The sequence below is a fragment of the Halomonas sp. 113 genome, from assembly GCF_904067645.1.
GTDB classification, from domain to species: Bacteria; Pseudomonadota; Gammaproteobacteria; order Pseudomonadales; family Halomonadaceae; genus Vreelandella; species Vreelandella titanicae.
Genome location: NZ_LR881453.1, coordinates 1,768,052 through 1,883,394, shown reverse-complemented (window position 1 = coordinate 1,883,394; position 115,343 = coordinate 1,768,052). Strand labels below are relative to the sequence as shown.

Here is a 115,343-nt window from a genome sequence, read left to right as displayed (position 1 = left end):
ACTGTTCAGCGAGCTTAGCTAGCCGCTCGCTTCCCAGTTCACCGTGGGGTTTGCCCTCCACCTGGGTATTGAGCAACAGGATGCGCCACGAATCCAAGTCCACTTGTTCAACCATCGGCCGCTCGGCCGCCATGAACTCGGGCTGATCGTGATTACCCGGCAGCCAGTACCAGGGGCAAGGCAACTGCTCCAGCGCCTGCACCGCCAAGGCGTAGGAAGCGGCCGATTCATCCTGGCTAATATCACCAGTAAACAGCACGATCTCGGGCTTTTCGGCGACAACAGCATTCAACACCTGCTGAAACTGCCGCCAGGGTATGCCCGCCCGGGAACGCGCTTCGGTATCCGCATAGAGATGGGCGTCGGTAATTTGCACCACACGCATTAGGGCATCTCCGGCACGTCGACCGTGTGACCGTGAGCAAGGCCATGAGCCAGCCACTCGCCCAAGAAGCGGTTGAGTTGAAGCTTCTCATCCGGCTGATGCATCCGGGCATTGGGGTAGCGGTAGCGGCCACTAAAGTGGCGCTCGCGCTGAAAGTCGGTCACTTCCGCCATGCGCACATCGTGATAGAGATGTACGCGCATACGCGGCCCTTCCAAAACGGTATCTAACGGGCCGGTCTGAGACACATTCACCATGGTGGTATAAGGCGCCTGCTCTTGAATATACAGATGCAGATCACCGAAATGCTGCTTATCGCCGCGCAGGGCAATGTCGCGGCGCTGGCCGGCCTCCATATCGCCCACCAGGCGCACCAGACGTAAATAGTTGGCGCTGCACTCCCCTTGGAGCGATTTTAAATCGGTGACATAGGCCGTTCTCGCCATGTTCACTCCTCGTCGGTTTCGCTTTGCATCAAAGCGCGCTGAGAGGCAGCACGCAGTGAGGCTCGCTGGCTATTAAGCCAATGTAGACCAATTAAACACATGGCGTTGTCGAGTCGCCCCTTCTCTAAGAGCTCCCAAGCGTTGGCAAAAGGCATGACGTGAACACGAATATCCTCATGCTCTTCATCTAGGCCATGAATCCCACCTAATCCTTGGGTATCTACCAAACCACAAAATAGTGTCACTTGCTCGCTGCAGGCGCCAGGGCTGGGATAATACGTGTGAAGTTTGGTCAGTTGGGCCACTTTACAACCGGCCTCCTCCCACGCCTCGCGACGCGCCACATCTTCCAGCGATTCGTCTTTTTCGACCAAACCAGCCACGAGCTCGAGCTTCCAGGGAGAAACGGAATCATCAATGGCGCCGGCACGAAACTGCTCAATGAGCACCAATGAGTCGCGTTCGGGGTCGTAGAGCAGCACACCCACTGCATCAAAGCGATTATGCACTTCACGACGCATGGGTTCGCTCCAACCGCCTTCAAACAGCCGGTGACGAAGCTCTAAGGCTTCCAGGCGGAAAAACCCCTGGTGTAGCGTCTCCCGCTTAAGCAGCTCAACATCATTGCGCTTTAAGTCTGGAACGCTAAGAGCCGTGTTTTTAAAAGGAGGGCGCTGAAAATTAGGATTCTGAACAGCATCGTGCTTGGAGTTGGACGCCATGAGGCACTCCCGGTGGTGATAATCGATCTATTATCAATGCTTGCCACCGGGAATGCCAATTCAGCGGGGGATTTACAGCTGCTTAAGCAGCGCTTCGGCATCACGGCGTAGCGCTTCATCGGAGACTTGCCGGTTGTCTCGAGCGGTGCCGTTAACCGCTCGCTGGGCGTGCTCGCGAGCGGCCTGCTCATTGCCCTCTTCTTTCAAAAATGCAGCGTAGTAGTAGTTCACATCGATGCCGTCTGGGCGGATCTCCAAGGCACGCTGGAACATGCGTTCAGCGGTATCACTATTGCCAAAACCGAGTGGCCGCCCTGGAGCGCGATCGTAAAGCGCACCTAGCGTGACGTAGGCGGAACCATTCAACCCCTGAGGATCTATTTCAATCGCCTTTTCTAACGCGTCACGCGCATCACCTGCGATTCCTAATGCGCCTAAACCACCGCGCTCACGGGCATAAGAAGCCAGAACTATTCCCTGCCAGACAAGTACATCAGCTTCATCGCTGTACTGCTCGGCCAACTGCTCCGCTTCACCTGCCAATGCCTTTAACGTGCTCTCGCGCTCGTTGGCGGGCATCTCAGTCACGGTATGCTCCCACCTGTTTTTAAGCGAAAACAGCTCGCCTTCAAAGGCAGAGGCGGTTAGCGGAGACAGCATCAGCGCGCTGCCAATGGCGGCGGCGATTATTAAACGTGACAAAGAGTTGCGTGAAAAAGAGTGAGTTCGCATACATGCTCCTAACATTATTGTTGTCCTGGTTAGACCTACTAATAGCGGGCCTCTCGCTCAATATAGCAAAAAATGTAACAAACGTTTGAATGATTTTCCAGTAGCATGTTGCTTGGTATGCTTCGCGCAATTAACGTAAGGTAGATAGCTCGAAACACAATGGGGAATAGGTAATGAAAGGCCGCAACATGACCCGCTGGCGCGATCCAGCCAAAGATCCGCGTCAAGCCCCTAAGAGCAATCTGATTACCCCAGAAGGGGCGGCTCGCTTGCGCGCTATCTTGGATCACCTATCGCGGGTTAAACGCCCGGATATTTCAGCAAAAGTCGGCGAAGCAGCCGCCCAGGGCGACCGCAGTGAAAACGCCGATTACACCTATAACAAGAAAGAGCTGAACCGCGTTATCGCCCGGATTACTTACCTGACGAAACGCTTGGACGAACTGCAAATCGTAGACCGCCTGCCTGCCGATACCAGCAAGGTGTTTTTCGGCGCTCATGTAAGCCTGGAGGATGAAAGTGGCGGTGAGGTGCATCTCAGGATCGTTGGCCACGATGAAATCGACACCAAAAAGCGCTGGATCAGTATCGATGCACCTATGGCTAAAGCACTGCTCGGTAAACAGGTGGGTGATGAAGCAAAAGTGCTCACGCCTAACGGTGATACGTTTTATACCATCACCGCCATTGATTACACTGGCTAATCCCTGCGCCATTAACGCCGCCTAGGGCCTAATCTTGTAAGGAGTAGTCCACCGTGGTGACAACGCGAACACGTTTGGTTTGCGGCGTGTAGCTGTCCAAGTCCTCGATGGAGAAGTAGCCCTGGGTCGCCTGACGAATCTGGCCCACTTGGCTACCGGAATCTTCGGCAAACTGCTGTGCGGCGTTACGCGCATCCGCAGTGGCCGCCGCAATCATTTCAGGCTTGATCGCATCAAGTCCGGTAAATAGAAACTCCGTGCGGTATTCGTAGCTGGGCGAGAGCAATACGCCCTCCCGCACCAGTGAAGTCGCATTGGGGATTGCCTCGATCACGCCCTCAACATCGGGGGAGCGCAGTAGCAGTGTTGCTTCGGCGCGATAGCGCTCATCCGGGCGCTGACCACCGTACTGATTGCTATATTGGTCGGTAATCCGCGGCGGAGTGGAGCTAACATGCTCTGATGCAAACCCCTGGGCCTCCAGAAAATCGCGAATTGCCTGCTCGTCACTGGACAACTGCTGCTCAAGGTCACTCAAGCTATTAGCGCTGACACTGTAATTGAACGGCCACAGCACCAAATCCGCCGGCACTTCTCGCTCGGCTAAGCCGCGCACCGTGACGCTACGTGACGACTGCTGCCATACTTCTGCGGCGCCCTTGATATAACTACCGCTCCATACCAGCCCTAGCGCCAGCAGCCCACCCAGCAGAACGGCACTTCCCAGTACCGCCGTATTTCGAATATTTCCCGCCATTGCTGCCACTCCTACTCACTACCGTTAAATTAACGACTACTTATTTGCATCATAGTCCTTAACGATAGACCTTACCGGTAATTTCGTCGGCGGCTGAATGTGGCAAGTTTGAGGAAACGATGCAGAAGTGTTAATGATCAATCGATATCATGGCCTTGATAACCTGATTAGCGGGGTCACACCACTGGGGCATCTGGGCAGGCACGTCAGCAAGGTAAGCACGGTGGGTAATCATTGCTTCAGCATTGATGTCCCCACTATCCATCAGTGACACCACACTATCAAAGTCTTCCCGAGTGGCATTACGGCTGCCGATCAAGGTCAACTCTTTCTTGTGGAAATCAGGATCACTGAAGGTAATGTCTGCTTTGACTATACTCACCAGAACATAGCAACCGCCATGCCCCACCAGATCGAACCCAGCCTCCATAGCACGAGGGCTCCCTGTGGCATCAAACACCACATCTGCTAACGCACCGCCATTTAGCTTGCTGATCTGTGCAGCCACTTCCACTTCCTGAGGGTTCGCCACCGCATCGGCACCCAGTACGTCACGGCAAAAAGCCAGACGTGATGGATTGGTATCCACCATCAAGGTACGCGCACCCTGGCTTTTAGCGACCTGGAGTACGCCCATACCAATAGGCCCCGCACCCACGATGACGGCTAATTCATCCGCTTGTAGCACGCTACGCCTTACAGCGTGAGCACCAATTGCCATGCACTCCACCAGTGCCAATTGATCGATGCTAAGGGTTTCAGATACCACTAAGTGAGTGGTAGGTACGGCCAGGTACTCCGCCATGCCACCATCTTGATGTACGCCAATAACCTGCATGTTCTGGCAGCAGTTGGTTTTATGCTGCTGGCAGGCACGGCATTCACCACAATGCAGGTAGGGTATGACATAAACCTGCTTGCCCAGTAAGTGCTGGTCATGGTCATCAGCGACTTCGACTATCTCACCGGCAAGCTCATGGCCTAACACCCTGGGGTATTCAAAATAGGGTTGGTTTCCACCATAAGCATGAATATCCGTTCCGCAGATACCGATACGGCGTATCCGTACCACGGCATGCCCAGAGGCACACTCTGGCTTAGAAGCGTGACGCAGCTCCAGATGTTGCGGCTTTGAACAGATAAGCACTTCCATAAGCACGCTTCTCCTCGTTATGTTTAGGCCTGAACGACCCGCTGCCGCTGCACACCTAAGCCCTCAATACCTAAACGCATTTGCTGCCCATCACGAAGGTAAACGGCAGGCTTCTGGCCCATACCCACACCGGGAGGTGTGCCGGTTGAGATAACATCGCCAGGCTGCAAACTCATGAAACGACTCAAGTAACTGATCAGAAAAGGCACTTGATACACCATGGTGCGTGTATTGCCGTCCTGGTAACGCTGGCCGTCTACCTCAAGCCACATACCTAACTGGTGTGGGTCAGCAATCTCATCACGGGTAACTAACCAGGGCCCCAAGGGGCCAAACGTATCGCAGCCTTTGCCCTTGTCCCAAGTACCACTGCGCTCCAACTGAAACTCGCGTTCAGACACATCATTAACTACGCAGAACCCCGCCACATGTAACATCGCCTCAGCTTCATCAATGTAACGACCACCCTTTCCAATAATTACCCCAAGCTCGACTTCCCAATCGGTCTTTTTGGAGCCACGGGGGATCTCCACATTGTCATTGGGACCACAGATAGCGCTTGTCCACTTATTGAAAATGACCGGCTCGGGGGGAACCTCGGCGCCGGTTTCTGCTGCGTGATCGGAGTAGTTGAGACCAATACAAATAAATTTGCCCACCTGACCAACACAAGGCCCCAGACGCACATCAGCCGCGACCTCTGGCAATGTAGAGAGATCCACATCGCGAAGTTTCTGCAACCCTTCGTCGCTCAACACATCACCGGCAACATCGCTAACGAGGGCGGAAAGATCACGCACCTTACCCTGACTATCGAGAATGCCCGGCTTTTCCTGGCCCAGCGTTCCAAAGCGTAAAAGTTTCATATTGTTATTCCTTCTGAAGTAATCAGTTAGCCCAACCACCATCGATCAATTGCGTGGTACCGGTAATAAACTGCGATTCATCACAAGCCAGAAAAGCCGCCAGCGCAGCCACTTCCTCCACTCGCCCCAGCCTACCCATTGGCTGACGGGCAATAAAAGAGGCTAGCACCTCTGCATCACTGCGCCCCTCTTTACGTGCCTGCTCAGCAATACGCTGTTTGAGAGAGGGAGACTCAACGGTGCCAGGGCAGATCGCATTGCAGCGAATTCCCTGGGTCATAAAGTCGGCGGCGACAGACTTGGTCAGTCCGATCACCGCGGCTTTAGAAGTACCGTAAGCGCAGCGATTAGCAACTCCTTTAATGCTAGATGCCAGGGAAGCCATGTTGATGATGCTGCCACTCTCTTTTGCCAACATGCCCGGTAAAAAAGCCTGCAAGGTATGAAACATTGAAGTGACATTCAGATCCATCGATCGCTGCCAAGTGGCCTCGTCGCATTCGAGTACGCTGCCACCTGCCACCATACCGGCGCAGTTAAACAGTACATCCAAGGCTGGCAGTGAAGCGGCTAAATGGTGGATCGCTTGGCTATCCGTGACGTCCAGGCGATAAGCTTCAACACCCGGTATACCTTCTAAGCTGGCAATATCGATATCTGTCGCGAATACGCGTGCGCCCTCGGCAACAAAGCGCTCGACGCTAGCACGCCCAATGCCGTTTGCAGCGGCGGTGATCAGTGCAGTTTTGTTCTTGAGTCTCATGTTATTTGCACATCCCTAACGGCTAAGGCGCGCCCCTAAAAGCTGTGGCACGACCTTGAAAAGAATGGGAACATACATTAGGCCAAATCATCCAGACACCTAATGGCCTGACCAATGAGCCGAGTATGAGCGAGAAACTTTGACCCTGACAAGCCTCAAAAGGCCAAATAGCAGCTTTTGGGAATAAACTTTAGTAGCCATCAACTTTAGTCGAAAAACACCAGTGAAACGGATAGGAAACACCACGAATGCCGATTCAAACCATCCGCCCGCAGCGCCTCTATCGCCAGATTGCTGATCAATTACAGCAGTTAATCAATGATGGTGAGTTTCCCCCAGGAACGCTGTTACCCCCCGAGCGAGAGCTTGCCCAAGCTCTTGGCGTTAGTCGGGCTTCAGTGAGAGAGGCCTTGATTGCTCTCGAAGTGGTTGGGCAGGTAGCTGTTCGAGTCGGCCATGGTGTCGTGGTGCTTGAATCGCGTTCCACTCCCATGGAGTCGGTGATGCGCGCAGCCGCTCGAACCGAGCCCTGGGCAATAGACCCAGAGTTCGAGAGCGAAATTGAGCTCAATCTGGACGAAGAGATCCCGCCCTTTTCACTGCTCCAGACGCGCCGCTATCTGGAACCGGAAATTGCCGCGTTAGCAGCCATGAACGCCACTGAAGAGGATATGAAAGCGATCCGTTTGGCATTTGAGCGGAATGTGTCTGACAACGCCAATGGCGGGCGCAACTGCGCCGGAGATCGATTACTGCATATTCGTATTGCTGAGGCCTCAGGCAACGCGGCCTACGCACTTGTCATCAAGCATCTGCTTGGCCACAAGTACGGCGCCATGTTTCGTCGACTCCAGGAACTCTTTATGGAAACAGATATGCCGCAGCGCTCCCAGGATGACCATAAGCGCATCGTTGAAGCCATTGAAGAACGTGACCCGGCGGCTGCTCGTCGTGCCATGGAAGTGCATCTGGATCACGTACTTAATGTTTTCTTTGCTGAGTAAGTACCTCATCAAATGCCGTAGACCTAGCGCTGTGACTTAATCGCACCGTAAACCTTGAAGCGGCGATTATCCGCCAGGGTCTGGAAGTCTTGAAATGCCCGCTGCAAGAGGTCTGGATAGGGCAAAAAGCCATTTGCCACCAGGATTAACCGCCCGCCCGCATTGAGATGCTCTGGCGCTGCGCTGATCAAACGCTGGCTAGGGCCATAACTGATATCACGCTCTTTATGGAAAGGCGGGTTGCTAACAATCCAGTCAAACTGCTCACCTTCAAGTGCACTGAATACATCACTGCAGAGTACCCGCCCCTCTAGCCCATTCGCCGCCAAGGTGCGCTTACACGCCTCTACCGCAAAAGCGCTGACGTCCACTGCGGTCACATGATGGCCACGCTGGGCCAACCAAGCGCTAATAATCCCATCGCCACAGCCCATATCCAGCACTTTGAGCGGTTTTTTCGGCAAGCTATTCTCAATGCTTTCCAACAGTAACAGCGTTCCTTCATCGACTTTGCCGTGGCCAAATACGCCCGGGTGGCTGTTCAGCGTCAGCCCTAATGTCTCGAATTGCTGCCAAGCGCTATCGCTAGTCGAATCCAATGCCACGGTTTGGGTGGCAAAGAGTGAACAGCGCCGGGCGTTGTCGCGCTTATCCCAAGGCATCCCCAGCTCTTCCAGCATCTTGGGAACGCGTTTAATGCCACCTTGATGCTCGCCGACAATTTCAATGGGTGTGCCTTCAGGTAGCTGCTCACATAACCACTTGAGCCACCAAATACCTAACTGATGCGCCTTCGGCCAAAACAGCACTACCTCTTTGCCGAATGGCTCACCCACCGCCAAGTCAAAAGGCGTTCGGGCCTGCTTGCCTTTCGCCTGCCACTCACGCAGTACGTCAAAATCGCCACTGACCACACCCGACGATTGATCAATAAGCCAGCTATCGACTGGCGGGCCAATGACCCACAGCGCTACATAGTTATCTTTTTGCCGCTCTAACAGTTGGCACGCTGGGGCTTGGGCACTCATTCAACGATCTCCGGTTTAATTAATGTATAAAGTAGGTAGCGGCCTAAGCGCCAATGGGGGTCATGGCGACAATACTTTTTTTCCAGCGCCAGCAGCGTTTCAGTTTCTGCTGGCGTGGCGGGAGGATGGCGCAAGTAATCTTGAAAAACGCGGATACCGGCGACTGCATCTATCACTAAGCCGTTATCTGCACTCCACTGCTCAACCTCGGCATGACTAACAGGCGAAATAGGCGTCAATCGTTGGCGCTTGCCCTTCCCCGCTAAGCGGTCGCTCAACGCCTTCTCAAGGTTGCCTTTGACTGCATTAGAAAAGCGCAGTGCATCGCGATTAAACACCATCAAGCTAAGCTGGCCACCTGGGGCCAATAAATCGCTCAAGGTGGCCAGCGCCGCTTGCGGATCACCCAACCACTCCAACACTGCATGGCAGGTAATCAGCGGCCATGGGCCAGACGCTTGTTCTGTTAACCGTTGCAGCGGCACCTGCAGATAAGTAATCGCCTCTTCCGGTAACGTTTTAACATCCCGGTGCCAGGTTTTTGCGTAGCTGAGCATATCTGCTGAGGGCTCAGTCATCGTGACCCGGTGCCCCCGCTCAGCAAACCATGCCGCCTGCTGGCCCAGGCCACCGCCCACGTCCAGCACGCACTGCCCCTCTAGATTCAGCATTTCCGGTAGCAGGTAGTCGAGCATTGCGAGACGCAGCTCGCCCCGGGGCGCCTGATAGAGCGAACGGGAGAATTTCTCGGCCAGGCCATCGAAATAGCGATCGCCAGACGGCGTTAATTCATAGCTGCTCGATTGAGAATGGAGTGATTTAGGGTTTGAGGGCATGCCGCGAGCATCGCTGTAAAAGAAAGCGTGCAGTTTACCTGATTATCCCTACCCGGCCGAATGGCGGTCTGGCCTGCATCAAACACAAACAAAAGTTATCAAATCATTACAAATGTCTCTTAAAATAGATATAAATCGGTTTGCAAACTGGAGCGAAATAATAGCTAATCGACACAGGAAAAATGTCCTATCATGGTAGAAGTGACAAGCAATAGAAGCATATAGCAGTCACCACCAAGTCGATATAAATTATAACAAAATAAATACGGTGGGTTTTATATGATTATCGATACGGCGAACCAAAATACCACTGGGCAGATAATACGCTCACTGCTAAAAAAAGAGCATGCTATTTCTATCTTTTCTAAAGAAGCAGCCTACGCCATAGAAGCGAAGGCAATTAAGATGGAGCTGGATACCGGAAAAATAACCTTAGCTATTCACTACACCGGAAATTCGCTTTCTCCATATTTTAAAAACGAAACTATTTGCTTTGACATAGAGGCTTCGCACCCTTCACCTGGTATAGAAGAAGAAATTTACAACATTGAGCAAGTACCTGCACACGTCATTAAGATAGATGCCTGCACTTACCATCTTGAGTGTCAGCTTCCCAACTCTATTTTTGCTTCCGATAATAGAGGTGCTCTACGCGTTCCTTTTATTCTTGGTATGCATGCACGTGTGCACCTTGAAGTCTTTGCTCATGAGCTTAATGTGGAAGGAAAAGTGCGTAACCTTTCAGTGGGCGGCTGCATGGTGTATGTCAGCCTCGAAGACAGCATGGCCCTTAGCGTTAACCAGACGCTGCCAGAGGTAACACTCGAGTTTCCAAACGGAGAAACATTCAATACTCAGGGGCGTATTCGTCATATGCGCCCTTTTGGAAGCCACGACTACGCGGCTATCGGTATTGAGTTTATTAATATGACAGCCACAATGGCTGAAACACTTTTCCATTATGTATCGGAGTCTGAGTTCGAAGCCGCTTTTCGTTCAGGGCTACAAAATAGCAATTCACGTGCTAAGTCGCGGCTTTTCATCGCAGATGCCAAAGAGAAGAAAATGCAGCACAAAGAAGAGCATGATCAAACCAAGAGTAGCCAACGATCTCCTCTGCTACGCGGTGTTCTTGAAGTCGCTCACCAGCTACAAGTCATGTTAATGTTTACTAAAAACAAAGACTTATTTCCAGAAGAGAGCCTCTATGAGTGTGTCGACAGCCTTCTTTATATGGTCACTCAAGACCGAAGGGGGCTTCAGTATGCGCTGGCTTTTTTGCATGATGAACCCGAGTGGGTTCGCCATGCCATACAAGTGAGTAGCCAGCTAGCGATGATCCTGATCAGTCGTGACCCACACGCGCCACAGACACGGGAAACAGTAGCGGGCGCCCTACTACACACCATGGGTAAACCACTGCTGATTAGCGAACAGCTCCCCTCACTTAAAATTCGCATGTCTCCATCGCAAGCCGAGCTACTCAAAGAACATGTTGTTGCACTGAATAACAAGCTAACGGCACTGGGCTGGGTCGCCAGCCCAGCCTGCCATGACATTATCCTCAATGCCAACGAACGGCTCGATGGCAGCGGCTATCCAGCAGGAAAGCAGGCTGCAGAGTTATCCGAGCGTGTTCGACTAATCAGTGTTATTAAAATAATCAATAAATTAACCCATGAGCGAAATGGTCAGCATCCGCGGCAACCTCTTGATGCCTACCGCTGGGTTAATAACTGCCCAACTATTTATGAAAAGTCATTACTTGTAGAGTATATCCAACACTTTGGCTTATACCCTATCGGTAGCTTAGCAAAGTTCTCAAACGGTTTCTTAGCATGGATAATGGATGTAGATGCAAAGGGAATGCCGTGTAAAGTTAACGTTATTAAAAACCTCTCCTTTAGAGACACATCTATTGACACGGTTCTTGAAAATAATGACTTTACTCAAATTGGACGTCTTGAGGGCACGGTGAACCCCACAGACTACAATATTCATATGGCCAATCACCCTTAGCGGCTCGCACGCCGTTGCTTTTGGCCTAGCAAACACCCAAAATTGAGCTACTTTCATTCCGTTAATCACAATGTAACGGAAGACACTTTAACGCAAAACGCTATTTATTTAAGCACTCTATTTTAAAGTACACTATGCCACCTACACCGCGCCGTTCCACCATTCTTGAAGTAGCCCGCCTCGCTGGTGCCTCTAAAACCAGCGTATCGCGCTATTTTGGCGAAGAGCGTGATCGGCTCTCGCCCTCACTTCAAGCGCGCATCGCCCATGCGGCAGGTACCCTTGGCTACCAGCCAAATCAAATGGCACGCGGGTTAAAAGGTGGTCGCTCTAAATTGTTAGGTATGTTGGTGGCAGATATCCGCAACCCATTTTCAGTGGCTATCACACATGGTGTAGAGCAAGCGTGCCGCCAATACGGCTACTCATTGGTAGTATGTAATACTGATAACGACCCAGAACAGGAGCGCCAGCATTTAGACCTGTTGGGTGCCTATCAGGTGGAAGGTCTCGTGGTAAATGCATCCGGCAGCCCTGAACGCCAACTACATACTTTCATCAGCCAGGGGACACCCATTGTGCTGCTAGACCGCGAAGTCGATCATGTGGAAGCGGAGGTGGTTGGACTCGATAATCACCTGGCGGTCGATATGGCGCTAGAACACTTGGCCGATCAGGGCTACCAGGCCGTGCTGTATGTCAGCGAAGCTCCCCAGCAGTCAAGCACCCGACAAAAACGCTTGGCCCGCTTTAACCACACTGCCGAGCAGTTGGGGCTTATTCATTCATCCTCCCTGCTTGCTAACTCAGATGGCACTGCAACGCTTCAAGAATTAAGCGACTTTTTAGCCGCCCAGCAACAGCACGCTTGCGCTGTCTTGTGCGGCAATGGCACTGCCACCCTAACCGTGACCCGCCTGTTTCAGCAGTTGGACTTACTGCTTGGCAAGGTAGGCTTGATGGGGATTGATGAACTCGATTGGTGCGCTTTGATCTCTCCCGGCATTACCACGCTTGCCCAACCCACCGATGCAATGGGTAAAACGGCTGTTCAATGCTTGATGCATCGCATTGCTCCCCACGTATCATCAATGCCAGCGGCGCTGAGTTTTTCACCTACTCTGATCGAACGAGGTTCTACTCAACGCTAATTTTTTTAGTCGGTGCTAAAAAATTGCCACAAAAATGGTATCGTTCCCATTGGATGATAATGAACAACTCGAAGAGATTACTGACTATGCCCCACTCCTTCTCTAACCCACCAGAAATTCTCACCTTCGGCGAAGCTATGGCTATGTTTGTCGCTGATTCACCAGGCGACTTATCCGGCATTGAGCGTTTCCACCGCCGCTTGGCAGGCGCCGATAATAATGTCGCTATCGGCCTCTCCAGGCTGGGTTTCCACGTGGGCTGGTTAAGTCGAGTGGGAACCGACAGCTTTGGAGGGTTTATTCAGGCGGCATTAACAGCGGAAGGTATCGATGATCGCTATATTCACGCCGATGCACAGCACCCCACCGGGCTGCTCTTTAAAGAACGTGCCCAGAACGGCGCCGACCCGCGAGTTGAATATTTTAGACGTGGCAGTGCCGCCAGCCATCTCACTATTGACGACGCCCGGGATGTCGACTTTCAGACACTTAACCACCTTCACGCGACGGGCATTACCCCAGCATTATCTGAAAGCGCCTGCCAACTTAGCCATCATTTGATGGAAGAGGCCCGCGCCCACGGCGCTAGTATTTCCTTTGACCCCAATTTGCGGCCGTCACTTTGGCCCAGCGAAAACGTTATGCGGTCGACCCTTAATGAACTCGCCAGCCGCGCCGACTGGGTATTGCCTGGGCTTTCAGAGGGCCAGCTTCTCACCGGGCAGAAGACGCCTTACGACATAGCAGGCTATTATCTGGATCAAGGTGCCTCGGCTGTGATCATCAAGCTGGGCCCCGAAGGTAGCTATTACCGTGGCAACCTGGATGGGCAAGAAGAGAGCTTTACAGTGGCCGGTTGCCACGTTGCTGAGGTGGTGGATACCGTAGGTGCAGGCGATGGCTTCGCCGTCGGTGTCATTAGCGCCCTGCTTGACGGAAGAACGGCGCGTCAAGCCGCCCAACGCGGCAACCTCATTGGCGCCCAAGCCATCCAGGTAGTGGGTGATATGGAAGGTTTGCCTAATCGCGAGCAACTATTAGCGCTTGAAGTCGACCAGCCCATTGGCTAATCGCCACACACTATTTTTTAAATAGCAGGTTTTAAATAACAGGTTTTAGATAACAGGCTTTTCACCATGGAGATAACAATGAAAAAACGTCTAGTGATTCAAGGACGACTCAGCGACGCTCAACAGACTGAACTTAGCGATTTGTTTGAAGTGGATGTGTTGCCGAAAACCAGCTCGCTTGATGCCCCTGAAAATCGTGCTCTATTAGCGGAGACACACGGCATTATCGGTTCCGGCTTAGCCATTACCCCCCAGTTGCTGGACGCAGCGCCCAACTTGAAAGTCATCGCGACCATCTCTGTTGGCTACGACAACATCCCTGTTGATGAACTTACTAAGCGCGGCATTATGCTGTGCAATACGCCTGATGTGCTTACCGAAACCACTGCCGACACCGGCTTTGCGTTGATCATGGCCGCGGCGCGCCGGGTGGTTGAACTAGCCGAGTGGGTCAAAGCGGACAAATGGCAAGCCAGCATTGGCCCGGCACTGTTTGGCAGCGATGTGCATGGCAAAACCCTAGGCATGGTGGGGTTTGGGCGCATCGGTCAAGCCGTTGCCAGGCGCGGAGCCCTGGGCTTTGGTATGCAGGTGCTCTACTCCAACGCTTCACCCAAGCCCGATTTAGAGAGTGAGCTTGGTGCGCAGCGCCGCGAACTCAACGAGCTATTGGCTGAAGCCGATTTCGTCTGTGTCACTGTGCCGCTTACCGCCGAGACCGAGCATTTGATCGGTGCCCAAGAGCTTGCGCTGATGAAGCCTTCAGGCATTTTTATCAATATCGCCCGCGGCAAAGTCGTCGATGAAAGCGCCTTAATACACGCCTTGGAAACCAGCGTTATTCAAGCAGCAGGGCTGGATGTATTTGAGCAGGAGCCACTACGCGCTGCGTCACCGCTGACGAAGATGCCCAATGTGGTCGCCCTGCCGCATATCGGCTCTGCTACCCATGAGACCCGCGACGCCATGGCCCAGCGAGCGGTGGATAATATGCGTCTAGCACTCCAGGGTGAGCGGCCAATTAGCTTAGTCAACGAGGAAACCTATCAATGAAGCCTGCCACGCCCCTGTGCTTACTGTTCGATTGCGATGGCACCCTGGTGGACAGCGAAATACTGCTTGCCGAGGTAATGGGGGATATTCTTCCCGAGTTCGGCTTACCCTTTTCAGCACGTCAATATATGGATGAATTTCGCGGGGTGCGTTTCCAGACAATCGTCCAAACCCTGGAAAAGCGTTTTCAAACATTAGCAGAAGATGCCTTTCCCCAGCTTGAGGCAGGTATGCGGGCGCGTATGGAAGCCCGTATGCGTGCCGAACTGGTGGCGATTCCTGGTATGGTCGCCGCACTGGAACAGTTAAGTAGCCACCCCAAGGCCGTGGTCTCTAATGGCCCCGAGCGCAAAATTCGCTGTGCGCTGGAAAGCACCGAACTAGGCCATCACTTTGCTGACAAGCTCTTTAGCGCCTATACCCTCAATGTCTGGAAACCCGACCCCGAGCTGTACCGTAAAGCTGCCGCCGCTATGGGCCATGCTCCTCAGCAGTGCGTGGTGATCGATGACGCGGCGGTGGGTGTGGAAGCGGGGCTAGCGGCGGGCATGCACGTGATTCACCTCAACCACTTCCCTAATGAAGAACTCACCCCCGAAGGGGCGATTGGTATCCACCACGCCAGCGAGCTTCCCACCGCCATTGCGCGCCTACACTTCTGATCGCGGTTGCTTGGTTAACTGATTAACCGCCGCTAATCAACTCTCCAACGCCCGCCCTCGACAGGCATGTTTCCCGTGCCTGCCGACGACACCGCCTGCGTGCTTATAACCCCCTCTCTCTGTACTGAAAATATGCATCGCGACCAATGTCGCATAGCCCAAGCATTGACCTACACAGTAATGACGTTAAGCTTGGCCTTACATCAAATATAAAAAAAGATTTTATATTTGAGAAACAACCATCGCATCGCAACAAGAACATCACAATAAAACGGAGAGCCTTCCATGCGCCTAACCCACTTAATGATGGCCAGCCTCGCGATTGGCTTCACCACGTCGCTTCAAGCTGCCGATTTCACCTTCAAGTACGCTCATTCGCAAACCGATGAGGCGCCGCGCTCTGAGTCCATGCGCTACTTCAAAGAAGCGCTGGAAGAGCGCAGTGATGGGCGTATCGCCGTCGAGCTCTATTTCAATGGCACCCTTGGGAAGGAGGAGGACGTACTTCAGCAAGTCCAAATGGGGCTTATTCAGGGCTATCGCGGTGGTTTGTTTGCCCAAGCTAACCCCGCCTATCTGATCTATACCATGCCGTTCCTGTTCACCACGCCAGAACAGGCTATTGACGTGATGGAGGGCGAGCTTGGCCAGGCCATTAATGAAGGCGCACGAGAAAGCCAGCTGCATATACCGGTAACCGGCGTTGCAGGTGGCATGCGCCAGTTAACCAATAACGTTCGCGCCGTTAATCAAGTTGATGACCTCCGTGGCTTGAAGATTCGCACCCCGCCACTGGCACCCACGCTGCGGGCATTTGAAGCGTTGGGAGCATCCCCCCAGCAAGTGCCTTACACCGAGACCTATATGGCGCTGCGCACAGGCGTGGTCGATGGGCAAGAAAACCCGCCCTCCAATATCGCCGATATGAAGTTCCATGAAGCTCAGGAGTACATGTCATTGCTGAACTGGCAAATCCATCCTGATCCCTTCTTTATCAGCGCCCAGTGGTACGACCAGCTACCTGAAGAGCTGCAGTTGATCGTCGACGACGTCGCTCAGGAGACGATGACCCGCTCCAACGAAATTTGGCTAGCCTCCGAAGCCAACTACCTCGAAACACTGGGCGAGCACATGAGCATTAATGACATCACCGACGAACACCGCCAAGGCTTCGTAGATGCCGTCGTTCCTGTCTGGGAGCACTTTGTTGAGCGTGGTGACTTTAGCCAGGAGCAATTAGAGCAAGTGCTCGCACTGACTGATCAAGCCGAGGTACTGGAGTAATGAATCCACCTCCACTGGCGCAGCCGATGGCGGAAGATACCGCCTTGATGCGGGTAATGCGCCGCTTCGCTAGCCTGCTGGAAAATCTGATCGCCGCATTAATTGCGGCGGTTTTCCTGCTCTGCTTGGCACTGGTGATACTGCGCTACGTATTCAGCATTGGCTTTGCCGGTGCTGAAGAGGTGATGCGTTTTCTCTTTGTGTATTCCACCGCACTGGGGGCATCGGTCGCCATTTTGCGCGGCGAGCATATCCGTATCAGCGTGCTTGTGGATGCACTGCCTTCGGCAATAGCCGTCTGGCTGAACCGCTTACGCCACTGTCTTGTGATGCTATTCAATGGCTATTTGGCATGGCTCAGTATCAGCTGGATTGGGCAAGTGGGCCGTTTCCGCTCCGCCGTGCTGGATGTGCCTAATTGGGTAGTGCAAATCAGTGTCCCCATTGGCGCGCTACTGGTCATTCTGTTTTCCTTGGCGGTGCTAATGGGTGGCGAGCGCCCCTCAGCTCAACGAGAAGGCGCGCAGGAGGGCCAGGCATGATTTTACTGCTTGTTAGCCTGATGGTGCTGCTGTTGATTGGGGTGCCCATCGCTTATTCCCTAGGGCTTTCGGGGTTGGTTTACTTTTTGATCATGCAACCAGGCTTGATTGGCGTGCTGCCCCAGCGGGTACTGTCCGGTATGGATCTGTACACCATGATTGCCCTGCCGCTGTTCATTTTGATGGGGCTGGTGATGAACGCCTCAGGCATTACCGCTCGCTTGATCGACTTCTGTTTGATGTTGGTAGGCCGTTTTCCAGGTGGGCTGGGGCACGTCAATATCTCGACATCGATGATCTTTGGCGGCATATCGGGCTCTTCTGTGTCTGATACGGCGTCGGTGGGTTCCGCCATGATTCCTGAGATGGCACGCAAGGGATACAGCGTAGAAACCGCCAGCGGTATTACCGTGGCATCTTCCACCATGGGCATGATCATCCCTCCCAGTGTGCCCATGGTGATCTACGCTGTTACCGCGCAGCAGTCTATCGGCACCATGTTTATGGCGAGCCTTGTGCCAGGTTTACTCATTGGCCTGCTGATGATGGGCATCATTGCGCTAATGGCCGGTCGTCAAGGCTACCCCCGTGCCCACGCAGGATTAAACCCGCAACAGCGCCGCCAGGTGATTCAGCGTGCGGTACTCGCGCTATTAATTCCTCTGTTTGTAGTGGGTGCGGTGGTCGGCGGTGTCGCTACAGCCACTGAGTCCGCCGCGTTAGGCGTGGGCTATGCGCTGTTTCTAGCCTTGGTGGTATTTAAAAGCCTCAAACTGCGTGAACTGCCCGCACTGTTTCGCTCTGCCGTAATGACCAGCGCAACGGTGATGATCATTATTGCCATGAGCCAGCTGTACGTGTGGATTCTCTCGATGGAGCAGATTCCCCAGCTGTTGGCAGGCTTTTTAGGCGGGCTGGATCTTACCCCGATATTGCTCCTGCTGGTGATTGCAGCTGCCGTGCTACTGATCGGCACCTTTATTGATGTGACCCCCGCGATTTTGCTGATTACCCCAGTGGTGCTGCCGGTGCTTGCCCTGGCCAATATTTCACCTGTGCAGTTTGGTGTCCTGTTGATCAGTGGCTTGGCTATTGGCTTGGTCACGCCGCCGGTGGGCATGTGCCTGAACGTCTGCTCATCCATCACAGGCCTCTCGATTGGGCGTATTTTCCGCGGCGCCCTCCCGTTTCTGCTCGCAAACCTCCTGGTGATGCTGCTGGTCATTACCTTTCCGGCTATCACCCTGTGGCCGCTCACGCTGTTCTCGTGAGCCCATTTACTTTTACTATTAAAGGAAATTCATATGGATATTCGCCAAGCGCTTCATAGCGATCATTTTAAAACCCTCGATACCCAGGGCCTGCGTGACAAAATGCTGGTCACCAAGATTATGGAGCCTGGGCAACTGTCGCTAACCTATAGCCACGTCGACCGCATTATTGTCGGTGGCGCGGTACCCACTGATTCGCCGCTTACCCTGAGCGGTGGCAAAGAACTTGGCGTTGACTATTTTCTAGAGCGGCGGGAAATGGGCGTTATTAACATTGGCGCGCCCGGGCGCATTACTGTCGACGGTGAAACGGTCGATCTGGGCACCCACCACGGCTTGTATATTCCCAAAGAGAGCCGTGAAGTCAGCTTTGAGAGCCTCGATGCGACCAAGCCCGCGCGCTTTTATATCAACTCAACGCCTGCCCATGTGCGTTACCAGCTTCGCCATATCCGCCCGGAAGATGCCTCGCCCACCACCCTTGGCGACCCCGAAACCGGCAATGTGCGTACCATTAATAAGTACCTGCATACCGATGTACTGGATACCTGCCAGCTCTCCATGGGGCTTACCCAGTTAGAGCCCGGCAGTATGTGGAACACCATGCCCTGCCATACCCACGAACGGCGCATGGAAGTGTACTTCTACTTTGACTTGAGTGAAGACGATGTGGTGTTCCACCTGTGTGGCGAACCCCGGGAGACCCGGCATATCGTGGTTGCCAACGAACAAGCCGTGATTCACCCCAGCTGGTCGATTCACTGCGGCTTTGGCACTCGCCGCTACACCTTTATTTGGGGTATGTGCGGTGAAAACCTGACCTACGATGATATGGACTTTATCGCTTCTAAAGAGCTGCGCTAAACCACTACCCAGGGAGAGTGACCAATGAAGCTATTTTCGCTGAACGGCCAAGTTGCCATGGTGACTGGTTGCAACAAAGGGCTGGGCCAGGGAATTGCCATTGCACTGGCACAGGCGGGTGCCGATATCGTGGGGGTCAACCGCAGCCCTGCTGATGACACCCGCCAGCAGGTCGAGGCCCTAGGGCGCCAGTTTTACGACATTACCGCTGAGCTGGGCAGCCAAGCGCCTAGCGAGATTGTCTCACAGGCGATCGCGCAAGCGGGCAAGGTGGATATCCTGGTCAACAATGCGGGGATTATTCGCCGGGCAGCAGCCGTTGAATTTTCAGAGCAAGATTGGGATGACGTCATTGATGTTAACTTGAAAGCCGCTTTCTTTCTCGCACAGCAGGTTGCCAAACACCTTATCGAGCGCAAAGCGCCGGGCAAGATCGTCAATATCGCTTCATTACTGTCGTTTCAGGGCGGCATTCGTGTGCCCTCCTACACCGCCAGCAAAAGCGGCATTCTCGGCCTAACGCGCCTGCTCGCCAATGAGTGGGCGGGCCATGACATCAACGTTAATGGCATCGCCCCTGGCTATATGGCCACCGACAACACCCAAGCATTGCGCGACGATCCCCAGCGCCATGCTGAAATTCTTGGCCGAATCCCCGCCGGACGCTGGGGCACGCCAGAAGACTTAGCCGGCGCTGTGATATTCTTATGCTCCGATGCCGCCCGCTACGTGCATGGACATACCCTGGCGGTAGACGGCGGCTGGCTAGCACGCTAACCAAGCGTTTTGGTTAACGCCACGATCAACGAGCGATTGGCAATCACGTAAGGGAGCTTGAATGAAGGAGAAGGCTGAAACGCAGTACCACGCCCCTGCCTTAGAGAAAGGGTTGGATATTTTGGAGCTGCTTGCCCAATCTCCCCAGCCGCTAAGCACCCAAGCGATTGCCGAACAGATCGGCCGTAAAACCAATGAGATGTACCGCATGCTGATGGTGCTGCGGGATCGTGGCTACGTCAGCATGGATGATAGCGGTAGCCGCTATCAGCTAACGCTAAAGATGTTTGAGATGGCCCACCGCTTCCCGCCCACCAAGCGGTTAGTACAGGCCGCACTACCGCGCATGGAAGAGCTGTGCCATGAAATCTCCCAGTCGTGTCATCTTAGCGTTGCTCGTCCTGGCCATCTATTGGTAGTGGCCCAGTACGAAAACCCTGACAAGATGGGCTTTGGGCTGCGCCTGGGGGCCAACATCGATATATGCGGCTCCGGTTCTGGGGCCGTCATGCTGGCCTTTCTGGATGAGCCACGCCGGGAGCGCATTCTCGCCGCCAGCGATGCAACGCAACAAGAGGTTGACCGAACGCGGGCGCTATTTGATCCGATTCGCCAGCAGGGCTACCACGTGGGGCCAAGCCCTCAAGTCCAAGGGTTAACCAATATCAGCTTCCCTGTCTTTGGGGTTCATGACGTTATCGAAGCCGTTATCACCATCCCTTATCTCACTCTGATTCCAGAAGCGATGCATCGGGAAGTTCCCAGCATCGACCGCTGCCGGGAACAGCTAGGGGAGCTGGCAGACGCCCTGACACTGGCTATTGGTGGGCGCCTACCAGCAGGTACGACGAGCTAAATGATGTTCTCTATAACGGTTTTCTCAATAACAGGGCGCTAAAAGTAGGTCGCCATACGCTCTTTAACGTTTAGTTGATCATCCACTAACAATATCTGGCGCCATTTATCGAAGGTTAAACAAGGATGAGAGGCGCCAAAGGCGACAATATCACCGACCTCGACATCTTGAGCCCCTTCCGGAAGGCCCACAAAGGTGTGCTGATCCATAATTTTCGTCACTTCCCAACCAGTCACCGGCAATGGCTGCGAGGGGTCACCTCCTTCCCGGAACCGACGCAGGGCAATAGGTAGCTGGTCATGACCGATATCACGCTTACCTAGCGCCACAATGGCAAGCCCAGGTTCGGGAAGCGACTGCACCTGGGCAAAGACTTCCAGGGCAGGCTCAAGCCCCTGCTGCAAATCCGGCCGGCGGCCTAATACCGCTGATTGCGCTTCACGATAAAGCCCATGGTCGTGGACGATGTAGCAACCTGGGCGTAGCACGGGGGTAAATCTTCCCTGAAGCGGTGCGCCCTGAAAGGCCTCTGCAATCACATCATACCAGGCGGAACCTGACGCGGTGACAATCGGGTTCTCTTCAGCAAAGCGTCCAGCAGCTTCGAGCTCTACGGCAACATCCACCAGGTATTTAGCATAGGTACGAATACCAGATTCGGGATTATCCCCGTGAACCACACCCTCATAGCCCTCCAGGCCCACCAGAGAAAGTGCTGGTTCACTAGCAATCACCTCCGCCAGCGAAAGAATTTGCTGCTGATTGCGGCAGCCACAGCGGCCACCCTCCACGCCTATCTCAATAAGCACCGATAACGTCAAGCCCCGCTCAGCAAAAAAGCGCCCGAGCTGGCGCGCATTCTCTTGGCTATCGACCACACAATAAAACGCAGCGCCCTGTTCGATCAGACTGGCGATAATGGCCATATTTGCCTGACCCACCAGTTGGTTCGCCATCAATATTCGGGTAACGCCATTGGCGAAAGCCGCACGACACTGGGGCGCAGTGGCAAGTGTGATACCCCACGCACCTGCCTGGAGCTGTCGATGGAAAAGCGCGGGCGTCATGGTGGTTTTGCCATGGGGCGCCAAGCGAGCACCGTGAGCCTCTGCGAATCGTTGCATCCACTCTACGTTATGAGCCAGTGGGCCTTCATGCACCACGGCGGCGGGAAGGCTGACACCTGATAGAAGGTTTGATCCCAATTCCTCACCGCCTTTATCCATCGCTAACGCCATTGTCTGCATTCGCCCATATCCTCTTTTTTAATAAAGCATCTATGTTAGATACTTTCACAACTATTGACTTAAGGTTAGAAACTAACATACTTTTTAAATCAGGCAACCATTAGGAGTCCACGGTGAGCCAGGAAATCGACATCTTGTCACGTATTACCACTGACTTTGCTGCCTTGCGTGAAGCTGAAAAAAAAGTCGCCGAGCTGATATTTGCTGACATCGAGTTTGTCACCGAAGCAAGCATCGGTGACATCGCCCAGCGCGCCGGGGTAAGTGATGCCAGTGTCACCCGATTTGCACGCGCTATCGGCTGCACTAATGTGCGCGACTTAAAAACGCGCTTAACACGCGCTTTAGCAGCAGGTCGCCGTTTTATACAAGAAGCGACCCCCGAAGACAGCTCAAGCGTGGTGTATGACATTGCCACACAAACCCTCGCGCTTAACCGTGACTTGCTCGCCCAGGCCGATGTGGCAGGCGCGGTCGAACAGCTGGATAAAGCGCGCCAGATATTGGTATTTGGCGCAGGGGGCGGTTCCAGCATTCTCTGCCAAGAGTTTCAATTCCGTTTAGTCCGTCTTGGCTATGCGATCTGCGCTTACCCTCAAGCACTCTTACCCCGCATGGTAGCGTCAACCCTTGAGCCAAATGACGTAGTGGTTGTGCTATCGGTCACTGGCTATACCCCGGAGATGGTGGAGTCGGCACAAATTGCCAGGCAGTACGGCGCAAAAGTGATTGCCATCACCGCCCTGAATTCTCCTTTAGCCGATACATCCGACATTGTGCTCCCGATCACCTCTCGGGAAACCGACTTTATCTATCACCCTTCAGCTTCCCGCTACGCCATGCTGGCGGTCATCGATGTGTTAGCGCTTGAACTTGCCATGCGCCACCGAGAGCGTTCACGGACTAAATTGCGTCGTCTCAAGCTTAGCCTCGATGACCATCGCGGTGGCGACAACCGCCAGCCACTAGGAGATTAAGATGGTTTACGACCTGCTGATTCGTAACGCCAACGTACTGGATGGCTCCGGCGCCGCTCATTTTCGTGCCGATGTGGCTATTCAAGGCGAGCGTATCTGCGCCATCGGTGACATGCCCTACGCCACCGCCACCACCATGATTGACGCCGAAGGGCGCTATCTGACGCCTGGCTTTATCGATGTCCACACTCACGACGACACCAATGTCATTCGTACCCCAGAGATGCTGCCGAAACTGACACAAGGAGTAACGACGGTGGTGGTGGGTAACTGTGGGATCAGTGCGAGCCCCGTGACACTCACTCACGAAGTACCCGACCCCATGAATTTACTGGGCAAGCTAGAGGACTTTCGCTACCCAAGCTTCAGCGCCTATACCAATGCCGTAGACGCTGCCGCACCCAGTATTAACGTCGCCGCTTTGGTGGGGCATACGAGTCTGCGCAGCCAGGTGATGGACAGCTTCGCCCGCCCTGCCACTGCTGAAGAAATTGCACAAATGGAAGTGCTGCTAAGCCAAGCGCTGGATGAGGGAGCCCTAGGGCTTAGTTCAGGGCTTGCCTACCGTAACGCGATACACGCGCCGACCGCCGAGATGGCCCCACTGGTGGCAGCCGTTGGCCAATCAGGCGGCGTATATACCACCCATCTTCGAGATGAGTTTGCGGGCCTGCTGGGTGCCATGGACGAAGCATTTTCCACCGCTCGCAATGGCCAGGTGCCTCTGGTGATCTCGCACCTTAAATGCGCAGGCGCGGGCAATTGGGGAGGAGCGGGTAAAGCGCTGAGTAAACTGGAGACTGCCGCCCAGCACCAGCATGCCCACTGCGACTGCTACCCCTACACCGCAGGCTCCTCCACTCTAGATCTGGGCCAGGTCACGGATGAGATTGAGATCACCATTACCTGGTCGACACCGCACCCTGAGCAGGCGCGTCGCCCGTTAAAAGAGATCGCCGCCGAATGGGGGGTATCACTGTTAGATGCGGCCAAGCAGCTACAGCCGGCGGGGGCGGTTTACCACAACATGAGTGAAGCGGATATGCAGCAAGTGTTAGCGCACCCGCTCTCCATGGTGGGTTCCGATGGATTACCGAACGACCCGCACCCCCACCCACGCCTTTGGGGAGCCTTTCCGCGTGTGCTGGCCCACTACAGCCGCGATTTAAAGCTAATGCCACTGGCCGAAGCGGTACGCAAAATGACCAGCCTTTCGGCGACTAATTTCGGCTTAACGGATCGCGGAGTGATCCGCATAGGCGCCTACGCAGACCTCACCCTTTTTGATCTAACGATGCTTGAAGATACGGCCAATTACGAGACCCCCATCGCAGCCGCTAAAGGCATCGAAATGGTCATAGTGAACGGCAAAATCGCCTATCACCAAGGCACAATTTCAGACCAACGCGCGGGCAGAATGCTACGCAGAACAGAGCGCATTTCGCAATCGATCCCCACCTTTCAACCCAACCAGGAGCAAACATCATGAGCATTACTCGATACGGCACGGAAGGCGGCGTAGGCACCGGCGGTCAGAAGCTGCCCTTTGCCCGCGCCGTAGAGGCAGGTGGCTGGCTATACGTCTCCGGACAAACACCAATGACCGACGGCGAAGTCGTTGAAGGCGGCATTGTTGAGCAGACCCGCCTCGCCTTCGATAACTGCCTGGCCATCATGCAAGAAGCAGGTTTCGGCGTTGAAGACGTCGTGCATGTCACCACTGTACTCACCGATGCGCGCTATTTCACCTCGTTCAACAAGGTGTTTAAGGAGGTCTTTGGCGACAACCCACCGGCACGCATCTGCAGCGTTCAAGACCTGGTGGTGGATTGCAAAGTTGAGGTTGACGTGAAGTGCTTCCGCGCTGATCGCGCCTAAACACCCAACGTTAAGTACCCCCAAAAAAAAGCGCCGCACCCCGGCAAGGGCGCAGCGCCAGATTACCGCGTGATTAGGATAAAAAGCCCCGCGGTAATCGCTTCCATTGCCTACCTTCGGCCGCGGCAACGGCCGGATAAACAACGATAAGAGGTTAACATGAACAGCCAACTATTCCTTATTACCTTCGTGCTCTACATTGTCGCCATGATTGTGTTTGGCTGGAGGATTTCAAGACACAAACGGGGCAGCGGCGACGACTTTCTACTCGGCGGGCGAAGCGTTCCGCTATTCCTTACCGTAGGTACTACGGTCGCAACCATGGTGGGCACTGGCTCCAGCATGGGCGCCGTCGGATTTGGTTACGCCAACGGTTGGGCAGGTGCTTTATACGGGCTTGGGGGTGCCGTGGGCATTTTACTGCTCGCGATCTGTTTTGCTCCCGTACGTAAACTTCGCTTTATGACCATGAGTGAGGAACTCGCCTATTACGTCGGTGCGAATCGGCTGGTACGTAATGTGGTCGCGCTACTTATCTATATCGCCTGTATAGGCTGGTTGGGCGCGCATATTCTTGGCGGTGGTCTCTACCTCTCCTGGATGGCGGATATCGATCTAACCACCGCACGTATTCTGGTGGCGTTAGGCTTCGGCATTTACTGCGTGGTGGGGGGTTATTTTGCGGTTATCTGGACTGACACCATTCAAGCGGTTGTACTGTTTGCGGGTTTTATTTTGATGGCGGTGCTGGCGCTAGTGGAGGTTGGCGGCTTCTCAGGCCTTACGGCAGGTATGGATGCGGGGGCCACTAGCTTTCTAGGTATTGGTCAAATTGGTGCGCTGCCAGCGCTGTCACTCGCTGCCGTCATTGCCATTGGCGTGCTTGCTACGCCCTCCTTTCGTCAGCGCATTTATTCAGGAAAATCAGTCAAATCGGTACGCCGCTCGTTCTTAATCACCGGCGTTCTTTACCTGGGCTTTTCGATCATTCCCGCGATTATTGGTATGGCCACCCACGCCCTTAACCCTGGGCTTGAAAATAGCAACTTCGCCTTCCCTTTTCTGGCCACTGAAATTATGCCCCTAGGATTAGGACTACTGCTATTGGTAGCGGGTCTTTCCGCTACGATGTCTAGCGCGAGCTCTGATGCCATTGCCGGTGTTTCCACGCTGATTCGCGATCTATATGTGCTGGCAACGGGCCGCACGCCCTCAGCGCGAAATGTAGTGCGCTTCTCGCGTATTGCGCTAGTGGCAACCATTGGTCTGGCGCTGCTGTTCGCGCTGGCCTCAGACAATGTCATCACTTACATCACCCGCATGATCTCGACGATTCTTTCAGGGCTGTTTGTGAGTGCCATGCTGGGCCGTTTCTGGCCGCGTTATAACTGGCAGGGTGCCATCGCCACGCTGATTTTCGCATCAGCGACGTCATTAACGATTATTGCCAATAGCGACTGGACAGCCTTCTGGGGTAATCCAAGCATCCCCGCGGTGCTGGTAGCGCTGGTAGCGGGTGTGATTGTAAGCCTAGCGACGCCCGCTTCACGCGTGACTTCTGCCCAGGCACTGGCAATTCTTGACCAAGAGCGCAAGCGTATGGAGCAAGTGCCCGAACCGACTCTCACGAACGCTGAAGCGCCCGCTGCACCTCGCTAATCGTTAGCCATTAGTGCGCACTAAAAAACCCCACTGATTGATTCAATCAGTGGGGTTTTGAACTTAACGGGATTATAAGCCCGCTAGTGCCTCACGCAACCCGCCCTGGGTGAGTGTTTGATATGCCACCAGCACCGCCTGTGCAAACGCATCGTCTTGTGCCAATGCGTTTGGCACCACATCGTCCATGGCTAAATAGGCCGCTACCAGCGCGCGGGGATCGCTACCATGCATCTGGTGCAGCTCTGCAAAGCGCTTGGCTAGCGGATCATCCACGAGGTAACTATTTCCTTGCAGGTCTTGACCCGCGGTATAGCGAATCCAGGCCGCCACCCCCAACGCCACGCAGGGCGAAGTTTGACCAGCGGCACTACGTTCCAGCGCGCCGGAAAGCCAGCGCTGTGGAAGCTTTTGGCTACCATCCATAGCGATCTGCTGCAGACGATGACGCAAACTGTCATTGGCAAAGCGTGCCAGCAGCGAGTCAGCATAAGCGTCTAAATCGATTCCCTCGGGCATCTCAAGTGTAGGTGCCGCTTCTTCAAGCATATATCGGCGCAACAGCGCCCGAAGCTCGACGTGATTGATGCCGTCATAAACCGTTTCGATACCTGCAAGCGCGCCAAGATAGGCAAGCAAGGAGTGGCTGCCATTGAGCATGCGCAGCTTCATGGTTTCAAACGGCGCCACATCTGCCACCATCTCAACCCCCTCAGCTTCCCAGCCGGGTCGCCCCTGGGGGAAGTTATCTTCAACCACCCACTGCGTGAACGCTTCGCATACCACGGCGTTTGGATCGGTAACGCCCAGTGCCGCTAAGCGCTCAAAATCGGCGTCGGTCATCGCGGGGACGATGCGATCCACCATGCTGCAGGGAAAAGCCACTTCACTGGCAATCCAACTGGCCAACGTTGCGTCTCGATGCTCGGCCAGTTGCACCACCGCTTGGCGAGTCCGCTTACCGTTATCCGGCATATTGTCGCAAGAGAGCACGGTAAAGGGGGCAATGCCAGCCTCATGCCGCCGAGCTAACGCTTCCACCAATAGCCCTGGTGCGGTACGTGGCTGCTGGGGCGAGGCTATATCGCCGATGATCATGGGGTCATCGACTCTCAACTCACCGCTGGCAGGGTTTAAAAAGTAGCCTTTCTCAGTGACTGTTAACGTAACGACACGGGTATCCGCAGACGCCATTCGCGCCAGGAGCGCCTCTCGGTCTCGGCCCCAGCTATCCATACCTTCGTCCGCGCCATCACGGCCCGAGAATAGCGTCTCTTCAATAACGCCAATTTCACGCAGCGTGACGCTGTCACTATCGGCGTACTCCGCTACATGATAGCGCTGCCCTGCCGCACGTAAGCCGTCGACTAAACCAACGCTAGAGCGTAAATTCGCGCTGCAAACGCCCCACTCACCATCGCCACTGCGTTGGCGATAACGTTCTAAATAGACCGCTTGGTGGGCACGATGAAAAGCGCCTAACCCCAGATGGACAATCCCGATCCGACCACTTCTTGGCTTTGCTTCAATAAGCTTTGGAGCCATCATCAACTACTCTCCCATCAGCAAGTTAGGCAACCAAAGCGAAATCGCGGGGACATAGGTCACCAACAACAGTACCGCCAAGTTGCACAGCAAAAAAGGCACGATGGCTTTTGCCACCGTCAACATAGGTAGCTTGCCAATCCCCGCTACCACGAATAGGCAGACCCCCACCGGCGGGGTTGTCAGCCCAATCATCAGGTTCAACACCGCGATTACCGCAAAGTGAACCGGATCGACACCCACGCCAGTGGCGACTCCCACCAAGGCCGGGAAAAGAATAATCAGCGCGGCAATAGTCTCCATAAAAGCGCCAACAAACAAAAGAATCAGGTTAAGGATGAGTAAAACAATGAGCGGGTTATCGCTAATGGAGAGAATCAGTGAGGCTATCATCTGAGGGATCTGCTCACTGGTGAGTATCCAGCCAAACAGGTTGGCTAACCCCACCATCAGCAGGAGTGCCGAAGAGGTTAATACGGTGTCTGACAAAATCGCCGGAAGCTTTTTCCACGACAGGCCTTTATACACATACATGCCGACGACCAAGGCATAGAGGCAAGCCACAATAGAAGCTTCGGTAGGGGTAAAGAACCCGCCAATAATGCCGTAGAGAATAATCACAGTCATCAGCAGTGCCCAGAAGGCCGTTTTGGCTTCGCGCAGCAGCTGCAAAAACGGTACCCGCTGCTCTTTGGGATATCCACGCCGAACGGCCAGGATATACACCGTAATCATCATGGCGAGGCCCATTAGAAGCCCCGGTACGGCACCTGCCAGGAACATCCGTCCGACCGAAATCCCGCTGAGCGAACCGGCAATGATCATGGGTACGCTGGGCGGTATAATCGGCCCAACGGTTGACGAGGCGGCGGTAACCGCAGCAGCAAACGGCTTGTCATAGCCTGAGCGAGCCATACCGGGAATCATCACCGAACCGATGCTGGCTGAATCTGCAACCGCCGTGCCGGAGATACCACCGAAAATCATCGACCCTGCCACATTGGCCAAGCCAAGACCGCCGCGAATGTGGCCTAACAGAGCATTGGAAAAACGCACAATATGATCAGTGATATTGCCCACGTTCATTAAATTGCCGGCCAGCACAAAGCCGGGAATACACAGCAGCACGAAGGTGTCGATACCCGCATACATGCGCTGCGGCACGATGGTTAATGAAATGCCTTCAAGCAGCAGATAAGAGAGCGAGGCTAACCCCAGCGCAAACGCAATGGGCATTCCCACCAAGAGCAAAACCAAGAAAACGCTAAAGAGGATAATAACTTCCATGCTTACGACTCCGGAAGGGAGGCAGAGGAGCGACACATTGCGATAATTCCCTCAAGACACCCCAGCAAGCTGTAAACCAGGAGAAGCGCAAAGGTGACTACCGTTGAGAAAAAGATATACAGCATGGGAACATGCAGCGTTGGCGAGGTTTGCCAAGCGCCGTTTTGCGCATACTGCCAAGCGTAAGGCAGCACCAAAAAGGCAAACAGGCCAATCAGCGCACAGATCAACACTTGAAAGGCTGCTTGTATGCGCGGCCCCAGTAGATGATGGAAAAGCTCAACGCTGATGTTTCGGTTCTGTCGCAGCACCACACCAACAGATAGTGCCACCATATAAATAAACAGATAGCGCGAGAGTTCTTCGGTCCAGGCTATCGAAAACGGCAAAAATAGCCGTGAACAAATTTGCAGCAGTACCGTGGCGGCAATCGCAATCAGCGCCGTAACAGCCAACGTCAGAAAGCACGTGTCCACCCAGCCAATGACACGCCCAATGGGGCCTTTAAATTTAGGCACCGCCGACATTGAATCCAGACTCTCCAACGCTTGCTGTTCAAGCGCTTTGTGACCCGAGTTCATAACCGTATCCTCATGGGCAAGCTGCTTGTATCGTTAGAAAATGGACTGGCGCACGCCAGCCCATTGTCATTATCAATTGACCACAAATCCGAGCTTACAGGTCTTGGATAGCGTCAAAGAGTTCACGCTGCTCTTCGGTTAAGGCCTCAAGCACGGCGGGGCGAGCTTTCTCTGCAAAGGCATCGACATCGACTTCCACGAACTCCATGCCACGCTCCTGTAGCGCTTGCTCAAGACGTGCTTGGTCATCAACGAAAAGCTCGGCTTGATACTCCTGCATCGTTTGAGCAGCGTCTCGCACCACTTGCTGAAGTTCTTCCGGCATACTTTCCAACTGGTTACGGCCAATCACCACGTAGATCCAGCTGCGCACATGGCCGGTCATGTTGACGTAGTCCTGCACCTCATTAAAGCTGGCGCTTTCGATCAGACTAAGCGGGTTCTCTTGACCTTCCAGGGTGTTTTGCTGCAGCGCAGTGAACACTTCGCTAAACGCCATTGGGGTTGGACGTGCCCCCATTGCCTGCCATGTATCAACGAATAGCGGCACGTTAGGAACGCGAAGACGTAACCCATCCAGCTCATCAGGCGTGCGGATAGGACGATTGGAGGTCAGCTCACGGGGGCCACGCTCAAACCACGCCAAAGGTACCAGGTTAGTGCGTTCAGTGATTTGCGCTTCAATCTCAGCACCAATATCGCCGTTAACGGCGGCATGGAGGTGTTCGGAATCTCTAAAGGCGTACGGTACCGCCATCATCGCGGCTTTCGGCGCCCAGTTCTGTAAGCTTTCACCGGTAATAGTCATATCCGCCGTGCCCAGTTGGATACTGTTGATCACGTCCATCTCGTTCCCAAGCTGCTCACTGGGATAGAGGCGTACTTCGATCTGCCCGTCAGAGTTTGCTTCGACCTCCTGTTTAAATTTCTCAGCGGCCTGGTGCCAAATGTTCTGCTCATTGGCTAAATGGCCAAAACGCAGGGTAAAGTCTGCCGCCATTAGTGAGTGACTGCCTAGCATGGCGGCCCCAAGAACAGCGCTGGTGATAAGTTGTTTGATCATTATCTTTCTCCTGCACACGGGTGTTGTTAGTTGTTTATTGCAGCTATTAATTTCGCGTGGGTTGGCGTGGGTTGGAGTAGCATCCCTCAAGCACTGATTTGAATCAGCACCTTGCGGGCCTCTTCTGGCCGGTGATCAAGCATGTCGATGGCGCTGGGCATGTCGCTTAGCGGCAACCGGTGGCTAACTAACGCCAACGGATCCAACTGCCCACTTGCCATTAGCTTTAGCACCTCCGGAAACTTACGGTTGTTGAGCCGCGACCCGACCAGGGTCAGCTCTTTCTTAATCACCTCTAACTGCACTAGCTCGCTGGGCTGAACGCTAAAGCCCAGTAGACCAATGCGCCCTGCTGGCGACGCTAAACGCAGCATTTGCGGTAACAGCGCTGGCACGCATGCCGCATCGGCAATAAGCGGCACGCCTTCCCCCTGGGTTAAGGCAAGCACCTCTTTTTCCACATCCTGCTCGCGGCTATTAAATACCTGCGTTGCCCCAAGCTGTTTTGCCGCCACTAACCGCTCGTTAATAACGTCAGTGACGATGACCTCTTCAATCCCCTTGGCCAGGGCCATTTGCAGGATCGTAAGGCCAATAACGCCGGCGCCCAGAATCATTAGTCGATCACCAGGATGCGGCTGCATACGATCAAGTACGTTGGCGGCAATGGTATAAGGCTCAACTAAGGCAGCGGCGTCTAGCCCGATATGCTCGGGTAGGTGGTGTACGTTAGCCGCGGGTACGGCCACAAACTCTTCAAAACCACCATCGCGATGCACGCCGATCACTTCCAGCGAACTGCACACGTTGGGACGTCCAATCCGGCAGGGGTAGCACTCACCACAGCTGATAACGGGGTCAATGCACACGCGATCCCCAACGGCTACGTCAGCCACGCCTTCCCCTACCGCCTCCACTACCCCGGCGAACTCATGACCGGTGATGCGCGGAAAGCGCACAAAGGCGTTGTCGCCATGGATAATGTGCATATCCGAGCCGCAGATACCGGCAAATGCTACGCGTACCAACGCTTCACCAGCGGCCACCTTGGGCGGATCAACTTCCGCGACCTGGTAGTCATGGGGCGCCTTTACCTGGAATGCTTTCATCTAGATGAACTCCTTCACCAGTGCCACAAGGTGCCGTCTTCTAACCGGTTCACCGGCAGGCTGGCGCGCTTATAGGGGTATTGCTTGGCTAACTGTTCATCGATATCAACACCATGCCCCGGCTTTTCACCAACGATGAAATGCCCGTCCTCAAAGCGATAATCGTGGGGGAATACCTCGTCAGTGGCGCTGGTATGCGGCATATACTCCTGGATGCCGAAGTTGGGTACCCAGGTGTCAAAGTGAATCGCCGCCCCCAAGCAAACCGGCGAAAGATCCGTTGGCCCGTGGAAGCCGGTACGCACATGGTAAAGACCCGCCAAATCGGCAATGCGCCGTACGTGGGTGATCCCCCCGGCGTGGGTTAAAGTGGCGCGTATATAGTCAATCCACTGATTCTCGATCAACGCTTTGGCGTCAAACAGGCTGTTAAAGACTTCGCCCACCGCCAGCGGCGTGGTGGTGTGCTGGCGGATAAGACCAAACGCCTCCTGGTTCTCAGCCGGTACGCAGTCTTCAAGCCAAAAGAGATGGTAGGGCTCAACTTCTTTACCTAAGCGAGCAGCCTCGATGGGCGTCAGGCGATGATGAACATCGTGTAGCACGTGCAAATCATCGCCGAAGCGCTCACGTACGGCGGCAAATAGTTTAGGCACATGGTTTAAGTATTTACTGGTACTCCACACATGCTCTGCGGGCAAATCAGAATCTGCAGGTTCATAGGGCTCACCCTCTTTTTTGGCGACACCATAGATGCTGGCAATGCCTGGCACACCAGCTTGAACGCGTACCGCTCTGTAGCCCTCATCCACATGGCGGGCGACCTCTTCCAGGCACGCTTCAATATCTCGCCCCGTTGCATGACCGTAGACCATTACCCGGTCACGGCTCTTGCCACCCAACAGTTGATACAGAGGCATGCCCGCAACCTTCGCTTTGATGTCCCATAGGGCTACGTCGACTGCCGCAATAGCCGTCATCGTTACTGGGCCACGCCGCCAGTATGCGCCGCGATAAAGGTAGTGCCAGATATCTTCGATACGGCTAGCATCACGCCCAATTAATGTTGGTAATACATGCTCTTCCAGGTAAGCGACCACCGACAGCTCGCGGCCGTTTAAAGTGGCGTCGCCGATCCCATACACTCCTGATTCGGTAACAATTTTCAGCGTGACAAAGTTGCGGCCTGGGGACGTTACGATTAAATATGCATCGCTAATGATCATGGTAAATCCATCACAAGAAGTAAAAAGAAGTTAACGCTCAAATAGGTAGCGCTGCACATTGTGGTAGCACACCGCACGAACCAGCTCGCCAACTCGGTCAATATCGTTGGGTAACTCGCCGCGGGTCATTTGAGTCCCCAGCATTTGGCAAAAAATACGCCGAAAATACTCATGACGAGAAAACGATAGAAGGCTACGAGAATCAGTCAGCATGCCCACAAAGTGGCGCAGCAAACCAAACTGCATCTGGGTAGTTAGCTGGCGTTCCATGCCATCACGCTGGTCGTTAAACCACCATGCGGCTCCAAACTGCACTTTTCCGGGGATTCCATCACCTTGAAAGGAACCGGCCAGCCCAGCGAGCATTTCGTTATCCCGCGGGTTGAGGTTATAAAGCACGGTGCGCGGCAGTTGATGCTGGCTATCCAGCGCATCCAACAGCGCCGCTAAAGGTTCTGCGTAGGTGATATCGCCAATCGCATCGAAACCACTGTTAGCGCCTATGTCACGACGCCCCCGCTGGCTTAAATCGCGCAAAGCGCCAATGTGAAGCTGCATGACCCAGCCCCGGCGTGCATACTCCTTGCCGAGCCATAGCAGCACTGCTGTGGTAAAGCCGTGCACTTCATCACTGCTCAGTTCATTTCCGCGCTTTCTGCGGTCGAGTATCCGATCCAGCTCATAAGTTGCAGGAGGTTCAACAAAAACGGGCTGCTCAAGGCTATGATCGGAAAGGCAGCAACCTAAACTTTCGAAATGTTCGAGACGCTGGTACAGAGCAGCCAGCAAATCATCGAAACGCTGTATCGTCACGCCACTGGCAACTTCGAGCGTAGCGAGATAATCGACAAACGCTGGCTGTTCTATTTTGAGAACCGCATCAGCTCGAAATGTCGGCAGCATAGTCGGCCCAGCATTCGCCTTCGCGTGCCGTTGATGGGTTTCCAAGCTATCCACAGGATCATCCGTGGTACAAATAGTACGCACGTTAAAGCGCTCCAAAATCCCTTGAGCACTAAGCTGTGGAGTTGCTAGCCGCTGTTTAGATAGGTGCCATATCTCCTCAGCTGTCTGTGCAGAGAGGAGAATATTGTCGATCCCTAACGGCTTCTTAAGCTCAAGATGCGTCCAATGATAGAGTGGATTGCCTAAGCAGTCGGGTACGGTTTCCGCCCATGCTTGAAAGCGTTCTCGGTCACTGACATCTCCGGTTATACGCTGCTCAGCAACACCCGCGCAGCGCATTGCACGCCATTTATAGTGATCCCCTTTTAGCCATAGCTGGGTTAAATTATCGAACTGAGTATTATGAGCTATTTCGACTGGATCTAAGTGCGAGTGATAATCGCAAATCGGCATGATCGCTGCGTGCTCATGATAAAGCCGTCGGGCTGCTTCATTTTCTAACAGAAAGTCTTTGCCCATGAACTCAACATTATCATTAAACTTCATCATCGCTCCTTCATTATGAGAGTGCCATAGGCAGATTTAGCCCAGCAATAAGTTAGGCAAAAACAGCACTACATTGGGGAAGAAGAGAATGCCCAGCACAACCACAAATACAGCAAAGGCAAAAGGCAGTAACTCACGGCTATACTCATAAAAAGAGCATCGTAATATTCCGCACACGGTATACATTGAAATACCCACAGGAGGTGTCATGCCACCGAACGTAACCAGCGTCATCATTAACAGCCCAAAATGAACAGGATCAACACCTGCGGCTTTAATAACGGGCACCAAGATGGGGGTTAACAACATGACAACAACCGTGGCTTCTAACAACATACCTAGAAAAACAAGTATTACGGAAACTGCCAGCAACAGTGTTATATGACTAGAGAATACGCCGAGTGTTAGCTCTGCTATTGTTTGCGGCACCCTTTCGAAAGAGACGACATAACCAATAATGCCTGAGAACATAATAATCAGCATTATCATGCCAATATCTCTTACGCTGGCACGCATGGCATTAAGTATCTCTTTAATACCCATTTCTCGGTGTATTACGCAGCCCACCAACAAGGCATAAGCAACCGCAAAAGCACCTGCTTCGGAGGGGGTAAAAAGTCCATAGCGAATACCCACCAAGAGCCATACGGGGAAGAGAATTGCCCAGATACTGCCACGTAGGGCCTTAAGCACTTCACGGCCGGTGGGTAACCGCTCCCTTACTGGCTGATAGCCCCGTCGTTTAGCCATGATGTAAGTGGTCAGCATCAGCGCCACCATTAGCAAGAAGCCCGGCACGAGGCCTGCGATAAATAGCCGCCCTATCGAAACTTCGCCAAGATAGCCGTAAAGGATCAATCCGATACTCGGTGGAATGGTCGCAGTAATCAGCCCCCCAATAGAGAGCACCGCCCCAGTAAACCCCGCTGAATAGCCTCCCTTGATCATGCTTTTTCCCAGCACCCTGGATTGCATTGCGGCATCCGCCACGGCAGAACCGGAAACCCCGCCCATTAAGGTGCTCAACACGATACTTGCCTGGGCTAAACCACCGCTCATCCATCCTGCTAATAGAGTAGAAAGGTGAACCAAACGGGGGGTAATACCGCTGGCGTTCATTAAATGGCCGATGAAAATAAACAACGGCACAGCTAATAGTGGAAATGATTGCGTCGAAGATACAATGCGCTGGACGGCAATGCTTGTCGGTAAAAATGTTTCTGGCAATAAGAAATAGGAGAAACCCGCAATTCCAATAGCAAAGGCAACGGGCATACCTATCGCCATGAGAAGCAGACCGAATCCTAATAACAGAGCTGCCGTCATAGCGCCTCCTCCACAATGTCATCATCGTCAACAACCAAACTCCCGATGACGCCCTTAGCGAACAAGCGGCGTACCAGTGAAAGCATCATTAACAATGCCCCGACAGGAAGTGCCAGAGTGATATACCCATAACTAAGCCCTGCCACTCCCATGGGACGCTGCCAGTTTGAAGCTGCTAGAACGAAGCCATACCAGATTAAAAGAGCCAAAAAGAGCATCATCATCCCAACACATAGGCTGGTAATCATGAGCTGTAACTTAAGAGGTAAACGAATGACAAGGGCATCAATTCGCACCTGGCCTCCCTGGCGCAGGGTAATATCAGCCCCTAATACAGCAGTCCAAATAAACAAAAATTGTGCAAGCTCAGCGCCCCCTGCAAAAGGATTTCCTATTGCCCTAGCCGTTGAGCTAACTAACATGGTGAGAGAGGTACCACCAAGTAGCATAATAGCCAGCCACTCCTCACCTTTATCGTACCAATGCCACATACAGCATTCCTCGCCCTATACGGGCATCCGGACAGTTAAGTAATAGCAAAAGACAAAAAGGGTGCAGCCCCCGCCCTGGCGAGCAGAGGGCTGAGACTCACTCTGAAGAAAGCAATTGATCACGATACTGGTTGTAACCTAGCTCTTCATAAACGCTGCCCATTCGATCTCTGAATACGCCCATATCCACTTGAGAAAACGTAACGCCATCCGCTACCATCCGCGCGCGCACTGAGGCTTGAGCCGCTGCGGTTGCTTGACTAGCAGCTTCGCCAGCTTTTAGCAGTTCTTCATCAAGAATAGAGCGCAGCTCATCAGGTAATGCTTGATACCACTGTTCAGAAGTCGCAATACCGGTCATCAAATGAATATGGTTTGTTAGTGCCACATGAGTAATAACTTCATGCAGATTTTGGCCTTCAGCGGCGGTTAGTTGTGCTTCAGCCCCGTCGATCGACCCTAGCTGTAGCGCTGAGTAAACTTCTGACCAAGGCAGCGGTGTTGGAGTAGCGCCCATCGCTTCGACGGTTTTCACCCATACTGGTGAGTTGATAGTCCGCACACGCACACCACTCAAATCATCAGGTGTCTTCACTTCATTTTGAGTCAGCATCTGTCGTGACCCTTGAAACCAGTTATAATTGAGTAATCGTAAACCACTGGTTTCTGCCATACTTTCGACCCAATCAAGGTAAAGCGGAGATGTTGTGATTTGGTCATAATCACGATAGTCTTCAACTAAATAAGGGGCACTTAAGATACCCAACTCAGGTTGATACTCTGATAAACGCCCCGCATCGACTAAGATCGCGATATTGGCACCACTACGAATTTGTTCGATCACGTCTTCGTCAGAACCAAGCTGGCTGTTTGGGAAAATCTGAATGGTCAGCTCTCCCTCTGAGCGCTCATCAATCGCCTCTTTAGCGCTCTCCATCGCCTGAGCAATGGGATCCTGAGGACTCAACGCAATTGAGACATTAAGCTGGTAAGCAGCGTGAGCCGAATGGCTTGCGACAACCAATGCAACAGCAGGCAGTAATTTTGTGAGTTTCATGTAGGGCTCCTAAAGACATCTATTTATTGTTGATAATTCACCAGCCAGTTCTGGCTGGATCTACTCCATGCAACTTGTGCAGCGTTGTTGTACTCATTAGTGGGTTTTATATAGTTAGCGCATGAACATTCATGCTCACACCTTCAAACAGCTCCGGAAAGCGATGCTCTAATTCAGGCAGAGAGTGGAGTATTTCACATTGATGAATACTCATTGCCTGAACTGCCGCGTCAGTATCTCCAGCAGATATCGCATCCACGATGGCCTGATGCTGATCGGCCAATTTCGGAATAGGCGTAGAATCAGGAATACTCAAATACCGTACTCTGTCTAATTGTGCTTTGACGTCTTCAATCACATTCCACGCCATGGTTTGTCCCGTAGCCAATGCCAAGGTGCGATGAAACATTTCATCAAGAAAGAAGAAGCGGTCATGGTCTTGTCGCTCGATGCAGCTACGCTGTCGATCAATAAGCTCGTTAAGCTCCATTAGCACGCCAGACTGAAGGGGTTGCTTGGTGGCTTCGCGTACGATTGACACCTCAAGCGACTCACGAATAAATCGTGCCTCTAGCACCGCTTGGCGCGAAATGCGTACAACATAGGTTCCCCTTTGAGGGCGAACTTCCACCAAGCCTGACTCTGAGAGCCTTATGAAAGCTTCCCGCACTGGCTGACGGCTCACCGAAAAAGTGTCGGCAAGCTCCTTTTCCGATAGCGCCTGCCCCGGCGCCAGTACCATCTGAATAATCGACTGCCTCAGCACATGAAATAACCGTTGGCGAACCGATTCCCCTTCGTGGGTTCCCTGCCAGAGCGTTTGTAATGTCGTGTGCATTGCACCTGATCCTAATTAGAGAAGCCCGAGACGATTAGCGCCAGAAGCTGATATGACTAGTATGGTAGTTGAATTGAGATAAAAAAAGGCTCATCGCTATACCCTTTAGTCGCATGTCGCGCCGGACATCTAATAGCCAACTTCTTAGCTGGTTCTGAGAAATATCTTACATAACCTCTCGGTTTAGCGTATTTTTTGAACTTTGAGCTGTAATAAAATCGGCATTCAAACGCGAGTATTTAGCAGACGAATCACCTAAAATGGTTTGAGACAAACGACTGAATACTGCCCAATACGGCAATTGCCATGGATGGCTCACGGCTGCTGCAAGCTAAATACGCGTAAGGAGAGAATAATGCAGGCCATCCAGGCAAAGGATAATTCGAAAGACCTGGTCTTAACGACAGAATTACCGTTATTTTTGATAGCTGATCTACTCAAGTGCCCAAACTTACCTACCCTCCCTGCTGTCGCCGTTAACGTTTTAAAAGTGGCGCGTACTGAGCATCCGTCGGTAAACGACTACGCCAATGCTATCGAGCGTGATCCTGCCTTGAGCATGCGTATCATTGCCCTTGCCAATAGCGCTTTTTTCTCACGTAGTCATATAAAGGTACATGCGTGCCAAGAAGCAACGGCACGTTTGGGGTTAGACACCACGCTGGCAGCGGTAATGAGCTTCAGCCTGCTTCAAAACAGAGGTATTGACGCCCATTACCAGCGGGTATGGATGCGCTCTATCATCGCCTCGTTAGCAGCACGACACCTTGCCATACAGCTTTGCCCGGACATGGCGGGGCCCGTTTTCACTGCCGCCTTACTACAAGACATTGGCATCATGGCTTTAAGAGCGACATACCCTAAAGAGAGCAATGAGTTGTATGCTGAAGCCGCACTCTCTCATCGACAGTTATCCGAGTCGGAACAGCGCCTTTTTGGCTGCGATCACTCTCAAGTAGGTGCTTGGCTCGCTGCCAAATGGGGTGTTCCAACACCGCTCGCTCAGCGTATCTGCGATAGCCACAATGAGTACGACATTACCGCCGCCGATAGGCTTTGCATTCAGCTGTCTGGGCCCATCGCCGACGCCTGGCTCTCTTCACATCCTGCGCAGTCGCTCGTCGCCGTGGTACGAGAGTTTGAAACCTACCAGGGCGCCCATGCGATCTCATTACGGCTTTTGTTAGAGAATATTCAGGAACAGTTGCCAGCGCTGGCGGACATGCTGCAAATGACGGCCCCCCCTTTGCAGGATAACGAATCGTTGCTTGCCGAGGCCCAACAGCTGTTGTTTCAACAGACGTTACAGCTCAAAGCGCGCTTTGAAACGCAACAAGTAGAGCTCGCCTCCCTGCGTCAACGACAAGAAGAGTTAGAAGAGCGTTCACGAACCGATATGCTCACCGGTCTTGCCAACCGATCCTGGCTTGAAGAGCAGATGCATAAGCGCTTTGTCTTGTGCCAGGAACAGTCTCGCATCATGTCAGTGGTATTTATTGACCTTGACCACTTTAAGAAGCTCAACGATCAATACGGCCACCAAATGGGCGACAACGTGCTGCAAAAATTCGGCAAAACGCTGCAGTCGCTTATTCGTGAAGGCGATCTTGCGGGGCGCTGGGGAGGCGAAGAGTTCCTGGTCATTTTGCCAGATGAAGATGCCCAGGCAGCTCAAGTATTCGCCAAACGTATTGCCCAGCGTTTAGAAAAAACGCCCATGGCTCACAACGACCAGCACCCTATCTATGTCTCCGTTTCGATTGGCATTGCCTGCCTGAACGACGGCGGATTTGGCGATGCGGGCGAGCTTATTGATGCCGCGGATAAAAGTATGTATTTCATTAAACGCACGGGCAGGGGTGGAATAGCAGTATATGGGGAGCGCGGTGCGCCAGGGGCCCCAAACTAGCATCAACTAGCCTCTACCTTAATGGACAACAAAGGCAGCCATGCTGGAATTTCATCAGGTACATAAAACCTACACGACGCCACAAGGGCCGCTGAACGTGCTCAACGATGTCTCCCTTCGTCTCGCGGCAGGAGAAAGCCTGGCGCTAATGGGAGAATCTGGGAGTGGCAAATCCACCCTACTGCACCTTGCCGCCGGTTTAGATCTTCCCGACCAAGGAACAGTTAGCTTCGAAAACCAGAACGTCGCGTCTCTACCTGAGCCCACACGTGCCAAGCTACGCCGCGAGCAACTGGGTTTAGTCTTCCAGCAATTCCACTTGGTGCCCAGCTTAACGGTCATCGACAATCTGCGCTTACAGGCGCGCTTAGCCAATCGCGACGATGCCGACTGGACAGACCACTTAATTGAGCGGCTTGGGCTGAGTGGCATGGAAACACGTTACCCGGAGCAGCTCTCTGGCGGTCAGCAGCAGCGCTTAGCTATTGGTCGTGCTCTGGCGCCGCGCCCACCTCTGCTGCTTGCCGATGAACCCACGGGCAATTTGGATGAAACCACCGCAGGCGAAGTGCTTGAACTGCTATTGAGCCTGGTTCGCGAAACTCAGTGCGCCCTGCTCATTGTCACCCACAGCCCCCAAGTGGCGGCTCCGCTTGATCGCTGCCTACGTCTAAGCCACGGTCATCTACTAGAAGCGGCACTATGACCCGGGTGCTATCCACGCTACTTAGCCACTACCGGCGCCACCCCGGCCAACTGATAATGCTGCTGCTCGGACTATGGGTGGCTAGTGCCCTATGGAGTGGCATCCAGGCGATCAACGCCACCGCTCGCGACAGCTACGCCCGCGCCGATGCGCTGTTTGACACCCAGCTGGATCAGCTTGAGCGGCGCGATGGCATGCCATTCAGTCGTGCCGAGTATCACGCCCTGCGTCAAGCAGGCTTGCCCGTATCGCCCATGCTAGAGGGTGAAGTCGTTACCCAAGATGGCACCCGGCTAACTCTGATCGGCATTGACCCACTGACCCTTTCCAACGATAACGCGCTGGCTCAAGCCAACACCTCCGCGTCGTTAAGTGACTTTCTAACGCCCCCGTGGCAAACACGCGTAGCGCCTGACGCTTTGGAAGCCCTAGGGATAACGCGCGAGAATGCATCGGCTGCCACCCCGACCTTGGCAGTTGGCAAAACACTCCCGCCGCTCGTTTTAGCGCCAGCACTACCCCCAGACACGCTGATCATGGATATTGCCGCCGCAGCGCGGTTGCTTGAAAGCGGCGACCAGCTTACGCGCATCGTGGCCGCCCCGGGGGCACTCACTGAAGCGCCCCCAGGATTAACGCTCACCCGCGCCACCACGCTTGCCTCCCCTGGTCAACTGACCGAAAGCTTTCACCTGAACCTTACCGCACTGGGGCTACTTGCCTGGGTCGTGGGGCTATTCATCGTTCAAGCAGCGCTAGGCCTAGCGTTGGAGCAACGCCTGGGCATGCTGCGCACCCTGCGAGTGCTGGGTGTATCAGGGCGCAGTTTAGTGCTAGCGCTCAGCTTAGAGCTGCTCCTGCTCGGCCTAATCGGAGCGCTTGCCGGTATTGCCAGCGGCGTATGGCTGGCACGCTTGTTACTACCCGATGTCGCGGCAACCCTGGGCTCACTTTATGGCGCAGGCATCGGGCAAGAGCTCAACCTGCCCTGGCATTACTGGGTCGGTGGGCTGGCGGTTAGCCTTGGCGGACTACTGCTGGCAGGCAGCGGCGTGCTATGGCGCGCGGCCCGCTTAAACATGTTGGAGTTAGGTCAGATGCAGGCCTGGCGTAGCGGTTACCGCCGCCAATTATCGCTAATGAGCATCGGCGGCGCTTTCGCGATGGGCGTTGCGCTAGCATTGTATGTTTGGCTTCGCTTTCAGCCCCCTGGCGATGGATTAGTGACAGGCTTTACGCTGGTAGCGGCGTTACTTCTGGCTAGCGCCCTGTGGCTGCCGCCCTTTTTAGCACTGCTACTAAAAGCGCTGACGTACCTCACCCGGCGGCGCCCACTTATTCACTGGGCACTGGCGGATATGCAGCTTCAGCTACCTAGGCTGTCACTGGCCATGATGGCACTACTTATCGCCCTGGCGACCAATCTGGGGGTCGGTAGCATGGTCGGCGGCTTTCGCCTGACGTTTTTAGACTGGCTCGATCAGCGCTTGGTCGCCCCGCTCTACTTGAATGCCCCCGCCGAGCAATATGCGGATATTGATGCTTGGCTGGCTGATCGCCCGGAGGTCTTCGAGCGCCTGCTCACACGGCGCAGCGATGCAACACTACAGGCCGCTACAACGCTGGAAGGTAGCCGCTCTTTAGGCACGCCTATCGAGCTTTACGGCATTACCCCTGGCGAATCACTCACTCCGCACTGGCCGCTGCTGGCAACCCAACAAGACCGCTCATCCGCCTGGGCAGCCTTTAGTGATGGCGCGATTTTTATTAACGAGCAACTTGCCACTGCAGAGAACCTCTCCCCCGGTGATCGCCTGACGCTGAACGCGCCCGGCGCCAATGAAACGCTGACCATCGCCGCTATTTATCCCGACTACGGCAACCCCAGCGGGCAGGTGCTAATGGCATCGCCCCAGCTTGCCGCTCGTTTTGATGCGCCGCCTAGCTCCATAGGGTTAGTGCTGAGTGACGATGCCAATGTTGATGCCCTGCGTACTGCCCTGCTCGAACGCTTTGACCTCGGTAGCGATGCGCTGAGCGATCAACGCGAGATCAAGCGTATTGCCACCGAGATTTTTGAGCGTACCTTTACCATTACCCGCGCGCTCAATGCATTAACCCTAGCGGTAGCGGCACTAGCGCTTCTCGCCAGCCTGCTGACCCAGGCACGCAGCCGACGCCAACAGTTAGCGCCGCTATGGGCGCTGGGCGTTCCCCGAGCACAGCTGGCACAATTAAATCTGGCACAACTGAGCGGTGCCGCATTAGCCACCGGCCTGCTGGCCATTCCACTGGGTATCGCGATTACCTGGGGATTAGTGGCGATTATTAATGTGGCCGCCTTCGGCTGGCGACTACCGCTCTATCTATTTCCTGGGGAAATGGCCGTTACCCTGGCCACCGCCGTTGGTGTGGCACTCCTGGCAGCAGCCCTGCCCACGCTGCGTTTCTGGCGCGCCTCACTGCGGGTCTTACTGGCAGAAGAGGCCAATCAATGAGCTTAAGGCTTCGACTAACCTTGCATCTTCTACTGATAGCCACTGTAGCGCTAACGCTTTACGGCTGTGACGAAGAGAATCAAACCGAAACCAACAACACAGGCTTTGCCGGTTTAGGACAAGACGCCGATGGTTTTAGGCATGCCGAGCCTAATCAGCCGCTCAGTTTTCCACAAGAGCACGCCGCCCACCCGGACTACCGCATTGAATGGTGGTATTTAACCGCCAATTTAGAAGACGCCGACGGTGAGCCACTTGGCCTGCAGTGGACGCTCTTTCGCCAGGCGCTGATGCCTCCCAACGAACGCCCCGCGCCTACTCCTTGGGCAGCCGATCAACTGTGGATGGCCCATATGGCGATCTCCCAGGGCGAGCAACACCAGGTGGCCGAACGTTTCGGGCGCAGCCATTCACAGGCCTCATTGAATACTCCTCAGGACAGCCAAGCAGGCGTAATGATTAGCCCCTTTCATGCCTGGCTGGATGATTGGCAGCTTAAAGCTAACGAAGAAGCCGATAGCAGCGATTTTAATCACCTCACACTAACCGCCTACAGCGGCGAGGGTGCATCGCGTTTTGGCTACCGTTTAGAACTGACTGCAGAGGGGCCGCTGGTGCTTCACGGCGAACAGGGTTTTAGCCAGAAAGCCGCCAATGGCCAGGGCTCCATGTACTACAGTCAGCCCTTCTGGCGGATAAACGGCGAAGTCACCATTAACGGCGAGACAAAAACCGTTAGCGGACGCGGCTGGCTGGATCGTGAGTGGAGCAGCCAACTGCTTGATGCCCGCCAATCAGGCTGGGACTGGTTCTCGATTCACCTTAATGACGGCCACAAGCTGATGGCGTTTCAACTACGTGGTGGCTCCGCTCAAAACGCCGACTACCGCTCCGGCACCTGGATTACTCCCCAAGGCGACGCCACCCCCTTAGCATCAGATGACATTACCCTAACGCCGCTGGCAACGTCGGCTGTCGCCGGTCGCAATGTGCCCACCCAATGGCGGCTGGAAATACCGTCAGTAGGGATCGACATCAACATCGAAGCGCCCCACGCCAACCGCTGGATGACCACCAGCGTGCCCTACTGGGAAGGTGAAGTGGTGGTCAACGACCTCGCCAGCGGCGAACCGCTTGGCGAGGGTTATTTGGAAATGACAGGGTATTAACAAATTAATGGCGAATTGTTTCGATAATACACAGGGGCTAATACAAAGGGCTGAGTCACTCAGCCTTATCTGCGATGTAAGCGGCGAGGTTGGCGATATCATCGTCGGACAAATCAGTGGCGTTGGGGATCATCAGAAAGGAGTTTGACCCCACCTTTTCACCGGCCCGATACGTTTCAAGGCGAGAAGTAATATACTCCGCGTCCCGACCACTAAGCGATGGAAAGCTAGCCATCCCTTGTGCATTTGGGCCGTGACACTGGGCGCAGGCGTCCGCATAGAGTGTTTCTCCCGTCGACTTATCTGCCGCCTGCAGAGTAGCCGACCCCATTAGCAGCGCCGTCGCAATAACGCAAAACAGTGATACCTTCATAGTGACCTTTTCCCATTGGAGTGATCTTGATCAAAAAGCTTAAGACGGCTTGAAGACAGCGCAGCCGCACAGGCATACGCCAGCGCGGCTGCCAATAGCTCACTCCGGTGTGATGCGGTAAATACTGCCTTCATCAACTGCCGTATAAAGATCACCATCAGGGCCCAGCACTATCGACCGGAAACGAGCCGCCCCCATGGGCAACGGCATTTCGGCAACGTCATTGACCGAAAGACCATCCTCCGCAATATCAATCAGGTTAATGCGCTGTCCTACCGGGGTGCCCCCGAAACCGATGCCCATAAAACCAACAATCAGACGGCCATCCCAGTCGCCCCACTGCTCACCGGTCAGAAACTCGGCAGATGAGATGCCTTGAGAAAGCCCATCATTTTTCCAGGCAGGCTGCATAGCGTCAGGGTAGGTTTCGGTGTCGGTCACCGGCATATAGGCCGCACGCTCTTTGGGATCCATCCCCTCGGTCTGATTAGGCTCATAACCACAGTAATCATCTGGGCAATCGCCGCGGCCAGCCATATTGGGTTTCGGATCCCAGCCACTGTTACCACCATTGACCAACGCATTGATCTCATCCGAATGCCAGGGGCCGTGTTCCGTTACGATTGGCTGGCCGGTGTTCGGGTGGAAGGTAATGCCCTGTACGTTGCGGTGACCATAGGTATAAATCCGCGGATCAAAGCCCTCAGGCGGTTCGTTACCCTCGGCAGCCTCGCCATCCCGGTCAATGCGCAGAACTTTGCCCCCTAGCAGCTCCGGAGACTGAGGAATCTCGCTGTTATGGTTATCGCCGGTGGTCACGTAGAGGTAACCGTCCTCTGGGCTGAAGCGGATACGTCCGCCATTATGGGCGCCAGCATCGCCGAACGGATGGTCGGTGGCGGCAGGCTTGTACGGAATATCCTCGACAATGTCGGTACGATCCGATACTTCATTAAACTCACTGTTTACCGTCATGCGCAGCACACGATTGGTGCGTGGCTCAGACATGTTAGAAGCAGAGTAAACGTAGACTGTCCGGTTTTCGTCGAAATCGGGGTCGACCGCCACACCGTTCATCCCCGCCTGCCCCTCGCAGACAAGATCATCGGCGGTGGTGGCATACTCGTCCGTGCCTTCCATGCCTAGCAGGTTCTCTACCTCACCATCGGGTAGCCGTACCGACAGCCCTCGACAACGTTCGGTGTAAAACATCGTCCCATCAGGCAGAAAGGCCATATCCCACGGGTTTTCAAGGCCGGTTAACACCTCAGTTTGGCTGAGTTCAGGCTCATTGGCAGTCGCAACGGCGGGTAAGCCGATGATCACCGCAGAAGCGATGAACGTAGATAGCGGCCGCAGAACGGGTTTATAGGACATTGAAGGCACTCCTTCATAACGTTGTTTGTACTTGTTATCGCTTTGCTATGGGCTTATTTAGTTTAGATCGGCAGCCATGGCGGTCAATATTTCCCGCTAACCAAGTTTCTAATCAGCACATTTCAAAGTGAGTAATCCCCATCGTTAGGAATGAGATGGAGTAGATTAATTAACGAAGCTCAAAAATCGCATCTTATGTATAGCGAATGTCGCTTTATGACAACTAATGTCTGCACACGGCGACACACTAGTAAGCGAATAAACTGCTGACTAGAGAGCACGCCATGAACCGCAATGTCATTCTTACCTGTGCCGTGACAGGCGCGGGAGATACCACCGCAAAAAACCCCAATGTGCCTGTTACACCCAAGGCCATTGCAGCTTCCTGCATTGAAGCGGCGCATGCCGGGGTCAGCATCGCCCATATTCACGTTCGCGACCCGGAGACCGGCGGCATCAGCCACTCTACTGAGCAGTTCCGCGAAGTGATGGAGCGCGTACGCGAGGCCGATGTGGATATTGTGATGAACATCACCGCTGGTGGCGGCGGCGACTGGATACCCGATGCCACCGACCCAACGCGCGGCGGCCCAGGCACCGATATCCAAACACCCGCCGAGCGTCACGCCCCGGTCGGCGAGCTGCTTCCCGAGCTGTGTACGCTGGACTGCGGCAGCCTCAATTTTGGCGATATGGTGTACGTAAACCCTGCGGACTGGCTGCGCGAGCACGCCCGCCTGGTTCAGGCCGCCGGCGTTAAGCCAGAATTGGAGTGCTTTGATTTAGGTCATGTCTGGTTTGCTCGCCAGCTTCAGCAAGAGGGCTTGATCGATGGCGACCCGCTCTATCAGCTCTGTCTGGGTATTCCCTGGGGTGCCGAAGCGGACACAGAAACGATGCTGGCCATGCGCAACAAATTACCTGCCAACGCTAACTGGGCCGCCTTCGGCATTGGTCGACATCAAATGCCCATGGTCGCCCAGGCGGTGCTGCTGGGTGGCCACGCTAGGGTTGGGTTGGAAGATAACCTGTTTTTAGAGAAAGGCGTGCTGGCTAACAACGGCCAACTGGTCGAGAAAGCGTCGACCATTATTGAAAACCTCGGCGCCCGAGTAATGACGCCTGCAGAAACCCGCGCTCATCTCAAACTACGCGACCCGATGACCGGACGTATCATGGGTAACACAGCAGGAGGTGACAAATGAGCCGCTTAGCCGTCATCGGTACCGGCGTGATTGGCAACGGCTGGATTGCCCGTGCCCTCGCCCAGGGGTGGGACGTAGTGGCCTTTGACCCAGATCCCCAGGCGCCAGCGCGTACCCAATCGTTTATCGACAATGCCTGGCCCTCGTTAACCCAGCTCGGCTTAGCGCCCGATGCTAGCCCTGAGCGGTTAACCTTTGCGGATACGATTGAAAAAGCCGTGGATGGCGCTGACCTGATTCAGGAAAACGTGCCCGAGCGCCTACCGCTAAAGCAAAAGATTTTAGCCGCTATTGACGCTGCTGCCTCACCGAACGTCATTATTGGCTCGTCTACCTCCGGCTTTAAGCCCACCGACCTGCAGCAACAGTGTTCACAAGCGCCTGGGCGAGTGATCGTCGCTCACCCCTTCAACCCGGTGTATTTACTGCCATTGGTCGAGCTTGTTGGCGGCAAGGCCACCCGGCCCATACAGATTGCCAGCGCCCAAGGGTTGTATCAGGCGCTCGCCATGCGCCCACTGGTGGTTCGCCGTGAAATTGAGGGCCACATCGCCGACCGCTTAATGGAAGCGCTGTGGCGGGAAGCCCTGCATCTGGTTAACGATGGCGTAGCGACCACCGAAGAGATCGATGCCGCCGTGGTTTACGGCTGTGGACTCCGCTGGCCGTTAATGGGCACGTTCTTAACCTTCCACCTAGCGGGCGGCGAGCCAGGCATGCGCCATATGCTGGAGCAATTTGGCCCAGCGCTAAAACTGCCCTGGACAAAGCTGGAGGCCCCGGAACTCACCGACGAACTGATTGATAAAGTCGTCGAGGGGTGTGAGCATCAAGCGGCAGGACGATCAGTGGCCACCCTTGACCGGCGCCGGGATGACTTTTTAGTCGAGCTGCTGGAGGTGGTGCAAAAATATTGGCCAGAAGCCGAAGGCTTACAGGGGCGCATTTAATGATTATTTATGAAACCCACGTCGCTCCCGAGTGGGTCGACTACAACGGGCATATGAACGACGCGGAGTACGCCCGCGTCTTCTCTCTGGCCTGCGAGGCGCTTATCGACACCATTGGGTTGGATGAAGCGGGCCGAGAACACTATGGCTACACGATCTATACTCTGGAAACGCACCTCTGCTACCGCCGCGAGGCCCACCAAGGCCAAGCCCTGAACGTCAGCCTGACACTACTGGATAGCGACACCAAGCGCCTGCACGTCTTTTTCACCCTGTTCGATGACGAAGGCAACCTGATAGCGACCAGCGAACAGATGTTGATGGGCATGAAACAAGCCTCTGGGCGTCCAAGCCCGTTTCCAGAAGCGGTCGCAAATCGCGTGACAGAACTACCCCAAGCCCATAAAGACGCTTGGCCCGAGCTTGCCAGCCGCACCATTGGCATTCGGCGCTAAGGGTTACAGTAGCGATGAACGTGGACGACTTCATTCAGCGCTTTAGCGCCGGGCTGGCAAAGATAAAGGAGCTGCCATTACCTCAAGCACGGCGCGCCTACGTTGAGCTTTGCCGAACGTTCGCCCCACCCGACCCGGCAGGAATGCGGGTCGAAAATAGCGCTTTGGGTGGTGTTCGCGTGCGTCGTTTTATTCCCCAGCAGCGCACACCAGGCCGCGCGCTGTTTATCCATGGCGGCGGTTTTACCATCGGCTCAACAGAGAGCCACCATGGCCCCGCCGCCAGTTTGGCCCAGATGCTTGAGCGTGAAGTGGTAAGCGTTAACTATCGGCTGGCACCAGAGGTAGATTACCCCGCCATGTTGGCAGACTGCCGTACGGTGTTAGAAGCGATTCAACCTATCGCGCTGGTGGGTGACAGCGCGGGCGGGCGATTAGCCATTGACCTTGCCCATCAGCAGAATGAAGCGCCGCCGCTAGGATTGATCTACCCAACCGTTGGCGCGCTTTCCCTTGAATGCTTGGGAGAAAATGCGCCGCTACTTTCACGGGATGATGTACTCGACATTCGTCAACAGTGTCCTGACATCATTGCTACTCAGCGTGATCGCCGCCCTCCTGCCGCAAGCATTGAAATGCTGACCGTGGAGAGGGATCCACTGACACTCCCCATCGAAGCCGCAATAGCCAATTGGCGCGAGGAAGGTGCCTCGGTAGGCTATCGCTGCGCCCCGAACATGGTTCATGCCGCCCTTCACGCTCATGCGCTGCTACCCGGTATGAGTGCGGCTTGGCAGGACTTTTGCCAAAAACTAAAACAGCGCCTTAATTAGGCGCTGTTTGGCGTTAATCGCAGCTTAGGCTTTACGAATCGTGTGATTAAGAGCCGTGCTATTAACTATTAAGAGCTAAATTGGGCCCGCACCTGCTCAATGGCGGGTTCGCCATCGCGGGTTTCAACACCCTCCAGCCACTCGGCAACGGTATCCAGGTTGTTGCCAATCCACTCATTAGCCACTTCATCCGCCGGGCGCTCTTCGTAGCTGTACTCGTGCACCCAGTCATTCTGATCTTCGATATCGACCACGTACTGCGACAGAAAGCGGTGAACCTCAGGTGCTTCGTCCGCCAGGCTGGCTGGGGTAATTGTCCATACCGTGCTTTCAATGGAGGCCACGCCCGCATCATCGCTATCGGCTAAATAGGCCAGATCGAAGCTCACGTTCATCCAGTGAGGCTCCCAGCCGACAAAGGTCACCCACTCTTCATCGGCCATTTTTTGCTCAGCCTGGGCCAGCATGGCCGAAGTCGAGCTTTCACGGAGCTGCCAATCGCCCAAACCTGCGAGGTCGTTATCGATGGCATTGAGAATCGCATCGTTAATACCGGTGCCTGCTTCAATCCCCTGAATTTCACCATCGAAGCGGTCGTGATGCTCTGCCAGCTCAGCCACCGTGGTGACGCCTGCATCGTAAACATACTGGGGAACCACTAGCCCGGAATTGGCGCCGCGGATATTGGAAACCACTTTTTCGACTTTACCGTCGGCCACCAGGGGCTCGACCATATCAGTCTGAACGGGATACCAGCCGCCTAGATAAATTTCCAAGTCGTTCCGCGTTAAGCCTTCGAGGATAACGCTCACGGCTAAATCTTGCTGTCGGGTCTCGTACCCCATGGTCTCAAGTAGCTGGGCCGCCACTTCAGACTTTACCGTCACCCCAGGCCACGGCGGCACCCCAAAGCGCAGTTCATCAAGCTCTGCCATAGCGGGTGTGGCAGCAAACGCAGCGAGTAAAAAGCTCGCTGTCAACGACAGCGTCTTAGTAGTGGTAGGGCTGGTAGTGGCAGAGCTAGTGGTGGCGAAGCTAGTTGTGACCGACATTTGGCTAAACCTCTTTATTAGTTGGGTTTAGCTAGTATGCGCGGCTACTCCCCTATCACTAGACACTAAGCGACGCTTATCAGGCATTAAGCGACACTCATTGCGCTTTAAAGGTCTTCTCCGCTATGGCAGAACGCACCTGCCGAGGCGAGTAGCCGTAATGCGCACGAAACGTACGCGCAAAGCTCGACGACGAACTAAACCCACAGGCCACGCCCACTTCTAATACCGCTAAGTCAGTCTCGGCCAGCAGCCGCCGGGCGCGCTTCACACGCAGCTGCAAATACCATTGACGCGGGGTCACGTTTAGCTCCTGCTCAAACAGACGCTGCAACTGGCGCACCGATACCTCTACTTGGCTGGCTATCTCGTCAAGGGGGAGCGGTTCTTCCAGGTTCTGCTCCATCAGCGCAACCGCCTCCACAACGCGCCGGTTATGCGTACCTAAGCGCTTCACCAACGCCATGCGCTGCTGATCGCTGCGGGTGCGAATTCGGTCATGGATCAGTTGCTCGGAGACATCGATAGCCAACTTTGCGCCATGCCGCCGGGCAATCACTTCCAGCGCCATATCCATCGCCGCTGCCCCACCCGCACAGGAGAAGCGCCGCTCGCCCAACTCGTAAAGCTCATCGGTAGTGTCAATACCCGGAAAACGCTCACGAAACGCGGGCAGACTCTCCCAGTGCAGTGCCACCCGCTCGTGCTTTAACAACCCTGTAGCGGCGAGTAGAAACGCTCCGGTATCAATACCACCCAAACAGCAGCCCGCCTGATCCAACTGATGAAGCCAGGCCATTAACGGCCGGGTAAGATGCGCCTCGGGAGTAAAGCCGCTGCATACCGCAAGCGAGGGCAAATGGTGAACATCCGCCGTTGCGTGATCCACCATCAAGGTCATACCGTTCGACGCCGTCACCGGCCCGCCATCAGCGCTAATCAACGTCCAGTCGAACAGCGGTCGATGGGCAATGCGGTTGGCAATTCGCAGCGGCTCCACCGCCGCAAAGAAAGCCATCATCGAATACTGCGGCAATAGCAAAAACCCCACCATTTCAGGCAGCGGGCCCTGGTAACTAAGACGCATAGCAATGCCCAAGGTCATTTAGAGTATGTCGGTGTCAGGTCAACCCAAGCAGCGCTTCAGCCAGCTTAACGTCATCATAACGTTGGGTATCAGCATTCTCCGGCGCAAGATCTAGATCAATAATTTGAATACCCATTTCATCGCGTAGCGTCTCAATCTGATCAGCCGAAACACTCAGAAGCTGCGAATCAAACAGTAAAAAATCGATTGAAGACCGCTTAGACGATAAGGGTTCGAGTGTGCCAGACAAATGCTCATTGAGCACTTGAACCTGATCCACCAACGTCATGCCAAGCGTTTCAAGATCAGTTCCCAGGCTTGGCACATACACCTTGGGTGACGGGTTTTTAGCCAATGCCTTATCAACCCCCTTTGGCAGCAGGTTGGCAATGACACTGCTATAAAAACTGCCCGGCGGGAAAACCAACAGCTCTGCCGAATCAATGAGCTTACGGGTCTCTTTACACACCTTGGAGGCATCCAAGGTATCGATATCGTCCGCCTCGCCTGATAATTTTATCGCTCTGATGGGCGAATCGATTTGAGCCGTCTCTTTGCCGGTAAAGCAGTGTTGACCAATAATCGTTCGACCGTTCTCTAACAATACCTCCAATTGAAGGTTGGCATCCGTCGTTGTCCGAACGGTGCCGCGGGTCTTGATCAGTTGACCAAAGAGAAAGGCGATCGGATCCAGAGAGCGATCATGAATCAGATAACCGCCGGTCAAGATCAGGTTCCCCACACTGGCACCAGCGAGGTTAAAATCTTTGGGCATATGTTTGTAGAATGCGGCGATATAGCTCTGGATCAGCGACCGCATGGGCTCAGCAATTGCCTTGAGCAGCGGATGCTTAGCACTGACAAGGGCCTGCAGACTTTGCTCAAGTGCTGTCTTTGCCGTCGCGTCTTCCCCCTCCCTTGCCGATAGCCGATGTGAAAAAAGCGCAGCCACCTCTGGGTGCCCGGTGACAGAATCATCAGCCAGAGCAAGCAGGCGTGCCCTTAGGTCGCCCACCGCAGGCATCGCGAAGGCCCGGCGTAACTCTGCCGAGCTGCCTCCTGAATCAAAAGGGGTAACCAGATGAATGGAGTTATGGGTATAGTCCGTCAACACCTCAGAAAAATGTCTTAGTGCCGTGCCGCCACTAAAGAAGAGTATTTTCGGCCCTAACTCGGGGGCTTTTCGGTATCTGGCCAGACGCAGATCCCGCCCCTTGCCAATCTCACGGGGCAGGCACATTCGGGTACCGATAAAACGTCTTTTTTTCATACAACTCTTTGAACTGTAAGAAACATGTAACGTAAACGATGGCACTGTTACTTATACTGTTGACTCTCAGAAGCAGTAACCACCTAAGCGCACGTTATCTTGGTGAGGCAGCGTATCAATACGTCGATTTTGGAGCATTTCTATTTTCTACGATTCGAAGTTGAAAATCACTTCGAGTTAGTTGAAGTTTATGTGACTCAGCCAAGTGAATCCGTTTCTCGGCGCCTGATCAATCGCAAAGGCTATAGGAACACGCTGGTGGAGAAAGTTGAGCTCGCCGTCGCCATGGATGTGCAGCGACGCAAAGTCGATGGGCAGGGTTTTCAGCAATCCAAATCCCTTGAGCGCTTAGCCCGACTACTTGACCAGTTAGGCCAATCCTGCCTTGAATTCACCGCCATCAAGGCCCTGAAGCAGCTTCCCGATAAATCGCGAAAAGAGTATGCCAAGCTCATTCGACTGGTGGGTAAATCATTGAAGCTGGTGATCATTAATATCGATGATGCAAACACTCGCCAAGGCCTGAAAATTGGACGCCGAATTCCCAAAATAACCGCCCGCTTAACCACTGCTTTTGAGCAGGACGCTTCAGGCATGCGTAACAGCGCCGTGGTGGATTTTCAGCTTAACCGTATGATCCATCTGCTTTCGGAGCTTGCCGACGCCCTACTCGCCGCCAACTTCGGCCCTGCCGTACGCTTGCAAAACTACAAGCAACTGAAAAATGCCGCCCACGCGATGACCGCCCAGAATGACGACTTTACCGTTGAGCGGCTGGCGCTTACCCGCAGCGGCAGCACCATTGCCACACTGAGAGCCGAGCACGCCACCTCTGGCAAGATGATGGCAGTCTACAAAGAGGGTGAAAGCCAGAAAGTCATTGAAGAACTTTACGGGGTAGATCAATGGAAACGGGTCTATCCGAAGGTGGCTCCAACGGTTCTCTCGCACCATGTCGAGCAGGGGGATGAGCTGGGTTCAATGGTGATCGAACACCTTCCCGGCCGAACGCTTGAGTCACTACTGTTAAACGACCAGTGGAAATCCGCCAAGCAACTTGCCCACACACTCCAACGGACGTTGAGAAAGATCTGGAAGACATCACGTACTAGCGAGCCGGCTCAACCCGAGTATATGCAGCAGTTGCGTAAACGCATGCCCGAAACCCGCCACACGCACCCGACACTGTTTCATACACACCAAACCATTTGCGGACTACCCCGCCCCAGTTTTGATGAGTTGATCGATCGCGTAGAGTCCCTAGAGCGTCAGCTTAGGGCGCCATTTTCCGTGCTGATCCACGGCGACTTTAACGTCGACAACCTCATCTATGACGAACTCAAAAATCGCATCTACTTTATCGACCTGCACCGCGCCTCCTATTCTGATTATGTTCAGGATTTATCCGTTCTGATGGCGTCAATTTATCGGCTGCCCATTATGGATGCGGCCCCTAGAGCCGAACTAATGGGATTGATCAGACAGCTCTATCAGTTTGCGCGCCGGTTCGCCAAAGAGAATAACGATGTAAGCTTTGATGCGCGGCTAGCCATCGCGCTGGGGCGCTCCTTTGCCACCTCTACGCGCTTTATCTACGACAAACGTTTTGCCAACCGACTCGCCCTTAGAGCGAGCTACCTGCTAGAGGCCATAACACTTCTAACCCCTGAGAAAATAGAGAAGTACAGGCTTCCCCTAGAGGATATTTTTAGTGATTAATAAGCGAATTGCGGTCATTGGGATACCTGGCAAATGGTCAACCGAGGTCTTGGCGAATCATTTGGAACAGCGCACCGGCTACCGCTGCGTTATCGATATGGCTGACGTAGTGCTGGAACTTGAAACCGGCGAGTTGCGTTATCGAGACACCCTGCTCAACACGCTTGACGGCGTGATCATCAAAAAAATAAGCGAAACCTACTCCCCTGCCGCCGACGACCGACTGCGCATGCTCAAAACCCTTGAAGCGGACGGGGTGCGCTGTTTCAGCTCGCCAAGCCAGGTCGGGCGCCTGATTAATCGTCTTGAGGGCACCGCCGCCCTGGCATCCGGCGGTATCCCGCTGCCCGCGACCCGAGTAACCGAGAGCACTGATGCAGCGCTGGAGGCTATCCAAACGTTCGGGAAGGTGATCCTAAAACCGCTCTACTCAACCAAAGCCCGCGGCATGGTGGTGTTAAAAGCGGCAGATGGTGTTAAAGCCAACACCCAAATACTGAATAAATTTAAGGCTAAGCATGGCCTTTTTTACCTTCAGAAATTCGTCAACCTGGGCGGTCAAGATCTAGGCATGGTATTTCTAGGCGGCAAGTACCTGTGCACCTATGCCCGTGTCGGCGATGACAAGTCGTGGAATACAACGATACACAGCGGGGGCAAATATCGAACCTTTGATGCAAGCCCTGAGCTGATTGAGCTTGGCCTAAAAGCCCAGTCATGCTTCGATCTAAGCTTTACCACTGTAGACATTGCATTGACCGATGAAGGGCCCGTGGTCTTTGAGGTCTCGGCCTTTGGCGGATTTAGCGGCGCGAAAAAAGGGTGTGGTATCGATGCCGCTGAGAAGCTGTGTGATTATGTGCTTAGCCAGCTTGAGGCCGAGACAGCAGAGACAGAGACAGCAGAGGCAGGTGAATGATCAACCTTTTTGATAATCAACAAATCAATCAGGCAAAGGCCGCCTGCACCTATGCGTTACCGCTGACGTTCAATGGTTTAACAATTCGCGTGCTGGCCGACCACCCAGCCATTCTTGACCATCTTGAGGTTTACTATGCTGGTTTAACGGCGTCTGGTTTGCTCCCGAAAGAAGTCCATACCCTTGACCAGCCAGAACTACCGGTATGGCTGTTGGATCAGCAAGCGGATACCAGCGGCCGCGAGTGGACAGCGGTAACACGGGCCAAAACCAGCGCTCTGGGGCTGAAAGAGGCCTACGTGGATACTCCTCAAGGGCGCTGGATTCATAAAGTACGCACGGGGATGGTGCTGTTCCAATCGTTAACGGCGCCAGCTGCGATTGGCGAGTTAAACAAGCACTCATCGCAAGTCATCAACTTTATTAACAACCAGTTTCTCAATCACCATCAGCGCCATGGTTACCTGCTCGGCCACGCCTCGGCCTTTGATATCGATGGCAACGTCACGGCCATTGCCGCCAGCTCTGGTGGTGGTAAATCGACGCTAATGCTGAAAGCGCTGGAAACCGCAAAGGCGCGCTTTCTCTCCAATGACCGGATTCTGTTTAAGCCCGAAAACGACCAGGTAAGCGTTATCGGTGTCGCCAAGCACCCCCGCGTTAACCCAGGCACGCTGATCAACTCCCCGCGTTTGAGCGACATACTGCCCACTGAAGAGCGCGACCGATTTACCGGCATGCCCAAAAGCCAGCTATGGGATATTGAGCAGAAGTACGATGTATTGATTCCTAACGCCTATGGCGAGGGTAAAACCGCTCTCTCCGGCACGCTCAAACACCTAATACTGCTGGACTGGGCATTAGACGCTACCGCCCCGACAGCCCTGAGTAGCGTGGATATCCCCCAAACACCTGAGGCGCTTGATGGCTTACGCAAAAGCCCAGGGCCATTTTTTCAGCACGTGGATGGCCGCTTTCCCGCCGAGCAAGCCCAATCTGCCAAGGTCTATGCCGAACATCTAGCGAGCGTTGAGGTGCTGCGCCTCACCGGTGCCATCGATTTTGAGCGTGCCATTGCGCTGCTCCAAGCCAAAGGCATTCTCTGATGGTGGCACTGGCGCTGATTCGGCACGGTGAATATTCTCAACTGGCGGATACACCCAGCGCCCTGCAGCCCTACCCACTCACGGAAAAGGGTGCGGCAGACGTTCGAGAGCAGGCGCGTCAATTCGGCGCGTGGCTAGCCACTTCAGGCTATCAGCTCAATGCGGAGATACACTGCTCGACGCTGCTAAGAGCTTGGCAAACGGCCGAAATCTTCCGCGAAGAGCTAACGCCGCTGTTTGCGGAGCCACCCTGTTCGCGCAGCTTTTCGGCCCTATGTGAACGCAGCGTTGGGGCGTTGGCCAATCTCAGCATTCAGGAAATAGAACGGATCGTCGCCCTCGACCCTCGCCTTGAGCCCTTACCTAAGGGCTGGAAATCAGCCAGCGATTTCAGACTGCCCTTCGACGGCGCGGAATCTCTGTTGGAGGCAGGTGCAAGGGTCGCTGCCCATTTACAAGCACTTTTAGAGCCACAGCCGCGGCTCGAGACAACGAAGCAACTGAATCAGCTTCAGCACCTAAATCAACTACAGCTGGTGGTAGGCCACGGCGCCTCCATTCGCCACGCCAGCTATCATTTAAATGTCATACCCTTCAGCGATATTAAACGGTTAAGTATGTTTCATGGTCATCCGGTCGTTTTCGAGCGGCATAACCAAGGCTGGCACCGACTGTACGGAAACTGGAAACAGCGCCAGCCAGCAGACCCTCTCGATTAGACGATAGCGATGAATAAGATGGCTTCTATGACCGCGTGCAATGTTATTCCAAAGGTAAGCAAACAACCGTATCACAACGCCATCTTGACGCGCCTTCCGACAGAGTGGGCGCCCTGGCCCGATGACGCGACTTCGGTCAATCACGATGAGGCGCTAGGCACCTTTGTTAAGCGCTCGCGAAAAAAAGGCTTCGCCTGGCCCAAAAAGCCAGTGGCATTCATCTCAGATCCCCATGCGGACGCCGAGGCATTTGAAGCCTCGCTAATTGCTGCAGGCGTGATCGAACGCGAAGGCTCCCACCTATGTGAATATGCACTGACGAAATTCGGCAAAAAGGCCGAAATCGTGGTGGGCGGAGACTGCCTGGACAAAGGCCCCAGCAATCTGATGATGCTGCGCAGCCTGGCCCACTTATACCGCCTCAAAGCAGATATCACTCTGCTGGCCGGTAACCATGATCTCCGCTTGCTGATGGGGCTGCTATCGTTGGAACGCGACACTGACGCCGGTAGCCAACATCTCTTTGTGCGCATGGGCAAGAAGGTGATACCGCTGTTTAAAGAGGTATTCGATCAATACCTGGCCGATACCCATTGGGACAAAGGATTACCGTCCGAGCAGGCGTGCCGACAGGCGCTGTTTCCAGGCAACGACTGGTTCGAGAACTTCCCCTTCTATGCCGCCGGGTTTCTCACCCCCGAGGGTATAGAGCGTGAAATCAGCAAGATGACCACCAAGGCACAGAGCTTCGAGGCGCACTGTGCAAAAAACGGCCTGACGCTCACCCAAGTCTACGCCGCCGCGATGAAGTGTCGTTCGCTATTTCTTAACAAATCGGGGGAATTTAGCTGGTTTTTCCGCCGCATGCAGTTGGTTAAAAAGCGCGGTTCCTTTCTGTTTCTGCATGCCGGCCTCGATGATCATATGGCCGAACTGCTGGCCAAGTACGGCGTAAAACATGCCAACCGTGCTTTCAAAAAAAACCTAATGCACCAAAACCTGTTCAGTTTTTATTATGGCTCTTTGGCCAATACCTTTAGAACCAAATACCGTAAAGCCGATCTTCCCCTTACGCCGCGCGGCGCCTACGTTGCCCGGCGAGCGGGCATTCAGGTGCTGGTTCACGGCCATATCAACCAACACTTTGGCCAGCGGGTCACGCTCAAAAACGGGCTTATCCATATCGAAGCCGATATCACCCTGGACGCTCACTCGCGTAAAAATGAGGGGCTCGATGGCTACGGTGTAGGGGTAACGTTAATCGACAAAAACCGTGGGCTGATCGGCCTTAGCTGCGATTACCCTCAGGCAAAAGTGTTCAAGCCCGGCCGCAAAGGAAAACTGGTGGAGCCCGCTAAATGAAGTCAAAAACGAAATTCAGTCACGATTCGCTGCTGGATCGTCAGTCAACCCAAGAGTTACTGATTACCCTGGCAAATGCGATCAATAAAGGCGAGTTAGCCTTCCAGGAAAGTGAAGGTGAGCTGGTACTTTCTCCGCAGCAGTTGCTGCAAGTCTCTCTGCGCGCCAGTGATGAAGGCGATAAACAGGAGGTGGAAGTAAAGATTAAATGGCGCACCAAAGAGAAAGAGCTTTCCGACACGCCTCCCAAAATTAAAACAAAAGCGGGTAAGCGTTAAGAGCTGACGCCCCGAGCCCTACCCACATGAATGTGGGTGTATGATGCCCATGTTCGCGCCAGAGCCCTTTCGGCTCACGAAAGAAAGCTATGGGAGAAAGACTATGGGAGCGTGGAAATGGACGTCACACATTTAGAGCACGTCGTTATCGCTTTGATCATTCAGCTCTCACTATTGCCCTTTGTTTCTGCTCGCGTGGCGGGTGTTATCCCGGTAGCGATACTGCTTGGCCGCGAGATCGCTCAGCACGAATACAGGCTAGGCATCCAACGAGGTTGGGCATGGGGCGAAACGCTACCGGTCGGTATGTTTGAGGGCGTCTGGCGTGGATGGACGTTAGACTCAGTGCTTGATGTTTTGCTTCCAGCACTGGCGTGCGGGCTGCTAGCGGTTATGATTGGCTTTAAGAAAAGGCATACAACCAAAAACAGCTAGGCCCCTGGCACCCAGTGGCTGGCCTGGGTGGCATCAAAGGTGTCAGCTAGTCATTATCGAGATGCTCGGTACGGTATAACTTCCACTCATTTTCAACCCGGCCATCAGGCAAGCGGCAATAGCGGCCAGTGCCTAGGCTGCTTTCGCGAATTTCATTCTCCCCACCGACACTTCTGCAGTATTCAGCCGCGTATTGGGTCATCTGGTTTTGAGAATTGGGGTCACCACCGCCCGTGGCACAGCCGCCGAGCATTAGTAGCACTGTCATTGGGCCGTAGCGGTATATAGATCCTGTAAGCATTGGAACCTCCCTCCCTGAGCATACAGTTCAGCGTCACTTTGATTCTGGTGAGTAACCGCGGACACATCAAGCAGGATGTTACTAGGCAAGAGATATGATGATTCCATAGAGCGTTTGCTGATATGGAAAATGGTAGCTAGGCTGTAGCTAGTCCTCTTCGATGTACAAGCATTGTCTATGGCTATTTTCAGCATTGAATTCATAAGGCCAGCATCTATTTTATAAGGCCAGGATCGTATTCATAAGGAGGGTGACGCTATGTCCAGCCCGGAACATAAGCAAAAGATCTGGAAAATGATCAAAGATATCAAAGTCGGCATGCTGGTGACGTTGGATCACGACACCCCACGCGCCCGGCCAATGCATCTGGTGCAAGACGAATACGACGGCACCTTGTGGTTCTTCACCCGCCGCAGTGCCGAAAAAGTATTTGAAACCAAAAGCGACCACGATGTGTGCCTTAGCTTCTCCGACCAGGAAGATGGCGTCTACGTTTCGCTATCGGGTAAAGCCAACCTGACAGATAACCGTGAATTGATTGAAAAATACTGGAACCCTTTCATCGCCGCCTGGTTCCCCGAAGGTAAAGACGACCCAGACGTCGCCCTGCTAGAAATTAAAGTGCAGATGGGTGAGCACTGGAAAGCCAAAGAGAGCAAGACATTCCAGCTTTACGAAATTGCCAAAGCCAACCTCAAAAAGGACGCCACGCCGGATCTTGGCGAAAATGAGAAGTTCGGTGGATAAGGTCCTTCCCAAGCGCCCCGCTGCCGGGGCGCTTTACGGCCTGACCGTTATCATGTTGCTCATGGGTTCATCCACCTCATGGGCCAATGATCAGTCCCAGAGTGATAATGCTCCCCCTCAGGGCGAATGCGAACTCAACGATCAGCAGCAGGCAATGCTGTCTCAAATCAACGAGGCGCGTAGCCAAGCGAGACAATGCGGTGACCAGCAGTATAAAGCAGTAGAGTCGTTAGCATGGAGCTGCAAGCTGGAAGCAGCGGCCAAGAGCCACTCTGAAGACATGGCTGAGAATGACTACTTTAGCCATACCGGCCCGGAGGGTGTAGGCATCGAGCAGCGTGTGGGTAATCAGGATTATGTGTGGCAAGCCGTGGGTGAGAATATCGCCGCTGGCCACACCTCGGTCTCTGCCGTCGTGGAAGGCTGGCTAGACAGCCCCGGCCATTGCCGCAACATCATGAATGACGCCTTTACCGAGATGGGCATGGCAAAAGCCGAGGATTCGGAGTCGCGCTACTCGACCTACTGGACACAAACGTTAGGCAACCCGCGCTAAGCGCCCAAGAGTCAGTTATTGCCCGCCTCCTAGCTCACCGTAGTGGACAGCCGTAATCGCGTTTTTAGGCGAGCCATCGACCAGCTTGGTGCTATAAGTCAGGTACACAAAGGTCTGGGTTTCGGCGTCATGCATGCGAACGACGCGCATATTCTTGAAAAGCGCCGAGCGGCGTTGACTAAAAATCACCTCTTGCTCTTCTACTTCAGCGGGATCGAAGACAACCTCCCCTGTCTGCCGACACGCCACGCTCGCCTCACTGGCTTCCTCAGCAAGCCCCACCGCCCCAGTGATCCCGCCAATCTGTGAGTAAGAGAGATAACAGGAGATACCCTGAACCTTCGGGTCATCGAAGCGCTCCACTTCAATGGTGTTGTTCGGGCCCAGCAGTTTGAACTCGGTACGCACGCTGCCAATGTGAGCATCCTGAGCGAATAGCGTGGGCGGCAGCAGTGATAACATAACCATAAGTGGCCCGAGGGCAGCGCGTTTAGAGAAAAACATGGTGAGCTTCCTTGATAATAGTCAGTCGAGCGATGATCAAGCCTAGAGGATACGTTAATCCAGGAGAAAGCTCAGCGATTATCAAATTACAGGTACACATTAACTAAGTGCTATTTATTGTTACGAGGTGCTGAATTCGATGCTCGATAGAATGAAGCCAACAACTACGTAATAAAATCAAAATTTAAACTCATCTCCGTCTTCGTAAAATAGATCAATATCATTTTCAAGCTTTGACTGTTTAGCCTGCTCTTGCGCATGGAATTTCACTCGTTCTGTTAACTGAATTACTTGACTCATTGAGAATAGTTGAGCGTAGGCTAACGGCAAGGCACCACGGCGATGTAAATCAGCTAACGTTCCTTCTCCTAATTGGTTCAGAGCTTGCTGATTAATACAATGTAAACCCTGCATATGCAGTGACGCCTGCTTGTCAACCCAGGTCAGCTGTAGAGGCCAAGGCTCGATTAGGCCTGCTTCACTTAACACTTGGCAGGCAGCAGTCGTTAAGTGTCGGTTACACTCGCTTTGTTTGAGAAAACTCAGTGTTTGTTCGACTTGATTAGCAAGATTTCCCTTCTCTCCAAAAAGTGGCTCGGCGCTCAAATCGTCAGTGAGGTGCTGCCGTTCTATGCAGAATACTTTTTTATTCGTCTCGGCCTTTGCCAAGGTAAACGGATACTCTCGCAGCGACGCGGGCACATAATCACCCAGCCAACGACCATCGCGATGCAAATACAAGTTGCATTCGTTAAATCCCAGTACTGCTACTGGGTGATAACCCTCATTCTGGTAAATAAAGCCCAATACATAATGGGGTACCAGTCTGGCTAGCTCTTCCAGAAGAATGGGAGCCAAGTGATATTCTGCAGAAAAGAAATAGCCTTGACGTGACCAGAATCGTTTATTGACATGCTGAGTGCGTGATATGGCGATCCATTCAAGCATGAGTGCACCTACTGTTCTTCAAAAAAAAGGGGCTGGTGAAACCAGCCCCTCATGCTACTAAGCTACTAACTTATCAAAAACTTCCTACCGTTGACTCATCATTAATACCAACTAGGCCAACTTCTTGGCTCATTGATGAGGGATTGAGAGTTCCAAACTCATCATCTGCCGACATATCACTTATAGAGTTACTCTCGAACAGAAGGGTTGCATTATTACTTAGTTGGCTAGCACTGGCGTTATCAGCCACAGTAATAGCAAGCGTTGGAGCAGTCCGGTCTCCTCCAGCCGCCTCGACAAAGCGAGTCCCACCAGTTCCTTCTATTTTGACCGTGATCAGATCTCCTGAGTTAAGTCCCTCCTGAGCAATAAGTGAATTAAGTTGATTTGCCAAGTTAATACCTACGGTTATATTTTCACCATCCTGCCATGTACCTGTAGCCTGCCACACTTCCTCTTCAGAGAGATAATTACGGTTAGTGACTGAGCCGAAGCCCGCTCCGTTGAGTGAGTTCTCTACGGAGAAAGTCATCGTCGAGTTAGCAGAATGCGTCCTATCAGATACCCAACTGATAATCGCACTATCAATAGTTTCACTATCATCAAGATTAATATTATCAGGCACGGTAAATTGAATACCGACAACATATGAGCCTATCTCTAAATCAGGACTAGACAGAGATGAACCCTGTTCAATGTCGCCATTAGCACTCTCGACCATGGCGACAAAGTAAGTATCTGGCTCGTTTTGATCCTCTGGCACCACCACCAAGTCAAAACCAGCTGTCGCAGTAGCACCATCTTCATCGGTTACCTGAACTTCCAGCGCGTAATTACCTACCCCTGCACTAGGGCTCCCCGAGAAAGTCTTCGTTTGTGCGTCGAAGAAGACTCCATCAGGTATGTTTAGGGCTTCATAGGTCAATATATCGCCATCCAGGTCGCGAAAGGTATCATCAGGAATCTCGAAGAAAAACTCATCTTCAGCTTCGATCGTCTGATTTTCAAGAGGGTTATTAACGAAAGGCTCGGTATCACCGCTAAGTATAAAGGTAGAGTTCGTCGCGTTTATACTTGGCGCATTGCCTTGGTAAAGCTCAAAGAAGTCAATATGGAAGCCTTCGGAACGGCCTGCGAAAGTAATCGTATGAACACCGGCGTCAAGCACAAACTCCGCTGGGAAATTCGGTACCGAATCCGAGGTGCTATCGATAAAGTTCGCGAAGCCAAAATCGCCTGTTGCATTACCATACAGCTTTATAAACCCACTATTATCTATCGCATTGACATTACTAACGAGAAGCTCTTCAGCATTGTCATCTATCTTCACCCAGACATCATTCTGGGCATCGCTGGCCCCACCTGGATCCCGTGTCCCCCGAACTCGCAAGGTAAACTCCCCTGCTGCCGACTCAGGAATGACGAATGTATAGGTCAGTTCTGCCTGCGGCCCATTAAGAGCCTCACTGTCCTCATCGCCCCAGAGATAGTAACCAACTCCCTGGAAGTTCGCCTGGTTACCATTTTCGTCTGCCTCATCGAAGAACTGCCATTTGCCAGGAGGGTTTACTCCACCAGGTCCATTTATATCCTCAAACTGTACTTTAAGACGACTGCCCTCCATAAGGTAATAACCTTCCGACGGGATTGTCGTATCGCCATCCACAACAGGCGTACCATTCGAAATTAGATAGATCGGCTGCGATACCGGCCCCAATCCCAAGCCATCAGAGGTATTCGGGTTATCAATGACGGATGCAACAAAACCAAGCGGAAGTGTGTCATCTCCATCGAAGCTGGAGGTGTCGTTCAGGAAATCCCCATAGGTAAACTCCTGCGAAACATCGGCTGTGCCACTGGCGCCCAGCTGTACATCTACAAACTGGAACTCTGCAGCATTGTTAGCAGGGAAATTCTTATCCGCTAGACGGGCATTTACAGTATCAGCAATGCCATCCTGATTATTGGTTACTGGCTGGTGCCCCTTAGTCATGACGACTCGCACCCATTCACCAGCTGGCCCGCTAACAATTACCGAAGGTACTTCACCACCGTAGGTCCCTTGACTACCGGCAGAAAGCCCGTTGACACTCAATTCGGCAACTAGGTTAGGTGGCGTTTCACTCACCAGCACTTGTGCTCCAGCCTGGCTGCCATCGCTCATCAATTGTCCGCTGGCAGTACTACCATCAGTAAACTTGATATACACATTGGAGCCGATAAGTTCCGCCCCTGAGATCCCCCCCACATCCCAGAAGGGAATCGATCCCGTATCGACACTGGATTTGGTAAAGCCAGCAATCGAGTTAGGATCCATATCACCACTGAAACCAACTGTTTCACCGTTAGTAAATCCACCGTTGGCAGTGGCCGAAAATTTCACCAAGGCCCCACGGTAACCACCATTATTATCTGAATTCTCAGGCTCAGGATCGATTCCCGGCAGGAAATAATGCTCGTAGCCAGACGACCCCACAGGCTGAATTGCCCCGGTGTTACCGGCACTGTTGATCGCCCACTCCTTGGCTGTCGCATCCCCACCCTTGCCATCGGGATCAAACACGCTATCGCCATAGAGGGCTGTCGTCACATCAAAGAAAACCGCGGCGATCTTCTTATCTCCGGTATTTTGCACCTGGAACGAGTTACTGCCGTAATTGGAACTCTGTACGTCATTCCCGCCAGGAGTCACAGTGACCAATGCAGAGCCAACATCACCTTGATCATAGCTATCCGATAATTCGAGGTTAGCACCAGCAAAAATTTCTTCGATCTCGGTCGCCGGCACCGGCAAAGGAGTGCTAGTGTCTTCCTTGGCACTTACCTCGAAGTAGTCATAGGCAGCGGTAAAGGCTTCCGCCGCACCATGCGTGTGGGTAATCCCTACGCCGACCGAAGCTGCAGGGTCTAGTATCGCCTCCTTAAGGGCTCCGGTGAGTTCCAACCCGCTAATGGTCACGCTGGCATTACCCGGTAAAGGTTCACCTGATGCGTCCAGTAAAGTGACTGTCGCCGTCGCCATAGTATTGCCGACGTTATTGACACTGACATCGAGTACTAGCTTCGCTTTTGCAAAATCACCAAAGCCATAACCATCTGGGAAGTCAGCCCCAAGTTTGGTTTCGGCGTTGTTGTCACGCGAGGAAAACTCAATGTCCTGACCAACACTGCCAAATACCAACTTGGCAAAATCATTACTGTTCACACTAACCGCCAGCCCTAGCTGCGAATAACTACCGGGCGCCGAAGCAAAGGGGTTATCCACCACGGACTCCAGGATGAAGCCTCCATCACGAATAATGCCCAAGTGATAATCATTCTGTGGCGTATTTGCAGACCCCGTATCACCACTCGTTGTCGTGACCCTGAGTTGATTATCGGCAACGATGCCGGCGCCGGTATCTTCGTCCTGAAATGCCACATCAGAACTGGCCATAACCCCGGTGAAACCGTTCTGATAGGGAGTGCCGTTTACTTCGAAATTAAGGCGTATGCTTTCGCCGTCGGCCAAAGGCTGCCCATTTTGGGCGTCATAAGCAAAGACATCATCTACATTGGCATCACCATCACCATCAATATCTTCATCCGCCTGATTGGCAGTGCCATCTTCGTCCAGGTCATCACCCGGGGCATAACCGCCAAGCGGGCTGCCCTCATCAAAGTCGATCATGAAGCTCGTCGATGGCGTTGAATCGACAAGGTTGGCATTCTCTGAGGCATCTGAGACCGCCCCCTGAGCCACCCAGACCGTATAACTACCATTTTCATTCCAACCTCCAGCTGGAGACGAGATCGCATAAGTTGCTTCGCCCGTCGTTGCGTTGAAGCCATCGAAACTGATCGTGGCAGCAACTGGAACCCCATCCAGCATGAGTGCGATGTCACTGTTATCAAGCGTCTCCGTAGCGATGCCCGAGGCATCAGCGTAAGTGACAACAACCGTAAGTTCCGCGTCGGTGTTGACTGGCTGTAGGATAGCAATCGTCGCGACCGGCTTGTCGTTATCGTCAGTGGATTCTTCGCCCTGTTGCTGAATACGCAAGTAGTCATAATTAGCAACAAAAACTGGACCGGAACCAAACGAGGTCTGGGTTACGCCAACACCGAACTCTTCTCCCGCACTAGTAATGGCTGTATTCAAAGGGCCATCCGGTAGGAGCAGTGCTGGCAGAGCCGTATCTCCCAAACTTTGTCCCGATGCATCAAGGAAGGTCATGGTGCCCGAGAAACTCGCCATGCCACCATCAACACTGGCTTCGATAGCCACAACAACATCAGCAATCTGCGCGAAGCTGATGCTTGGCGGCAGGCTGAAGGTCTGTTTGCTTTGTGAACCTCCTAGCTCATAGGAGTATTCAATTTGCCCGCCTCCGACGTTGCCGAAGGTTACCTTCAGATATTCGTCCTGGCTGAGGCTTATATTAAGACCCAGCTGCGAATACTGTGCAGGCAGCGAAGGGAAAGGGTTGCCAAATTTAAGCTCAGCAGTAAAACCATCACCTCCAGACACATTAGTATAGTAATTATCATTGGCGTTATTACTGCCTCCAGCATCACCCTCACTGGCCGAAATAACCAAATTTCCATTAATGATTTCAGCTGTACCGGTTTCCTCTGTGTCAGTACCCGAACCTTCAGTCACTCCGTCAAATAAGCCTTGTAGAGTCTCACCTTCATCGAATTCAAGATTGATCGTCGCAGGATCGGTGCTGGTAATATCATCCTCCGTCACCGTTCCCATTGCCGTCGCAGCAGCGGGATCGATAGCAAACGCCTCGTCTGCAATCCCGGCTAGGATGACACTGACCTGCTCCGGGCCGTTGGCTTGATCATCGTTGGCGACGTCAACCGTCAAACTGCCGACGCCGCCGGTGAAGACCACCGTGCGGGGCTCGGATGTACCATTAATAGTGAGATCCAATGCCACCTCGCCGCTGAAGCCTTCCGAGGCGGTAAGGCCGAAGCTTAGCGTGGTGGCACCCTCGTCGCCGCTTTCGACCATCGGATCAGCATCGGAAATACCGATCAAGGTCGGCGCCGGTGGCTCGACAATTCCCGCGGGCACAAACTCGATATAGTCGATACGTGCGTATTCCAGCGTAGCCGCAGTTGCAGAGAGCGCCAGAGTAGCATCGTCGCCCACTGTGACATTTTCGAAAGTCACCGTGCGGAAGCTTGCTGCCTGGGCAGCATTGCCACTGGTGGCGTCGTTATCGAAGATCCAGTCGCCGCTGAAGCTCTGGCCCTGGGCATTACCGATGCTCAACTGCGCCGTACTTTCGCCGTCGTTTTCGTCAAAATACCCGACAATCACGGTGTAAGTGCCCGCCGCAACCGCACCGGCTAGCGCGTAACTGGCCGTGCCCGACTCGCCACCCTGCAGCCGGATACCTTGACCCTCATCCGCTGCGCCGATGTTCTCGACGGTGTAATTGGTTGCCGTGGTAAAGTCCTCGGCCTGAAGGCGTACGGGCGTTGTTGGTGCGACCTCGTCATCCTCTGTCACTGTGCCCGTTGCCGTCGCAGCAGCGGGATCGATAGCAAACGCCTCGTCTGCAATCCCATTCAGGATGACACTGACCTGCTCCGGGCCGTTGGCTTGATCATCGTTGGCGACGTCAACCGTCAAACTGCCAACGCCGCCGGTGAAGACCACCGTGCGGGGCTCGGATGTACCATTAATAGTGAGATCCAATGCCACCTCGCCGCTGAAGCCTTCCGAAGCGGTGAGGCCGAAACTTAGCGTGGTGGCACCCTCGTCGCCGCTTTCGACCATCGGATCAGCATCGGAAATGCCGATCAAGGTCGGCGCCGGTGGCTCGACGATTCCCGCGGGCACGAACTCGATATAGTCGATACGTGCGTATTCCAGCGTAGCCGCAGTTGCAGAGAGCGCCAGAGTAGCATCGTCGCCCACCGTGACGTTTTCGAAAGTCACCGTGCGGAAGCTTGAAGCTTGGGCAGCATTGCCACTGGTGGCGTCGTTATCGAAGATCCAGTCGCCGCTAAAGCTCTGGCCCTGGGCATTACCGATGCTCAACTGCGCCGTACTTTCGCCATCGTTTTCGTCAAAATACCCGACAATCACGGTGTAAGTGCCCGCCGCAACCGCACCGGCTAGCGCGTAGCTGGCCGTGCCCGACTCGCCACCCTGCAGCCGGATACCTTGACCCTCATCCGCTGCGCCGATGTTCTCGACGGTGTAATTGGTTGCCGTGGTAAAGTCCTCGGCCTGGAGGCGTACGGGTGTTGTTGGCGCGACGTCATCATCCTCTGTCACTGTGCCCGTTGCCGTTGCAGCCGCGGGATCGATAGCAAACGCCTCGTCTGCAATCCCGGCTAGGATGACACTGACTTGCTCAGGGCCATTAGCTTGATCATCGTTGGCGACGTCAACCGTCAAACTGCCGATGCCGCCGGTGAAGACCACCGTGCGGGGCTCGGATGTACCATTAATAGTGAGATCCAATGCTACCTCGCCGCTAAAGCCTTCCGAGGCGGTAAGGCCGAAGCTTAGCGTGGTGGAGCCCTCGTCGCCGTTTTCGACCATCGGATCAGCATTGGAAATACCGATCAAGGTCGGCGCCGGTGGCTCGACAATTCCCGCGGGCACAAACTCGATATAGTCGATGCGCGCATATTCGAAGGGTGCTGCCGTGCTTGCCAGGTCCAGAGTGGCGTCGTCACCCACCGTGACGTTTTCGAAAGTCACCGTGCGGAAGCTTGCTGCCTGAGCAGCATTGCCACTGGTGGCGTCGTTATCGAAGATCCAGTCGCCGCTAAAGCTCTGACCCTGGGCATTACCGATGCTCAACTGCGCCGTACTTTCGCCGTCGTTTTCGTCAAAATACCCGACAATCACGGTATAAGTGCCCGCCGCAACCGCACCGGCTAGCGCGTAACTGGCCGTGCCCGACTCGCCACCCTGCAGCCGGATGCCTTGACCCTCATCCGCTGCGCCGATGTTCTCGACGGTGTAATTGGTTGCCGTGGTAAAGTCCTCGGTCTGGAGGCGTACGGGTGTTGTTGGCGCGACCTCGTCATCCTCTGTCACTGTGCCCGTTGCCGTCGCAGCGGAAGGATCGATGGCGAACGCCTCGTCTGCAATCCCAGCTAGGATGACACTGACCTGCTCCGGACCATTGGCTTGATCATCGTTGGCGACGTCAACCGTCAAACTGCCGACGCCACCGGTGAAGACCACCGTGCGGGGCTCGACCACCCCATCAATATCCACGCTCAGAGCTACCTCGCCGCTAAAGCCTTCCGAGGCGGTAAGACCGAAGCTTAGCGTGGTGGTCCCCTCGTCGCCGTTTTCGACCATTGAGTCGGCGTCGGTAATACCGATCAAGGTCGGCGCCGGTGGCTCGACAATTCCCGCGGGCACAAACTCGATATAGTCGATGCGCGCATATTCGAAGGGTGCCGCCGTGCTTGCCAGGTCCAGAGTAGCGTCGTCACCCACCGTGACGTTTTCGAAAGTCACCGTGCGGAAGCTTGCTGCCTGGGCAGCATTACCACTGCTGGCGTCGTTATCAAAGATCCAGTCGCCGCTGAAGCTCTGGCCCTGGGCATTACCGATGCTCAACTGCGCCGTACTTTCGCCGTCGTTTTCGTCAAAATACCCGACAATCACGGTGTAAGTGCCCGCCGCAACCGCACCGGCTAGCACATAACTGGCCGTACCCGACTCGCCACCCTGCAGCCGGATACCTTGACCCTCATCCGCTGCGCCGATGTTCTCGACGGTGTAATTGGTCGCTGCGGTAAAGTCCTCGGCCTGGAGGCGTACGGGTGTTGTTGGCGCGACCTCGTCATCCTCTGTCACTGTGCCCGTTGCCGTCGCAGCAGCGGGATCGATAGCAAACGCCTCGCCTGCAATCCCGGCTAGGATGACACTGACCTGCTCCGGACCATTGGCTTGATCATCGTTGGCGACGTCAACCGTCAAACTGCCGACGCCACCGGTGAAGACCACCGTGCGGGGCTCGACCACCCCATCAATATCCACGCTCAGAGCTACCTCGCCGCTAAAGCCTTCCGAGGCGGTAAGACCGAAGCTTAGCGTGGTGGTCCCCTCGTCGCCGTTTTCGACCATTGAATCGGCGTCGGTAATACCGATTACCGTTTGGCCAACATCATCTTCTGCCACTGTGCCCGTTGCCGTCGCAGCAGCAGGATCGATAGCAAACGCCTCATCTGCAGTCCCGGCTAGGATGACACTGACCTGCTCCGGACCATTGGCTTGATCATCGTTGGCGACGTCAACCGTCAAACTGCCGACGCCGCCGGTGAAGACCACCGTGCGGGGCTCGGATGTACCATTAATAGTGAGATCCAATGCCACCTCGCCGCTGAAGCTTTCCGAAGCGGTAAGGCCGAAGCTTAGTGTGGTAGAGCCCTCGTCGCCGTTTTCGACCACCGGACCAGCATCTGTTATGCCAACCAGTACCTGAGGTGTGGCCTCTTCGGTCGAGGACACCTGGAGATAGTCGTAAGAAATGTCGAAAGTATCAGGCGACTGACCACCGGTGGATGTTTGTATAAAGCCTACGCTGACGCCCTGAGCTTCATCCTTAATTGCTGAAGCCAACGGATCAGTCAGCGTTATTTCTCCCGAAGCACCGTCAATTATATTGGTATTATTCAACGTCAATACAGAGCGAGTGAGTGCCGTAACTTCGCCAGATGTAGTATCTACGACTATTTCAAGCATCAGCTTCACTGAAGCTATGTCGCTGTAGACAACACCACTCGGCAAGGCAAAGGTCGCGCCTGGTACAGCAGGTGTTGCTCCCTCTACCTGTTTATTTTCATGAGCGAGCTGGAAAGCAGCGGTGCCGTTCGCACCGAAAATCCATTTCACTAGATTGTCTTCCGAAAGACTGACCGCAACACCACCAGCCTGGTAGTTAAGTGGTGCCTGCAGGCCCTCTTGCTGATCATCGAAGTCCGGCATAGTAAAACTTGTCTCAACGATAAAGCCACCAGGATTCTTAACCCCTACCGCATATGCATCCTTCTGAGAATTGTTGTTGGTATAGTGATCACCTGTATCGGCTACAATATTGAGTGTGCCATTCTCGACACTTGCTGTACCGCTCTCGACAGCTCCAGCAGAATTACTCTCATTTGCCCGGCCCATTAACCCCGTCAGGCCAGCCTCATAGGGACTCGCGGTGTCTTCTTCAAAGTCAAGCAAGAAGGTTTCGCCAGCCGCTAAAATCATGCCATTAGCAGCATCGTATGGGAAAAGGTCGTCATCATTACTAACGCCGTCCTCATCCAGGTCGTCCGGATTGGGCACAGAGCCCTCATCGTCTTCGGTCACACTGCCCGTTGCTGTGGCCGCCGATGCATCAATTTCAAACAACCCTGTGCTATTGACTGCGACCAAAGTGACTGAAATTTCGTTGGTACCATTAGCCACATCGTCATTAGGCACATCAACCGACAGGATGGCGGTGCCGTCGCTGAAGTTCAACGTATCCGTCACGGCCGCGCCATCGATGCTCAGGGTCAATTCCACCTCGCCACTAAAGCCATCTGAAGCGGTGAGGCCGAAGTTCAGTGTCGTGAAGCCATCGTCTCCATTCTCGATGATGTCAGGAGCATTGACGATAGCCAGAGTAGTGGTGGGATCCGTTGGCTCTGAAATGAGATCCGGCGAGGTCACGTTGAGATAATCCCAACTAGCCATGAACGACTCTATGGGATCGTTGTAATCAGTTGAAGTGACCCCGACTGCCGTTGTTGAGTTCGGATCAGTAAGATTACTTAGCACTGCGGGTGGCAACACCTCAGGGGACGCCGTTGCGAAACCTTCGGTTGCCTCGGCACGCAAGCCCCCCAGAACATTTTCGTTAGTATCGAAGAAAGTAACGATAGGAGTCACAGTACCGGCTGTTTTGTTGACGACTAGCGTCAGTTCTACAGAGGCAATATCATTCAGGGTTGTTGAGGCATTACTCAGCATACTCGCAAGCGGAATGACTGTATCAATGGCGCTTTTGGACCAGATTTGCACCCCGTTACCGCCATTACCACCGAACACTAGCTTGACAAGCTCATTATTGCCCTGACTGCCAAGACCGAAGACTATGCCTTGCTGGGCATAGTTCGGGACAATATCAGTTGGTAGCTCTTGGGCTGCGAGCGCGGCAGGGAAGGGATTATCAAAGCGCGAGGTAATGTTTATCGTCTCTAACGCTGGATCGCCCAGTGCCACATACTTGATAAAGTCATTCGCACTCGGGGCAGCCGCTTGTGAAATGTCGCCATTGGATGTCCAGACGACCAGTTCGCCCCCCTCCACAGTCGTGAAGACCGTATCATCTACAACGTCACCCAGCGTGCCATCAAAACCGCCTTCCTCAAGTGGCGATCCGGGATTCTCGAAATCAAGTTCGAGAATGACTCCATCGCTCGAGTAATTCACATAAACCGAACTAGCCGTTGCGCTGTTGCCATTGTTATCGCTATCGAGTACTGCATTGGCGGCGACTGAAGCGGTGATTGTCCCGGTTTGCCAGCCGCTCTCAGGGGCGTCAAAGATATAGGTGGCAATGCCACTGGCGCTATCATAAGCCACCAGCGAAGGAGTAACTAACGCACCAGCGGCAGAGGAAACAGTGACATCGGTAGCACCGATCTGTGTGCCAGAAATGTTGCCATCGTCAGTGTACTGGACAGTGACAATAACCTGTCCATCGCTCGATTCCGGCGCTTCAATCGAAAGAATGCTGGCAATCGGTATACCGCTGTCGACTGCCTGATAAATAGCTATGGCGTTGAAGCCCGGCTCGCCGTTATCCGCATTGACATCAATAACAATCTTGCCATCTGTCACTATAACGTTTTTGGTAAGAACGGTTGGCTTGTCGGCTCCTCCCGCTGCTATAAAGGCATCAAAGTTCTCAGCAAACAACTCGCCTTGTATCGTGTAGTCACCCTGGCGCTGGCCGCCCTGGGTTTGATAAAGCTCAGCAAAATGCAGCTCTACCACATATAAACCATTGGGCACTTCATAGGTTGCTGTGTATGAGCCAGCGGCAGAGTCACGATAGGTGTGGTAGGCAGAACCATCCAGATCGACCCCACCACTGTTACTACCGGTTGCTCCGGCTTTACCATCAATATTACTGCCTGTTTTTGTACTCGGCGAGTAATACGCGGGGTCATCCGCCTCAAGATCGATACCCAGAATCGGATCATTAGTGATGGCACCGCCATAAGTATTTTTATCATCACCCTCGAGACTATTATCGATAGTGTTGCTGGTTGGTCCGACGTTTATCGCTCTTTGCAACGCCCCCTTGACGAGCTGTTCAAGGTTCCGGGCAATAATGACATCCGTTTCAAAAGCGGCGATACCAAGGCCTGTCGTATCAGTAAAGCTACCTGCAGCAACGCCAACCTTGAAAGCACCATTTTCCCAAGCATTAGAACCTGTCGGCGGGGAAATGGTGTACTGGATAGTAGCGGTTTTGCCATCATTGCTGAGTGTAATAGCATCGTTATCAGCCAGGGAGACGGCACCAGGCTCATAACCGGTAAAAATCAGCTCATCACCATTGATAGAATCAACATTAATTCCAGCGTTATCGGTAACCACTACTGTGGCCAAGATGTCACTGTCGTTATCGAAAGGTTGATCGATCATTATCGACACGACTTCCGGTGGTGTTACATCTTCAGGTGGCACATAGGTGCCACCAACTTGCCAGACCACCAAACCGCTGATTTTGGCCTGATTGACCGAGGCATCGAAGCCAATGTTGAGAACCCCATCAGTGACGGTAACGGCATAGGTCTTGATCACTTCGGTTGCTGCGCTACCAACATCGCCAATAATGTCATAGTCATCTTCCACCAGCGCATCTTCAATGCTGATGTCAAAGACACGCGCTCCGGTACCACTGCTGTTTTCCACACCATGGTAAATTTCGGCGAAGTACATATCGATCAGGTATTCACCGTTCTCGACCGGAATCGAGTAGCCCCATTCGCCGGCATCTTCTGCCGAGCGCTCAGACTGATGCAGCTCATCGGGGACACTGCCGTCGATGTCGACTACGTTGACATAATCTTTGGAGGTGACACCGCTAACCCAGCCATTAACCTCAGCGTTGGTCATGTCTGAGAGGAAATCAATTGTCTGGTCACGTACGGTGACGTTGTTAATATCGGGGCCCCCCGAGCTGATCGCAGCAACCGCGGTCAACGCAGGTACAGTGGTAATGCGCGTCCCGTTGGCGGTGGACGTGAAGCTGAATACTGACTCGCCAGTACTGGGATCGAAGTCGTCAAAACCTTCACCACTAAAAGTGATTGCTGTTTCGTTATTGATAGTAATGATCGCGGATCCAGCTTGATAGGTTACGTCGCTGGCATCGAACGAAGCACCCTGAACAACGACTTCATCGTCGGGTGTGAAGTCGGTGATTTCAGTACCGTTTATAGTATCGAGCGTACCTTGGAAGCTGTCGGCTCCACCGCCCCCTGTAAACGTATTATTGCCACTCCCGGCGATCATCACGTTGTCGCCGCCATTACCAGTGGCATGAAAATCTGCCATGGTGCCGGAGCCATCGAAGTTCTCGACGCTGTCATCCAGCGGCGACAGTACGGTATCGGTTCCGGTATAGATAATAGTGTCAATACCATTAGAGCCTTCGGCCCCCACACCGCCAGCCGAATCTGCCTCAATCTCATTACCGAAGCCATTTATTTTGAGGTTTTCGAAGTTAACCGGTGCAAGAGGCGCACCTTCACTGGTTTCAGCTAGGAAGCCAAAAGCAGCTCCAGAGGAGGCCTGGGAATCACCATCGCTGATGGTATGATTACCTGTCAGGACGTCACGTAAAACACCCTCAGGCAGCGTAAAACCATTCAGAGGCAGTTCGGTAAAGGCATCCTCGCTGTTGAGACGGTAGCTCGCATAGAGGGCAAAGCCGTCAGCCATATCGATCTCGAGGTATAATTCAACCTGCGTAACAGCAGTATCTGTCAGTCCTGGCACCGCCACTTGAGCCAACGCCAGATAATTGTTGTCGTTGATTTCATAACCAACTTCAAAGCCAGCTTCTCCGTTTACCTCTCCAAACACAAGGCGTACGAAGTTGGCCTGAGTACCATCGCCAAACATGAGTCCAGTCAGTTGGCCATCTTCAACACTGCCATTATCGGCAATCCAGTTGAGCACCTGTGTTGTGGCCACCAGACGCTGAACATCACTGCTGGGATTAACACCCACATGCATAGCATCACGAACGCTATTTACAGGGCCGACCACAGTGCCCGGCACAACCTCCTTGATTTGGAACAGCGCGGCATTGGCACCGGGAATGATATTACCGCCGATATCATAAAGGCCGGGAAGCCCCTGATCCGGGTTGGCATCCTGGTTCGGTGTCGTACCATCAAGTGCTGCGCCCATCAAACCAGTATCACCGATGGTGCCGGGATAGGGAGCCTCGGTAGGCTGAAAATTCATGACGATGGCTTCGCCTGGCGTCAGCGCGAGACCATTTGCAGCGCTGTACTCAAATGGATCATGAATATGGTTAATGCCGTCAAGATCATGATCAGTCGGATCAGCGGCTTCACTGCCGGCGAGAGGAACAGCGCCATTATTGGGCTGGAGGATTTCGATTTTGGTACCACTTCCGCTGTAAACAGTTGCCCAAACAGAACCACGAAACGCTGCCTGGTTATCCCATGCAGATAGGTCATCGCCAATAGAAGCCAGCCCAAGAGGACTGCCTGACAACGTCAATGTGATCCTCTCAGCAGCTTTTACCCCACCGCTACCGCTAGCGGTTTGCATGACGCCATTCTCATCCCGCCCCATCACGATGAGGTTGCCACCGCCCAACTGTACTGCCATAAGAGCGCCGGACATCTTCGTCTCACCATCATCAAAAACGGTCGACGTATATTCGGTCAAGCCATTGATCGACCCTGTACCTGAGTCAATTGCGCCATCGTTATATCCTCCTTCGAGATAGTTGCCTTCGATAGCGTTAAGTGTGGCCACCACGTCATCAATATCTGCTGGCACCCCAGCGGTTCCGAGTACATCGGATCCCCCGATACTCGACGGCGTCTGGGTATAGTCACTAGTCAGGTACGCTTCACCATTTTCGGTAATGTAATACAGCTCTCCAGGAGCTAAGCTAATAACGCGGCTTGTAAGATCCCCAGAAGACACGCCGTTAGACTCACCCTCCACAGTTACCAGCCAGTCGATAACACTGTCATAGTGCTCTTCAGATACCAGCAGAAAAGCGTCCTCAACCCCATTTTTGGGCGTAAAGAGGAGCCCAGCTTCACCGCCACTGGCACGTGTCGGGTTCGGGTGGCCGCCGTAAACCAGGGTTAAAGGATCGTCAAAATCAGGATGCGCCATTACGTAGGTGGCGGCGCCCGCCTGACCAGCGGAAAGAACCCGGCCAGCGAGATCGTCTGATCGAGTGATTTCGTGAAACTGATCGAGGTTTTTAGGATTCCAAGCTTCAGTATTGATGCTGTCACTACCACTACCATCACCGTTATTAAGATTGGTAGCTATATAGTTTTCATCTTGTTCAGCATCGATATTGCCACCATTATCCCCCGCCTCGCCAACAGGGCGACCGCCCCAGCTATTATTAGCGCCGTTATCATAAGTCCAAACGCGTCCATCTTCGGTAACTTCTACATCATAGGCATTACGATACCCCGCAGAATAAATCTGCACTGGACCGTTAGGGTCTATTTTTCCACCGTTGAAGCCATCATTACCACCAAAGGGGTCAGTGAGCGCTTCTTCGCTCGGAGAGCGTGAGGGGGCGTTTAAGGTAGGAATGTCATAGACGTAATTGCGGCCATCATCGTTTTTGATCTCCATGGATTTAAGTTGATCAAGATCGACCTCTAGAATCGCCGCACTATAGGCCGTTTCCTGCTGTCCAGAAAAATTATTCGAAGGTGCACCAGCATTGGCATTACCCCCGTTAGCAACGATGAGCCTCTCACTTAGTAAACGACCGTTATCGTCAAACTCTTGTATGACTTCCAAACCATTAAGAGAGTGATTCTCTTCGGAACGAGCAAGTCCCCGGACAAGATCTAGTGCTTCCCATCCATCTACTGTCTGCGTTAGGCGCGTAATGATGCCAGAGTTTGTATCGAGACCTGTGTCAGAGCCACTACTCCCAGCACCAATGCGATTATCACTAGATGTCACATAGATATTGACTGCCGGCTTTCCATTAATTATGACCGGGTCACCGTTTTCATCATATTGCGGGGTTACATCAATACCCGTAACTTGACGATTGTTAGATCCCCCCTCGGTACCATCATCGTTATGGTTAGGTAATTCCTTTACTAAAAAAACAGTTTCAGCTTCAACAACATAGAAACTTGCCGTACTGTCACTATCTGCTGTATTAGGATCTCCAAATGCTACGGTTAAAACCTTGACATCACCACTCTGTTCAGTGATATAGAGGCGACCATCTGCCCCCCACACCAGTGCGGTAGGTTGGGACAAGGTAATTTTTCCGTTGAGATCTAAACTGCTTTGAGAAAAATTATTCGTAACCATGATGGGAGGATCCTTTTAACTGATTATTTTAAAACAGCTTTCGGGCAACAAATTAACTAAAAATTACTAAAACAGAACGCAAGCCCTACTTCGCATCATGAACTTTAATCTGCAAGCAATTTTCAGCTTCATTAGTTTTATCAACAATGCTAAAGCTACGCGGCAACAAACGCTGCTGCATAGCTTCCTCGCAAAGCCACGCACTGGTTAAAAAATAGTTCGGATAAAAAAAACATCAACAGACTTATTATAAAAATCAGGCCAACTAACCAAGAAAACAAAGTTTAGGTTTTATTTTTTACTGTTACCAAGCAAAAAAAACATTAAAAATAATACATTTTCCGTTTAAAAAATGACGCCAACTAATGCTTTTTTTACAGTAGAAACCTAGCTATCAAGGACTAAAAACATACCATTCCAGGCCACACCCAGAAGCTAATGCACTGATTTCTTATTAACAACATCAATCAAGACAGCTTCCCTTACTTTATTTTAAACAACTAAATAACCGAGGAAATACATTTGACTACCTCGTTTGAACAAAGCATTGTTTAAGCGAGCGTATGTATTAGCCCTTTTAAATGATTGGGAACTTATTCGTGCAAGAAAAAATCAAGTGGTGGAAATTGTCTTTAATAAAATCGTAAGTTGGTAGCCATAGTTTTCGTGACGTACAAATGTCCAGCCGTGCCACTCAGCAGCAAAGACGACCAAATAAACGATAAGCACTTAAAGGCAGTCACTGTATTTCATCCGCTGGTATAGAAGGCAGTCTCAATAACCAAGCGCGCACGACGTGACTTCCACTCCAGTTCGATCTACATCGTCCAGGCGTGATGGATGTCAATGGCATCTAATTAGCAGATAGAGTTTGGCGTCCCTGGCAGGAGCAAAATAAAATCCATAAGCTATTGATATTAATGGACTCATAAAATAATTTAAAAATATAATATACCACCTCGTATACCAGTACATCAATTTGTAACGGCAAACGGTACTCACCGATATCATCAAACACTGGTGTCATGTCCGTAACAGATAAGATGCTTAAGGATAAAAATTAATTCCAGTATAACCTTATGTAATTTTTGTATAAACTTTACAGCTCAGCTGCTTTAGACATCATGAGCGCGAAGATAATTGATTTTTTAAAAACCAATTGTGCCAAGAACGACACCGACCAAGATACCGACAAAACCACCTATTGAATGATCTCTAATTTTCGACTTCAGGCTATTTTCTTCAGCGATCTCGCTCTTTAGGCTGCTGATTGTTAATTCGAGTGACTCGATCATTAGGGTTTGCTTTTCGAGTACCCCAGAAAGCGTTTCAATAGAACCATTTGGCGATCTTATTAAGGAACTGATTTCATTTTGATGCATCACCCTGACATGTTCACCGCTTCTTATGTAGGCTCCAGAGTCACAATAGATAATTTGGTCTGATTTAGTGACCTTTATAACAGCAACATATAAAACAATACGGATTTTCTTTATATCGTAAGTTACAACGTCAGATAAGCTAAGCATTCCAAGGGCTTTTTCAATTTTATCCCTTGCGATTTCAGGGTCTACGCCACTTATGGTAGAAGAGTCACTGACTCCAAATAAAATCGTGCCGCCATCTGCGTTTGCAAATGCAGATATTACTTTTGCGAGAACGAGCGGCGAGGTATCGGAACGCAAAAATTCAACGCTCTGACTCTCTCCATGAGACATCATTTCAATAAGATCTATTTCCAAGCAATTCTCCGATTCTCTTTGGCTTTTAAAGCCCTGATGAATAAAATAGAATGAAGCGAAAACATTCAATCATATTTATCTTTTAAACTAGCTTATCAAATGATTTCATCGGTACCTTCAATCATCGAAATGATTAATGATATAGGACTTTGCCCATGGAACATTACTCTAAGAAATATGCCATCCATAAGAGCAAATTCAGCTTTACCATTACCAATAAAAATAGCTTCACCCTTATGCCTATAAGGTCGATTACCAGTCTTATCTAAGCGCCCTCGTTCTTTATTCGTAGCAAAACGGACAGATAAACCAGCTTTCTCGCACTGCTTAAGTAAAGATTCAATACATATAGCCATACATACTTGCTTACGTCCAAAAAGAACATCAAACATGTGCTTTTCTGGCAAGTTTCTACTAAAAACGGGCAAAGCCAGAGGGTGAAGCATACTATCAATTAAGAGAGCTCTGGGACAATCAGGAGTTCCACCTGAGCTATCAAACCAAGAATTGAATATTACATGCCCGCTCATAAGCATATGTTCTGAGGCATAGACCCCAAGGAAAACACAGCCGTCAATTACGTCGATCGCCCACCCCTTTTCATCTGCCTTATCTAATGTTTTTACTAATCTTTCATCCCAGCTTTGAATTTCGAAATAAGGCTCTGGTATATTTATTTTTTCACTTGTATCAGGATCGACCCCCTGCCCGGTAGCAAGTACTGTAGTTACATAAGACATTCTGCTTTCCTGTCTAATTATTCTTTTAAGCTGCTTAACAGCTTTATCACCCTCTTGTTGAGCAAAATAATAAAAAGCTCTATCACATTTTGACTTCATATAAAATTCCATGAAGCCGAAAATCTTAGCATTCATTGCACCTTCTTTTACTTCAGCAATTGTTATTCCTTTTTCAGGGTCACATACTAATAAATCACCGACTTGTATAAATGATGTTAAGTCTGAAATTAATGATATGGATCTAGGATTTTTTTTATGATTTTCTTTTGCCGCATAAACCACTGAATCTAAATTACAATTATATAAATCAGGTTGGTTGCCAGATTTAAAAAACCTTCTTGCATGGCATAGTTGCCCCCCTAATATTTGCCAAGCGATTGCATCAGCAATCCCCCTAAGCAAAAGCTCTTTCGGATAATCAAGTTTATCTTTACTCTGAATAATTGCAATTATTCCATCTTGAGCAGATTTCATGCCATTATTTGCGGCTTCATAGAAATCCTTCTTAAGCTGGGTGTCGCTACGTAAGTCTTCAGGGCCATTAATTTTATCCCATAAATGTTCAGTTCCCTTACAAGCGCTGGCATACAAATCTTTAGTCAACTCTTCATATTCAGGTGAAAAAAGCTTAAAGCGAAGAGTCTCAGTCACATCATATTTAACCTTACGTTTCTTTTTTCCCAAAGCATCTACTCCATGAAAAATATATTAACTATTTCTTATAAAACACAATACAGCCAAAACATTAACAAGTAAGGATTAGAGGCAAAAAAATTTAGCAACTGTGCCCACACATGACATGTTCATAATTTTTTCGCACTCGGAATAGCGATTTCCAGCCAATCACTTGAGCTCGACGAAACCATAAAGGGAATCGACTCACAGCCCATATATCTAGCAACAGTTAGTCTATGTTTACCATCAGCCACAACGCCTTTTGAACACAGGCCATGCTTTACGAGAAAAATTGGTGAAAGGGGTATTCTACAGCTCCATGCCTTAATAACCTTCGCAATTTTTCGTTCGTCATGAACGCATTCCCATAAAGTTTCTTTGTCGTAGATGTCTGGTTGATAAATTCCATTCCATAAATCCGTAAATGGAGCGGTGTAAATATCGATTCCTGCTTCTACTATTGAGGAGTTAATATTATTGAATTCTATAGATCTTTTTGTTTCATCCCATAGAGGAAGCACCAGCGGTGTATTCTCTTTATAGGTTTTCACCAACTCATCGATCGGCTTTCCTGCTTCAATCGCGCGGGCCCTTGCTTCTAGCGGGTTATCTATATTTGGCATTTTACTCACTGGTTATGAAAGTTATTAGGATACCCATCCTAATATTAGATAAACATATCAGCATTATTGCCCCTAAAATTCAGTTTACCAAATTTTCAGTCACGCTAGTTTTAGTCGACAAAAGACCGCTCTCCAAACTGAATAGGGGCACGAATGCTACTAAGTTGAAGCACTTACCGGAAATGTAGACACCTTTAAAAGTAGTTGATGACCCGAAAATTAATGACTTCAATTAAATTTTCACTAATCAGCCATTACCTCTTTGCTTCATGATATTTAGGCAGTATTCATTATTTCTCTAGGTTTGTACAACCCAAACATATGAGACTTTAGACCACTTTGCATCACCTCTCAATGGAATGGGACTGTACTGTCAGGCCTCTTCTGGAATGCCTTTCTCAACAATTCAAAGCTTAGGTGCTTAACTTTAGGGATTGCCTCTCCCTCTTCTCATTGAAGGCTTATAAAACTGCATGATTTCGCATGGCTCCCATGCATCCCAAAACCGCTTACAGCCCACCAAAGGCTGGCTTTGGCCCATTTTGCAGGGTGCATGAAGAACTGCCCCACAAGCGAACTCCGCAGGCGGGTGGGGGACAACGCGCCGTAGGTTGCGGCGGCCTGGGGGGCCTACCCCTTGGCGACCACCCTATATAGCCGCTGTGTGCCGCTGTAAGCCCTGCTAATGCTTTGAAACGAGAAAGCCCCGCACAGGGCGAGGCTTTGGCTTGAGGGGCGTGATTGAGCGCTAGGCGGCTGTATCGTCGTTATCCAGCTCATCAAGGCTTGGTACGAAGCCCATTTTTTCTTCAAGCTCTTTCAGCTCACGTGGGAAGCGGATGGGTGAGTAATAGCCGCCATCTTTATAGTCTTCAAACGGCAGGCGCTCAGGGATCTCGGTTCCTGGGAGCTTTATCCGCTTGTGATCGACTGGTATGCGACTGAGGAACAGATCGCCAAGTGCCGACATTTGACGCCTGCTCACCTCGCGATTCAGTTGAGCGGTGTCTTCGTAGTTCATTACCGCCTTATAGGCCGCTCCTTTTTGCTTCCAGGCATCGATCCCTAACGTAGCCATGTAAGCATGATCGTTGCAGGTATCTGTTTCGATGCGCTCGAACAGGTACTTCACAACCTCCCCTAACTTGGCCATGCACTCTGTGTTACGGGAAAGCTCGTCCACAGCTTCAATTAGGCGATTATGCGTCACCAAGTCGATGAGCCTGCTTTTATTGTCCACTAAGGCATTACGCGCCAGATAGGTATACATTTTGATCCACTGGGCCTGTGGCTCAAGTAACTCGATCATTTCCTTGATCTGCTCGGCCTCTAGCTTAGCCTGGGTTTTCTGTTTGACCTTATCGCGCATCGATTTAGTCTGTTTGCCAAAGCCTTTCAAAAAGCTCTGCTTCCACTCTCCATCGGCTTCTTCGCCCTCCTGTTCTAGCGCGCTTAGCGTTTTTTTCAGCCGATCCAGTTCATTGCACACCTCTGTCAGCTTCCGGCGACGCGTGAGGTATCTCTTCAAGCCGTTCTCGACATTCTCGCGCAGATCTTCCTCTGAGATACAACTCGCTATGTAGGGAGCATCGAAGTAAGTAAGTGAACGTCCAGGCGCTTTCCCCCCTTTGGCGGGTACAGGAGCTTGAACTTCCGATTTTGCGGTTTCCATGCTTAGGCCCTCGTTGCTGTTACGGTCGGTCTGTTGAGTGGTGGTTGCTGGTTGGTTCATCAGGCCCTCCATTGGGCGGTTGGGGTGCAGGGTGAGGATGCGGAGCCAAGGCCCCACGGTTGGGAAAACGGGAGAAAGAAGAAAAGCGCCTGCCAGAAAGGGGGATGGGGCACGGCAAGGAGACAATCAGGAAGTGTTCGCATAACGAACGAAACCACTCCCCTATAATTCCCCTGACTGATTTCAAAAACGCGGGCAACGAGGCAACACCGGTAACACCATTGATTTAATTGGTATTTTTTTTGGCAACCTGTAGCCGCTTTTTTAAAACGGCAACAGACAAAATCAGGTGCTCTATAGATATAAAGATATGTGTTGCCTTTGTTGCCACCTCTCTTATTAATAGGCAACGGCTGCAAGCCGCATGGTTGCTGGGTGTTGCCGTTGTAGCCAGTGTTGCCACAGAAACTAGGTTCACGCGTAAAAAGCCTATCCATCATTCGCCCCCTCGCTCTGCATCCAGCTTGTCGGGATCAATGACGAAAAAGCGCGTGCTCCCTCCTCCTGGCAGGCGGTAGTTTTTCTGGCGGCGGCCACTGTCGGTTTTGGCTAGCACGTTGTAGGTTTCCAGGGTGCGTATCACGCGGTCACGGCCATACCCCGCTGCCGCCTCAGTCAGTGAGGCACGGTTGAACAGGTAAAGGCGCTTGCCGTCCTCGATCTCGAAGTAACCTGCTCGATGCTTAATGTTGGAGTTGGGTAGCTCAGCAGCAATATTGGAAAAGCGGCTATCACCGTGCATGGCGATAAAATCTGATAGCGCGCTAAGTATTTGCCGATCTTCTGCGTTACCGTCGCCCACCCTGGCGATCCACTCGCGAAAAAGCTGGCGGCTTGCATTGGCTGCGGTGCCCTCTTCCCACGGCAAAATTCCGTAAGTTGTCGCCAGTTCCCCGGCTAGCCCAATGATGGCGAAGCGATCCGCTACCCTGCCCGCCTGGGGGCCTTCAGAATTGAATCCTTCCCGTACCTCAGCAAACCGCCGATAAAAGTAGTCGGGATCGGTTTCCTTGAGTATCTGCTCCACGAAGGCGGGGCCGATCATGCCGAAGTGGTGCGCTGTGGCCGTGGTCAGCCTTCTATGGAAGGTGGCCCCACTCATGCCGTGTACGTCGTCAAAGGCGCGATAAGTGCGGGTGCCTGCGTTCACGTCCACCATGCGCAGTTCTGCCCCGGCATGGGCGGCATTGCCAGAAATGGCGGCGTGTTCTGTCAGCGATCGTTCCCCACTGGAAAGCGCCAAAACCCGCCAATACAGCTTGGGCCGCCCTTCCCGTTCGCGGGTCATGGTGCCCTTGCCCGTTCCGTTAGCGATGGCGTAGGCCATTTCTTGTACCCGCTTCGGATCGGCGCGCTTGATCTCGTCCAGAATCAGCACCGTGTCATTGCGTGACGATGCCTCGATCTCGATACCACCCCGCGACATATCCCAAGAGGCGGCAAAGCGGCTAGGGTCACCCCATACCGTGGCGGCGAGTGCCTGGGCGAGTGACTTACCGCTTGAGGAGTCGCCTACCAGATGCACACCGCCCCCATTCACGCCTACTTTTGAAAGCAGCGGGCCTGCCAATGCGCAGCAAACCGAAAGGATCAGTACCGGGTTGCCCTGGCAGTAGTAAGCCAGCTCGCTTTTCCAGCCCTCCAAGGTGCCCCGCTCTGAAAACAGTAGTGCGCCCTTGCCGCTATCCTGATAGCGCACATCTTCACCGCCTAAAACCCGGCTCGGCAGCACAAAGGCCCCGCTTCGCTCGTGCCATCCTGGCTTGGTGGTTGTGGCGAGAATGCGTGTTAAGCCGTGGTAGCTAGCAATGTAAGCAGGCACATAGCGGCGTTGGTGGTAATCCACCTCTAGCCCTTGGCGTAGCAAGGCTTTCAGCACCTCTTCCCCTTTGCCCGCTAGGGCTTCCATGGGCATGACGTACTCAATGGCGTGGCCGCGGTGCTTGAAGCGCAACAGGCGGCCCACACTGCCATCGTCGCTATTGATCGTTTCCGCTTTGACGTACAGCGGTGCGCACAGCCAGAGGTCAAACGGCTGGCCTGCCTCGTCGCTGTTGGTGTGCTTGATGCCGTGATACCAAGTGCCCGCCCGGTACTGCTTGCCTTCAACCATGGTTGGCCCTTCATACACGGCGTAGCTGGGGCGCTCTAAGGTGTCGATCTTGGGCGCGGTCGGCTTGCCCACTAGGGCAAGGTGCGCTTGTTGTTCGCGTGTCGTTTGCTCGCTCATGTGGCGTTCCTTTGCTGGCGATACCAGCGAGCTAAGTCGTTAAAGTCGCTGAGTGTGGTGGGGGCGTCTTGTGGCCATACGGGAAACAGCACCAGTGCACCCACTGCCAGCGCTGCCGCGTTGGCGGCGGTGCGGCCTGGGTTGCCGGGGGTCAGGCGGTCGTCATCCCCGGCTATCACCAAATCCAGGGCGTCGTATCGTTCGCGTAGGGTTTCGGCCACGGCGGCAAGATTGCCCGCGTTCATGGCACACGCCACTGGCTCGCGGGTATGGGTGTGAAGGGTTGCTCCAGTGGCCCAGCCCTCACAAATAAAAAGCTGTCGGCCTGCCTGCACCCTGCCGAGGGGCGCATAAGCGCCCCGCACACGGCCACCTTTCAAAAACCGTTTGTGGCCTTGCTGGTCGATGCACTGCACATTGACCAATTGCCCATCCGCATAAAGCGGCACAAGTAATTGGCCCTGTGCGGATTGGCGAAGGTGGTAAGGCTCAATCCCCTTTTCCACCAAGTAAGGGTGCGCAGGGTTAGCGGGGCCTGCCGAGTGCCAAAGCCGTTTCGCCGCCTGGGCAGCGCGTTCATGGGCAGCTAAACGCTCGGCGTCTGCCTGCTGGCGTAGCTGGGTTTTGGTGGGCACATCGTAGGGCTTGGGTAGCGGCGCGGTAGAAGCGCCTGCACGTTGAAAAATACCTAGCCCAAGCTGCTCATCGATCAGCCTAGCGGCGTCGACTTGCCGACAGTTACGCAGGTAGCTCAGCAGGGAGACCAGATCCCCACCGTGGGCGTCTTGGTCGGCAAAGTCGTTCCACTTGCCAGAGACGAGCGACACGCCAAACGAGCCTGGGCAGGCATCGGCGCGGGCCGTGTTACAGGCTACCCACTCACTCCCCTGGCGCTGCCCATCAGGCAGCCATTCGGCCAGTAGAATTTCAGCGCTGTTCAGTGCCACCGCCGCGACCTGCTGAATCTTTTGGATAGTCGTTTTAGCCATGGCGCACCCCCTTCCTGGCAGGCGCTTGTTGACGTTTTGCGACTAGGCGGGCAGCCATGAGTAGGTCATGGGAGTCAGCTAGCAGAAAGCGCGACGCAATCGCCACATTGGCTAGATCGCGGGCATCCGCGCTGGCTCCTGGCGTATCCAGTTGGCAAAGCGTAAACATTAAGTTGCTAGCGGCTTCCAGACGGGCTTCCGCTTGGTCAAACAGTGCGTCGTGATCGGCGCGGGGGTCGATCAATAGGCACTCTGCCTCGGTCAGGCAAAGCGCATCTTCTAGGCGTGGGGATTGGGTGAAATTAGGCATGATCCACCCCCTCAACGCATAGGCGCTCTAGCTCGATGAGAAGTTGGTCATGTTCTTGGTAAGAAAGGGCGTTAAGTGCGCAGGCCATGCGAGCCATGCCTAACAACTGGTGAAGCTGTTCAGGCTTACGGTTCACACGGTAAGCAATCAGTTTTGCACCGATAAGCGCGGTAGAAACTTGCGAGGGGGAAATTTGGGTGTGCGTATACGCACCTTGGTTTTGATTGGCCATGGGTAAGACTCCTTTGTGTTTGGAGTCACCACGATCCTTCCTACGGGATTGGGTGGCGACCGTACGCGGGGTAGGAAACCGGTCACAAAGGAAACCGGCCAGACCGAAGTCTGCCCACGCACAGCCGCCATAACGACGCACTACAGGCATGAAAAAAGCGCCTGCAATGGTAAGGGCGCTGTAGCGCCTTTGTGTAATCGGGTTCCTACGCCCGGCTGCAGATTTTGCTACAGCACTACCATGATAAGCATTCCCTAGCGTTCCTCGCAAGCTTTCGAGGCAGCAAATTTCACTTACTTTGATAGACTTCATGGGCACCTTTCTTTTGCTTTGCTTCGGCTCCATCGCCCCCCAGCTTTGGAGCCTTTTTCGTTTTTTGGGCAAAACTTCCCCCTACCCACTGGGCATTAGCCCAGCAGCGCTACTACTTGCGGAAAGGGTTTAGGGGGTTAGCAGTCGGTTTCGACGATGCCCGTAGACGATTGCTTGCTGAAACGCTGGGCACTTCCACTCTGACCGTTCATCAGCTTGGCGTAGATGTTTCCTGTCGTGCCCTTACGGAACGTTTGCTCACTAGGGGTACGCATAGCGTCCATCATGGCGGTTGACAGTACCGCCACATCCTCAGCGGTCAGTTGCAGCGTGGTGCCGTTGATCGTGACTTCAAACTGGTTCATGCGCGTTGCTCCTGCGGTTGGGTGGTCATGCGTAGCGGTGTGGGGCAGTTTTCCAGGCGTTGACGTTTGCGCTGTTCCAGACAGTGAGCAATCCAGCTATCCACCTCCTCTTCCAGCCAAGCAACGCTTTTGCCACCGATAGGCACCGGGGCCGGAAACGTGCCCTGGCGAATACCTTCATAAATGGCCGAACGGCTCTTTCCGGTTTTCTGCTCCACGTCTTTACGGCGCAACAGGCGATTGCCTAGCGGGATCTGGTTCACGGTCTTGAAGTTGGGTTGGTGTGTGGTGTCGGTCATGGGTTTATGTCCTCGCGGTCTCGTTCCCAGCAAATGCTCCAGTAGCCCGACTAAGCTTGACGCCCATGCCAAAACCTTGCCAGCGGCAGCATGTGTAAGAGGGCCTTCGTACAACGCGATACAACATTTGGCCTTGCACAGGCACAAAAAAACCGCTGCGGGGGCAGCGGTTCAGTTGCAAAGCAATAAATGGATAATGATTGCTTTGGGTAAGGAGTAAAGGCTAATTTACATATTTACACTTCACTAAAACCTCATAGCCAAGGATCAGAAATACAATGCAACAAGATTCCGAACGCGTGTATAACAATACTTTTCGTGGACAACACCCGACTGACTATAACGCATGTGTTGGAAACAACGGCTTTCAAGATACTGAAGACTATATTCAAGGCTATATTGATGCAGCAAAAAAGCTACTTGACGAAATTGCTAACAAACCAGCCCATGACAGCAATAGAGACACTATAATTTACCCTATTGCATTTTGCATAAGGCACTCCCTTGAGCTTTGCCTTAAAGGTGCAATAGAGTCGTTGAGAAATATACGTGACAGTCATGAACTAAGAAGCTTCAAGCTTTCGTCTACCCATGATATCGGTGAATTGTGGGCATTTTACAAAGAACAATCAGAGATAACAGATAGGCGCTATATAGCAATCAACAAAAATCTATCTGAATATGTATCTGACATATTTGAAATTGACCCTAACGGGCAAACATTTCGTTACCCAGTAGATTTAAACAACCAAAAGCACTTAGTAAAAACACCAGTAATTAACTTGCTTCTACTAAGAGAAAGGTTTATAGAGCTTTCTGACCTTATTAGCGAACTTGGCTTTGCAAACAGGTCTCTCCAGAATGAGTATTCAAAAAAAACTTATACCAAATCACTATCAAGGTATGACCTATATTGCATAGCCCTGAGTTTGCCCAATTATCATTTATGGAGAACAGAAATATTCAAAGAGATTAAAAGCGAAATAAAAACAAGCTACTCAATTGGCTCTAAAGAATTCAGCGCAGCAATAGACTTAATTAAAGAAAACCATGAACTATCTAGCCTAATAGGCATCGAGAAAAAACTAACATATATAGAAAAGGAAGATATTTCCCATTATTTCAAACAGTGGTTACCTTATAGTCAGTTCAATCTTATGGATAACGGATTTAGCGTTGACGCAATGATAAAGCACAACGAAATAGAGCTTGAATACATCGAGAAATGCCTTGAAAAGATCAGCATAAATGGGTTTGCCGAACTCCACTCTCTTTATGAGCTAGGAAATGACCACTTCCCAATTTATTCAGAGGATTTTGAAAGCATCCTCCAAAGTAGCTTACAAGACATACAGCTTGCAGAAAGAGAAGAAAGAGTTCATTCAGAAATTGGAGAATACCTATCAAAAACTACGCTAATGACGACCATTTATAGAGCACTGCAGATACTTGGCCAACTTGAAACCTGTCAGTATTTGGAGGCAGAGTTTAGGGAGCTCTCAGACGTTGAGCCTCTCGTTTTATCTAACAACTACCCGTATCCACTTGGCTAAAATCAAAAAAATTCAGCAAAAATCTTAAGAAATGCTTAACTCCACTTTAGCTCTGGCTCCACACTTGGGGCCAGTACAGTTCAAATAGAACACTTTGAAATACTGAGAAACGCGCCTACTTGTTCTAACACGAAAAAACGAACCGCATTTGCCACACATATCGCCAAAAAAGCACAATTCATCTGGATAGCAGATCCTTTCGTCGACAAGTACGCAGCTAGCTTCAGGCTCTTTCTCGCTTATGTCACTCTCAGCCTTTGGACGTTTGTAAGCCCTAACAGGCGAGAAATGCAGGTCAACGCGCCAAAGCCGCCGACAGCCGTAGCACTGCAACACCGCCTCTTGGTGCTGGTTGGTTATCCTGCGGCGCTGCGTGGTTCTCATAATGGCCCCACACGCTGGGCACTTCTCCCCTAGCCCTTTCATGATGCTAGACCTTCGCTTCGCCTCTCGGTGCCAAAGAGGTGATCTGCCCAAAATTGCATCATGGCGGGCCGCTGATCCGGGGCCATGTGTTCGGCGTGGGTATAAACGCCCTCGATACCCGGCAGCTTGTGCGATAGCTGGGCCTCGATCCACTCTCTAGGATAGCCCAACTCTTTTAGGCCAGTGGCCACCACATGGCGCGTGCCGTGGGGTACATGCTTGCCTTCGTAGCCCATGCGCTTTAACGCCATGTTGAAGGCGGCATCTGATATTGGCTTACGGGGGTTATTGCGGCCTGGGAAAAGCAATTTGAACGCGCCTGTTAGCTTGTGCAGGTAGCGCAGCTCGTCCACTGCCTGGGTAGGTAACGGCACTTGGTGCGCCCTGCCCATCTTCATGCGTTCGGCGGGAATCTTCCATACAGCGGCTTGCAGGTCGATCTCTTCCCATTCTGCCATGCGCAGCTCACCAGGGCGCACCGCCGTTAGCAGCAGTAGCTTTAGGCCAATGCGCACCATAGGGCTTTTTTGGTAAGCCTCGATGTCGCTCACGTACTGCGGCAGCTCGCTTTGGGAGATATGGGGGAAGCTGCCCCGCTTGTAGGGTTTAAGCGCCGTGTTGAGGTCTGTAAGGGGGTTGTAGCTGGCCCTGCCCGTGATGATGGCAAAGCGGTAGATGTCACGGCAAAAGGCGTGCAGGCGGCGCCTCTGCTCGAATTTGCCCGCCTCCTCCAAGGTACGCAGTATCTCCAACCACTCTAGCGGCAAAATGCTCTCTATTGAGCGGTCTCCCACCTTCGGAAACACGTACATTTCAAGCACGCGCTTGCTGTCGTTGGCGCGCTTCGAACTTTCTTTCCAGCGCGGCACCATGGCGACGTGCCACTCCATCGCAATCACTCTGAACGTATTCTGCGCGGCATACTGCTGGTGGCGTTTATCGCTCTGTTTCTGCTCTACGGGGTCGATACCCTGGGCAAGTTGACGCCGTATGTCCGTTCGCTTCTCACGGGCCTCTGCAAGGCTCACATCGGGGTAACTGCCAAGGCTGACCATGTTGCGCTTGCCGTTGGGGCGGGTGTAACGCAAACGCCACCCACGGCGGCCATCTGGCCAAATCCTCAGTTCTAGTCCTTGACCATCGGAGAGGGAGATAATTTTCGTGCCAGGTTTAGTTGCGGTGATCTGCCGGATAGTTAGCGCCATGGTGGTATACCGAGCATCTTCGAATGGTGAGATATACCATTCTGTATACCATTTGTTAGCTGGCTTTGGAAGGAATGCCGAGGAACAGTGAGGGCTAAAAAATAAAGTCTTTCAGAGTGTTACACATCATTTTTGGCTTTGTCAGGCCTTCTCAAAACAGCCCGTTGGCGTCCCTGGCAGGAGTCGAACCTGCGACCTGCCGCTTAGGAGGCGGCTGCTCTATCCTACTGAGCTACAGGGACTAACGTCGTCCAAACTTGCGGGCGCGTAGTATAACGCGTCAGCTTAGGCAGGGCCAACCGAGTTGCGCTATTCAACTCTATATCCAGCCGAGTAAACGCAGCGCGAAGACACCCAGCGTAACGGTAATGCTCGCCATCAGGGTGGTAATGGCGATGATATTGGCGGCCAGAGCGACATTGCCGCCTATTGCTTTGACCATTACAAAACTTGCGGCAGCGGTGGGGCTGGCAAAGAACAGAAACAGTAAGCCCAGCTGTTCGCCGGAAAAGCCCACCAACCAGGCCGCCACGGTGGAGAGCACCGGTAGTGTTACCATCTTCATCAAACTAGCGCCAAGTGCCACTTGGCTGCTGTCACGCATGCTCGACACGGAGAGCGTCGCACCAATACAAATCAGCGCCAACGGTAGTGTTAACGAGGCAAAATAGTTTCCTGAGGTAATCACCCAACTGGGCAGTGGGATCGACAGCGCGGTAAAGGGTAATGCTGCAAATACGGAAATAATGAGTGGGTTTTTCGCTACATGTTTGAGCAGGCTGCGCCAATCGGTGGATTGACCAGGTTGGTAAAATGCCAGCACGATGACCGAAAGCGCGTTATACATCACGATGACCACGCCCAGCAAAAGACTGCCCGCTGACAGGCCATAGTTACCGTACATGCCCGCCGCTAGCGCCAAACCCACTATCCCACAATTGCCGCGAAACGCGCCTTGAACGTAAATACCACGATCCTGAGGTGCTACACGGTAGCGCGCCCAGCCCCAACTGAATAAAAACTGCCCCAGCGTTGCCACAGCAAAAAACAGCATCAGCGAAACGTCCAGCGCAACGCTTAGGTCAGCTTTAATCAAACTAAGGAAGATCAGCGTGGGGAGTGTTGCTTTGAATACCAGCGCAGAAGCGGTCGAGACGAAGGCACTATCAATCCATTTCAAGCGCTTAAGGCCCAGGCCTACAAACACCATCGCAAAGACAGGCAGCGTGACATCCAGCGTGCGGGCAAACAGTTCAAGTAGGTTCACAACAGTATCTCAGTCAGCCTTGATTTTAAAAACTGGCTTCTAACGACAAGTTCAGCATCTGCTTATACTCTACTGCTGGACATGTTTTGTCGACTGCTAAGCACGCCAAGCCACTGCACAGGCTTAGAGTGCTTATATGAGAAACTATTTGGGCGAATCGAAAAGCGCCATTACGTCATCGTTATTGTGAGGCATATTGACAACTACCCCATCGCGTCCCATCCCTTTGGCTTTGTAACTACCGGCATCGGCCCGTGCCAGAACGTCAGACACATTAGAATCCTCTTCATCAAAGGTGGTAACGCCAATACTGAGTGTAACCATGTACTCTTTGCCTTCATGGGTAACAGAGATTTCCCCTACCGACTGACGCAGGGATTCAGCGATTCTCCTTGCCTGAGCCAAGGTGCAGCTGGGGAGCAGCACACCAAACTCATCTCCCCCTTGGCGCGCCACATGGTCGCTACGGCGGACTTCCCAGGCAACCACCTGAGCAATGCGGCGCAACATCTCATCGCCTAGAGCATGGCCACCTTCATCATTGATGGGTTTGAAGTGATCCAAATCAAACAACAAAAGAGCTGAAGGCGTGCTGGTTTTTTGGAAATCGGCAAAGGCTTCTTCTAGGCGGCGCTCAAAGCCCCTACGATTCAACAGGCCGGTTAACGGGTCATGTTCAGCTTCCCAGCGCTGAATGGCTTCCTGCTCCCTACGCTCGGTAATATCTTTAACTACACCCACTAAACCAAGGGTATGGCCATCTTGAGAAAGCGTGACTACCCGCGCATGTATATCTAGCCAAAGAAGTTCGTTATCACTGCGCAAAAAACGCAATTGGCGGACAAAATCACTACCGGTGCGCAGGCTATGTAGCCACATGTCTTTAGCCCCATCACGATCAGACATGTGGATCTGCTTAAGCCAAGATTCCATAGGCGAACCTGGAAGAATACCCAGCATATCGAGTAGCGCAGGGTTCATGTAAGTAATGTCACCTTTCATATTAGCGACAAACATACCCTGCGGCGCGGCATTCAGTACCGAGTCAAGAAACGCCTCGCGCTCTTGAAGATTGCCTAACAACAGCTGCCGTTCATCTTCCACTCGGTTAAAGGTGCTCGCCACCTGCTGTAGCTCTTGCATCTTGGTAGCCAAACTGACGCTCTCACGGTGCCCTAAACCCACCTCGCCAATCTGTTTCTCCAAATGCCTCAACGGTGTAAGCACTCGTCCCAACATCCACCACAGCAAAGGGAACATAAGTAAAACAAGCACAACCCATGTCCACCAAAGCTGCTTGATAAAATCTGCTAGGGGAAGTTGTGCTTGGGAAATAGGCACGTAAAGGCCAACGATCCAACCAGCAGGCCAAATCTGCGCATAAGATTGCAGCCCCATTTCCCCGCTCACAAGCCGACCTACAGCATCACCTTCCCAACCATCCAGCGCCAAATCCAGCCATGGGTTCAATGCCTTACTGGGTACAGAAGCATTAATTAATGAATTTTCAGGATGGTATAAGACTTTACCCGAGGCAGTAGCAACACCTGCATAGCCTTTTTCACCCAAGCGAACTTTAGCTAAACGGCTAAATATCCCTCCTGAATCCAAGCTAAGGACACCTCCAATAAAACCGTCAAACTCGCCTTGCTTGGTAAATCGTGGCACGCCCACTAGCACCATCGGCATACCGCTCGCACGACCGACAAAGGGCTCGCTAACATAGGGTCGGCGAATACCACGAAGCATATGAAAATACTCAAGCTCAGAGGTGTCGAGCCCTACGCGACCAACGATTGCAGGCCAATCAGCAATAACCTCACCATCACTGTTAGCAACCACAATCCCCTCAAACAAAGCTAGTAGGCTATCGTTCTGCTGCAGTTGATAGCTGATCCAGCTCGCATCCTCTGTGGTGCCAATCATTTCGCTTAAGCGTTCTAATGCTTGGAAGCGCATCTCAATTTGTTGGGTCACCTCATCAGCAAGTAGAGTGGCTTCATAGCGCAAGTGCGACATATTAGTCTCTTGCACCATAGTCTTTCCGACTTGCCACGCCATACCCAGCACCAACGCGATCAGCAACAGCAAAGTAAAGGAGAGCCCCAGCAAAAGGCGCCCCTTCAAGGAACTGAAAGAAAATAGATTCTTTAGCAGACAGGCAAAGCGCACCGACTATCCTTTTTATGCATACTTTACTTTAATTCCAGATCCTAGAGAACGGTATTAAGGGCACATAGAGTAAGCGAATCTACCAAAAAAGTGACAACCATGCGCGTTGAATAAATCAAACTTAAGGTAATTTTTTTTATCATGCAAATAGTTGCTATGCATCGAAAAAATAGTGAGTACTCACAACGCCTGAATTGATAACCCCCTCCAATTAACGTATGTTCGCCCGCCTACCCCTAATCCTGTTACCTCAAAGCGGCCTCATGTATGGCGAAACGAACGGCAGGTTACACGTCCCCAGGTATTCGCAAGCTGGCTACCTTGCCTGCGCTACTGCCCGAATTTGACCAATTCGTCCGAATAAGCTCCCTTAAAAAGATGCCCGAGGCAGTGATTGGATGGGGATTAAAACCCACCAGCGTAAGCGCTAGGCAGTATGCCCAACGCCATCAACTGATCTATATCGCATTAGAAGATGGCTTTTTACGCTCGTTAGGGCTAGGCGTAAATGGCTTTCAGCCGCACAGTTTGGTAGTCGATGAGACCGGCATTTATTACGACGCCTCACGCCCTTCTGATTTGGAAAACTGGCTCAACACAGCCAGTTTCAACAATGAAGAGTTAGAGCAGGCTGAACGATGCATGGCATTGATCGCTCGCTATCGGCTCTCCAAATATAACCACTCCCCCGATCAGCCGATTAACGATGCCAGCCGGGCGAGTGTATTAGTGGTCGACCAAACCGCTGGGGATGCTTCAATTCACTATGGGGGCGCTAGCGCTAGTAGCTTCAACCAGATGCTTGAGGCGGCATTAGCAGAGCACCCCGACGCCGAGATATTAGTCAAGATCCATCCTGACGTTATCGCGGGTAAAAAACAGGGCCACCTACTTAACGCCGCAGACCACCCGCGCTGCAGGGTCATCGGTGAAGACCTCAACCCCTGGGCGCTATTTGACCAGGTTGACCACGTTTACGTCGTGACCAGCCAGCTCGGCTTTGAAGCACTGCTGGCCGGAAAGCAGGTGCACTGCTTTGGTATTCCGTTTTATGCAGGTTGGGGGCTTACCCATGATCAACTGCCCTGCCACCGCCGTCGTGTAAAGCGCACCTTAGTTGAGGTCTTTGCCGCCGCCTATTTACGCTATTGCCGCTACGCTAATCCTTACACTCAGCAGCCTGCCACGCTGGAAGAGACCATTGCCTTGATCGCCGATCAAAGGCGCCAGCAGGAGCGCTATCGGGGAAGCTGGCGAGCATGCGGGTTCTCTACTTGGAAGCGTCGCTTTATTGGCGACTTTCTAGGCGCCTTCGCACGCGTGAACTATCAAGCGAAGCTTCCCGAGAGCGAGCAGCCCGATGAACGGCTGCTGGTATGGTCAAGCCGTATTGATGCAGACTTTAAATGCCAGCACGCCCAACACATGGAGAAGCTATGGCGCATGGAAGATGGGTTCATTCGTTCAGTGGGGCTGGGAGTCGATCTTACTCAGCCGTTGTCGCTGGTGATTGATTCACAGGGTATCTACTACGACCCCAGCCAACCCAGTGATTTAGAGACTCTGCTCAATAGCGCCCCCTTTAGCGACGACCTGCTGCAACGTGCGCTGCAGTTACGTAAGCGATTAGTGGCGCTCAAACTCTCCAAGTACAACGTACGTGGAAAGTCGGGGATCGAACTACCCAAAGGGCGTTACACCATACTGGTGCCTGGCCAAGTAGAGAGCGACGCCTCGATTGCCACCGGCTCGCCGCACATTAACACCAATAGCGGGCTGTTAAGGGCAGTGCGGGAAGCACATCCAGATGCCTTTATTGTCTATAAAGCCCATCCCGATGTATTGAGCGGTGCGCGTGTCGGAGCACTCGATACCGATGCCAAACGCCTGTATGATCTAGACGCCAGCGATATCGACATCGCAACCCTTTTAGAGCGCGTCAATGCAGTACATACGATGAGCTCTTTAACCGGCTTTGAAGCACTTTTGCGCAAACGAGAAGTCAGCACCTACGGCCTACCGTTTTATGCTGGCTGGGGCTTAACTCAGGATGCGCTTAGCTGCCCACGCCGTACGCGTTCACTCTCGCTGGATGCCTTGGTCGCCGGCACCCTGATTCTCTATCCCGGCTATGTAGACCCAACGACTCGCCAGCTATGCAATGCTGAAACCGTCGTCAGCCTGTTGGAACAGGCAAGAGCACACAAAAACACCCTTACATGGAAACAGCATCTCTACCGCTGTTATCGTAATTTGTTGATCGGAAGGCATTGAGTTGAAGCATCAGAAGCGTGCATTCTTATTTTTGCAGGGCGTTTGCTCACCTTTTTACCAGCGCTTAGCCAAGCGCCTGGTGAACGATGGGCACCGTGTCGTTAAGGTCAACTTCAATGCGGGCGATATCGCCTACTGGCAGCGCACCCACGGCCAAAGCCATCTGTTTCGTGGCCCTACTGCTGAACTACCTGGCTATATCAAGTCACTCTGGCAGCGGTACTCGATCACCGACCAAGTAGTATTTGGTGATCGTCGCCCGATTCATCGCCCAGCAGTGGATAACGCCGCCGCGGCCGGTATACGCACCCACGTATTTGAAGAGGGCTACTTTCGCCCGTTCTGGATCACACTGGAGCGCGAAGGCGTTAACGGCCACTCGCTACTGCCCCGTGACCCAAGTTGGTTTTATGAAACCGGCAAAGCACTACCCGAACTACCCGCCCCTGTGCGTTTTCGCTCCTCGTTTAAAATTCGCGCCATGCACGATGTGGGTTACCACTTGGCCGGGCTAGCCAATCCGCTGGTTGCGCCGCACTACCGCAATCACGCGCCGATCACCGCGCCGGTCGAGTACGCGGGCTACCTGAAGCGCTTTGCTCAGTTAAAAGCCGCTTGGAAAAAACGCGATGCCGAACGCATCAAAGCGTTGATCGAAAGTGGCCGCCCCTACTTTATGCTGCCGCTGCAGCTAAATAGCGATGCGCAAATTCGCGATCACTCTCCCTACGCCAATATGCAGGAAGTGATGGACGATGTGATGGCCTCGTTCGCCAAACACGCGCCCAGCGATTCTCAGCTGTGTATTAAGAACCATCCTTTGGATATGGGCTTGGTCAATTACCCCAAGATCATCAAGCAGCTTGCCGAACGCCATGGTCTGCAAGGGCGCATCGTCTATCTAGAGTCTGGGGATCTCAACGCCCTGCTCAAACACGCCAAGGGCAATGTCACCGTTAACAGCACCGTGGGCATCGTTTCACTGGAGAAGAACTGCCCCACCTACGCGCTTAGCGACCCGATCTATAATCTGGATGGGCTAACCTATCAAGGTGACTTAGCGGATTTTTGGCAGCAGCCGCAGCCGCCTAACAGCGAGCTATTTGGTTATTTTCAAAAGACCGTGATGCATGCCGTTCAAGTTAACGGTGGCTACTACTGCCAGCCCGGTATCGATTTAGCCGTGGATAACGCCGCCCGCATACTAGAAGCCTGCCCATCGCCGTTGGAGAAGCTTCTGTGAACGTTGTTGTGAAAGAAGCTGCAAAAGAGGCTGTGAGCCCATCTCTACACTCACGCTGCGTGCTGATCACTGGCGCCACCGGCGCGATTGGGGGCGCCTTGGCAAACGCCTATGCCGATCCCAGCACCCACCTGGTATTGCACGGACGCCAGCAGGAGAAGCTAGAGGCGCTTGCCACCACTTGCCGCCAAAAAGGTGCCCAGGTCACTCTCTCAACCATCAATCTAACCGATGACCACGCCCTGAAAAGCTGGCTAGCCGAAGTCTGCGCCCAACAGGTACCGGACATTTTGATTGCCAATGCGGGCAAAAACACCCACCCCCAAGGGCCTGATATCTTAGAGCCCTGGGCAGACGTGCAGGCGCTGTTGGATATCAACCTGAAAACCCCCATCGCCATGGTGCAACACCTAGTGCCAGCCATGCAGACCCGCGGCAGCGGCCAGCTGGTGCTGATTAGCTCCCTTGCTGCCTGGCACGGTTTACCGACCACCCCCAGCTATAGCGCCAGCAAGGCGGGTATTAAAGCCTATGGCGAAGGGTTGCGTGGCCTACTCGCGCCCCATGGCATTGGCGTAACGGTGGTTATGCCCGGCTATGTTACCTCACCGATGTGCGAGGCCATGCCCGGCCCCAAACCCTGGGAGTGGCCGCCCGAACGCGCGGCCAAGGTCATTAAACGCGGTATCGCCGCAAACCGTGCGCGCATCAGCTTCCCCTTCCCACTTAATTTTGGCACCTGGTGGCTGGCGGTACTGCCCGCAGGGGTTTCGCAATGGTTGATCGAGCGACTGGGCTTCAACCACTCAGGAGACACACCCCATGATTAGCGCGCTGATATGGCCGCTACTCGTGGGGCTATTGATCATTGGTCTGTTTGAAGCCCTGCTTAGCCCTCGGCCGCGCCCATTTTGGCAGCGTGGAGTAGCGGCCAATAGTGTCCACCTTGGCTCATGGCTTCTACTTTTCGGGCTGCTGGTATTGTTACTCCAGCGCCCCTGGTTTGCGGTGATGGTGTGTCTCTCGCTGCAACTAGTCGTAGTACAGTCGAGCAACGCCAAATCGCATACGCTCAACGAGCCGTTTATCTGCCATGACTTTGAATACTTCTGGGACGCTATCCTGCACCCGCGCCTTTACGTGCCCTTTTTCGGCGTAGGTTTGGCGATTGCCGCCAGCAGCGCCGCCGTAGTGGCAATTGGTGGATTCTTTTACTGGGAAGGGTCGCTGGTCACTAGCGAGGGCGCCAACCGCTTTCTAACCAATGCGCTGGGATTAATAGCCTTGGGCTCGCTGCTGCTTGCTGTTAGTGTCCGCAGGCTGCCCGCCATCGTCTTACAGCCCATAGACGACATGCACCGTTTAGGGCTTTTCGCTAGCCTATGGTCCTACGGCGTGGCGCTAATGCGCGCTCCCGTTCCGACGCCAGAGCAATCGCCCTTCCACGCTTTAACACCGGTAGCGAGCGCGCATCAGGGCAAACAGCCACTGCCCAACGTGGTGCTGGTGCAGAGTGAATCGTTTTTCGACCCTCGGCCCTGGTGTGAAGAGGTCGATGCCAGCCTGCTTCACCATTTCGACATCACTCGCGCAAACGCCACCCTGCATGGCGCATTAAACGTGCCCGCCTGGGGTGCCAATACAGTGCGTACCGAGTGCGCGGTATTAACGGGCATTGCACCCGACCACTGGGGCATTCGCCAGTTCAACCCTTACCGCACGCTTGCCCGCCATCCAATGCCCAGTTTAGCGAGCGCGCTAAAAGCGGCAGGCTATCGCACGGTTTGTGTGCATCCGTACCTGGCGAGCTTCTATTTTCGTCACAAGGTGATCCCCCAATTAGGCTTTGACCACTTTATAGATATCAATGCCTTCCAGAGCAGCGACAAAAACGGTCAATACGTTAGTGACCAGGCAGTGGCACGAAAAATTGGACGGCTGCTTGAAGATGACGATAATAGACCGCTATTTGTATTTGTTATCACCATGGAAAATCACGGCCCGCTACATTTAGAAGCACCGAACCAAGCAACGTTAGCCGATACGCTGCCCGGCGCTCCTTGGCCGTTACCCGATCATCTGCGTGACTTAGCGGTCTATTTGCAGCATTTGAGTGAATCCGACAAGATGTTGGTAAGCGTTAAAAATTCGCTGAATACTGCAAAGCGACCGGGCCTGCTAGGCTGGTATGGGGATCATGTTCCCATTCTTCCTGAGGCGTATGCACACTTCACGCCGCCTGATGGCCGCACTCCCTACATGGTATGGTCAACAGAGAGTTGGGTAACAGCAGGGGTAGGGGCAGCAAACGCTTACGAGCCATTTGAGCTAGCCGCAAACGAACTTGGTGTCCAGTTATTCAAACAGGTGTTTGGACACGATATAAGTAGCGATGTGATCAAGGTAGAACCAGAACCTCAGGAGCAAGAATGACTAAACGCGTTGCCATCATCGGCGCCGCCCATCGTTTCCCCGGCACCACCCCTGAAACGTTCTGGCAGGATCTGCAAGCCGAAAAAGATTTAGTGACTGAAGTGGCCGCTGACCGCTGGAGCCACGACGTTTTTATGCACCCGGATAAGCGCCACCCGGGTACCAGCGTGACCTTTGCCGCCGGTAGCCTGGGCGATATCAGCGGGTTTGACGCTGAGTTTTTTGGTATTTCGCCTCGTGAAGCGGCCAATATGGATCCTCAGCAGCGCATGCTTCTAGAGCTCGCCTGGGAAGCCATGGAAGATGCCAGCATTCTGCCCAGCTCCCTGCGCGGCAGCCAGTGCGGGGTATTTTTGGGCGTGGCCAGCCTCGACTACTCTTATCGCATCGCGGACGATATGGCAGCGATTGATGCCTCCACCGCTACTGGCAACACCTCCAGCATCGCCTCGAATCGATTGTCTTACGTGTTTGACCTGCACGGCCCCAGCATGTCGCTGGATACTGCCTGCTCGTCCTCCATGGTGGCCTTTCACCAGGCCTGCCAATCGATTCGCAGTGGCGAAACCAGTATGGCGCTGGCGGGCGGCATCAGCCTGCACCTGCACCCCTATGGCTTTATCATCTTCTCTAAAGCCAGCATGCTTTCACCCACTGGCCGCTGTCAGGTATTCGATGAAGCGGGTAACGGCTATGTGCGCTCGGAAGGCGGTGGCATTTTCCTGCTTAAGGATTACGACCAAGCGGTAGCCGACGGCGACAATATTATTGCCGTAGTAGCAGGCTCCGCGGTGAACACAGACGGTCACAAATCTGGCCTAACGGTGCCTAACCCAAGCGCCCAAATTGATCTAATGAAGCGCGCCTATGAACAGGCGGGCATCTCGCCGGATGAAATCGACTACCTGGAAGCCCACGGCACCGGCACCGCCGTTGGCGACCCGATTGAAACCCGTGCGATTGGTGAAGCACTCGGCCAGCAGCGCAAAACGCCGCTGCTGATTGGCTCGGTAAAGAGCAACCTGGGCCACCTGGAAACCGCTTCCGGCGTAGCGGGTCTGGCCAAGGCGCTCTACAGCATTCAGCACCGCGAAGTCCCGGCCACGATTGGCATCCGCAAACTCAATCCGCGCATTAAGTTTGATGAGTGGAACATCTCAGTGGTCACCAAAGGCCAGCCGCTGAAAAAACAAGGCCGTCTGGTTATCGGCGTGAACTCCTTTGGGTTTGGCGGGGCCAACGCCCACGTTATTTTGGAAAGCCCGCCTGAACGGGTCAAACCTGAAACGCAGGCGCCAGACTCACCGCTACCGATTCACCTTAGCGCCCGCAGTGAAGCCGCGCTCAGCCAAAGCGCCGAAACGCTCGCCAACTACCTGCGCGAGAACGACTTACGCGAAAGTAGCGACATCAGCCTGTATGACATCGCTTATACGCTGTTCCACCACCGTGACCGGCATAGCCATGGCGCACTGCTGTTTGCACAAACGGCTGAAGAAGCCGCCACGCAACTCAGCGAGTTTGCCGCGGGTGAAACCAACAGCGTTACCACACTCGAGCGCTTGCCCGACGCAGTAGGCCCAGTGTTTGTTTATGATGGCAACGGCTGCCAGTGGGAAACCATGGGGCACGATCTGCTCAGCGATTCGCCGGTTTTCGCCGCGGCGATTGATCGAGTCGACGCACTCTTTCAGCAGCACGGGGATTTCTCGTTACGCGCCGAACTGGAAGGCCGCAATGGGGAGAACCGTTTCCCGCTAACTGAAATCGCCCAGCCAGCGCTGTTTGCACTGCAGGTGGCATTAACTGAGTGGCTGCACGACCAAGGCATTACGCCCACGGCAGTATTCGGTCACAGCGTAGGTGAAGTGGCCGCCGCCTGGGCCTGCGGTGCGTTGAGTCTGGAAGATGCGGTCAAAGTGATTTACTACCGCAGCGACTACCAGGGTAAAACCCGTGGCCTTGGCGAAATGACCGCGGTGGCCATGAGCGCTGACGACATCGCCGCGTGGCTAGAAAAGCCCGAGTTCAATCAGGTATGCCTGGCAGGTATTAACAGCCCGAAAGGCATTACGCTGGCGGGAGATAGCCAACAGCTAAGCGCTTTGGAAGCCGCCCTAGGCGAGCAGGATGTTTTTGCCAAACGCCTGCCCCTGGACTACGCCTTCCACAGCCCCGCGATGGACAGCATCCAAGCTGGGGTCATTGACGCGCTGGCCGATATTACCCCGAGTGCCACGCAGATTCCCTACTACTCCACCGTTACCGGTAAGCTGAGTGACGGGCTTGAGCTGGATGCCACCTACTGGTGGAAAAACATTCGTGAGCCGGTGCTGTTTGAAGCCGTCGCTAGCGCGCTGATCGAACAAGGCAATAACGTCTTTGTAGAGATTGGCGCCCACCCCATTCTACGCCGCTACCTCAATGAGTCACTGCGCCAACTGGAGCGACCAGGGTTGGTATTCGGCACCATTGAGCGCCACAAGCCCGGCCTTGAAGGTTTGCAACGTAGCCTAAGCCAACTACTGCTGAGTGGTCTTAACCTGACTAGCAGCCACTTCCCGGTGGTCGGTCAGCGTGTGCCGCTACCGCGCTATGCCTGGCAGCGCAGCCACCATTGGGTACACGGCACCAATGACGGCCAAGGCCTGCTGTCACGCTATTATCAGCACCCACTGCTGGGCTACCCGTTAGCGCAGCACGAACACACCTGGGAGAGCCAGCTCGACACCCAACGCCAGCCCTGGTTGGCCGACCATGTGGTGGGCGAAGGCGCGGTGTTCCCCGGTGCCGGTTTTGTGGAACTGACGCTGGCGGCGGCGCTGCAGCTAAAAGACAGCCCGTTGCTGGATCTCGAAGAGTTGGAAATCCGTGCCCCGCTGCTGCTGGACGGCCCCTATGGCCGCACCATGCGGCTTAGCTACCTACCGGAAGATGGCCGCCTGGAGATCCACTCCCGCGAACCTGCCACCGGGGTAGAGTGGCAGTTGAATGCCGTGGCCCGCACCATGCGTGAAAGCCGTGGTTTCCTGCTCAACCGCACAGCGCCGGTGATGCCTACTCGTGCCCCGGACTACACGCTGGAAGATCACCTGCAGATGGCTGAGCGTATTGGCCTTCACTATGGCCCTGCCTTTCAGGCTATCTCCAGGGGCTGGATTGACGGCGATGCAGTGATTGGTGAAATAGCCCTGTCGGATGAAGTCCAGGCGCAGCTCAGCACATTGCACGTGCACCCCGGCATTCTGGATAGTGCCTTCCAGATGTTTATCCCACTGCTCGCGCAACATAGTGAGTTTGCCACCCAGCTCGCCTTTGTGCCGGTTCGCGTGGAACGTATTCAAGTGAATGCCCAGGCAGGCGTGCCGGTTCTCGCCCGCGCCGTGATGGGTAAACGCGCACCGCACTCCTTTACCGCCGATTTCGAGCTGTATGACGCCGCCGGTAACGCCGTTGCAGTACTGAGCAAAACCCGCTTCAAAGCGATTCGACTCAACCGCGCCCATCATCAGCACTTCAGCTATTTGGATGTTGAACTGACGCCGGCGCCGCTACACGCAGAACCGCTGGCACTACCTGCCGATGCGCTTGCTCGTCTTGCAGATATCGCCAGCGTTTACGGCGAAAGCACCGGCCAGCGTTACGGCAACGAAGTCGCCCCTCTGCTCGATAGCCTTAGCGAAGCCTTTGCTCAGCAGGGTCTCGGCGTCGATAGCGAAGAAGCACAGCACTCGCCGGACGTTATCTGGCAACTGCTGGTGCAAGACTACCCCGACTACTTTGCGCCCATTCACCTGGTGGGCCGATTAGGGCTTCACCAACAGGCGCTGCGTAGCGGCACAAGTGACCTGGAAACCCTGGGCATTAGCCACGACCACTTGGCGCGATTAAACCGTGTGTTAGTGGGCGAAAGCGGCTGGCAAGCGTTGGCAGGCGAGTTAGCCGAGTTAATAGATGCGCTAATCGCAGAGCTCCCCGCCGGGCAGCGTTTGCAACTGCTCGAAGCAGGCCCCAGCGCGCCAGCGTTGGGCGAACGCCTACTGGAACGCAGCGCTCAAGCGCTGTATCACGACCTTACCCATTACCGCGTGATCACCACCCTCGACAGCACGCGCCATCAGGCAGAACAGCTGCAAGAGCGTTTCCCGCTGATGGATATGCAGCACCTTGGCCAAAACGAGGTTGCTGCGCTAACCGCCCCCATCGGTGTTGAAAAGGCTCAATTGGCGTTTGTAAGCGTGGATATCACCCACCCGGCCGCCACGCGTCAGTTAATCGAAGCATTACCTGAGCAACTCGCCCCTGGCGCCCAGGTCATGCTGATTGGTATCGCCCCAAGTCGCTGGCTGGATGATCTGCTGGCCACGCCCGGCATCGATCAAACCGCCTTGGAGCAAGATACGCTCATTAGCTGGCTAAACGACCAAGGCTTTGTGGTCTCCGCGCCGATGGCGCTGGAAGAGAGCGACAGCGGCGCCTACCTGCTCCACGCCCACTACCCGTTAGCAGCGGCAGACGACGAGTCCAATACGGCCCAACGGCGTCACTTGGTGGTCGCCGACCACAACAGTGAAGCGCTGGCGGCCAATCTGGTCGAGGCACTGCAATCGCAAGGCGCTTCCGCGCTGCTCAGCGTTAGCCAGAGTGCGCCTGCTGAGCTGCTGGCTCATGCACTGTCTCAACCTGCATTGGCTCAACCTGAAATGGCCCAAGCCGCACCTGATAATCAGGGCGAGCTAACCCTCAATGTGATTGACCTGCGTGGTTTGGGCGCGAATAGCACTGAAGCGCAAACCGCCCGCTGTAATCACGCTTTGCAGTGGACGCTAGCCTTAGAGCAGCACTCGTTTGCTGCCTCTTTGTGGTTGGTGACCAACGGGGTAAGCGCTCTATGGCAGACAACGTCACCCGCCAGCGCGACAGACGCCCCTGGCGATGCCGTGCTGTGGGGTTTTGGCCGCTCGCTAGCCAACGAAGCCGTCGGCCATAGCGTCTATCTACTGGATATACCTGCAGCGGTCAGCGAGCCTGCGTTACACGCCTGGGCCACCCTACTGACTCAACCAGATAGCGAAAACGAAGCGCTGATCGATAACCAGGGCCATCGCTTTGCGACGAGGCTGCGCACCCTGCCCGCGCCGCACCCAGCTGCGGAAGGGCAAACTAATGAGCAGACTAAGCAGCCGCATCAGGCGATGTCACTGGGCTTTGCCATGCCCGGCCAGCTGCGCCAATTAACCTGGCGCCCGCGCCCGTTGCCACAAGTCAGTGCCGACGAGGTGGAAATCAGTGTTAAGGCCACCGGGCTTAACTTCCGCGATGTGATGTACACCCTGGGTTTGCTCTCCGATGAAGCGATAGAGAACGGCTTCGCCGGCCCTACCCTCGGCCTTGAGTTTTCAGGCGTGGTGAAGGCCGTGGGCAGCAACGTCACCCACGTGGCGCCTGGGCAAGCCGTGGTCGGCTTCGGCCCTGCCAGCTTTAGCGACAAGGTCATTGCCAACCAGCACGCCGTTGCAGCACTGCCGGAAGGCATTAGCTTTGCCGCCGCGGCGACGATTCCGACGACCTTCTTCACGGTCTACTACGCGCTCAAGCATCTGGCGCGAGTCGAACCTGGCGAAAAAATCCTGATTCACGGCGCCGCGGGCGGCGTGGGCATTGCAGCGCTGCAAATCGCCCAGTGGCTGGGAGCGGAAATTTACGCCACGGTGGGCTCCGAAGAGAAGCGCGACTTCCTGCGTCTGATGGGCATCAAGCAACTCTATGACTCGCGCTCGCTCACCTTCGCCGAAGAAATCCTGGAAGACACCCAGGGCGAAGGCGTGGATGTGGTGCTCAACTCCCTGGCCGGGGAAGCGATCAACCAGAACCTGCGCGCCCTGCGCCCGTTCGGCCGCTTCCTGGAGCTGGGCAAACGCGATTTCTACGAAAACACTCATATTGGCCTGCGCCCGTTCCGCAATAACCTCAGCTACTTCGGTATCGACTCCGACCAGCTAATGAAGGTGCAGCCTGCGCTGACACAACGCCTGTTTGGCGAGATGATGGCGCTATTTAACGACGGTACCTTAAGCCCGCTGCCGTTTACCTCGTTTAGCCACACCCAGGTAATCGACGCCTTCCGCTATATGCAGCAGGCGCGCCAGATCGGCAAAGTGGTAGTGACCTATGAACAACCCATAGCGCCACCCAAGAACGAGGTGTTGGGCACGGCAGCGATGCAGCTCTCCGCAGATGCCAGCTACCTGGTCACCGGCGGCCTGGGTGGCTTTGGGTTAAGAACTGCTCAGTGGCTGGTAGAGAAAGGCGCGCGGCAGTTGATCCTGCTCAGCCGCAGCGGCCCCACCAGTGAAGAGGCTCAGGCAGCCATTGCGTCGTTTGAACAGCAAGGCGTTACGGTACTCGCCGTCGCCTGCGATATTACCGACCGCACTGCGCTGGCCGATGTGCTGGAGCGCGCCAAGGGTGAACTAGCACCGCTGCGGGGCATTGTGCACGCCGCCACGGTGATCGACGACGGTTTGATTCGCAACCTGGATGCCGAGCGCATTCAGAAAGTGTTAGCGCCCAAAATCGATGGCGCCCGCCACCTGGACGCACTCACCCGCGAGGCGGAACTGGAGTTCTTCGTGCTCTACTCATCGGCCACCACCCTGTTCGGCAACCCCGGCCAGGCCAACTACGTGGCCGCCAACCACTGGCTGGAAGCGTTCGCCGCCAATCGCCGTGCCGCGGGTTTACCAGCCACCTGCGTACGCTGGGGCGCCATTGAGGATGTCGGCTTCCTGGCTCGTAACACCCGCACCCGTGATGCGCTGCAAGAGCGCCTGGGCGGTTCCGCGCTACGCTCGGATGACGCGCTGAAAGTGCTTGAGCAGATGCTGCTGGCCCCTGGGCCAAGCCTAGGTGTGCTGGAACTAGAGTGGGGCGCGCTTGCTCGCTTCCTACCCACTGCCGAAGCGCCGCGCTTTAACGAAATTGCCCGCGCCAGCGACGACGACGGCAGCGCGGATGCAGATGATGACATCAGCGCCCTGCTCGCCGACCTCTCACCCGAGGAGCTGCACAGCACGGTCACCGATCTACTGCGCGCCGAGCTGGCCAGCATTCTGCTGATTGATGAAGAGAAGCTCGATATTCACCGCTCGGTCTACGATATGGGCTTCGACTCCCTGATGGGCGTTGAGCTAATGACCGCTATCGAGAACCGCTTGGGCGTTCAGGTGTCAGTGATGGTGCTCAGTGAAGCATCGACACTCGACAAACTGGCGGGCGTGCTGATTCAGAAAATGCATCAGCACGACGATGTTGAAGACGCTCCGCAAGATGCGATAGCCTCACTGGCCGCACAACATGGCACTGAAGATTTAGGCCCTGAAGGGTTCACCACTGAGCCTACGTCCGCTTCCTCATCACCCGCGACTGAGACTCCATGACCGCCAAGCGCTCTGAACTGAAACAGCAATTGTTGGAACAAGCACGCCGGCGTACTACGCCGCGTGCTGCCAGCGCCACGCCCTCTTCCAATGGGCAAGGCGGAGAACAACGCACGGTGCCCGAGCGCTTCACGCGCTTTGATGCCCAGCCGGGCTATCAGCAAATCGCCATGATGCGCCAGGCCGCCGATCAGCTGGGCCTGGTCGACCCATTCTTCAAGGTCCACGAAGGCACCGCCGGGGCGACCAGCGTGATCAATGGGCAGACCTGCATCAACTTTGCCAGCTACAACTACCTCGGCTTCTCAGGCGACCCGCGCATTAATCAAGCCGCCTGCGATGCCGTGGCGCGTTACGGCACCTCGGTTTCCGCCAGCCGCGTGGTCTCCGGCGAACGGCCTATCCACCAAGAGCTGGAGCAGGCCCTGGCCACTGCCTACGACGTTGAAGATGCAGTGGTATTTGTGAGCGGTCACGCCACCAATGTCTCCACGCTGGGACACCTGCTGGGCCCTAAAGATTTAGTGCTCCACGACGAGTATATCCATAACAGCTCGTTGGTTGGCGCGCAGCTTTCCGGCGCCAAGCGCATGTCGTTTAGCCATAACGACACCGGCGCGCTGGAAGCACTGCTGGCCCGGCATCGGCATCAGTTTGAACGCGTGCTGGTGGTAATCGAAGGGCTCTACAGCATGGATGGCGACATCCCTGAGCTGCCGCGTTTTATCGAACTGAAGCAACGCTATCAAGCCTGGCTGATGGTCGATGAAGCCCACTCCTTTGGGGTCATGGGCGACACCGGCCTGGGGCTGCGCGAGTATTTCGATATCGACCCGCGCGACGTGGATATCTGGATGGGCACCATGAGCAAAACCATGGCAGGCTGCGGCGGCTATATCGCAGGCAGCAAGCCGCTGGTGGAAACACTACGCTACCTGGCCCCCGGCTTTCTCTACAGCGTGGGCATGCCCGCCCAAGTCGCCGCCCCCTCGCTAGCCGCGCTGCAGCTGATGCAGCAAGAACCCGAACGGGTTCAGCGCCTGCATGCTGTTTCGCGCTACTTTCTTGAACAGGCCACTGCCCGCGGCTTGGATACCGGCAAAAGCATCGGTGCCGCGGTCGTACCGGTGATTATTGGCAGCTCCGCGGCGGCTGCCCGGCTTTCTAACGCATTGTTAGAACAGCACATCAACGTACAGCCGATTCTGCACCCAGCGGTACCCGAAAAAAGCGCACGGCTGCGCTTCTTTCTCTCCTGTGAGCATACCCAGGCGCACATTGACCAAACGCTTGATGCACTCACCGCGCTGCTGCCATAATTTTGTAACGCTTTTCCAGACGCAAGGATGATGGCATGGATGTTTACAATGACCAGGAGGGCGCAGCAACGCCCGCCTGGTACGTTATTCAGTGCAAAGGGGGCGAATCATTTCGCGCTGCCGAACACCTCGCCAACCAAGGTTATGAGGTATTTCACCCTGTCCTGAAGAGCCAACGCAAGCGCCAGGGAAAGCTCACCACGGTGACCGAGCCGCTCTTCCCCTACTACCTGTTTATCTGTTTGGATCAGTTGGTCAGCAACTGGCGTCCGATTCGCTCTACTCGCGGGGTGCTACGCCTGCTGACCTTCGGTGACAGGCCCGTCGCCGTGCCCTCACAGCTTGTCGAGACCCTACGCGCTCAGCCGCACAGCAAGGAAGGGATTCACACCTACTTCAGCGCTGGCGAGAAAGTCACCATCACCGACGGCCCCTTCAAAGACCTGGAAGCCATCTTCACCCGCCTTAAAGGCGAAGAGCGCGCCATCGTCCTGCTCAACGTGCTCAACCGGCCACAGCACCTTGAAGTACCACTCGCTACTTTAAGCAAGTCGTAGCTCCCCACACAGCCAATAACAATGCGCTACAATGGGCCTTCATAACCCAATTATTTTGCATGGAGGCACGGGTGGCAACCTATCGACGCGCGCATGTTCCTGGCGGCTGCTACTTTTTTACAGTCGTCACCTACGCACGACAACCCCTGTTGGCGGATCGTCTCAATATTGAAGCCCTTGGTCGTGCCTTCCGCACAGTTCGAGAAGAGCGCCCCTTCGTAATGGATGCGTTCGTACTTCTCCCCGACCACCTCCACTGCCTCTGGAGACTGCCTGAAGGCGACGCGGACTACTCCTCACGCTGGCGGGATATCAAAAAATACGCCTCACAGGAATTCTTCTTCCCGCCCGGTACCCATAACGCCTGGCAGCGCGGCTTCTGGGAACACGTCATTCGTGATGAAAACGACTGGCAACGCCATATGGATTACATCCATTACAACCCCGTCAAACACGGCTGGTCTAGAGCGCCCCGCGACTGGGAATGGTCAAGCTTTCAACAATGCGTACAAAAAGGCTGGTACACCCCCGACTGGGGCACCCAACAAGCTCCCGATGTCGCCGAAATGGATTGGGAGTGATGGCGAAAACTCCGGCACCGCTTCGCGCTGCTTCCGCGGGTGCGCTTCGCTTACCACGCGCTACTAAATCTCGCATGCACATTGAGGTGAGGATTCCACCGGAATTGAGTGATTGTCGTAGCGCGTGGTAACGAGCAAGCGAGTTCAGCGAGCGTTTCGAGGCACCCGCGGGAGGCGTCGGAACGACGCCCAATAGCACCGAACCATCATCGCCTACACGGGCCAAACCCGGCACCGCTTCGCGCTGCTTTCGCGGGTGCGCTTCGCTTACCACGCGCTACTAAATCTCGCATGCACATTGAGGTGGGGATGCCACCGGAATCGAGTGATTGTCGTAGCGCGTGGTAACGAGAAAGCGAGCTCAGCGAGCGTTTCGAGGCACCCGCGGGAGGCGGCGGGACGACGCCCGGTGGCACCCAACCATCATCGCCTACACAGGCCAACCCCGGCACCGCTTCGCGCTGCTTCCGCGGGTGCGCTTCGCTTACCACGCGCTACTAAATCTCGCATGCACATTGAGGTGGGGATGCCACCGGAATCGAGTGACTGTCGTAGCGCGTGGTAACGAGAAAGCGAGTTCAGCGAGCGTTTCGAGGCACCCGCGGGTGGCGGCGGAACGACGCCCAGTGGCACCCCAACCTTCCTACATGGGCCAACCCCGGCACCGCTTCGCTCTACGCTACCTTTTGAGAGTGAGTTTCCAGCATTGCAGCAATGCTCAAGTGGTAATCAATATCCGGCCATTCAATACCGGTGGCGTCACAAATAAACAGGTAATGCCGCAAGACCTTCACAGAGGCCTGCTCAAGTTCTGGATACCAGCTCATAGGCGTTGAAATGCGCCGCCCATCACTCAATTCGACATGAAGATAATGGTCGTCAAAATGGACTTCTTTACCTGATAAACCAGTCATTCCACACCTCCAAAAATTCCTGTCTATGCAAACTTACTAGCTCAAGACACTCCTTGAGCTCCTGTTTCTTTAGTGACGAATAAATTACCACACTAGTCTCAGTCTCAATTTTAGCCCAGCCTCCTGCCTTCATCACATGCACATGTGGCGGAGGATGTTCATTTGCATAGAAAAAGAATTTGAAACCTTTTTCATTAAGTAGAGTTGGCACTTCATTATCTCTTGCAGTGATGCTAGAAGCATACCAACCCCCTTGCACATCGTCACTTATAAGCCTAAGCGAATACGGCTCTCCAACACATTCACAGCCAACTACATTATTGCTTCAACATCACCATCTCACCAACCCCGGCACCGCTGCGCGATGCATCCGCGGGTGCGCTTCGCTTACCACGCGCTACTAGATCTCGCATGCACATGAAGGTGGGGTGCCACCGGAATCGAGCGATTGTCGTAGCGCGAGGTAACGAGAAAGCGAATTCAGCGAGCGTTTCGAGGCACCCGCGGGAGGCGTCGGGACGACGCCCGGTGGCACCCAACCATCATCGCCTACACAGGTCAACCCCGGCACCGCTTCGCGATGCTTTCGCGGGTGCGCTTCGCTTACCACGCGCTACTAAATCTCGCATGCACATTGAGGTGGGGATGCCACCGGAATCGAGTGATTGCCCCCGTAGCGCGGGGTAACGAGAAAGCGAGTTCAGCGAGCGTTTCGAGGCACCCGCGGGAGGCGGCGGAACGACGCCCAATGGCACCGAACCATCATCACCTACGCGGGCCAGCTGCGCGCTGCTCCCGCGGGTGCGCTTCGCTTACCACGCGCTACTAGATCTCGCATGCACATGAAGGTGGGGATGCCACCGGAATCGAGTGATTGTCGTAGCGCGTGGTAACGAGAAAGCGAGTTCAGCGAGCGTTTCGAGGCACCCGCGGGAGGCGTCGGGACGACGCCCAATGGCTCCGAACCATCATCGCCTACACAGGCCAACCCCGGCACCGCTTCGCGCTGCTTCCGCGGGTGCGCTTCGCTTACCACGCGCTACTAAATCTCGCATGCACATTGAGGTGGGGATGCCACCGGAATCGAGTGATTGCCCCCGTAGCGCGGGGTAACGAGAAAGCGAGTTCAGCGAGCGTTTCGAGGCACCCGCGGGAGGCGGCGGAACGACGCCCAATGGCTCCGAACCATCATCGCCTACACGGGCCAAACCCGGCACCGCTGCGCGATGCATCCGCGGGTGCGCTTCGCTTACCACGCGCTACTAAATCTCGCGTGCACATGAAAGCGGGGATGCCACCGGAATAGAGTGATTGTCGTAGCGCGTGGTAACGAGAAAGCGAGCTCAGCGAGCGTTTCGAGGCACCCGCGGGTGGCGGCGGAACGACGCCCAATGGCACCGAACCATCATCGCCTACACAGGCCAACCCCGGCACCGCTTCGCGCTGCTTCCGCGGGTGCGCTTCGCTTACCACGCGCTACTAAATCTCGCATGCACATGAGGGTGGGGATTCCAAGGATGTGTGCACATGGCCATGGCACGTCATCACGCCACCGAAGCCAAACCGTAGCGCGTGGTAACGAAGAACGCGAGCTGAGCGAGCGTAAAGCCACCTTCTCAATCACTGCCAAACAAATCGCGGGTGTATACCTTGGATTCCACATCGCTAAGCTCAGTGACCATGCGATTAGCCAGGATGACATCACACTTGTCTTTAAACGCCGCTAAATCGCGCATAACGGTTGAGCCAAAGAATTTATCTTCTTCCAACACCGGCTCGTAAACGACCACTTCCACACCTTTCGCTTTGATGCGCTTCATAACACCTTGCATGGCACTGGCGCGGAAGTTATCCGAGCCCGTTTTCATGATGAGACGGTAAACCCCAACCACAGTCGGATTGCGGCGCAGTACGGACTCGGCAATAAAGTCTTTACGCGTGCGGTTGGCATCTACAATTGCCTGAACCATATTACTCGGCACATCAGCATAGTTGGCGAGCAGTTGCTTGGTATCCTTCGGCAGGCAATAGCCGCCATACCCAAAGCTGGGGTTGTTGTAGTGCTTACCAATACGCGGGTCTAGGCCAACGCCTTGAATGATCTGCTTGGCATCAAGACCATGGGTTTCCGCATAGGTATCTAATTCATTAAAGTAAGCGACCCGCATTGCCAGATACGTATTCGCAAACAGCTTGATTGCCTCGGCCTCGGTGCTGTTCGTCAACAATACCTCTATTTCTTCGGCAATCGCCCCCTGCTTGAGGAGTTCAGCAAAGGTCTCACCCCGCTCGGAACGCTCCCCGACAATAATGCGTGAAGGGTAAAGATTATCGTAAAGCGCCTTTCCTTCCCGTAAGAATTCAGGCGAGAAAATAAGGTTTTGCGTGTTAAAGCGTTCAGCGGCACCTTTGGTGTACCCCACTGGCACGGTGGATTTTATGACCATCACCGCCTCAGGGTTAATCTGCATGACCTGCTCAATAACAGCTTCAACGCTTTTAGTATTGAAATAGTTGGTTTGAGGATCGTAATCAGTGGGAGTGGCAATAATCACGAACTGCGCGCCAGCGTAAGCCTGCTCGGCATCCAGCGTCGCAGTAAAAGTCAGGTCAGTACGATTTAAAAAAGCCGCTATTTCAGCATCCTCAATCGGAGAAAGGCGATTGTTCAACAGCGCTACTTTCTCGGGGACGATATCCACCGCGACCACTTCGTGGTGCTGCGCTAACAACATCGCATTGGAAAGCCCCACATAGCCGGTTCCTGCAACGGCAATTTTCATCCAAATAATTCCTAAAATTAATATAAAACAAAAACTTGAAGCACATGCTAAAAGCATAACGGGCACCACTAAAGGTGCCCGCCGAAGGATGAAACGGCCTCAAAGAATCTATTTCAACACACCAGCCAGCAATGCCTGGGCGTTCCCAATCAATTCATCCAAGTGCTGTGCGCCTTT

At 53.6% G+C, this 115,343-nt stretch carries 93 protein-coding genes and 1 tRNA gene (2 of these 94 running past the window's edge); 43 read left to right on the top strand and 51 right to left on the bottom strand.

Going from position 1 to position 115,343, the window contains the following annotated elements:
* From YERSI8AC_RS08815 to YERSI8AC_RS08800, 4 genes are all read right to left on the bottom strand, one after another.
* Positions 1 to 385, bottom strand: partial view of a phosphodiesterase gene (locus tag YERSI8AC_RS08815; protein ID WP_159176593.1) — the 5' portion only. 380 nt of this gene lie to the left of the window's left edge; the window shows 385 of its 765 coding nt (coding positions 1–385); its start codon is at positions 383 to 385; its stop codon lies beyond the left edge, outside the window.
* A complete protein-coding gene (locus YERSI8AC_RS08810) occupies positions 385 to 831 on the bottom strand; it encodes a DUF1249 domain-containing protein (RefSeq protein WP_022524019.1) in 447 nt (148 codons plus the stop codon). Before YERSI8AC_RS08810 ends, YERSI8AC_RS08815 begins: the two co-directional genes overlap by 1 nt.
* Before the next feature lie 2 nt (positions 832 to 833).
* Positions 834 to 1,553 carry an NUDIX domain-containing protein gene (locus YERSI8AC_RS08805; protein ID WP_159176592.1) on the bottom strand — a complete coding sequence of 240 codons (720 nt, stop codon included), beginning with the start codon at positions 1,551 to 1,553 and terminating at the stop codon, positions 834 to 836.
* 72 nt (positions 1,554 to 1,625) lie between these two features.
* Positions 1,626 to 2,285, bottom strand: coding sequence for a hypothetical protein (locus tag YERSI8AC_RS08800; protein WP_159176591.1), 660 nt, complete (start codon positions 2,283 to 2,285; stop codon positions 1,626 to 1,628).
* 173 nt (positions 2,286 to 2,458) lie between these two features.
* Between YERSI8AC_RS08800 and greB the strand changes: the two genes are divergently transcribed.
* The gene (gene greB, locus YERSI8AC_RS08795) at positions 2,459 to 2,989 is read left to right on the top strand and encodes a transcription elongation factor GreB (protein WP_159176590.1); all 531 of its coding nucleotides are present in this window, start codon (positions 2,459 to 2,461) and stop codon (positions 2,987 to 2,989) included.
* Between the two features lie 28 nt (positions 2,990 to 3,017).
* Here the strand turns inward: greB and YERSI8AC_RS08790 are convergent, their stop codons facing one another.
* From YERSI8AC_RS08790 to YERSI8AC_RS08775, 4 genes are all read right to left on the bottom strand, one after another.
* Entirely contained in the window at positions 3,018 to 3,746 is a 729-nt protein-coding gene (locus YERSI8AC_RS08790; RefSeq protein ID WP_022524022.1) for an SIMPL domain-containing protein, read from the bottom strand.
* A gap of 130 nt (positions 3,747 to 3,876) precedes the next feature.
* A complete protein-coding gene (locus tag YERSI8AC_RS08785; protein ID WP_027959023.1) occupies positions 3,877 to 4,899 on the bottom strand; it encodes a zinc-binding alcohol dehydrogenase family protein in 1,023 nt (340 codons plus the stop codon).
* 23 nt (positions 4,900 to 4,922) lie between these two features.
* On the bottom strand, positions 4,923 to 5,765 hold the full coding sequence (locus YERSI8AC_RS08780) for a fumarylacetoacetate hydrolase family protein (protein ID WP_027959022.1): 843 nt from the start codon (positions 5,763 to 5,765) through the stop codon (positions 4,923 to 4,925).
* A gap of 22 nt (positions 5,766 to 5,787) precedes the next feature.
* Positions 5,788 to 6,528, bottom strand: coding sequence for an SDR family oxidoreductase (locus YERSI8AC_RS08775; RefSeq protein WP_022524025.1), 741 nt, complete (start codon positions 6,526 to 6,528; stop codon positions 5,788 to 5,790).
* Positions 6,529 to 6,776: 248 nt separating this feature from the next.
* Here YERSI8AC_RS08775 and YERSI8AC_RS08770 point away from each other — a divergent pair, with 248 nt between their 5' ends.
* Positions 6,777 to 7,532: a FadR/GntR family transcriptional regulator gene (locus YERSI8AC_RS08770; protein ID WP_159176589.1), complete on the top strand. Its 756-nt coding sequence runs from the start codon at positions 6,777 to 6,779 to the stop codon at positions 7,530 to 7,532.
* Between the two features lie 23 nt (positions 7,533 to 7,555).
* Here YERSI8AC_RS08770 and YERSI8AC_RS08765 read toward each other — a convergent pair whose 3' ends face one another.
* Positions 7,556 to 8,560 carry a methyltransferase gene (locus tag YERSI8AC_RS08765; RefSeq protein WP_159176588.1) on the bottom strand — a complete coding sequence of 335 codons (1,005 nt, stop codon included), beginning with the start codon at positions 8,558 to 8,560 and terminating at the stop codon, positions 7,556 to 7,558.
* The gene (locus tag YERSI8AC_RS08760) at positions 8,557 to 9,396 is read right to left on the bottom strand and encodes a methyltransferase domain-containing protein (RefSeq protein WP_159176587.1); all 840 of its coding nucleotides are present in this window, start codon (positions 9,394 to 9,396) and stop codon (positions 8,557 to 8,559) included. The genes YERSI8AC_RS08765 and YERSI8AC_RS08760 overlap by 4 nt, the downstream gene beginning before the upstream one ends.
* Before the next feature lie 279 nt (positions 9,397 to 9,675).
* On the opposite strand from YERSI8AC_RS08760, the gene YERSI8AC_RS08755 reads away from it, so the two are divergent.
* The 11 genes from YERSI8AC_RS08755 to YERSI8AC_RS08705 all read left to right on the top strand — a co-directional run bounded on the left by YERSI8AC_RS08755 (position 9,676) and on the right by YERSI8AC_RS08705 (position 20,945).
* Entirely contained in the window at positions 9,676 to 11,415 is a 1,740-nt protein-coding gene (locus tag YERSI8AC_RS08755; protein WP_159176586.1) for an HD domain-containing phosphohydrolase, read from the top strand.
* A 134-nt stretch (positions 11,416 to 11,549) separates the two neighbouring features.
* Positions 11,550 to 12,566: a LacI family DNA-binding transcriptional regulator gene (locus YERSI8AC_RS08750; RefSeq protein ID WP_159176585.1), complete on the top strand. Its 1,017-nt coding sequence runs from the start codon at positions 11,550 to 11,552 to the stop codon at positions 12,564 to 12,566.
* Positions 12,567 to 12,652: 86 nt separating this feature from the next.
* Positions 12,653 to 13,636 carry a sugar kinase gene (locus YERSI8AC_RS08745; protein WP_159176584.1) on the top strand — a complete coding sequence of 328 codons (984 nt, stop codon included), beginning with the start codon at positions 12,653 to 12,655 and terminating at the stop codon, positions 13,634 to 13,636.
* A 78-nt stretch (positions 13,637 to 13,714) separates the two neighbouring features.
* Positions 13,715 to 14,689, top strand: a complete 975-nt coding sequence (locus YERSI8AC_RS08740; RefSeq protein ID WP_159176583.1) for a 2-hydroxyacid dehydrogenase — start codon at positions 13,715 to 13,717, stop codon at positions 14,687 to 14,689.
* Entirely contained in the window at positions 14,686 to 15,351 is a 666-nt protein-coding gene (locus tag YERSI8AC_RS08735; protein ID WP_159176582.1) for an HAD family hydrolase, read from the top strand. The genes YERSI8AC_RS08740 and YERSI8AC_RS08735 overlap by 4 nt, the downstream gene beginning before the upstream one ends.
* A 285-nt stretch (positions 15,352 to 15,636) precedes the next feature.
* Positions 15,637 to 16,635 (top strand): TRAP transporter substrate-binding protein, encoded by a 999-nt coding sequence (locus YERSI8AC_RS08730; RefSeq protein ID WP_138800029.1) that lies wholly within the window; start codon positions 15,637 to 15,639, stop codon positions 16,633 to 16,635.
* Positions 16,635 to 17,177 carry a TRAP transporter small permease gene (locus YERSI8AC_RS08725; RefSeq protein WP_138800028.1) on the top strand — a complete coding sequence of 181 codons (543 nt, stop codon included), beginning with the start codon at positions 16,635 to 16,637 and terminating at the stop codon, positions 17,175 to 17,177. Before YERSI8AC_RS08730 ends, YERSI8AC_RS08725 begins: the two co-directional genes overlap by 1 nt.
* Positions 17,174 to 18,448, top strand: coding sequence for a TRAP transporter large permease (locus tag YERSI8AC_RS08720; protein ID WP_138800027.1), 1,275 nt, complete (start codon positions 17,174 to 17,176; stop codon positions 18,446 to 18,448). The genes YERSI8AC_RS08725 and YERSI8AC_RS08720 overlap by 4 nt, the downstream gene beginning before the upstream one ends.
* 33 nt (positions 18,449 to 18,481) lie before the next feature.
* Entirely contained in the window at positions 18,482 to 19,312 is an 831-nt protein-coding gene (gene kduI, locus YERSI8AC_RS08715) for a 5-dehydro-4-deoxy-D-glucuronate isomerase (protein ID WP_159176581.1), read from the top strand.
* 24 nt (positions 19,313 to 19,336) lie between these two features.
* Complete coding sequence (gene kduD / locus YERSI8AC_RS08710) at positions 19,337 to 20,089, top strand: 2-dehydro-3-deoxy-D-gluconate 5-dehydrogenase KduD (RefSeq protein WP_159176580.1); 753 nt, start codon at positions 19,337 to 19,339, stop codon at positions 20,087 to 20,089.
* Between the two features lie 61 nt (positions 20,090 to 20,150).
* Complete coding sequence (locus tag YERSI8AC_RS08705; RefSeq protein WP_009287709.1) at positions 20,151 to 20,945, top strand: IclR family transcriptional regulator; 795 nt, start codon at positions 20,151 to 20,153, stop codon at positions 20,943 to 20,945.
* Between the two features lie 38 nt (positions 20,946 to 20,983).
* Here YERSI8AC_RS08705 and YERSI8AC_RS08700 read toward each other — a convergent pair whose 3' ends face one another.
* Positions 20,984 to 22,192, bottom strand: a complete 1,209-nt coding sequence (locus tag YERSI8AC_RS08700; RefSeq protein ID WP_159176579.1) for an amino acid deaminase — start codon at positions 22,190 to 22,192, stop codon at positions 20,984 to 20,986.
* A 113-nt stretch (positions 22,193 to 22,305) separates the two neighbouring features.
* On the opposite strand from YERSI8AC_RS08700, the gene YERSI8AC_RS08695 reads away from it, so the two are divergent.
* From YERSI8AC_RS08695 to YERSI8AC_RS08680, 4 genes are all read left to right on the top strand, one after another.
* Entirely contained in the window at positions 22,306 to 23,169 is an 864-nt protein-coding gene (locus YERSI8AC_RS08695; protein ID WP_009287708.1) for a MurR/RpiR family transcriptional regulator, read from the top strand.
* A 1-nt stretch (position 23,170) separates the two neighbouring features.
* On the top strand, positions 23,171 to 24,658 hold the full coding sequence (locus tag YERSI8AC_RS08690; protein ID WP_159176578.1) for an N-acyl-D-amino-acid deacylase family protein: 1,488 nt from the start codon (positions 23,171 to 23,173) through the stop codon (positions 24,656 to 24,658).
* Positions 24,655 to 25,047 carry a RidA family protein gene (locus YERSI8AC_RS08685; RefSeq protein ID WP_159176577.1) on the top strand — a complete coding sequence of 131 codons (393 nt, stop codon included), beginning with the start codon at positions 24,655 to 24,657 and terminating at the stop codon, positions 25,045 to 25,047. Before YERSI8AC_RS08690 ends, YERSI8AC_RS08685 begins: the two co-directional genes overlap by 4 nt.
* Positions 25,048 to 25,206: 159 nt before the next feature.
* Positions 25,207 to 26,706 carry a sodium:solute symporter family protein gene (locus YERSI8AC_RS08680; RefSeq protein WP_159176576.1) on the top strand — a complete coding sequence of 500 codons (1,500 nt, stop codon included), beginning with the start codon at positions 25,207 to 25,209 and terminating at the stop codon, positions 26,704 to 26,706.
* Positions 26,707 to 26,778: 72 nt separating this feature from the next.
* Here YERSI8AC_RS08680 and YERSI8AC_RS08675 read toward each other — a convergent pair whose 3' ends face one another.
* From YERSI8AC_RS08675 to YERSI8AC_RS08625, 11 genes are all read right to left on the bottom strand, one after another.
* Positions 26,779 to 28,254 carry a mannitol dehydrogenase family protein gene (locus YERSI8AC_RS08675; RefSeq protein WP_159176575.1) on the bottom strand — a complete coding sequence of 492 codons (1,476 nt, stop codon included), beginning with the start codon at positions 28,252 to 28,254 and terminating at the stop codon, positions 26,779 to 26,781.
* Positions 28,255 to 28,257: 3 nt separating this feature from the next.
* Complete coding sequence (locus YERSI8AC_RS08670; RefSeq protein ID WP_022524046.1) at positions 28,258 to 29,538, bottom strand: TRAP transporter large permease; 1,281 nt, start codon at positions 29,536 to 29,538, stop codon at positions 28,258 to 28,260.
* A 2-nt stretch (positions 29,539 to 29,540) separates the two neighbouring features.
* Complete coding sequence (locus YERSI8AC_RS08665) at positions 29,541 to 30,119, bottom strand: TRAP transporter small permease (RefSeq protein ID WP_159176574.1); 579 nt, start codon at positions 30,117 to 30,119, stop codon at positions 29,541 to 29,543.
* Positions 30,120 to 30,213: 94 nt separating this feature from the next.
* A complete protein-coding gene (locus YERSI8AC_RS08660; protein ID WP_022524048.1) occupies positions 30,214 to 31,182 on the bottom strand; it encodes a TRAP transporter substrate-binding protein in 969 nt (322 codons plus the stop codon).
* A gap of 86 nt (positions 31,183 to 31,268) precedes the next feature.
* Complete coding sequence (locus YERSI8AC_RS08655; RefSeq protein WP_009287704.1) at positions 31,269 to 32,291, bottom strand: Zn-dependent oxidoreductase; 1,023 nt, start codon at positions 32,289 to 32,291, stop codon at positions 31,269 to 31,271.
* 14 nt (positions 32,292 to 32,305) lie between these two features.
* Positions 32,306 to 33,517, bottom strand: coding sequence for a D-mannonate dehydratase ManD (manD, locus tag YERSI8AC_RS08650; RefSeq protein WP_159176573.1), 1,212 nt, complete (start codon positions 33,515 to 33,517; stop codon positions 32,306 to 32,308).
* Positions 33,518 to 33,547: 30 nt separating this feature from the next.
* Positions 33,548 to 34,969, bottom strand: a complete 1,422-nt coding sequence (gene uxaC / locus YERSI8AC_RS08645; RefSeq protein WP_236557275.1) for a glucuronate isomerase — start codon at positions 34,967 to 34,969, stop codon at positions 33,548 to 33,550.
* Positions 34,970 to 35,005: 36 nt separating this feature from the next.
* Positions 35,006 to 36,295 (bottom strand): TRAP transporter large permease, encoded by a 1,290-nt coding sequence (locus YERSI8AC_RS08640; protein WP_022524051.1) that lies wholly within the window; start codon positions 36,293 to 36,295, stop codon positions 35,006 to 35,008.
* Complete coding sequence (locus YERSI8AC_RS08635; RefSeq protein ID WP_022524052.1) at positions 36,292 to 36,786, bottom strand: TRAP transporter small permease; 495 nt, start codon at positions 36,784 to 36,786, stop codon at positions 36,292 to 36,294. Before YERSI8AC_RS08635 ends, YERSI8AC_RS08640 begins: the two co-directional genes overlap by 4 nt.
* Before the next feature lie 97 nt (positions 36,787 to 36,883).
* A complete protein-coding gene (locus YERSI8AC_RS08630) occupies positions 36,884 to 37,843 on the bottom strand; it encodes a C4-dicarboxylate TRAP transporter substrate-binding protein (RefSeq protein WP_159176571.1) in 960 nt (319 codons plus the stop codon).
* A 106-nt stretch (positions 37,844 to 37,949) separates the two neighbouring features.
* Positions 37,950 to 38,681 carry a GntR family transcriptional regulator gene (locus YERSI8AC_RS08625; RefSeq protein WP_027959012.1) on the bottom strand — a complete coding sequence of 244 codons (732 nt, stop codon included), beginning with the start codon at positions 38,679 to 38,681 and terminating at the stop codon, positions 37,950 to 37,952.
* A gap of 355 nt (positions 38,682 to 39,036) precedes the next feature.
* Here YERSI8AC_RS08625 and YERSI8AC_RS08620 point away from each other — a divergent pair, with 355 nt between their 5' ends.
* The 4 genes from YERSI8AC_RS08620 to YERSI8AC_RS08605 are packed head-to-tail and all read left to right on the top strand — an operon-like array spanning position 39,037 to position 44,963.
* The gene (locus YERSI8AC_RS08620) at positions 39,037 to 40,590 is read left to right on the top strand and encodes a sensor domain-containing diguanylate cyclase (protein ID WP_159176570.1); all 1,554 of its coding nucleotides are present in this window, start codon (positions 39,037 to 39,039) and stop codon (positions 40,588 to 40,590) included.
* A gap of 40 nt (positions 40,591 to 40,630) precedes the next feature.
* Positions 40,631 to 41,296 carry an ABC transporter ATP-binding protein gene (locus YERSI8AC_RS08615; protein ID WP_138800013.1) on the top strand — a complete coding sequence of 222 codons (666 nt, stop codon included), beginning with the start codon at positions 40,631 to 40,633 and terminating at the stop codon, positions 41,294 to 41,296.
* On the top strand, positions 41,293 to 43,794 hold the full coding sequence (locus YERSI8AC_RS08610) for an ABC transporter permease (protein WP_159176569.1): 2,502 nt from the start codon (positions 41,293 to 41,295) through the stop codon (positions 43,792 to 43,794). Before YERSI8AC_RS08615 ends, YERSI8AC_RS08610 begins: the two co-directional genes overlap by 4 nt.
* Positions 43,791 to 44,963, top strand: coding sequence for a lipocalin-like domain-containing protein (locus tag YERSI8AC_RS08605; RefSeq protein ID WP_159176568.1), 1,173 nt, complete (start codon positions 43,791 to 43,793; stop codon positions 44,961 to 44,963). The genes YERSI8AC_RS08610 and YERSI8AC_RS08605 overlap by 4 nt, the downstream gene beginning before the upstream one ends.
* Before the next feature lie 55 nt (positions 44,964 to 45,018).
* On the opposite strand, the gene YERSI8AC_RS08600 is transcribed toward YERSI8AC_RS08605, so the two are convergent.
* Together YERSI8AC_RS08600 and YERSI8AC_RS08595 are read right to left on the bottom strand one after the other, a co-directional pair.
* Entirely contained in the window at positions 45,019 to 45,336 is a 318-nt protein-coding gene (locus tag YERSI8AC_RS08600) for a c-type cytochrome (RefSeq protein WP_159176567.1), read from the bottom strand.
* Positions 45,337 to 45,435: 99 nt separating this feature from the next.
* Complete coding sequence (locus YERSI8AC_RS08595) at positions 45,436 to 46,713, bottom strand: PQQ-dependent sugar dehydrogenase (RefSeq protein ID WP_159176566.1); 1,278 nt, start codon at positions 46,711 to 46,713, stop codon at positions 45,436 to 45,438.
* A gap of 284 nt (positions 46,714 to 46,997) precedes the next feature.
* Here YERSI8AC_RS08595 and YERSI8AC_RS08590 point away from each other — a divergent pair, with 284 nt between their 5' ends.
* Genes YERSI8AC_RS08590 through YERSI8AC_RS08575 form a run of 4 tightly spaced genes read left to right on the top strand, consistent with a single transcriptional unit; the run spans position 46,998 to position 50,156 of the window.
* The gene (locus tag YERSI8AC_RS08590) at positions 46,998 to 47,918 is read left to right on the top strand and encodes a 3-keto-5-aminohexanoate cleavage protein (protein WP_159176565.1); all 921 of its coding nucleotides are present in this window, start codon (positions 46,998 to 47,000) and stop codon (positions 47,916 to 47,918) included.
* A complete protein-coding gene (locus YERSI8AC_RS08585; RefSeq protein WP_159176564.1) occupies positions 47,915 to 48,868 on the top strand; it encodes an L-carnitine dehydrogenase in 954 nt (317 codons plus the stop codon). The genes YERSI8AC_RS08590 and YERSI8AC_RS08585 overlap by 4 nt, the downstream gene beginning before the upstream one ends.
* Positions 48,868 to 49,323: a thioesterase family protein gene (locus YERSI8AC_RS08580; protein WP_159176563.1), complete on the top strand. Its 456-nt coding sequence runs from the start codon at positions 48,868 to 48,870 to the stop codon at positions 49,321 to 49,323. Before YERSI8AC_RS08585 ends, YERSI8AC_RS08580 begins: the two co-directional genes overlap by 1 nt.
* Positions 49,324 to 49,337: 14 nt before the next feature.
* A complete protein-coding gene (locus tag YERSI8AC_RS08575) occupies positions 49,338 to 50,156 on the top strand; it encodes an alpha/beta hydrolase fold domain-containing protein (protein ID WP_201304206.1) in 819 nt (272 codons plus the stop codon).
* Positions 50,157 to 50,224: 68 nt separating this feature from the next.
* Here the strand turns inward: YERSI8AC_RS08575 and YERSI8AC_RS08570 are convergent, their stop codons facing one another.
* The 3 genes from YERSI8AC_RS08570 to YERSI8AC_RS08560 all read right to left on the bottom strand — a co-directional run bounded on the left by YERSI8AC_RS08570 (position 50,225) and on the right by YERSI8AC_RS08560 (position 53,565).
* Positions 50,225 to 51,208 (bottom strand): ABC transporter substrate-binding protein, encoded by a 984-nt coding sequence (locus tag YERSI8AC_RS08570; RefSeq protein ID WP_159176561.1) that lies wholly within the window; start codon positions 51,206 to 51,208, stop codon positions 50,225 to 50,227.
* Positions 51,209 to 51,305: 97 nt separating this feature from the next.
* Positions 51,306 to 52,295, bottom strand: a complete 990-nt coding sequence (locus YERSI8AC_RS08565) for a GlxA family transcriptional regulator (protein ID WP_052475578.1) — start codon at positions 52,293 to 52,295, stop codon at positions 51,306 to 51,308.
* Positions 52,296 to 52,329: 34 nt separating this feature from the next.
* Positions 52,330 to 53,565: a GAK system CofD-like protein gene (locus YERSI8AC_RS08560; RefSeq protein ID WP_233974770.1), complete on the bottom strand. Its 1,236-nt coding sequence runs from the start codon at positions 53,563 to 53,565 to the stop codon at positions 52,330 to 52,332.
* 258 nt (positions 53,566 to 53,823) lie between these two features.
* Between YERSI8AC_RS08560 and YERSI8AC_RS08555 the strand changes: the two genes are divergently transcribed.
* The 7 genes from YERSI8AC_RS08555 (at position 53,824) to YERSI8AC_RS08525 (ending at position 60,103) form a co-directional block, all read left to right on the top strand.
* Positions 53,824 to 55,284, top strand: coding sequence for an aminoglycoside phosphotransferase family protein (locus YERSI8AC_RS08555; protein WP_159176560.1), 1,461 nt, complete (start codon positions 53,824 to 53,826; stop codon positions 55,282 to 55,284).
* Positions 55,277 to 56,203, top strand: a complete 927-nt coding sequence (locus tag YERSI8AC_RS08550; RefSeq protein ID WP_159176559.1) for a GAK system ATP-grasp enzyme — start codon at positions 55,277 to 55,279, stop codon at positions 56,201 to 56,203. Before YERSI8AC_RS08555 ends, YERSI8AC_RS08550 begins: the two co-directional genes overlap by 8 nt.
* Positions 56,200 to 57,309, top strand: coding sequence for an HprK-related kinase B (locus YERSI8AC_RS08545; RefSeq protein ID WP_159176558.1), 1,110 nt, complete (start codon positions 56,200 to 56,202; stop codon positions 57,307 to 57,309). Before YERSI8AC_RS08550 ends, YERSI8AC_RS08545 begins: the two co-directional genes overlap by 4 nt.
* Entirely contained in the window at positions 57,309 to 58,028 is a 720-nt protein-coding gene (locus tag YERSI8AC_RS08540) for a histidine phosphatase family protein (RefSeq protein WP_159176557.1), read from the top strand. Before YERSI8AC_RS08545 ends, YERSI8AC_RS08540 begins: the two co-directional genes overlap by 1 nt.
* Positions 58,029 to 58,055: 27 nt before the next feature.
* Positions 58,056 to 59,390 (top strand): metallophosphoesterase, encoded by a 1,335-nt coding sequence (locus YERSI8AC_RS08535; RefSeq protein ID WP_236557274.1) that lies wholly within the window; start codon positions 58,056 to 58,058, stop codon positions 59,388 to 59,390.
* Entirely contained in the window at positions 59,387 to 59,668 is a 282-nt protein-coding gene (locus tag YERSI8AC_RS08530; RefSeq protein ID WP_022524071.1) for an amphi-Trp domain-containing protein, read from the top strand. Before YERSI8AC_RS08535 ends, YERSI8AC_RS08530 begins: the two co-directional genes overlap by 4 nt.
* A gap of 117 nt (positions 59,669 to 59,785) precedes the next feature.
* Positions 59,786 to 60,103 (top strand): hypothetical protein, encoded by a 318-nt coding sequence (locus YERSI8AC_RS08525; protein WP_089690695.1) that lies wholly within the window; start codon positions 59,786 to 59,788, stop codon positions 60,101 to 60,103.
* A gap of 46 nt (positions 60,104 to 60,149) precedes the next feature.
* On the opposite strand, the gene YERSI8AC_RS08520 is transcribed toward YERSI8AC_RS08525, so the two are convergent.
* Positions 60,150 to 60,404 carry a putative hemolysin gene (locus tag YERSI8AC_RS08520; protein WP_022524073.1) on the bottom strand — a complete coding sequence of 85 codons (255 nt, stop codon included), beginning with the start codon at positions 60,402 to 60,404 and terminating at the stop codon, positions 60,150 to 60,152.
* Between the two features lie 258 nt (positions 60,405 to 60,662).
* Here YERSI8AC_RS08520 and YERSI8AC_RS08515 point away from each other — a divergent pair, with 258 nt between their 5' ends.
* Both YERSI8AC_RS08515 and YERSI8AC_RS08510 read left to right on the top strand, forming a co-directional pair.
* Positions 60,663 to 61,151, top strand: a complete 489-nt coding sequence (locus tag YERSI8AC_RS08515) for a pyridoxamine 5'-phosphate oxidase family protein (RefSeq protein WP_089690652.1) — start codon at positions 60,663 to 60,665, stop codon at positions 61,149 to 61,151.
* Complete coding sequence (locus tag YERSI8AC_RS08510) at positions 61,144 to 61,707, top strand: CAP domain-containing protein (protein ID WP_236557273.1); 564 nt, start codon at positions 61,144 to 61,146, stop codon at positions 61,705 to 61,707. The genes YERSI8AC_RS08515 and YERSI8AC_RS08510 overlap by 8 nt, the downstream gene beginning before the upstream one ends.
* Positions 61,708 to 61,722: 15 nt before the next feature.
* Here YERSI8AC_RS08510 and YERSI8AC_RS08505 read toward each other — a convergent pair whose 3' ends face one another.
* The 13 genes from YERSI8AC_RS08505 to YERSI8AC_RS08445 form a co-directional block, all read right to left on the bottom strand.
* Positions 61,723 to 62,211, bottom strand: a complete 489-nt coding sequence (locus YERSI8AC_RS08505) for a CreA family protein (protein WP_089690648.1) — start codon at positions 62,209 to 62,211, stop codon at positions 61,723 to 61,725.
* Between the two features lie 177 nt (positions 62,212 to 62,388).
* Positions 62,389 to 63,159, bottom strand: a complete 771-nt coding sequence (locus YERSI8AC_RS08500) for a SapC family protein (RefSeq protein WP_159176555.1) — start codon at positions 63,157 to 63,159, stop codon at positions 62,389 to 62,391.
* Positions 63,160 to 63,232: 73 nt separating this feature from the next.
* Complete coding sequence (locus YERSI8AC_RS08495) at positions 63,233 to 78,697, bottom strand: malectin domain-containing carbohydrate-binding protein (RefSeq protein ID WP_201524292.1); 15,465 nt, start codon at positions 78,695 to 78,697, stop codon at positions 63,233 to 63,235.
* A 1,202-nt stretch (positions 78,698 to 79,899) separates the two neighbouring features.
* Complete coding sequence (locus YERSI8AC_RS08490) at positions 79,900 to 80,493, bottom strand: AlbA family DNA-binding domain-containing protein (RefSeq protein ID WP_159176553.1); 594 nt, start codon at positions 80,491 to 80,493, stop codon at positions 79,900 to 79,902.
* 95 nt (positions 80,494 to 80,588) lie between these two features.
* The gene (locus YERSI8AC_RS08485; RefSeq protein WP_159176552.1) at positions 80,589 to 81,917 is read right to left on the bottom strand and encodes a hypothetical protein; all 1,329 of its coding nucleotides are present in this window, start codon (positions 81,915 to 81,917) and stop codon (positions 80,589 to 80,591) included.
* A gap of 119 nt (positions 81,918 to 82,036) precedes the next feature.
* Positions 82,037 to 82,531, bottom strand: coding sequence for a hypothetical protein (locus tag YERSI8AC_RS08480; protein ID WP_159176551.1), 495 nt, complete (start codon positions 82,529 to 82,531; stop codon positions 82,037 to 82,039).
* Positions 82,532 to 83,279: 748 nt separating this feature from the next.
* Positions 83,280 to 84,203 carry a hypothetical protein gene (locus tag YERSI8AC_RS08475; protein ID WP_159176550.1) on the bottom strand — a complete coding sequence of 308 codons (924 nt, stop codon included), beginning with the start codon at positions 84,201 to 84,203 and terminating at the stop codon, positions 83,280 to 83,282.
* Positions 84,204 to 84,699: 496 nt separating this feature from the next.
* On the bottom strand, positions 84,700 to 86,493 hold the full coding sequence (locus YERSI8AC_RS08470; RefSeq protein ID WP_159176549.1) for a DUF927 domain-containing protein: 1,794 nt from the start codon (positions 86,491 to 86,493) through the stop codon (positions 84,700 to 84,702).
* Entirely contained in the window at positions 86,490 to 87,482 is a 993-nt protein-coding gene (locus YERSI8AC_RS08465) for a toprim domain-containing protein (protein WP_159176548.1), read from the bottom strand. Before YERSI8AC_RS08465 ends, YERSI8AC_RS08470 begins: the two co-directional genes overlap by 4 nt.
* Positions 87,475 to 87,792 carry a hypothetical protein gene (locus YERSI8AC_RS08460; RefSeq protein WP_159176547.1) on the bottom strand — a complete coding sequence of 106 codons (318 nt, stop codon included), beginning with the start codon at positions 87,790 to 87,792 and terminating at the stop codon, positions 87,475 to 87,477. The genes YERSI8AC_RS08465 and YERSI8AC_RS08460 overlap by 8 nt, the downstream gene beginning before the upstream one ends.
* Positions 87,785 to 88,024 (bottom strand): hypothetical protein, encoded by a 240-nt coding sequence (locus YERSI8AC_RS08455; protein WP_159176546.1) that lies wholly within the window; start codon positions 88,022 to 88,024, stop codon positions 87,785 to 87,787. The genes YERSI8AC_RS08460 and YERSI8AC_RS08455 overlap by 8 nt, the downstream gene beginning before the upstream one ends.
* Before the next feature lie 449 nt (positions 88,025 to 88,473).
* Complete coding sequence (locus tag YERSI8AC_RS08450) at positions 88,474 to 88,701, bottom strand: hypothetical protein (protein WP_159176545.1); 228 nt, start codon at positions 88,699 to 88,701, stop codon at positions 88,474 to 88,476.
* A complete protein-coding gene (locus YERSI8AC_RS08445) occupies positions 88,698 to 89,000 on the bottom strand; it encodes a helix-turn-helix transcriptional regulator (RefSeq protein WP_159176544.1) in 303 nt (100 codons plus the stop codon). Before YERSI8AC_RS08445 ends, YERSI8AC_RS08450 begins: the two co-directional genes overlap by 4 nt.
* 278 nt (positions 89,001 to 89,278) lie before the next feature.
* On the opposite strand from YERSI8AC_RS08445, the gene YERSI8AC_RS08440 reads away from it, so the two are divergent.
* The gene (locus tag YERSI8AC_RS08440; protein ID WP_159176543.1) at positions 89,279 to 90,553 is read left to right on the top strand and encodes a hypothetical protein; all 1,275 of its coding nucleotides are present in this window, start codon (positions 89,279 to 89,281) and stop codon (positions 90,551 to 90,553) included.
* A gap of 24 nt (positions 90,554 to 90,577) precedes the next feature.
* Here the strand turns inward: YERSI8AC_RS08440 and YERSI8AC_RS08435 are convergent, their stop codons facing one another.
* The 5 genes from YERSI8AC_RS08435 to YERSI8AC_RS08415 all read right to left on the bottom strand — a co-directional run bounded on the left by YERSI8AC_RS08435 (position 90,578) and on the right by YERSI8AC_RS08415 (position 95,563).
* The gene (locus tag YERSI8AC_RS08435) at positions 90,578 to 90,712 is read right to left on the bottom strand and encodes an ogr/Delta-like zinc finger family protein (RefSeq protein ID WP_422822537.1); all 135 of its coding nucleotides are present in this window, start codon (positions 90,710 to 90,712) and stop codon (positions 90,578 to 90,580) included.
* Between the two features lie 263 nt (positions 90,713 to 90,975).
* Positions 90,976 to 92,184: a tyrosine-type recombinase/integrase gene (locus tag YERSI8AC_RS08430; protein WP_159176541.1), complete on the bottom strand. Its 1,209-nt coding sequence runs from the start codon at positions 92,182 to 92,184 to the stop codon at positions 90,976 to 90,978.
* Positions 92,185 to 92,349: 165 nt separating this feature from the next.
* Positions 92,350 to 92,426, bottom strand: a tRNA-Arg gene (locus YERSI8AC_RS08425).
* A 77-nt stretch (positions 92,427 to 92,503) separates the two neighbouring features.
* Entirely contained in the window at positions 92,504 to 93,451 is a 948-nt protein-coding gene (locus YERSI8AC_RS08420) for an AEC family transporter (RefSeq protein WP_009288312.1), read from the bottom strand.
* A 144-nt stretch (positions 93,452 to 93,595) separates the two neighbouring features.
* Positions 93,596 to 95,563, bottom strand: a complete 1,968-nt coding sequence (locus YERSI8AC_RS08415; protein WP_138800573.1) for a sensor domain-containing diguanylate cyclase — start codon at positions 95,561 to 95,563, stop codon at positions 93,596 to 93,598.
* A 327-nt stretch (positions 95,564 to 95,890) separates the two neighbouring features.
* On the opposite strand from YERSI8AC_RS08415, the gene YERSI8AC_RS08410 reads away from it, so the two are divergent.
* From YERSI8AC_RS08410 to YERSI8AC_RS08375, 8 genes are all read left to right on the top strand, one after another.
* The gene (locus YERSI8AC_RS08410; RefSeq protein ID WP_159176540.1) at positions 95,891 to 97,897 is read left to right on the top strand and encodes a capsular polysaccharide biosynthesis protein; all 2,007 of its coding nucleotides are present in this window, start codon (positions 95,891 to 95,893) and stop codon (positions 97,895 to 97,897) included.
* A gap of 1 nt (position 97,898) precedes the next feature.
* Entirely contained in the window at positions 97,899 to 99,140 is a 1,242-nt protein-coding gene (locus tag YERSI8AC_RS08405; RefSeq protein WP_159176539.1) for a capsule biosynthesis protein, read from the top strand.
* 32 nt (positions 99,141 to 99,172) lie between these two features.
* Positions 99,173 to 99,970, top strand: a complete 798-nt coding sequence (locus YERSI8AC_RS08400; protein ID WP_053857258.1) for an SDR family NAD(P)-dependent oxidoreductase — start codon at positions 99,173 to 99,175, stop codon at positions 99,968 to 99,970.
* Positions 99,963 to 101,573 (top strand): LTA synthase family protein, encoded by a 1,611-nt coding sequence (locus YERSI8AC_RS08395; RefSeq protein ID WP_159176538.1) that lies wholly within the window; start codon positions 99,963 to 99,965, stop codon positions 101,571 to 101,573. The genes YERSI8AC_RS08400 and YERSI8AC_RS08395 overlap by 8 nt, the downstream gene beginning before the upstream one ends.
* Complete coding sequence (locus YERSI8AC_RS08390; protein ID WP_159176537.1) at positions 101,570 to 109,012, top strand: type I polyketide synthase; 7,443 nt, start codon at positions 101,570 to 101,572, stop codon at positions 109,010 to 109,012. The genes YERSI8AC_RS08395 and YERSI8AC_RS08390 overlap by 4 nt, the downstream gene beginning before the upstream one ends.
* Positions 109,009 to 110,331, top strand: coding sequence for an aminotransferase class I/II-fold pyridoxal phosphate-dependent enzyme (locus YERSI8AC_RS08385; RefSeq protein WP_159176536.1), 1,323 nt, complete (start codon positions 109,009 to 109,011; stop codon positions 110,329 to 110,331). The genes YERSI8AC_RS08390 and YERSI8AC_RS08385 overlap by 4 nt, the downstream gene beginning before the upstream one ends.
* 35 nt (positions 110,332 to 110,366) lie before the next feature.
* Positions 110,367 to 110,888 (top strand): transcription/translation regulatory transformer protein RfaH, encoded by a 522-nt coding sequence (gene rfaH / locus YERSI8AC_RS08380; protein ID WP_089692020.1) that lies wholly within the window; start codon positions 110,367 to 110,369, stop codon positions 110,886 to 110,888.
* 71 nt (positions 110,889 to 110,959) lie between these two features.
* Positions 110,960 to 111,469 carry an REP-associated tyrosine transposase gene (locus YERSI8AC_RS08375; RefSeq protein WP_039860446.1) on the top strand — a complete coding sequence of 170 codons (510 nt, stop codon included), beginning with the start codon at positions 110,960 to 110,962 and terminating at the stop codon, positions 111,467 to 111,469.
* 674 nt (positions 111,470 to 112,143) lie between these two features.
* On the opposite strand, the gene YERSI8AC_RS08370 is transcribed toward YERSI8AC_RS08375, so the two are convergent.
* The 5 genes from YERSI8AC_RS08370 to pgm form a co-directional block, all read right to left on the bottom strand.
* Positions 112,144 to 112,383 carry a DUF2442 domain-containing protein gene (locus tag YERSI8AC_RS08370; RefSeq protein ID WP_022524100.1) on the bottom strand — a complete coding sequence of 80 codons (240 nt, stop codon included), beginning with the start codon at positions 112,381 to 112,383 and terminating at the stop codon, positions 112,144 to 112,146.
* A complete protein-coding gene (locus tag YERSI8AC_RS08365; protein ID WP_350340067.1) occupies positions 112,364 to 112,516 on the bottom strand; it encodes a DUF4160 domain-containing protein in 153 nt (50 codons plus the stop codon). Before YERSI8AC_RS08365 ends, YERSI8AC_RS08370 begins: the two co-directional genes overlap by 20 nt.
* Positions 112,517 to 113,351: 835 nt before the next feature.
* Positions 113,352 to 113,615: a hypothetical protein gene (locus YERSI8AC_RS08360; RefSeq protein ID WP_159176535.1), complete on the bottom strand. Its 264-nt coding sequence runs from the start codon at positions 113,613 to 113,615 to the stop codon at positions 113,352 to 113,354.
* Positions 113,616 to 113,999: 384 nt separating this feature from the next.
* A complete protein-coding gene (locus YERSI8AC_RS08355) occupies positions 114,000 to 115,166 on the bottom strand; it encodes a nucleotide sugar dehydrogenase (RefSeq protein ID WP_089691406.1) in 1,167 nt (388 codons plus the stop codon).
* 108 nt (positions 115,167 to 115,274) lie between these two features.
* Positions 115,275 to 115,343 carry the 3' end of a phosphoglucomutase (alpha-D-glucose-1,6-bisphosphate-dependent) gene (gene pgm, locus YERSI8AC_RS08350; RefSeq protein WP_159176534.1) on the bottom strand. It continues 1,524 nt past the right edge of the window, so 69 of the gene's 1,593 nt are visible here — the last part of the coding sequence; the start codon falls outside the window, past its right edge; its stop codon occupies positions 115,275 to 115,277.

Coding starts and splice junctions, on each gene's coding strand:
- YERSI8AC_RS08810 (WP_022524019.1), bottom strand. CDS start 831: ATGGCGAGAACGGCCTATGTCACCGATTTAAAATCGCTCCAAGGGGAG.
- YERSI8AC_RS08805 (WP_159176592.1), bottom strand. CDS start 1,553: ATGGCGTCCAACTCCAAGCACGATGCTGTTCAGAATCCTAATTTTCAG.
- YERSI8AC_RS08800 (WP_159176591.1), bottom strand. CDS start 2,285: ATGCGAACTCACTCTTTTTCACGCAACTCTTTGTCACGTTTAATAATC.
- greB (WP_159176590.1), top strand. CDS start 2,459: ATGAAAGGCCGCAACATGACCCGCTGGCGCGATCCAGCCAAAGATCCG.
- YERSI8AC_RS08790 (WP_022524022.1), bottom strand. CDS start 3,746: ATGGCGGGAAATATTCGAAATACGGCGGTACTGGGAAGTGCCGTTCTG.
- YERSI8AC_RS08785 (WP_027959023.1), bottom strand. CDS start 4,899: ATGGAAGTGCTTATCTGTTCAAAGCCGCAACATCTGGAGCTGCGTCAC.
- YERSI8AC_RS08780 (WP_027959022.1), bottom strand. CDS start 5,765: ATGAAACTTTTACGCTTTGGAACGCTGGGCCAGGAAAAGCCGGGCATT.
- YERSI8AC_RS08775 (WP_022524025.1), bottom strand. CDS start 6,528: ATGAGACTCAAGAACAAAACTGCACTGATCACCGCCGCTGCAAACGGC.
- YERSI8AC_RS08770 (WP_159176589.1), top strand. CDS start 6,777: ATGCCGATTCAAACCATCCGCCCGCAGCGCCTCTATCGCCAGATTGCT.
- YERSI8AC_RS08765 (WP_159176588.1), bottom strand. CDS start 8,560: ATGAGTGCCCAAGCCCCAGCGTGCCAACTGTTAGAGCGGCAAAAAGAT.
- YERSI8AC_RS08760 (WP_159176587.1), bottom strand. CDS start 9,396: ATGCCCTCAAACCCTAAATCACTCCATTCTCAATCGAGCAGCTATGAA.
- YERSI8AC_RS08755 (WP_159176586.1), top strand. CDS start 9,676: ATGATTATCGATACGGCGAACCAAAATACCACTGGGCAGATAATACGC.
- YERSI8AC_RS08750 (WP_159176585.1), top strand. CDS start 11,550: ATGCCACCTACACCGCGCCGTTCCACCATTCTTGAAGTAGCCCGCCTC.
- YERSI8AC_RS08745 (WP_159176584.1), top strand. CDS start 12,653: ATGCCCCACTCCTTCTCTAACCCACCAGAAATTCTCACCTTCGGCGAA.
- YERSI8AC_RS08740 (WP_159176583.1), top strand. CDS start 13,715: ATGAAAAAACGTCTAGTGATTCAAGGACGACTCAGCGACGCTCAACAG.
- YERSI8AC_RS08735 (WP_159176582.1), top strand. CDS start 14,686: ATGAAGCCTGCCACGCCCCTGTGCTTACTGTTCGATTGCGATGGCACC.
- YERSI8AC_RS08730 (WP_138800029.1), top strand. CDS start 15,637: ATGCGCCTAACCCACTTAATGATGGCCAGCCTCGCGATTGGCTTCACC.
- YERSI8AC_RS08725 (WP_138800028.1), top strand. CDS start 16,635: ATGAATCCACCTCCACTGGCGCAGCCGATGGCGGAAGATACCGCCTTG.
- YERSI8AC_RS08720 (WP_138800027.1), top strand. CDS start 17,174: ATGATTTTACTGCTTGTTAGCCTGATGGTGCTGCTGTTGATTGGGGTG.
- kduI (WP_159176581.1), top strand. CDS start 18,482: ATGGATATTCGCCAAGCGCTTCATAGCGATCATTTTAAAACCCTCGAT.
- kduD (WP_159176580.1), top strand. CDS start 19,337: ATGAAGCTATTTTCGCTGAACGGCCAAGTTGCCATGGTGACTGGTTGC.
- YERSI8AC_RS08705 (WP_009287709.1), top strand. CDS start 20,151: ATGAAGGAGAAGGCTGAAACGCAGTACCACGCCCCTGCCTTAGAGAAA.
- YERSI8AC_RS08700 (WP_159176579.1), bottom strand. CDS start 22,192: ATGCAGACAATGGCGTTAGCGATGGATAAAGGCGGTGAGGAATTGGGA.
- YERSI8AC_RS08690 (WP_159176578.1), top strand. CDS start 23,171: ATGGTTTACGACCTGCTGATTCGTAACGCCAACGTACTGGATGGCTCC.
- YERSI8AC_RS08685 (WP_159176577.1), top strand. CDS start 24,655: ATGAGCATTACTCGATACGGCACGGAAGGCGGCGTAGGCACCGGCGGT.
- YERSI8AC_RS08680 (WP_159176576.1), top strand. CDS start 25,207: ATGAACAGCCAACTATTCCTTATTACCTTCGTGCTCTACATTGTCGCC.
- YERSI8AC_RS08675 (WP_159176575.1), bottom strand. CDS start 28,254: ATGATGGCTCCAAAGCTTATTGAAGCAAAGCCAAGAAGTGGTCGGATC.
- YERSI8AC_RS08670 (WP_022524046.1), bottom strand. CDS start 29,538: ATGGAAGTTATTATCCTCTTTAGCGTTTTCTTGGTTTTGCTCTTGGTG.
- YERSI8AC_RS08665 (WP_159176574.1), bottom strand. CDS start 30,119: ATGAACTCGGGTCACAAAGCGCTTGAACAGCAAGCGTTGGAGAGTCTG.
- YERSI8AC_RS08660 (WP_022524048.1), bottom strand. CDS start 31,182: ATGATCAAACAACTTATCACCAGCGCTGTTCTTGGGGCCGCCATGCTA.
- YERSI8AC_RS08655 (WP_009287704.1), bottom strand. CDS start 32,291: ATGAAAGCATTCCAGGTAAAGGCGCCCCATGACTACCAGGTCGCGGAA.
- manD (WP_159176573.1), bottom strand. CDS start 33,517: ATGATCATTAGCGATGCATATTTAATCGTAACGTCCCCAGGCCGCAAC.
- uxaC (WP_236557275.1), bottom strand. CDS start 34,969: ATGAAGTTTAATGATAATGTTGAGTTCATGGGCAAAGACTTTCTGTTA.
- YERSI8AC_RS08640 (WP_022524051.1), bottom strand. CDS start 36,295: ATGACGGCAGCTCTGTTATTAGGATTCGGTCTGCTTCTCATGGCGATA.
- YERSI8AC_RS08635 (WP_022524052.1), bottom strand. CDS start 36,786: ATGTGGCATTGGTACGATAAAGGTGAGGAGTGGCTGGCTATTATGCTA.
- YERSI8AC_RS08630 (WP_159176571.1), bottom strand. CDS start 37,843: ATGAAACTCACAAAATTACTGCCTGCTGTTGCATTGGTTGTCGCAAGC.
- YERSI8AC_RS08625 (WP_027959012.1), bottom strand. CDS start 38,681: ATGCACACGACATTACAAACGCTCTGGCAGGGAACCCACGAAGGGGAA.
- YERSI8AC_RS08620 (WP_159176570.1), top strand. CDS start 39,037: ATGCAGGCCATCCAGGCAAAGGATAATTCGAAAGACCTGGTCTTAACG.
- YERSI8AC_RS08615 (WP_138800013.1), top strand. CDS start 40,631: ATGCTGGAATTTCATCAGGTACATAAAACCTACACGACGCCACAAGGG.
- YERSI8AC_RS08610 (WP_159176569.1), top strand. CDS start 41,293: ATGACCCGGGTGCTATCCACGCTACTTAGCCACTACCGGCGCCACCCC.
- YERSI8AC_RS08605 (WP_159176568.1), top strand. CDS start 43,791: ATGAGCTTAAGGCTTCGACTAACCTTGCATCTTCTACTGATAGCCACT.
- YERSI8AC_RS08600 (WP_159176567.1), bottom strand. CDS start 45,336: ATGAAGGTATCACTGTTTTGCGTTATTGCGACGGCGCTGCTAATGGGG.
- YERSI8AC_RS08595 (WP_159176566.1), bottom strand. CDS start 46,713: ATGTCCTATAAACCCGTTCTGCGGCCGCTATCTACGTTCATCGCTTCT.
- YERSI8AC_RS08590 (WP_159176565.1), top strand. CDS start 46,998: ATGAACCGCAATGTCATTCTTACCTGTGCCGTGACAGGCGCGGGAGAT.
- YERSI8AC_RS08585 (WP_159176564.1), top strand. CDS start 47,915: ATGAGCCGCTTAGCCGTCATCGGTACCGGCGTGATTGGCAACGGCTGG.
- YERSI8AC_RS08580 (WP_159176563.1), top strand. CDS start 48,868: ATGATTATTTATGAAACCCACGTCGCTCCCGAGTGGGTCGACTACAAC.
- YERSI8AC_RS08575 (WP_201304206.1), top strand. CDS start 49,338: ATGAACGTGGACGACTTCATTCAGCGCTTTAGCGCCGGGCTGGCAAAG.
- YERSI8AC_RS08570 (WP_159176561.1), bottom strand. CDS start 51,208: ATGTCGGTCACAACTAGCTTCGCCACCACTAGCTCTGCCACTACCAGC.
- YERSI8AC_RS08565 (WP_052475578.1), bottom strand. CDS start 52,295: ATGCGTCTTAGTTACCAGGGCCCGCTGCCTGAAATGGTGGGGTTTTTG.
- YERSI8AC_RS08560 (WP_233974770.1), bottom strand. CDS start 53,565: ATGAAAAAAAGACGTTTTATCGGTACCCGAATGTGCCTGCCCCGTGAG.
- YERSI8AC_RS08545 (WP_159176558.1), top strand. CDS start 56,200: ATGATCAACCTTTTTGATAATCAACAAATCAATCAGGCAAAGGCCGCC.
- YERSI8AC_RS08540 (WP_159176557.1), top strand. CDS start 57,309: ATGGTGGCACTGGCGCTGATTCGGCACGGTGAATATTCTCAACTGGCG.
- YERSI8AC_RS08535 (WP_236557274.1), top strand. CDS start 58,056: ATGACCGCGTGCAATGTTATTCCAAAGGTAAGCAAACAACCGTATCAC.
- YERSI8AC_RS08530 (WP_022524071.1), top strand. CDS start 59,387: ATGAAGTCAAAAACGAAATTCAGTCACGATTCGCTGCTGGATCGTCAG.
- YERSI8AC_RS08525 (WP_089690695.1), top strand. CDS start 59,786: ATGGACGTCACACATTTAGAGCACGTCGTTATCGCTTTGATCATTCAG.
- YERSI8AC_RS08520 (WP_022524073.1), bottom strand. CDS start 60,404: ATGCTTACAGGATCTATATACCGCTACGGCCCAATGACAGTGCTACTA.
- YERSI8AC_RS08515 (WP_089690652.1), top strand. CDS start 60,663: ATGTCCAGCCCGGAACATAAGCAAAAGATCTGGAAAATGATCAAAGAT.
- YERSI8AC_RS08505 (WP_089690648.1), bottom strand. CDS start 62,211: ATGTTTTTCTCTAAACGCGCTGCCCTCGGGCCACTTATGGTTATGTTA.
- YERSI8AC_RS08500 (WP_159176555.1), bottom strand. CDS start 63,159: ATGCTTGAATGGATCGCCATATCACGCACTCAGCATGTCAATAAACGA.
- YERSI8AC_RS08480 (WP_159176551.1), bottom strand. CDS start 82,531: ATGCCAAATATAGATAACCCGCTAGAAGCAAGGGCCCGCGCGATTGAA.
- YERSI8AC_RS08475 (WP_159176550.1), bottom strand. CDS start 84,203: ATGGAAACCGCAAAATCGGAAGTTCAAGCTCCTGTACCCGCCAAAGGG.
- YERSI8AC_RS08470 (WP_159176549.1), bottom strand. CDS start 86,493: ATGAGCGAGCAAACGACACGCGAACAACAAGCGCACCTTGCCCTAGTG.
- YERSI8AC_RS08465 (WP_159176548.1), bottom strand. CDS start 87,482: ATGGCTAAAACGACTATCCAAAAGATTCAGCAGGTCGCGGCGGTGGCA.
- YERSI8AC_RS08460 (WP_159176547.1), bottom strand. CDS start 87,792: ATGCCTAATTTCACCCAATCCCCACGCCTAGAAGATGCGCTTTGCCTG.
- YERSI8AC_RS08455 (WP_159176546.1), bottom strand. CDS start 88,024: ATGGCCAATCAAAACCAAGGTGCGTATACGCACACCCAAATTTCCCCC.
- YERSI8AC_RS08450 (WP_159176545.1), bottom strand. CDS start 88,701: ATGAACCAGTTTGAAGTCACGATCAACGGCACCACGCTGCAACTGACC.
- YERSI8AC_RS08445 (WP_159176544.1), bottom strand. CDS start 89,000: ATGACCGACACCACACACCAACCCAACTTCAAGACCGTGAACCAGATC.
- YERSI8AC_RS08440 (WP_159176543.1), top strand. CDS start 89,279: ATGCAACAAGATTCCGAACGCGTGTATAACAATACTTTTCGTGGACAA.
- YERSI8AC_RS08435 (WP_422822537.1), bottom strand. CDS start 90,712: ATGTGTGGCAAATGCGGTTCGTTTTTTCGTGTTAGAACAAGTAGGCGC.
- YERSI8AC_RS08430 (WP_159176541.1), bottom strand. CDS start 92,184: ATGGCGCTAACTATCCGGCAGATCACCGCAACTAAACCTGGCACGAAA.
- YERSI8AC_RS08410 (WP_159176540.1), top strand. CDS start 95,891: ATGGCGAAACGAACGGCAGGTTACACGTCCCCAGGTATTCGCAAGCTG.
- YERSI8AC_RS08395 (WP_159176538.1), top strand. CDS start 99,963: ATGATTAGCGCGCTGATATGGCCGCTACTCGTGGGGCTATTGATCATT.
- YERSI8AC_RS08390 (WP_159176537.1), top strand. CDS start 101,570: ATGACTAAACGCGTTGCCATCATCGGCGCCGCCCATCGTTTCCCCGGC.
- YERSI8AC_RS08385 (WP_159176536.1), top strand. CDS start 109,009: ATGACCGCCAAGCGCTCTGAACTGAAACAGCAATTGTTGGAACAAGCA.
- rfaH (WP_089692020.1), top strand. CDS start 110,367: ATGGATGTTTACAATGACCAGGAGGGCGCAGCAACGCCCGCCTGGTAC.
- YERSI8AC_RS08370 (WP_022524100.1), bottom strand. CDS start 112,383: ATGACTGGTTTATCAGGTAAAGAAGTCCATTTTGACGACCATTATCTT.
- YERSI8AC_RS08365 (WP_350340067.1), bottom strand. CDS start 112,516: ATGAAGGCAGGAGGCTGGGCTAAAATTGAGACTGAGACTAGTGTGGTA.
- YERSI8AC_RS08360 (WP_159176535.1), bottom strand. CDS start 113,615: ATGCATCGCGCAGCGGTGCCGGGTTTGGCCCGTGTAGGCGATGATGGT.
- YERSI8AC_RS08355 (WP_089691406.1), bottom strand. CDS start 115,166: ATGAAAATTGCCGTTGCAGGAACCGGCTATGTGGGGCTTTCCAATGCG.